This is a genomic window from Microbacterium sp. GCM10027623, assembly GCF_042666935.1.
GTDB lineage: Bacteria > Actinomycetota > Actinomycetes > Actinomycetales > Microbacteriaceae > Microbacterium.
This window is the reverse complement of sequence record NZ_JBHTHE010000001.1, coordinates 171,991-283,556: the sequence shown is the minus strand read 5'-3', so window position 1 is coordinate 283,556 and position 111,566 is coordinate 171,991. Positions and strand designations below refer to the sequence as shown.

Sequence of the window (111,566 nt, the reverse complement as noted above, 5' to 3'; positions counted from 1 at the left end):
TGCTCGGTGCCTCGGGCGCCGGCAAGTCGACGCTGCTGCACGGGCTGGCCGGCGTGCTCGGCGGCGACGAGGAGGGCGAGGCCGAGGGCGTGCTGCTCGTCGATGGCATGCCCGCCAGGGCCGCACGGGGGCAGGTCGGGCTGGTGCTGCAGGACCCTGATTCACAGGTGATCCTCGCGCGCGTCGGCGACGACGTCGCGTTCGGCTGCGAGAACCTCGGCGTCCCGCACGAGGAGATCTGGCGGCGGGTCGATGCGGCCCTGGACGCCGTCGGGTTGGATGTTCCCTTGGATCGGCCCACCAAGGCGCTCTCCGGCGGGCAGAAGCAGCGGCTCGCCCTGGCGGGTTCGCTGGCCATGCATCCCGGCCTGCTGCTGCTCGACGAGCCGACCGCGAACCTCGACCCGCATGGTGTCCTCGAGGTGCGCGATTCGGTGGAGCGGATGCTGCAGGTGCAGCGCTCCACGCTGATCGTCGTCGAGCATCGGCTGGACGTGTGGCTCCCGCTGATCGATCGGGTCATCGTCATCGGCGAAGGCGGCGTCATCGCGGACGGACCCGCGGATCGGGTCCTCGAGGCCGAGGGGGCACGGCTCGCGCAGGCCGGCGTGTGGGTGCCGGGTCATCCTCCGCGGCATCCCGCCCCACCGGCATCCGCTCCGGGGGAGACGCTGCTGAGCGCCCGCGGTCTGGCCGTGGCGCGGGTGCGCGGCACCACCGTCGCCGAGGGCATCGATGTCGACGTGCGGGCGGGGTCCGCTCTGGCCGTCACCGGACCCAACGGGGTCGGCAAGTCGACCCTCGGCCTGACGCTGGCCGGACTGCTCCCCTCCGCGGCAGGTCGGGTCGTGGCATCCGAAGGGCTCAGCGCGGGTGCCGGGCGGCATCCGATCCGGTGGAGCTCCCGTCAGCTGCTCACCCGCATCGGGACGGTCTTCCAGGAGCCGGAGCATCAGCTGCTGGCCAGAACCGTGCAGGAGGAGCTCGAGATCGGGCCGCACTCCCTGGGTCTGCCGGATGCCGAGATCGCGGCCCGCTCCGACGAACTGCTGCAACGGCTGCGCCTGGACAGACTGGCCAGGGCGAATCCGTACACCCTCTCCGGAGGGGAGAAGCGACGGCTGACGGTCGCCGCCGCGCTCGCGACCCGGCCGCGGGTGCTGGTGCTCGACGAGCCGACGTTCGGGCAGGACGCCCGCACGTGGCAGGAGCTCGTGGCGATGCTCGCCGCTCTGCGCGACGAGGAGGGCGGCGCACTGGTGGTCGTCACGCACGACCTCGACGTGGTGACGGCGCTGCATGCCGCACGGTTCACGATGGGATCGGGCTCGTGACCCTCCTGGAGAGCCGGGCGCGCACCGGAGCCATGGCACGCATCAATCCGGTCGCCAAGCTCGGCGCGAGCGGACTCATCGCCCTGCCGCTGATCCTCACGCTGGACGTGGTGTCCGCGGCCGTCGCCCTGGCACTGGAGTGCGTGCTCTTCCTGTTCGCGGGGATCGGCTGGCGCGAGTTCTGGACGCGCACGTGGCCGGTGTGGCTGGCAGCGCCCCTCACGGGGGTCACGATCGCGCTGTACGGGCAGTCCGGCGGCACGGTGTACGCGGAATGGCTGCTGGTGCGCGTCAGTGAGGGATCGCTGCTGCTGGCCGGCGCGACGATGCTCCGGGTGCTCGCGATCGCGCTGCCCTCGGTGGTGCTGTTCATCACGGTGGACCCGACCGACCTCGCCGACGGGCTCGCCCAGACGTGGCGCCTGCCGGCGCGGTTCGTGCTCGGTGCACTCGCCGGCCTGCGCATGGTCGGGCTGTTCATCGACGACTGGCGGGCGCTGCAGATGGCGCGGCGGGCGCGGGGTGTCGCGGACCGCGGGCGGGTGCGCCGGTTCCTCGGCATGGCGTTCGCGCTGCTGGTCCTGTCGATCCGCCGGGGTGCCAAGCTGTCGACGGCGATGGAGGCGCGTGGCCTCGGGTCGCCGGTGCGCCGCACCTGGGCCCGTCCCGCACGGTTCGGTACGGCCGAGTGGATGCTGTTGCTGATCGGTGCGGCGATCTCCGCCGCGGCGATCGCCGCGGCGGTCATGACCGGCACCTGGAACTTCATCCTCGGACCGTCCTGATCGCGCACGGCCGCGTCGGCCAGGGCCCGCCGGATGCTGCACCGGCCGGCCATGGCCGACGGGTCAGGCGGCGGCCGGCACCGCGACGACCTTGCCGTGCAGCCGACCGGCGGCCGCTTCGGCGTGGATCGCGGGCAGCTCGCTCAGCGGCACGCGCCGGGCGATGTCGACCGTGAGCTCCCCGGCGTCGACGAGGGCGACCAGCCCGGCCAGCTGTTCGGCGCGGGCCTGGACGTAGACGTCGGCCGCGCGCACGCCACGGGTATCGTCCCCCGGAGTCGTCATCCACACGGTGGTGGAGACCACGATGCCGGCGTCGCGCACACGGCCGACCAGCGCGGTGAACTCGTCCGGACTGATCGGCGCGAGATTGAACAGCACGTCGACGGGCTCGGCGACCGACTCCAGGACCGGGGCGCCGGTGTGGTCGATCACCTCGTCCGCACCGGCCGCCCTCACGGCATCCCGGCTGCGCGGGCTGGCGGTGGCGATGACGTGGGCGCCGGCGCGCTTGGCGAGCTGGATCGCGTATCCGCCGACGGCGCCGCCGGCGCCGACGATGAGCAGCCGCTGGCCCGCCGTGAGCCCGGCGAGGTCGAACAGGGCCTGCCAGGCGGTGAGAGCGACGGACGGCATCCCCGCCGCGTCGGCGAGGTCGATGCTCGACGGAGCCGTGACGAGAGCGTCCACCGGGGCGACGACGTACTCGGCCGCGGATCCGGGGGCGGTCATCGGCAGGAATCCGATCACCTCATCCCCCACCTGGAACGCTGCGACGCCGTCGCCCACGGCGACGACCGTGCCGGACATGTCGTAGCCCGGAGTATGGGGCAGTGACACGGGGAAGGGGAGGGTGCCGCCGCGGATGCCGGCGTCGGCCGGGCTGAATGCCGACCCGGCGACCCGGATGAGCACCTGCCCTTCGCCGGCGACGGGCTGGGCGGCGTCTTCGTAGCGGAGAACCTCGGGTCCTCCGAACTCGTGGAAGCGAACTGTCTTCATGATCTGGTCCTTTCGACACAGTGCTTCGGATTCGTAGCAACTGCTTAGAGTTCGTAACACCGGTTCCGTCGACGGTATGCCCGATACCTCGATAATTGTTTCGGAGGCGAAGCATCACTGGGTAGGCTCATCCCATGACGTCACTTCCTCCGTCGGTGGCCCCCGCGCGGTTGGGCGCCTACTTCGCACTGATGGAGACGAGCAGTCTGATGAAGCACGCCGTCGAGCAGCAGCTGCGTGACGCCGGCGATCTCAGCTATGTGCAGTTCCAGGTGCTCGCGACCCTCGGTGACTCACCGGCGGGCAGTCGACGGATGACCGACCTGGCCGACGGCGTCGTCTACAGTCGCTCCGGGCTGACCTACCAGGCCGCGACGCTGGAGAAGCGGGGTCTGGTCACTCGCAGCCCTTCCGTCGACGACCAGCGCAGCGTGACCGTGACCATCACCGATGCAGGCCGTGCCGTGCTCGCCGACGTGTTCCCGGGGCATGTCGCACTGCTCGACGATCTGCTCTTCGGCGCCCTCTCGCGCACGGACATCGAGGCTCTCGCCGACGTCCTCGGTCGCGTACGGGATCACATGCGCCGGAACCCTCCGCGATCGGCGGCACCTCGGCGCAGGAAGCCCGCGGCGAGCGAGTGACCGGGAGGGGGGACCGGAGGTCAGGTCGCGTTCCAGAGGTCGCGGTCGCGCAGTCGCCGAACCATCCGCGTGAGTCGCTCATGACCGCCCGGAGCCGTCGATCGCCTCGATAGAGTGCTGTGCATGGCTGCGACGAAGGTGCTGTTCATCGGCGGAACGGGGATCATCTCCTCGGCGGCGAGCGAGCTCGCCGCCCGGCGCGGCATGGAGGTGACCCTGCTCAATCGCGGGCGGTCCCGCCGCTCTCCCGCTGACGGCGTCGAGGTGCTGACGGCCGACATGTCGGACGAGGCGGCCGTCGACGCGGCGCTCGCCGGTCGGGAGTTCGACGTCGTCGCCGACATGATCGCCTTCACGCCCGACCAGGTGCAGCGAGACATCGATCGGTTCGAGGGGCGCACCGGCCAGTACGTGTTCATCAGTTCGGCATCCGCCTATCAGAAGCCCGTCGCCCGCCTGCCGATCACCGAGTCGACGCCGCTGCGCAACCCGTTCTGGCAGTACTCGCGCGACAAGATCGCCTGCGAAGAGCTCCTCGCCACCGCATACCGTGAGCGCGAGTTCCCCGTGACGGTCCTGCGTCCATCGCACACGTACGACAAGTGGACGATCCCCGCATTCGGCGGGTGGACCGCGATCGACCGGATGCGGCGAGGCGAGGAGATCGTCGTGCATGGCGACGGCACCTCGCTGTGGACTCTCACGCACACCACCGACTTCGCGGTCGGATTCGTGGGACTCCTCGGCAACCCGCTCGCCTACGGCGACACCTTCCAGATCACCAGTGACTTCGTCTACACCTGGAACGAGATCTACTCCATCCTTGGGCGCGCCGCCGGTGCCGAGCCGAAGCTGCGCTACGCCACCAGTGGCGCGATCGAGGACGCGCTGCCGCAGCGCGCCGGTCAGCTCGCCGGCGACATGGCGCACTCCGTCGTGTTCGACAACACCAAGATCCGGCGGGTGGTGCCGGACTTCAATCCGGTCGTCGCCTTCCACCTCGCCGCCAGGGAGATCATCGAGTGGCACGATGCGCACCCGGGGCTGCAGCGCGTCGATCGCGACCTGAGCGCGGTCTGGGACGCTCTTCTCCGATAGGCGGACGAGCGCTGGTCTGCCTCCTCAGCGCGCCAGCATGCTGCGCGGTCAGGTCGCGTTCCAGAGATCGCGGTAGAACGACAGCCTCTCGCGATCCGGTTCGACTCCGTAGGCGTCGATGAGCAGGTCCTCCCAGCCGGGACCGTAGTTCCATGCCGTGCTCATGGACGCCACGGCGATGTCGGCCCAGCGGTCGCCGGCACCCAGCAGACCCAGATCGACGTGAGCGATCCAGCGGCCGTCGTCGCCGAGCAGGGTGTTCGGACAGCACGCGTCGGCATGGCAGACGACCAGGCGGTCGATCCGCGGCGCGTCACGGAGGCGGTCCGGCAGCCGGATGCCGCGGCGCTCGGCGTTCGCGATACGGCGCGACACGGTCCACTCCCACGGGCATTCGGCGACAGGAAGCGCGTCGTGCAGCGCGCGCAGGCCCTCGCCGACGGCGCGCACGGCCGTCGCGGGGCGATCGAGCCAGCGCGGGTGCGCGGCACTCTCGCCGTCGATGGCGCTCGTGACGAGCCACTCATGCGTGGCATCCTCGCCCTGGTCGATCACCCCGGGCACCCGGATCCAGCGACCCGCCCACCGCATCCGCTCGGCCTCGTCCCGCATCGTGGACTCCTCCTGCCGAGGTCCCCACTTGATGTAGAACGGGCGTCCCGTGGCGGGCGTCGCGCGAAACGTCAGTCCGCCCACCTCGTTGGCCCAGACGCACACCAGGGTGGCGCCGGCGGCCAGCCCACGCACCCGGTCGGGAACGGCGACGGTCGTCTGCGGGATCGACATGGTGCGGTCAGCTCAGCAGGGGCTTCAGCACGTCCTGGAGCACCACGGCGTGGTTGTGCTCGGTGTTGCGCAGGGCGTACACCAGCGTCACCACGGGTCGTCCCCTCAGCTCGTCGACCAGCGCCCCCAGGGCGTCGGCGCTTTCGGTCGCCAGCTGTGTGCGATAGCGATCGGCGTTCGCCTCGAAGTCGGCGTCGGGTGCGGCATGCCAGTCGTGACGCAGTTCGATGCTCGGGGCGATGTCCTTCGCCCACAGATCGATCGCGGCCTTCTCCTTCGAGACGCCCCGTGGCCACAGCCGGTCGATGAGCACACGGAAGCCGTCTTCGGCTGAGGCGTTGTCGTAGGCTCGTTTTCGACGCAGTTCCATGTCTTCAGCATCCACCCGCCGGGCGCGAGTCCACCAGGGCGAGAAACTCGGAATCATCTATGCTGAGACTCAGTCGCACACCCTGCCACGTGCAGGAGCAGTCCGTTCGAAGGAGAACACATGCACATCACGGGACAGGGCGCGCTCATCACCGGCGGCGCCAGCGGGCTCGGACTCGCGACCGCCCGCAGGCTGGCAGCGGCCGGGGCGCAGGTCACCATCATCGACCTGCCCGACTCGCCCGGCGCCGAGATCGCCGCCGAACTGGGCGGCGCCTTCGCGCCGGCCGACGTCACCAGCGCCGAGCAGGTGACGGCCGCCGTGGCATCCGCTCAGGCGATCGCCCCGCTGCGCGTCGTGGTGAACTGCGCGGGCATCGCCCCGCCGGCGAAGGTGCTCGACCGCGACGGCAACCCGGCCGACCTCGACGCGTTCGAACGCATCATCCGCATCAACCTCGTGGGCACGTTCAACGTCATATCCCAGGCAGCCGCGGTGATGGCGCAGAACGACGAGACCGACAGCGGCGCCCGCGGGGTGATCGTCAGCACCGCGAGCGTCGCGGCCTTCGACGGGCAGATCGGCCAGCCCGCCTATTCCGCGTCCAAGGGTGGCGTGCACGCGATGACGCTGCCGATCGCGCGGGAACTGGCGCGCCACGGCATCCGCGTGTGCACCATCGCCCCGGGCATCATGGAGACGCCGATGCTCGCCGGCCTGCCCCAGGCCGCGCAGGACTCGCTCGGGCAGCAGGTGCCGTACCCCTCGCGGCTCGGCCGCCCCGACGAGTACGCCGCCCTGGTCGAGCACATCGTCGCCAACGACTACCTCAACGGCGAGACCATCCGCCTCGACGGCGCCATCCGCATGGCCCCGAAGTGATCCGACCGACGAAGGAGATCCCATGACCCTCGCAGGCAAGACCATCCTGATGTCGGGCGGCAGCCGCGGCATCGGCCTCGCCATCGCGCTGCGCGCTGCCGCCGACGGCGCGAACATCGCGATGCTCGCCAAGACCGACACCCCGCATCCGAAGCTCGAGGGCACCGTGCATTCCGCCGCCGAGGCGATCCGTGCGGCCGGGGGACAGGCGCTGCCGATCGTCGGCGACGTGCGCGACGACGACGACATCACCGGGGCCGTCCTGAAGACGCAGGGCGAGTTCGGCGGCGTCGACATCGTGATCAACAACGCCAGCGTCGTCGATCTCTCGCGCTCCGTCGACCTCGCGGCGAAGAAGTACGACCTCATGCAGGACGTGAACGTGCGAGGGACGTTCATGCTGTCCCGCGCGGCCGTGCCGCTGCTCCTGGAGGCGGAGAACCCGCACATCCTCTCGCTCTCGCCGCCGCTGAACATCACGCCCAAGTGGCTCGGCGCGCACACCGGGTACACGCTCGCGAAGTACGGCATGACGATGGTGACGCTGGGCCTGGCGGCGGAGTTCGTGGATGCCGGCATCGCCGCCAACACGCTCTGGCCGCGCACCACGATCGCGACCGCCGCCGTGCAGAACCTTCTCGGCGGCGACCGCGTGATGGCCGCCAGCCGCACCGCGGAGATCTATGCGGATGCGGCTTACGAGGTGCTCACCAGGTCGGCCGCCTCGTACACCGGTCAGTCGCTGATCGTGGAGGACGTGCTGGCGGATGCCGGGGTCACGGACTTCTCGAAGTACGCCGCCGTGCCCGGCACGCCGGACGACCGGCTGTTCCCGGACATCTTCCTGGACTGAGTCAGGCATACCGGCGTCGCCGGGACGAGCGGGCTGCTCGACCCGGAGCTGTTCAGAACAGCAGGTACACGGCACCGATCACCGTCAGCACGATCACGAGACGGTCGAAGAGCTGCTGCGGCATCCGCTCGGCCAGGCGGATGCCGATCAGCGCACCGACCACGACCAGCGGGGCGAGCACCAGATCCATCAGCAGGACGGATGGGGTGAACAGGCCGAGCCCGGCGAGGAACGGCACCTTCACGAGGTTCACGATCGCGAAGAACCAGGCCGAAGTGCCGAGGAACACCTTGATCGGAGTACGCGTCGCAAGGAAGTACATCGACATCACCGGCCCTCCGGAGTTGGCGACCATGGTCGTGAACCCGGCGAGCGTGCCGTAGGTCGCGGCGACGATCCGTCCGGATGCCGCGCCGGGTGATCGCCACCGCCGCCACAGCGTGATCGCGATCATCGCCAGCAGGATGATCGCGATGGTGCGGCGCACGATCGCGTCATCGCTCCAGGCGAGGAACAGGAAGCCGAACACCAGTCCCGCCACCACAGCAGGAGCCAGCCGCAGCAGGGTGGGCCAATGCGCGTGCCGGCGGTAGACGATGAGGGCAAACACGTCGCCGACGATGAAGAGCAGCAGTGTCGCGGCTGTCGACGGGCGGGCGGGCAGCACGGCGGCCATCATCACCACCGACAGGGTGGCGCTTCCGGGGATCGCGGTCTTGCCCAGCCCCGCGACCAGCGCGGCCAGGGCGAGCAGTGCCCAGGCCCACGGTGCGAGGTCGATCACTCGATCCATCATGCCCGCTGCCGGACGGGTGCCGGTCATCCGATGGCGGGAAGACCGGCCGTCGGGCCGATGGTCAGGCGACGGTGAGAAGGACGGCGGCATCCGGGTAGCCGTCGGCGCGTGCGGTGACGACGATGTCTCCCGGCTCGGTCGGGCGGATCACTGCGATCGCCCGGCCATCGAAGAGATGGTGACGATCGTCGGCATACGACCCGGTGGTCACGGGCGAGCCGCTGCCGAAGCCCTGCAGGCGCCCGGCCCCGGTCACCTCGATCCGCACCTCGTCCTGCACATCGGTCGCGCGGACGCCGTCGGAGTCGACCACCTCCAAGGAGACGTAGGCGAGGTCGTCCGGACCGGCATGCAGGGTGCTGCGGTCGGCTGCGAGCAACAGCCGCCGGTCTCCGGATGCCGTCCGCAGCGTCACCCGCTCACGGAGCTCATCCGAGCGGATGGCCACGGCCTCGATCTCGCCAGGCATGTAATCGGCCGTGAACACCGTGCGATACCTGTTCGCCGGGCCTGTCGCGCGTCGACCGTATGACCGGTCGCCCACGAACAGCTCGACCTCATCGGCATCCGAGTACACCTCCACCTCGAGCGATTCTCCTTCCAGGCCGGGCCATGTCCAGGACGGGATCGCCTCCGACCATGACCACGGCGCGTGCTGGGGCGTCTTCCCTCTCGTCTCGGGTCGGCGCACGGCGATGAAGGGCGCCGCGCGCAGGCCGTAGACGATCTCCCGGTAGAACGACGCGGGCCGGCGCTCGCCGGTGATGTCGATGTCGCCCGCCCAGGAGAGGATCCAGGGGTACTCGGCGAGCGGAGGTGCGGGCGGATCCTCGGCGTACCGGGGTCGCCCGATCCCCGGCTCCCCGAGATAGTCCCAACCGGTCCAGGTGAAGTCACCGATGACATGGTCGTGCTCGGTGACGAGTGCCCAGAGCCGGTCGATGTTGGTCGGAAAGGTCTCCGATCCCACGATCACGCGGTGTGGGAACAGGTCGCGGTCCGCGGCGTATCGCGCGTCGAGGTAGTTCATGCCGGCGATGTCCACCGTCGCCCAGGGCTCGGCGGTCAGTCTCGTCACGGCATCCGAGACCGCCAGCGCATTCATCTTGTCCGCGAGGCCCATCATGAAGCCGTTGATCTCCTTCGCCTCGTCCAGGCTCGCCTCGTCCACCACGCCGGGACGGGACTGCGCGCTGCCGTCCATGATGATCAGCGCACCGTTCACGCCGCTGGTCACGAAGCGGGTCGGGTCGAGCTCGCGGGCACGTGTGGCCAGCCGACGCGACCAGACCGCTCCCTGGCGCGTGCCGATCTCGGGGATCTCGTTGCCGATCGAGTAGGCGAAGACACTGGGGTGGGTGCGGGCCCTGTGCACCATCGCATCCAGATCCCGTTCCCACCATTCGGTGAAGTCGTTCGCCGCGTCGTGATCGGACTTCGTCCTCGTCCACATGTCGGACAGCTCGTCCATCACGAGCATGCCCAGGCGGTCGCAGGCGTCGAGCATCGCCCGGCTCATCGGCTGGTGGGCGCTGCGCACCGCGTTGAAGCCAGCAGCCTTCAGGATCTCGACTCGCCGCTCCTCGGCCCGGGCGATGCTCACCGCACCGATCACGCCGTTGTCGTGATGCACGCAGGCGCCCCGCAGCTTGACCGGTCGGCCGTTCACGCGCAGGCCCCTCACGGCGTCCAGTCGGAGGGATCGGATACCGAGGGGGACCCGCACCTCGTCCACGGCGTCGGCGGAGACGAGTTCCACCGCGATGACGTACAGGTACGGGCTTTCGGGGCTCCACAGTCGCGGCGCCGGGATGAGGACCCGCTGGCGCACCAGCGCCTCGTCGCCGGGCGCGACGGTCACGGGGACGGTGTCGCTGGTGACGAGCTCGCCGTCGGCGTCGCGGATGCTGATCCGGACCTCCCGAGCCTGAGTGTGCCGATCCTCGCTGCGGACCGTCGTGTCGATCTGGACGAGCGCGAACTCCTCGTCGATCTCGGGCGTCGTGGCGAACACACCGTCCAGGGGGATGTGCACGGGATCCGTGACGCGCAGATGGACCGGCCTGAGCAGGCCGCCGCCGGAGTACCACCGCGAGTCGCGATGGGCGTGCATCCGAACCGAGATCGTGTTGTCCGCGCCATGGCGGAGGAAGGGATCCAGCGAGACCGAGAACGACGAGTAGCCGCTCTTCCAGCCGCCGGCGAGTTCACCGTTGACGAACACCGAGGCCGATCGGTATACCGCCTCGAACTCCAGGGCGATGCGGCGCCGACGCCAGCTCTCGGGCGCGCGCAGCACCGCGGTGTACTCCCAGGCGCCGCCGGGGAAGTAGCCGGTGGCCGTCAAGTCCGGGTCGGATCTGCGCGGCGATTGCAGCACCGCGTCGTGCGGAATGGTGACCTCTGTCTCCTCGGTGTCAGAGGGTTCGACGCCCTCCGTGTGCAGTACCCGGAAGCGCCAGCGCGTGAGTGGCGTTCTCGTCATCGATTGCTCCTGGTCCGATCCAAGCGACCAAACATCTGATCTATCCCAGGCTATTTCGAGATAACGACGCTCGTCTACCGTCAAATCCAGTTATTGATCTAATGTATGTGGTGCCCAACTGAGACGAGGTACTCCATGGCGGTCATCACCAGTGTCGGCGTTCATGACGTCCGATTCCCCACTTCTCTGGACAGCGATGGCTCGGACGCGATGAACAAGGACGGAGACTATTCGGCGGCGTATGTGATCCTTCATACCGATCGCGACCTCGAGGGGCACGGCTTCACGTTCACGATCGGACGTGGCAATGACCTGTGCGCCGAAGCAGCGCGGCAGCGCGCCCAACCGTTGATCGGTCGCGACGTCGACGAGCTGCTCGACGACCTGGGCGCGGTGTACCGCGATCTGGCCGCCGACAGTCAGCTGCGCTGGCTCGGGCCGGAGAAGGGGGTCGTGCACCTCGCGATGGCGGCGGTCATGAACGCGCTCTGGGACATGGCCGCCCGCAGGGCGGATGTACCGCTGTGGCGGCTGCTGACCGAGATGACACCCGAGCAGCTCGTGGATGCCGCTGATCTGCGCTATCTCTCCGATGTGCTGACCCGCGACGAGGCGCTGACCATGCTGCGCGAGAAGAGCGCCACGAAGCAGCAGCGCATCGACGACCTCCGCGCACGCGGCGGATACCCGTGCTACACCACCAGCGCCGGATGGCTGGGGTACTCCGACGAGAAGCTGCGACTGCTTCTGGAGGAGGCCGTGGAGCAGGGCTACCGGCACGTGAAGCTCAAGGTGGGCTCGGACGTCGACGACGATGTGCGCCGGCTCCGCATCGCGCGCGAGGTCATCGGCTGGGACGCGCAGCTCATGATCGATGCCAATCAGGTCTGGGACGTACCAGAGGCGATCGCCTGGATGGAGCGTCTCGCCGAGTTCCGGCCGCTGTGGATCGAGGAGCCGACCAGCCCCGACGACATCCTCGGGCACGCGGCGATCCGACGCGCCGTGGCGCCGATCGGGGTTGCCACTGGCGAGCACGGCATGAACCGGGTGCTGTTCAAACAGATGTTCCAGGCGGAGGCGATCGACTTCTGCCAGCTCGACGCCGCGCGGCTCGCCAGCGTCAATGAGATCATCGCGGTCTACCTTCTGGCGCACAGGTTCGGCGTGCCGGTCTGCCCCCACGCCGGCGGTGTGGGACTGTGCGAGCTCGTCCAGCACCTGGCCGTCTTCGACTACGTGGCGGTGTCCGGGTCGCTCGACGGCCGCGTCACCGAGTACGTCGACCACCTGCACGAGCACTTCGTCGATCCGTGCATCGTCGCTGGAGGTCACTATCGGCTGCCCACACGGCCCGGTTACAGCGCCCAGCTCAGGCCCGAGAGCATCGAGCGATACAGCTACCCGAACGGCGGTTACTGGGCCGAGCGCGCCTTCCTCGGGGTGGTCGTCGCGGCGGGGTGAACCTTCGCGTCGGGCGGCGCCTCGCCGAGACCTGTCGCCGCCTCGGGGTGCGTGCCCGCGAACTCCTCCACACCGAGCAGGTGCGAACCCATCCGGATCCGTGCGCGCTGGGGGTCTCGGGTGCGCAGCGCCGCGAGGATGTCGCGGTGCTCGGCATGCGCCTCGCTGACCGAATCGCGCTCCGTGATCGCGCGCCAGAGTCGTCCGCGCAGCGTGCGGGTGACGAGACTGCCGATCAGTGCCGCCAGCGCGGGGTTGCCGCCGGCCGCGGCGATGAGGCGGTGGAACTCGGCATCCGCATCGATGAAGGCCTCGGGATCCAGTTCGCCGGATGCCAGCACCTCGTCGATGCCGGAGAGGATGTCCTCCAACCGCTGCAGATCGGCCTCGCTCATGCGCATCGCCGCGAGGCCGGCGGACTCCGTCTCGAGCACCCGACGGATCGCCAGCAGATCTGCGGACTGCTCGCTCCCCTGAAGCTCGGCATAGAAGCTCAGCGGGCTCAGGAGCGTGCCCGGATCGAGACGAGTGACGTAGGTGCCGTCTCCCTGTCGTGTCTCCAGTACGCCGAGAGCGGCCAGCGCCCTCACCCCCTCGCGCAACGAGCCGCGGGAGACTCCCCATCGCTCGGCGAGCACCTTCTCGACGGGCAGTCTGTCGCCCGCTCCGAGTTCGCCGGACGCGATCATCCGCTTGACGTTGGCGATCACCTGGGCGGCTCGTGAACCCTGCTCGGCGGTGGGATCTTCGGCGACTTCCTCTGACACGTCGCCAGCCTAGAGGAATCGGCAGAAGCGCGTATAGATCCAATGATTAGCGACGGCGGGGCGAAAACCTCTGCCATGTGTACCGATAAATTCACCCTTGACACAAAATAGATCTGATGATTATCGTCGAACACGCTTCCGTACCCCGGGCGATTGGATGTGCTTCGACGATGATGACCGCACTCGCGGATGCCCCTGCGACGCAGGCTCCTGCCGAGGCGCCCTCGATCCGGCAGAGGTCCACGGTCAAGGGCTGGAAGGCGGCCAGACGCAGCCTCCGCAGGCACTGGCAGCTTTACCTGCTGATCCTGGTGCCGGTGCTGTACTTCGTGATCTTCAAGTACGTCCCGATGAGCAACGCGATCATCGCGTTCAAGGACTACAACGTGATCGACGGCGTCTGGGGCAGCCCCTGGGCCGGCGTCAAGCACTTCGAGAGGTTCTTCTCGAACCCCATCTTCTGGACGCTGCTGGGCAACACATTCCTGTTGTCGGCCTACGTGGTGCTCGCGAGCTTCCCGTTTCCGATTCTCCTCGCGCTCGCCCTCAATGAGGTGCGTCAGCGGTTCTTCAAGCGCACGGTGCAGATGGTGACATACGCGCCCTACTTCATCTCCACCGTCGTGGTCATCTCCATGACCATCCTCTTCCTCTCGCCGCGACTCGGGCTCGCCGCGGACGTGACCTCCTTCTTCGGCCTCGGGACCATCGACTTCCTCGGCGATCCCGACTACTTCCGGCACATCTACGTCGCCACCGACATCTGGCAGACCATGGGGTACTCCGCGGTCATCTACATGGCGGCGCTGTCCTCGATCGACCCGGCCCTCTACGAGGCGGCCAAGGTCGACGGGGCCAATCGGCTGCAGAAGATCTGGCACGTCGACCTGCCCGGCATCATGCCGACGGCCGTCACGATCCTCATCCTCGGAGTCGGCAACGTGATGGCGATCGGCTTCGAGAAGGCGTTCCTGCTGCAGAACTCCCTCAACCTCTCCCGATCGGAGATCATCCCGACCTACGTGTACAAGGTCGGACTGCTCAACGCCGACTTCAGCCAGGCGGCGGCGATCGGTCTGTTCAACGGCGCGATCAACCTCGTGCTCCTGCTCGGGGTGAACGCCCTGGCCAAGCGACTGACGGGAACGGGACTGTGGTGACACTGCTGGACACACGCGACACGGCAGTCGACGAGAATCCGTCCCCGAGCGCAAAGCGGCTGCGGCGCACGACGCGCATCAAGGATCCGCTGGTCGACCGGCTCTTCATGATCGCGGTCTACGTGCTCCTGGTGACCTTCCTGCTGGTCGTGCTCCTGCCCCTGATGTACATCGTCGCGAGCTCTTTCAGCTCGCCCCTGGCCGTCTCCTCGGGCCGAGTCACCTTCTGGCCGATCGAGTTCACCCTCGAGGGATACGAGCGCGCCCTCGGCGACAGGGCCATCATCTCCGGCTTCCTGAACTCGCTCTTCTACACCGGTGTCGGGACGGCGGTCAGCCTGGCGCTGACGGTCGCCATCGCCTATCCGCTGTCCAGGAAGGACTTCTGGGGGCGGGGCGGGATCAGCCTCGGAGTCATCTTCACGATGCTCTTCGCCGGCGGCATCATCCCCACGTACCTCGTGGTCCAGCAGCTGGGCCTGCTCGACACCCGCTGGGCGCTGATCCTGCCGCAGGCGGTCGGTGTCTGGCAGGTGATCATCGCCGTGGTGTTCTTCCGCTCGTCCATCCCCGACGAGCTCTACGAGGCCGCCCAGCTCGACGGCGCGAGCGACCTCCGGTTCCTCTGGTCGGTGGTGCTGCCGTTGTCGAAGCCGCTGCTGGCGGTGATCGCGCTGATGTACGCGATCTTCCAGTGGAACTCCTACTTCGACGCGCTTCTCTATCTGCGCGACCCGGACCTGTACCCGCTGCAGCTCGTGCTGCGCAATGTGCTGATCCTGAATCAGGCCACTCCGGGAATGGACGCAACCGCACAGATCGAGCGGCAGCAGCTCGCCGACCTGCTCAAGTACTCGCTCATCGTGATCTCGACGGTCCCGGTGATGCTCATCTACCCGTTCGTCGCCCGCTACTTCAACAAGGGCATCATGCTCGGCGCGGTCAAGGGCTGACGCTGCCGCCGCTGCTGGTTGCCGAATCCACCAGATCCCGCACGACCAACAATCCGAAAGAAGGAAGTCTGTGACCATCCGACCTCAGTCCGGCAGAGTCGCCGGCAGAAAGAACCGCATCATGATCGGCGCGGCGCTCCTCACCGCCGTCATCGGAGTGAGCGGATGCTCGGGTCCGAGCGCCGAGGACGACCAGAAGGTGCTCACCATCTTCGGCGAGCAAGGTGGCCAGATCGAGCTCAACTCGAACTCGTTCACGAAGCTGCTCGAGGAGAAGTTCGACGTCGACATCAAGTTCGAGACGACGTCGTACGGTGCATCCGAGGCGACCGAGGCGCGGCAGATCTCCCTGGCCGGCGGCGACCTGCCCGAGGCGTACATGCTCGTGCCGTGGGCGTCGCAGTTCAGCAGGGCCGAGCTGCAGCGCTACGGCGACCAGGGACTGATCGTGCCGCTGACCGACCTGATCAAGAAATACGCACCGAACATCTCGGCGGCGCTGGAGGCCGAGCCAGGCTTCCGCGAGCTCGCGGAGACACCGGACGGCGAGATCCTGGGTCTGCCGCAGTGGAACGACTGCTATCACTGCTCGTACCCCTACAAGTTCTGGATCAACACCCAGTGGCTGGAGAACCTCGGACTGGACATGCCGACCACGCCGGAGGAGTTCTTCGACGTCATGACGGCGTTCAAGAACGACGACCCGAACGGCAACGGCGAGGCGGATGAGATCCCACTGACGGGCAGCACTCAGCAGTCGCTCGTGCCGTTCATCATGAACGCCTTCATCTACAACGCGTTCAACACCGGTTCCGGCGCGAACGGCCAGCCCGTCTCCCTGGGGCTGAACGGAGACGCCGTGCAGATGCAGACCATGCAGGACGGCTGGCGCGACGGCCTGAAGTTCCTGAACCGCATGTGGGACGCCGGGCTGATCGATCCGGCCACCTTCTCCCAGGGCGGCGACGCCATGACCGCCACCGGCAACGCAGCCCAGGGCGTGATGCTGGGTGGTTTCACCGCGATCCACCCTGGATTCGCGGTCACGATCGGCCAGGAGGACGGACGCGACAACCAGTACGACCCGCTTCCGCCGCTGACCGGTCCGACCGGACAGGCCGCCACCTATCTGCTGCCGAGTGTGCCTGGTGCCACCTTCGTCATCACCCAGGCCGCCGATGAGGCCGAACAGCAGAAGATCATGGAGATCATGGACTACATGTTCTCGGCGGAGGGCCATGTCCGAGCGCAGTTCGGCGAGGAGGGCGTCGGCTGGCGCGCACCCGAGGACGGCGATATCGCCCTGGACGAGAACCTCGAACCCAGCCTGTTCGACATGCCGCTCGACGAGGAGAACGAGGCGGATTACAACGGCAACTGGGGCCCGATGGCCCAGGTGTTCGACACCGCCGACTTCCGCAACGCCCAGATCCAGCCTCAGGACATCTACACGCAGGAAGGCTTCGAGCGCCGACTGTTCCAGGCGACCGAGGTCTACGAGGGCAAGGAGACCGACGCGATGTTCCCCTACTGGAACGTCTGGGTCCCCGCCGACGAGGCCAGCGAGCTGTCGACGCTCACCGCGAACATCGAGAGCAATGTCGCCACCGCGACAGCCGAGTTCATCACCGGCGTCCGTGATCCGGAGAACGACGGCGACTGGCAGGGATACCTCGAAGGGCTGAACGGCCTCGGCGTGGACCGGTACCTGGAGATCTGGCAGAGCGGGTACGACCATTGACCGACCGGATCATCTGGCGGCCGGGCGGTGTCGAGCTCGACGTGAGCATCGACGCCCGGCCGCCGGCGGTCACCCGCTTCGCCCGCCCCGGAGAGCCTTCGAGTGACGGCGTCGCCCTGCCGCTGGCCGAAGTCAGGGTCGCCGGCGAGGGCAATGACATCGCCTCCTCCGAGCGGCTGATGGGCGGCGGGCTGAGCCGTCGGATGCGGTACCTCGGCCATCACGAGAGCGAGCAGCCGGACGGCACCAAGACGCTCGCGGTCACGATGCGCGACCCCGAGACCTCGTTGACGGTCACCACCACGCTGACCGCCTGGCCCGACCTGCCCGTCGTGCGCTGGCAGACCCGGGCGCACAACGACGGCGATCACCCGGCCCACCTGCAGCTGCTGTCCTCGATCGCACTCGGCGGCATCAGCGGGCCGGCGTCGGACTGGTGGGACGAGCAGACCGTCGGCTTCGCCAGGAACAGCTGGTTCCGCGAGGCCGCCTGGCAGCATGCCCTCCCCGCCGACCTGGGCCTGGACGACATCGGTCTGGCTCAGTGGGGCTACCCCGTCTCACGTGCCTCTTTCGCGCTGACCGGGCGCGGCAGCTGGTCCACGGGCGGCAATCTGCCGATGGGCATGCTCAGCGCCAGGGACGGCTCGCGCACGCTGTTGTGGCAGATCGAGAACAACGGTGGATGGCGCTGGGAGATCGGTGACGGGGCGGGCGCGCTCTACCTGGTCGCCACCGGCCCGACGGAGCAGGCGCACCAGTGGACCCGTCGCCTGGCACCGGGCGAGAGCTTCTCGTCGGTGCCGGCCGCGATCGCGCTCGCGGCGGGAGACGATGCGGCGTTCGCCGCGATGACCGACTATCGTCGCCGGATCCGTCGTCCCCACCCCGACAACGAGACCCTGCCGGTCGTGTTCAACGATTTCATGAACGCGCTGATGGGCGATCCCACCACCGAGAAGCTGCTGCCGCTGATCGACGCGGCGGCCGACGTGGGAGCCGAGTACTTCTGCATCGACGCCGGTTGGCACGCCGAGACCCGGTACTGGTGGGACGACCTGGGTGACTGGCGGGAGTCCGCCCGGCGCTTCCCCGGCGGTCTGCGGGAAGTGGCCGAGCACATCAGAGCGCGCGGGATGCTGCCCGGACTCTGGCTCGAGCCGGAATCCGTCGGCGTGCACAGTGCGGTCGCGCGGGAGCTGCCCGACGAGGCGTTCTTCCAGCGCGACGGAGCCCGCGTGATCGAGTCGGGCCGCTACCAGCTCGACTTCCGGCATCCGGCCGTCGTCGAGCGGCTCACCGGCATCGTCGACCGGCTGGTGGCCGACTACGGCGTCGGCTATCTGAAGTTCGATGACAACGTCGACGTCACCCAGGGCACCGATGTCGCCTCGGACAGCCCCGGCGACGGGCAGCTCGTGCACGGTCGCGCGTACCTCGCCTGGCTGGCGTCCGTGCTGGACCGGCATCCGGGCCTGGTCATCGAGAACTGCAGCGCTGGCGGGCAGCGGATGGACTACGCGCTGCTCTCGCTGCATTCCATCCAGTCGACCAGCGACAACCAGGACCCGATCCAGTACGCAGCAATCTCCGCCTCGATGCCGACGGCCGTCACCCCCGAGCAGGGTGCCGTCTGGGCCTATCCCGATCATCGCTGGAGTCCGGAGCGCAACGCGTTCACCATGGTCAACAGCCTGCTCGGCCGCATCCACCTCGGAGGGCGGCTGGATCTGCTCGATGCCGCCCAGACCGACGATGTGCGCGACGCGATCGATGTCTACAAGGGCATCAGAGGAGAGCTGCGCGGCGCGGTGCCCTTCTGGCCGGCCGGCCTGCCCGGCTGGCGCGACGAGGTCGTCTCCCTCGGCATGCGCGCCGGCCGACGCACCTACATCTCCCTCTGGCGGCGCGGAGGGGCGGGCACCGTCGAGGTGCGTCTGCCGGCGCTCTCCGGCGAGAGGGTGCGCGTGTCCTGCCTGTATCCGGCCGGGCTGCCCACCGAGTCGCGCTGGGACAGCGACGAGGGAGTCCTCACCGTGGGACTGCCGGAGGAGCCCTCCGCACGTCTGTTCGTGATCGAAGCGGAGGCGGCCGCTGCCATGTGAGCCAGTGGGACCGTGCGGCGTCAGTGCACGGGGAAGTAGACCGCGTACGGCTCGTCGACGACCTCGTGCAGAGGAATGAAGCGGATGCCGGACTGCTGGCCCACCGTGCGGTAGCGCGAGCGCCACTGCGACCAGTGCCGCTCATCGTCCGCAGTGAGCAGGTCGGCCGCAGCATCCACCCGGCCGCGCAGCGCGGTCTCCCGGTCGACGAGCCCGGCGAGGACCACGGGACCCTCCAAGAACGCGACCGTGCCCGGCTCGTCGGGGATCGGTTCGACGCGCACGTCCCACGGCAGGGCGATGTCGGCGCTCGCCGCGCCACCGGAGTGCGCCAGCAGCAGGGCGCCGTCGACGATCTCCCCCGCGATGCCACCGGAGACCAGCGGCGTGCCGGCGACCCATTCCGGCACGCGCACGCGCACGCGCAGCGCATCCGGGGAATCGATGACGATCCGCACCCGCAGGGCGTGCGGGCGATGCAGATCCCCGGCCTCCCCGGCGTTGGAATCGGGACCGACCTCGTCGGCGTCTCCGGGCAGTTCGACGCTCACCCGGGTGGGGCCGCTCTCGGTGGCCACCTCGGCGTGCGCGGCGATGAACTGCGCGATCGTCAGCGTGCCGTCCTCGCCGGAGTAGAAGACGTGCTGCGCGTGCCGGGTGTGCGCCTGCACGAGCGTGCCGTGGCAGCACCAGAAGTCCTCGGTCGCACTGCCCCAGGCCTTGGTCGCCCCGCCTGCCAAGGGCAGGAAGTAGGCCACCATCCCGGTGCGCGGGTTCTGCTGGGCGAGGATGCCATTGAGCAGATTGCGCTCGATGTAGTCGGCGTAGCCGAGATCACCGGTCCACCGCAGCAGCACGTCGGCCAGGCGGATCATGTTGTAGACCGCGCAGTGCTCCTGCGTCTTGTCGCCGCGACGCGCGGCGAACGAGAACGGCGGCGTCCAGATCTCGCCGGAGGTCTGCCCGCCGGTGCAGAACGTGCCGCGACGGGTGACAGCCCAGTCCCAGTACGCCTCGACCAGGCGGCGCCAGGTGTCATCGCCGGTCACCTCGTAGGCGCGGGCGGCACCGAGGATCTCGGGGATGGTGGTGTTGGCGTGCATGTTCGTGAGGACGTCGCGTCCCTCCAGCAGCGGATCGAACAGCGAGCGGTGCCGGTAGCGGTCGAGCAGCTCCCGGTAGATGTCCTGGCCGGTGATCTCCAGCAGGTCCGCCCAGACCTCCAGCATCCCGCCCGTCTCCACGTCGAGGATCTGCTGGAACGCCTCATCGTCGATGCCGCGCATCCAGCGCAGCAGGGCCTGCGCGGCCCGGGTCGCGATGGTGAGCGCGCGCTCGTCGCCGAGCTCCCGGTGCACGTCGACGAGACCCATCAGCGTCTTGTGCATGTCGTACTGCGGGGCCCAGACATCCAGTCCTCTTTCGAGGCGCCTCAGGAACGAGGGCGGGATCGCCCACAGCCATTCGCCGTCGCTCTCGTCCTGGCAGCGCGCCAGTCCGTCGAGCACCTCGTCGATCGCGCGGCGCAGCACCGGGTCGCCGGTCACGGCCACCTCTCGGGCGGCGGCCGACAGCCAGTGCCCGGTGAAGTGGCCGCGCAGCAGCGCGCCGGGCGTCTCCCAGCCCCAGTGCCGGTCCAGGCCGCGGGCCGCCGGGGAATCCTGCGAGGGCTGCATGTGCCAGAGCTGGTTGCCGATCCCGGCCTGGATGAAGTGGTTCTGCAGCAGCGCGGCCGGCCGCAGCGCGTGCAGGTAGGCGCGGTTCAGGCGGCGGCGATCGTCGTAGATGCCGCGGTCGAGCTGCACGGATGCCAGGGGCAGGTGCGACAGGGTCAAGAGAACTCCTCGGAATCGGCGAGCGCGTCGCGTTCGTCATCGGTCGCTGTGTGCAGTGCGGTCTGCCTCGCCTGGGCGAAGATGTCGGCGAGGAGCACGCGCCGGCCCTGCTCCGCGGAAGCGACCGCGGCCTCGACCATGGCGAGGCTCCAGATGTTGCGGTGGATCTCCCCGGACGGTGCGGACCCCCCGTCCAGTGCGGTGACGAACTCCGCCAGCGCGGCATCCAGACCCTCGTCCGCGTCGGGCAGCGGGCGCCGCTCGGCGTCTCCGTTGCGGCCCTGCAGTCGCACATCGGTCTCGCCGTCCCAGCTCGCCGTGCCGTCCGCGGCACTGCCGCGCCAATCACCGTTCCACGACGTCTGCAAGCCGTCCGCGCACCAGCTGCCGGAGTAGGAGAAGCGCGCACCGTCGGCGAACGCGAAGACCGCTTCGGCTGCCGCGTCGCCGTCGTACCAGCTCCACGACGGGTTGAACTCCTCGCAGTACACCGAGACCGGCTCGGAGCCCAACACGAATCTCGCCTGGTCGAAGGTGTGGATCGCCATGTCGATGAGCAGCGGATGCGGCATCCGGTCACGGAATCCGCCGAATCTCGGATTCTGGAAGAATCGCGCGTCCAGCTGCTGCGCCCCGCCGGCCGTGCGCAGTGCGTCGCGGAAGGCGGTGATCCCTCGCGTGTGCCGGCGCGACTGGCTCGTGGCCACGAGCACACCGCGCGCGCGGCTGAGGGCGGCGAGTCGCAGGGCTTCGGCGACCGTGGGTGTGACCGGCTTCTCGGTGAGCACGGGAACACCCATCCGGACGGTGGCGGAGCTGACCGCCAGATGCGCCTCGGGGATCGTCACGTTGACGACCAGGTCGGCCGGCGCCGTGGTGAGAGCCTGCTGCACGTCGGTGAACACCGCGGCGTCCAGCCCGCGCGCGACGACGGATGCCTGCGCCGCCGGCTCGACCACGTCGACGACGGCGCTGACATGCAGATCCGGGCGCCGTGCGATCGTGTCCAGCCAGGCCTGGCCCATTCCGCCCGCACCGATCACGATCACGTCGCGGGTGTCGGCGGTGCTCACAGCGGGGTGCCGTCCCACTCGCGCGCGGTGTCGAAATCACCGGTGCGGTACATGCCGATGCGCGGCGCCACACGCGCGCGCGCCTGATGCGCCCAGCGGACCGCATTGGCGATCACCCGCTGGATGTTCGCATCGTGATAGACCGGATAGTCCTGATCGCCGGGGGAGAAGTAGAAGATGCGGCCGTGTCCTCGGGAGAATGTCATCCCCGAGCGGAACACCTCGCCGCCGCTGAAACCCGACACGAACACGAGGTCGTCGGGGTTCGGGACGTCGAAGAACTCCCCGTACATCTCCTGCGCGGGAAGGACGATGGGCTGCGCGACGCCTTCGGCGATCGGGTGCGTGGGCGCGATGGTCCACACCAGTTCACGGTCGGTGCCCTGCCGCCAGCGCAGGGTGCACGTGGTGCCCATCAGTCGGATGAAGATCTTGGAGAAGTGCGCCGAGTGCAGCGCCAGGAGCCCCATCCCCGAGAGCACGTGGCGGTGCACGCGTTCCACGACCGCATCGGCGACGTCGTCGTGACGCATGTGACCCCACCAGATCAGCACGTCGGTGTCAGTCAGGCGCTCCTCGGTCAGCCCGTGCTCGTCGTCGTCGAATGTGGCGGTCTCGACGACGACGTCATCTCCGAGCAGCCGACGCACGCCCGCGGCGATCGTGCCGTGCATCGTGTCGGGATAGATCCGCTGAGGGATCGGATCGTGCTTCTCGTGGTGGTTCTCGCCCCAGACCAGGACGCGGATCGGTGCTGTCATGCGGTGTCCTCCTCGATGTTTCCGGCCTCAGGCCAGCTGCAGCTCCACCGTCGCGAAGGCGTGCGGCGGCAGGGTGAGCGCGAGCGCACCGTCCCGCACGCTCGCCTCCAGCGGGACCGGCGCCACCCGATCGGTGTTCTCGGCGTCGTTGAACGATGTCGTGCTCTCGCCGGTCAGCACGCGGGCGCGCAGAACCCTGGCATCCCGTCCGCGCAGATCGACGTTCACCGCGCAGTCCGCGTCGGCCGACAGGTGGGTCAGCGACAGCAGCGCACGATCGTCCTTCACGGATGCCGACAGCGACACCAGTGGCAGGTCCGTCCCGCCCACCACCCGCGACGGCGCCTCGAGCACGTGGGCCGCCAGCTGCTCGGCATCCTGATGTCCCTTGTTCATCTCGAACACGTGGTACGTCGGGGTGAGCACCAGTGCGTCGCCGTCGGTGAGGACCATGGCCTGCAGGACGTTCACCGTCTGCGCGATGTTCGCCATCGTCAGCCGGCGGGCGTACCGGTGGAAGATGTCGAAGTGCAGCCCCGCCACGAGCGCGTCGCGCACCGTGTTCTGCTGGAACAGGAAGCCGGGGTTCGTGCCCTCCTCGGCGTTCCACCAGGTTCCCCACTCATCGCACACCAGGCTCACGCGGTTCTGCGGGTCGTAGGAGTCCATCACGGCCACGTGCCCGCGGATGACGCGTTCCATGTCGGCGGCGTAGGCCATCGTGTCGTAGAACTGCTTCTCGTCGAACGCGGTGGCGTCCTCGGTGTTGATGCCCGATCCGGAGTGCGTGTAGTAGTGGAAAGACACCGCCTGGTAGGGCAGGTTCCCGTAGAGCGTGCAGCCGTGGCATTCCATCAGTGTCTTCATCAGCACGCGGGTCCACTCGAGGTCGTCCTCGTTGGCGCCGGCCGCGATGCGGGTGAGCCTGTTGTCGCCGTGATTGTGGCAGAACGTCGCATAACGGCGGGCCTCCTCGGCGTAGTGCGCGGCGGACATGTTGCCGCCGCATCCCCACGCCTCGTTGCCCAGCCCCCAGAACGGCACCTTCCACGGCTCGTCGCGCCCGTTCTGCCTGCGCAGTCGTGCCATCGGGCTGTCGTCGCCGCGGGTGAGGTACTCCACCCAGTCCGCCATCTCCTGCACGGTGCCGCTGCCGACGTTGCCGTTCACATAGGCGTCGGTGCCCAGAAGGTCGCAGAGGTCCATGAACTCGTGGGTGCCGAAGTGATTGTTCTCCACCACATCGCCCCAGTTCGTGTTCGCGATGCGGGGGCGCTGCTCGCGGGGGCCGATGCCGTCGCGCCAGTGGTAGGTGTCGGCGAAGCAGCCGCCCGGCCAGCGCAGGTTGGGGATGTCGAGTGCGCGCAGCGCCTCGACGATGTCGAGACGGATGCCGCGCTCGTTCGGGATCGGCGAGTCCTCGCCCACCCAGAAGCCGTCGTAGATGCACCGGCCGAGGTGTTCGGCGAAGTGGCCGTAGATATGCCGGCTGATGCGATGTCCGGTGACGTCGAGGTCGACCACCGCGCGGGCGGATGCGGTCACAGCATCCGCCATTCCCGCTCGGCGGTCAGCGGCACCAGCGGCGGACGCTCGGCCGTGGTGGTGAGCTCGATGCGCTCGCCGGTGCGTGCGGACTCCAGCAGCGAGGTCATGATCTCCAGCACGTGCAGGGCGATCGAGGCGTCCGAGCGCGAACCGCCGGCGACGAAGTCGAGCAGGCCGATGCCGCGCCCGCCGTTCTCGTATCCCGCGCTGGTCGGCAGGGTGCTCCACGCGTCCTGACCGGGTCGGCGCAGGCGCACCTCGCCGGTGAACATGTTCGGGTCGGGGAGTGAGAGCGTGCCGGTCTCGCCGTGCACCTCGATGGGAGCCGCCTGTGTGGCCGCCGCGTCGAAGCTGAACGTCACGGTGGAGATCGCCCCGTCGGTGTGCTCCAGCACACCGGTGACGTGCGTGTCGACCTCGACGGGGATCTCCTCGCCGGCGCGCGGTCCGGATGCGATCCGACGCACGGACTTCGGCCTGGACGACGCCCCCGCCACGCGCTTCACCGGGCCCAGCAGGTGGAACAGCGAGGTCAGGTAGTACGGACCCATGTCCAGCAGGGGGCCGCCGCCCTCGCGGTAGTAGAAATCGGGGTTCGGATGCCAGGCCTCATGGCCGGATGACACCCAGGTGGCCACCGCGGAGACCGGTCGACCGATCTCGCCGGCGTCCACAGCCCCCCGCGCCGTCTGGATGCCGGTGCCGAGCACGGTGTCGGGCGCGCAGCCCACCCAGGCGGTCTCGGTCGCCGCCGCGACGATCGTGCTCGCGTCGGTCATCCCGGGGGCCAGCGGCTTCTCACCGAAGACGTTCTTGCCGTGGCTCAGGGCCGCCAGAGCGACCTCGGCATGTGCGGCGGGGATCGTGAGGTTCAGCACCGTCTGCACGTCCGGGTCGGCGACGAGCTCCTCGACCGACAGCGCGCGACAACCCTCGAACCGCTCGGCCACGGCTGCGGCCCTGGCCGCGTCCAGGTCCGCGGCCGCGGCGATCCGCACGCCGGGGTGGGTGCCGAGGGTCTCCAGGTACTGCGCGGAGATGACTCCGAGTCCGACTATTCCGATACCGTGCGGCTGGCCCACAGCATTCCTCTCTCGATGATCGTTCGTACGTTGATGTCGCGCAGCACGACGGGGCTGTGCCCCGGCGTCGCCACGAAGACGCGTCCTGCGCCCCATTCGCGCGTCCACACGGCGGGCGAGGTGATCGGGCGGTGCCACGGGTGGTACGGCTGCACGGGGTGCGTGGTCGTGGCGAGGACGTCGTTGAGATCATCCGTGAGAACCCAGTACTGCTCGGTGCGCAGGGTGAAGTCCTCGAGGCCGTCCATGATCTCGTGGCCGCGGCCGAGGTCGGTCAGATCGACGGTGTAGCAGAGGAAGTTGTCGGATTCGTCGCCCGCGCACGAGTCCGGGTGCTTCGACGGATGCGTGGCGAACTGGCCGCCGATGAGCTGCAGGTAGTCCGAGCTGTTCCGGTACGAGTCGGCGATCCCGCCATGCCACCCCGCCAGTCCGGTGCCGCGTTCGACGGCACGGCGCAGACCCTTCAGTGCGTCGCCCGAGATGTCGGACATCGTCACGGACTGCACGATGAGGTCGGTGGCCTCCATCACGGCCTCGTCCGCGTAGACCTCGTTGGAGTCCTCGACCCGCACGTCGAAGCCGTTCTCCTGCAGGAAGGGGATGAACATGTCGGTCGCCTCGACCGGACGGTGTCCCTCCCACCCCCCTCTCACGACGAGCGCCTTTCGTGTCGCGGTCATGCTCGTGCTCCTTCCACTGCGGTGTATCGGCTGTCGGATGCTGCACTCGCCTCGACCGCGGCGAGCACGCGCTGCACGCGCGCCGCCTCGGCGAAGCCGGGGCGTGCGGGGACGCCGTCGGTGATCGCGTGCACGAAGTCGACGGCCTGATGGGTGAAGAGGTGCTCGTATCCCAGGCCGTGGCCTGCCGGCCACCAGGCACCGGCATAGGGGTGTTCGGGTTCGGTGACATCGATCCGCCGGAAGCCCTGCTCGTCGGACGGCAGCTGCCCATCGTGGAACTGCAGCTCGTTCAGGAACGAGAAGTCGAACGCGACCGAGCCCAGCTCGCCGTTGACCTCGATGCGGTTCGCGTTGCGGTGGCCGGCCGCCATGCGCGTCGCCTCGAAGACGCCGAGGGCGCCGTCGGCGAAGGATGCCGTGAACGCCACGGCGTCGTCGACGGTGACCTGCTCCCGCGGGGCGTCCGCGTCGGCGCGGCCGCCCAGGCCGACATGCTCGGTGAGGCGGGGGCGGGACTCGACGAAGGTGCGCAGCGTGGCGGACACGCCGGTGATCGCCGAGCCGGTCAGCCACTGTGCGGTGTCGATGCTGTGCGCACCGATGTCGCCGAGAGTGCCCGAGCCGGCGCGCGTGCGATCGAGACGCCAGGTGAACGGCGCGTCGGGGCTGGTGAGCCAGTCCTGCAGGTACTGGGCGCGCACGTGGCGGATCCGCCCGAGTCGGCCGTCGTCGATGAGCTTCTTGGCCAGGGCCAGCGCGGGTGTCCGGCGGTAGCTGAATCCGCACATGCTGACCACGCCCTGCTCGGCTGCCGCTGCCGCGGCAGCCGCCATCCGATCGGCCTCGGCGACGTCGTTGGCGAGCGGCTTCTCGCACAGCACGTGCTTGCCGGCCGCGAGGGCGGCGAGGGCGATCTCGGCGTGCGTGTGACCGGGAGTGCAGATGTCGACGATGTCGATGTCGTCGCGGGCGATCGCGCTGCGCCAGTCGGAGGAGGACTCGGGGATGCTGAACTCCTCGGCCGCGGCGGCGGTGCGCCCCGTGTCGCTGCCCACGAGGAGGGCTGCTTCCGGAGCAGGTGACAGGTCGAAGAACCGCGGCGCGGTGCGCCAGGCGTGGGCGTGCATGCGCCCCATGAAGCCGGTGCCGATGATGGCCACGCGCAGTCGTGTCGTCATTGATCTTCTCTCTCGTCCTCGAAAGTCCTGTGCGGATCGCGGGAAACGATGCCACGTGCTGTGGCGGATGTCTCAGAAATTGCGCAAAATAGTTCCGTGCCCTTCCCTCCCCGCGTCACGCTCGCGCGCGTCGCCGAGGAGGCGGGGGTCAGCATCTCGACGGCATCCCGTGCGCTGCGTGGCCGCGGCGACATGTCCGCCGACACCCGCACACGTGTGCTGCGGGCCTCCGCGGCACTGGGCTACACGTTCGCCGGGGAGTCGCGCGGTCGTCCGCGCGGCGGGACATCGCGCGTGCTGGACCTCGTGCTTGGCCACTTCCACGACCCGTACACGGATGAGGTCACGGCCGGTGCGCGCACCACGGCCGCCGGTCTGCGCTACGACCTGGTGCTCACCACGGACCGCCCCGATCCGAGTGATGACTGGACAGATCGCATCCGTTCGCGAGGGACAGCCGGCGTGATCCTGGGACTCATGGTTCCGACTTCCGCGCAGATCGCGCTCATGCAGCGGGCCGCGATCCCGCTCGTGCTGCTCGAGCCGCCTGGGGAGCCCGCAGTCAGACTGCCGAGCATCCGCACCACTGACCACGCCGGTGGCGTGGCCGCGGCAGAGCACCTGATCGACCGCGGCGTGCGGCGCTTCGTCGTCATCGGCGGGTCCCCGCCGTATCGCTACGGGCGCGCCCGCGTGGAGGGGTTCCTCGCCGCCCTGCGACGCCTGGTGCCCGGAGCGCCCGTGGTGCGCCGCGATGCGGACTGGAGTGCGGTCGATGCCTGGAGGGCAACGGCCCGCGCGCTCGCGGAGCTGGGTGGGGAGGGCCCGATCGGCCTCTTCGCCTGCTCCGACGAGATGGCCGCCGGGGCGTACCGCGCCATCGCCGAGGCGGGGCTCGGGGTTCCTCGCGACGTGCTGGTGATCGGATTCGACGACGTGCGCGGTGCACGCTGGCTTCATCCTTCTCTGACGACGATCCGGCAGCCCATCCGCGAGATGGCGGCCGCCGCCGTGCGAACGCTGGTGCAGGCGGTCGAAGGGATCGACATCGGCGCGCAGCGTGTCGAACTGCCCACCGAGCTCGTCGCCCGCGGCTCGACGAGGGCGACCTTCCCTGTGCCGGGTTGAGTGCTCGACACATGTAGAAGATTCAGAGATCGATCTCTGAATCTTCCCTTCCGGTGACCTCTTGAGCATGATGGAACCATGCCTGCACCTCGGATCGTTCATCTCACCGCCGCGGACGTGTCGGTCGTCGTCCTCCAGGACGACGATCGCCTGCCGGTGATCCTGCACTGGGGTGCGCTCATCGACGCCGTCGACGCGGAGCTGGCGTCGTTCGCCGACGCGGAGAAACGACCCGGCTTGAGCGGAATCTCGGACCTTCCGTACCGGCCGTCGGTCCTGCCCGAGCACTCCGCGGGCTGGTTCGGGCGCCAGGGCGTCGAGCTGCATCGGGCCGGAGCGGTCTGGGCTCCGCGATTCGCCGTGCGATCGATCACGCTCGACGGTACCGAGATCGGCGCGGGGGTGACGCAGGCCTCGGCAGGTCTGCTGGTGGTCAGCGCCGAGGACGAGTGGGGGCAGATAGGCGTGATCGTGGAGATCGATCTCACCTCGGATGGGCTGTTGCGGACGCGCGTCGAGGTGCGCAATGCGGCCGCTCCGGGAGGCGAGCTGCTGGACCTGCAGGCCGTCACGCCAGCTCTGACCATCCCGACCAGGGCCGACGAGGTGCTCGACTTCTCGGGCCGCTGGGCGCACGAGCGCATCCCGCAGCGGCATGAGATCGTCCAGGGCGTCCACTCCCGGCAGTCGCGTCGGGGCCGCACGGGGTTGGACGCCACGACGGTCATGGCCGCGGGGGTGAGGGGCTTCTCAGCCGGGCACGGCGAGGTCTGGCTCTGCCACGTGGGATTCAGCGGAGGTCATGAGCACGCGCTCGAACGCAGCGACGGACACCTGGCGTTCCGGGGCGGGGAGGTCCTGCTGCCGGGCGAAGTGCGCCTGGCTGCGGGTGAGACGTACACGTCGCCATGGATCTTCGGCAGCTACGGAATCGGACTCGACAGTGCCTCGGCGCGCGTCCACAACCACGTACGGGCGGCCTCTCGCGCCTCGCGCCGAGCGCGCCCAGCGACACTGAACGTGTGGGAGGCGGTTTACTTCGAGCAGGATCACGACACGATCGCCACGCTCGCCGAACAGGCCGCAGACCTGGGGATCGAGCGCTTCGTCCTGGACGACGGCTGGTTCCTCGGCAGGAAGAGCGACCGGGCGGGCCTCGGCGACTGGTCACCCGATCCCGGCGCGTGGCCCGACGGTCTTCGTCCGCTGGCCGACCGCGTGCGCGAGTTGGGGATGGAGTTCGGGCTCTGGGTGGAGCCGGAGATGATCAACGAGGACTCCGATCTCGCCCGCGCCCATCCCGATTGGATCCTGCGGGCGCGCCCCGAGCTGCCGCCGCTGTTCCGGTTCCAGCAGGTGCTCGACCTGACCAACCCCGATGCCTACGCGCACATCCTCGGCGTGCTGGACGGACTGGTCAGCGACATCGGTGTCGCGTATCTGAAATGGGATCACAACCGCGATCTCATCGAGGCGGGCCACCCCGGCACCGGGACGGCAGCCGTGCACGAGCAGACGCTGGCGCTGTACCGCCTGATCGACGAACTGCGCGAACGGCATCCCGATCTCGAGATCGAGAGCTGCGCCTCGGGCGGTGGCCGGGTGGACCTCGGCATCCTCGAGCGCACCGATCGTGTGCACCCGTCCGACAGCCACGACCCCGTGGACAGATTCCACATGCTGCGCTGGACGGGACTGCTGGTCCCGCCGGAGATGTTGGGATCGCACGTGGCGTCCGCCGTCTCAAGCACCACCGGCCGCACCCACGACCTGCATCTGCGCTGCGCGGTCGCGTTCCTCGGGCACTTCGGCATCGAATGGGACATCCGCGGGATCACGCAGGCAGAGCGCGACACGCTGCGCGAATGGATCGCCGTGTACCGACGGCTGCGCGACGTCATCCAGACCGGTAGGCAGGTGGCGGGCGGCGAGTTCGATCCCGCCGCGCCCACGATGCGCGGCGTCGTCGCGCCCGACGCGACCGAGGGGCTGTACACGATCATCACGCCGCCGACCACGGCCGACACCCGCTCGCGCGTGCGATTTCCTGGACTGGACGACAGGCGGCGCTACCGGCTCACCGTCAGCCAGCCGGAGAGCCTCGGCCCGCCCTGGCAGGTCGGCGAGTGGCTGCGCGACGCGCCGACCATCGCATCCGAGATCGATGAGCCGAACGCCGGGACCGTGTACTCCGGGTCGATGCTGAGCGCGGTCGGGCTCGAGTTCCCCACCTTCCACCCCGACCGTGCTGCGGTGGTCCACCTGCGCGCCGTGGACTGAGGACGAAGGCCACGATGAAGCGGTGCCGCCCTGGTCTTGATCTGGGCGGCACCGCTTCCTGGGTTCGGGGGTCGTCAGCCCTTGAACGCCCCGTCCATGATGCCGGCGACCATACGACGCCCGACGAAGAAGAACACCACCAGCAACGGCAGCGTCGCCAGGAACGAGCCGCCCATGCTCAGCGCGAGGTCGATCGAGCGGTTCGCCTGCAACTGCTTCAGGGCGATCTGCACGGTGAACAGCTCGGGGGACTTCAGCACGATGAAGGGCCACATGAAGTCGTTCCACACCGCAGTGAACGTGATCAGCCCGAGCACGAAGGCCGCAGGGCGCACGACCGGGAACCCGATCCGCCAGAACACCTGCCAGCTGTTGCAGCCATCGATGCGCGCGGCCTGCATGAGCTCATCGCTCAGCGTGGTCGCCATGTGCTGGCGCATCCAGAAGATGCCGAACGCGCTCGCCAAACCCGGGACGATGATCGCCTGCAGTGTGTCGACCCAATCCAGCCACGAGATGATCAGGTACTGCGGGATGACGCTGAGCTGTGCAGGCACCGTCATCGTCAGCAGCACGATCAGAAACAGCACATTGCGGCCGGGGAACTGCAGCTTGGCGAACGCGAACCCCGCCAATGCGCACAGGATCGCGGCGACCACGGCGATCGTCAGGGAGACGATCACGCTGTTGATCAGGGACTGGAAGAACGGGACGGTGTCGAACACCTTCGCCGCGAGGTCGAAGAACGCCGTGCCGGGGTACAGCCGCGGCGGACTCGACGTGACCGCGGAGGCCCCGGCCGAGGCGATGACGAACATGTAGTACAGCGGGAACACGCTGATCAGCACTGCGACGACGAGCATCACGTACACCGGCCACGGCACATGGCCGACGCGACCGCCGCGTCGGCGGCGAGCGGCCTTCGCCGGCATCGCCTTCACGGGCAGCGGGGGGAGCGGGGTCGCCTGGTCTACGACGTCGGACATCAGTCGGCCTTCCGAGTGCGTGTGGTGAAGTAGAAGTTGATCAGGGAGACGATCACGACGATCACGAACAGCGCGACGCCGATCGCCGAGCCGTAGCCGAACTCGAACTGACCGAAGCCCTGCTCGTAGAGGAACAGCGCCAGCGTCTGGCACTGCCGTCCGCCGCCGCAGGTCAGACCCGACTCCGGCGCCACCAGCAGCGGCTCGGTGAAGATCTGCAGACCGCCGATGGTCGACATCACCACGGTGAAGATGATCATCGGGCGCAGCGAAGGGATGGTCAGGTGGATGAACTGCTTCCAGCTCGAGGCGCCGTCCACCGAGGCCGCCTCGTACATCTCGCGCGGCATCGCCTGCAGTCCGGCGAGGTAGAGCAGGGTGTTGTACCCGAACCAGCGCCACATCACCATCGAGGAGATGACGATCCACGAGCCCACCTGTGACGAGAGGAAGTTGACGGCGTCCTGTCCGAGCAGGCCCAGCACCCAGTTGATGAGGCCGAAGTTCTTGTCGAAGATCTGCGCGAAGACCAGCGCGGTGGCGGCCACAGAAGTGATGTAGGGGACCAGCAGCGCCATGCGGAAGAAGTTGGCCATCTTCAGCGCGGCGTGGTTGAGCAGGTGCGCGAGGCCGATCGCCAGCAGCAGCTGGGGGATCGTCGAGATCAGGAAGATGCCGAAGGTGTTGACGAACGCGTTCCAGAACCGGGGGTCCTGGAAGAGCCGCTCGAAGTTCGCCAGCCCGACGAAGGTCTGGGCGCCGATCGGATTCCAGTCGAACAGCGCGACGTAGAAGGTGAACAGCAGCGGGAAGAGACCGAAGATCGCGAAGATCACGAAGAACGGGGCGATGTACAGGTAGGGGGCGAGCCGCTCGGGGAGGGTCTGTCGGATCCGTGTCGACGGCGGACGCTCGCGTCGGCGCGTCTTGACGATGGGGATGGCGGTTGCAGTCGCAGTCATCTTCTTACCTCGATCGGGGTGGTGGCTCCGCGGCGAGCGGAGCCCCCCCCCCCCCCCCCCCCCCCCCCCCACCACCGGTGAGAATCGGATCAGCCGAGAGCTGCCTTGACGTTGGCGACGCCGGTCTTCCACGCCTTGTCGGGAGCGATGTTGCCTGCCTGCATCTCGACGAGGGAGTTCAGCAGACCCGCACCGATCGCACTGGTGTCGGGACCGTTGTGGAAGGAGTTGAACTTCAGCACCGAGTCGCTGATAACCTTGCCGATGGGAGAGTCTCCGTAGAACGAGTCGGTGTAGCTGAGTACGTCGTCGCTCTTCAGCGCGTCCTTTGCGGCCGGGAAGGTTCCGGTCTGCGCGAAGTGCTCGGTCTGGCCTTCGGGAGAGAGCATCGTCTCGATGTACTGCCAGGCCGCCTCGGGGTGCTTGGCTCGGGCGGGGATCGCGATCACGCTGCCGCCCCAGTTGCCGCCCACGCCGGGGATCGACGCGATGCGCCATTTGCCCGAGGTGTCGGGGGCGTCGTTCTTGATGCCGGACAGCATCCAGGACGGCGCGGTGGTGACCGCGAACGATCCGTTCGCCTTGCCCGGCGCCCAGCCGGAGGACCAGGCGGCGATGTTGGCGCTGATGCCCGCTTCGTAGGCGCGCACGGCCACGTCGTAGGCGTCCTTCACCTGCGGATTGGTGTCATAGACGAGATCGCCGTCGGGTGTGTAGTACTTCTCGGTCACCTGGTTCACGGTCGAGAAGAACACGCTGGTTTCGACATTGTCGACGAACGGCTCGCCGGTGGCCTCGGTGTACTTCTTGCCCATGTCGATGAAGTCGTCCCAGCTCGACCACATCTCGGCGACCTTGTCGGGTTCGGTCGGCAGACCGGCCTTCTCGAAGAGGTCGGCGCGGTAGGCGAAGCTCAGTCCGCCGACATCGGTGGGGATGCCGATGATGGAGCCGTCTTCGGCGGTCGCCTCGCCGATGGCCCAGTCGAGGTAGTCGTCGCCGATGTCCTCGCCGCCGAGCGTGCGCAGGTCGAGGAAGTTCTTCGGGTTGGCGAGGAACTTCGGCAGGTCGTCGGTCTGGATCATGACCAGGTCGGGCACGCGGCCTCCGGCCAGTGCTGCGGTGAGCGCGGTCGCGGTCTCGGTCGTGCTGCCGACCTCGGAGAGCTTGACCTTCGCCTCGGGGTTCTTCTTCAGGTACTCCGCGACGGAGTCCTTCTGACCGATTCCAGTGAACGACCAGAACTCGAACTCGGCGTTCGCGTCTCCCGACCCCGCTTTCGAACCACCCCCCGCGGAGCATCCGGAGATCGCGAGTGCGGCGGCTCCTATCAACGCGATGGGCAGGAAGATCTTGCGACGATTCACGGTGGTTCCTCTTCTTCGGGGACAGTTTGATCGCGAGGAGGCGCACGCAGAGGGCCTCTCGATGAGAGATCGATCTCTCATCGCCACACGATAACCACGTGGTTCCGGGTTTGGCAACCCTTGTTTCCTGATCTCTCGCTGGGTCAGCCCGTCTCGCGAGCTCAGGTGGATACGCGGCGGGATGATGTGCGAGGATGCAGTGACAAGAGGCTGAGAGATCGATCCCTCAGCCTCTGAACACCACTCCGGAGAGGGAGCCCATGGTCCGACCCACCATCGTCGATGTCGCCCAGGCCGCCGGCGTGTCCCGCGCCACCGCAGCTCGGGTGCTGGCTGGTGCGATCAACGTCGACCCCGTGATGACCGCCGCCGTCGAGCGCGCCGCATCCGATCTCGGCTACGAGACGAACTTCGCCGCACGCAAGCTGCGCGGCGGCAGGGCCGGGGCGATCGGACTGGTCGTCGCCTTCAACGAGATCGGCAGCCTGAACGGCTCGTTCTTCGCCACGGCGATGAAGGGCGCCGCCAAGGGCCTCGCGGCCGGAGACGTGCAGCCCGTCCTGCTGCCGGCTGACGACGAAGACCATGACAAGATCCCGAAGTTCCTGCGCTCCGGCGCGGTCGACGGGGCCATCGTGATCCTGCAGCACGAGATCACCCATCTCGTCCGGTCGCTGGCAGACTCTCCCGTGCCGATCGCCTGGGTGGGGCGTCCGCACGGCGAGATCGATCCGGACTCGATCATCGTCGACACCGACAACCATGCGGGCGGAGTGCTCGCCGCGCGTGCGCTGACCGAAGCCGGCCGACGCAGGATCGGAATCATCACCGGGCCCCCTGACATGGAACAGGCCAACGACCGGTCCCGTGGATGGGCCGAGGAGCTCACCCGATCCGGCATCGTTCCCGGGCCCGTCGTGCACGGCGATTTCACCGTCGACAGCGGCATGGCGGCGATGACGCGACTGCTGCAGCGCGCGCCCGACCTCGACGGGGTGTTCGCGTCGTCCGACCTGATGGCGACCGGGGCGCTGCGTGTGCTGCAGGCTGCCGGACGCCGTGTGCCGCTGGACGTGTCGCTGGTCGGCTTCGACGACGTGCTGATCGCCACGACCTCCGAGCCTCCGCTCACCACCGTGCGCCAGCCGCTCGAGGAGATGGGCCGCCTGGCAGCCGAGGTGCTCATCGCGCAGATCCACGGCCGACCGATGGAGAAGGTCCACATCCTGCCGACCACCCTCGTGCGTCGGGAATCGCTCTGAGCCGTGCCTGACCAGAAGATCGGTGACCTGCGTTTCACCACGCGCACGCCGGCCGTCACTTGGGAGGACGGTCTCATCGTCGGCAGCGGCCGGGTGGGAGCCGTGGTGTATGGCAGCCCTGATCGGCTGGTGATCTCGCTCGCCCACGAGCGGTTCTTCCTGCCCGCCAACCCGAGGCCCAGCGCGCCCGACCTCCGTGCCGTCCTTCCCGAGATGCGCGCGCGTCTGGAGACGGGGGACGGCGCGGCGGCTTCGGATGTGCTGGATCGCGCCGCGCACGAGGCGGGGTACGACGGGCTGGTGTGGACCGATCCGCTCGGCATGTGCGCGACGCTGTCGCTGGTCACGCCCGGGGGAGTCGCGTCCTTCTCCCGCTCGACGGACCTCGCCCGCGGTGTCGTGACCGTCGCGTGGCAGGACGACGCAGGACACGGACACCGTGTGCACGTGACGGCTCCGCACGGCACCGACTCGATCCGGGTCGCCGTGGAGTCGGACGCCGCGACGCGCGCCGAGGTGCGGATGGGGCTGGATGATGTTCCGGATGACCAGGCGGCATCCTTCGCCCCGGACTACTCCGGTGCCGTCGAGGCCGCCGTGCGCGGCGGAGACCCCGGGCTTCTCGAGGTGCGGGACCACGACGGACACGTTCTCGCCGCGGTGCACGCGCGATCGGACGCGCCCTGGTCCCCTTCGGCCCGCGCCGAGGCGTTGACGACGGCGCTCGAGATCCCGGCGGAGGGGCAGCGGATGCTGCGTTTCGACCTCTCCGTGACCGGGCATCCGATGATCCCCGCGCCGGAGGCGGACTGGGCGACCACCCTCCGCGAGCAGACCGCCGCGCACCACGACCTCGTCATCCGATCGCTGCTCGATCTGGGCGGCGCAGCCGTCGAGATCGACGACGTCGATGACCTCTGGTCCTCCGCGCACGCCGGTGATCCCGACGCCCGACGCCGTGCCATGGAGATCGCCTACGTTTCCGGTCGGGCGCACATCATCGCCTCGACCGGTGAGCTGCCGCCCACCCTGCAGGGCGTGTGGCAGGGCACCTGGAAGCCCGCCTGGTCGGCCGACTACACGCTCAACGGCAACGTGCAGAACGGGGCGATGGCGGGGATGATCCCCACGGGGACCCCCGAGCTGGCCCGCTCGCTGCTCGAGCTCGTCCTGCCGTATCTGGACGACTACCGCGACAACGCCCGCCTGATCTACGACGCGGAGGGCATGCTGCTGCCGTCGCGGATGTCGACCCACGGCCGAGCCTCGCACTTCAACGCCGATTTCCCGCACCTGTTCTGGGTCGGCTGCGGCGGCTGGGTGCTGCGCGTCGCCGCTGACATCGTGTCCGCGACCGGGGACGCCTCGCTGGTCGATGACCGGCTGTGGGAACTGGTCGACGGCGTGCTGCGCTTCGGCGAGACGGCGACCGTCATCCGGGACGGCGTCCGACACCTGATCCCCAGCTACTCGCCGGAGAACGCCCCCGCGGGAGCCTCCTCGCCGCTGGCCACAGACAGCACGATCGATCTCGCGATCCTCCGCGACGCGGCGCGGGCAGGACGTCTGCTCGGCCGCGCGCGCGGCGACGACTCCCTCGACGCGCGCTGGCGGGCGCTGGCCGCCGCGCTGCCCGACTACGGGATAGCCGCCGACGGCACGCTCGCCGAATGGGGAGACGGCTGGGCGCAGAACGGCGCGCACCGGCACCTGTCGCAGCTGTACCCGCTCTGGTACGAGCCGGATGCGGCGTTCTCGGGTGATGACGCCCGCGCGCAGGCGCTGCGCGCCGCCGCGCAGGAGACCATCCGCACCAGGATCGCCTGGCGCGCCGAGGATCCGACGCCGCCGCCGGGCCGCATGGAGATGGCCTTCGGCCTGGTGCAGCTGGGTTTGGCGGCCGCTGCGCTGGGGGATGCGGACTCCGCGCTCACCTGCGCGGAGTGGCTGGCCATCGATCACTGGAGTCCGGCGCTGACCAGCCGGCACGACGCGGGGCGCATCTTCAACCTGGATGCCAGCGGCGGCCTGCCCGCGGTCGTGGCCGCCATGCTGTTCTCCTCCAGCGCCGACAGCCTCACCCTGCTCCCGGCACTGCCGGACGCCTGGTCGTCGGGGGTGATCACCGGTCTGCGCGGCCGGGCCGGAATCGTCGTCGACCGGCTGGCCTGGGACGAGGCGGGGTGCACCATCGAGGTGCGGCGGCTCGCCGAGGCGGCCTGGCTGAACCCCGAGGGGCGGATGCTCGTGCGCTGTCCGCGGGCGTTCACCGTTGACGACGGACCCGAGCGGGTTCTCCGTGCGGGCGAGTCCACGCTGCTGCGACTGCGGTGGGCGACCGCCGCCCCAGCCTCCTCCCACCCGTGAACCCGTACCCTGGAGGGATGACCGAGACTTCTCCTGCGCGCCCCGCGAACACCGGCGTCCGCCAGACGCGTCCGCGCACCGAGGGGTGGACGCAGAAGAAGGATGCCGAAGGGCGTCCGCTGCTGCAGTTCGCGAGCCCGAAGCGCGGCAAGCCGCCCGTGCACCTGGCCGATCTGACGCCGGCGGAGCGCGTCGAGAAGGTCACCGAGCTGGGCCTGCCCGGCTTCCGTGCCAAGCAGCTGTCGACGCACTACTTCACGCACTACACCTCCGACCCCGCGCACATGACCGATCTGCCGGCCGCCCAGCGCGAGGAGCTGGTCGGCGGGATGCTGCCGCCGCTGCTGACCGAGGTGCGCCGCCTGGAGACCGATCGCGGCGACACCATCAAATTCCTCTGGCGCCTGCATGACGGCGCACTGGTCGAGTCCGTCCTCATGCGCTACCCCGGCCGCATCACCCTGTGCGTGTCGTCGCAGGCCGGCTGCGGCATGAACTGCCCGTTCTGCGCCACCGGCCAAGCAGGACTCACCCGCAACATGTCCACCGCGGAGATCATCGAGCAGATCGTGCGCGCCAACCGGCTCATCGCCGAAGGCGGCCTGGGTGGCAAGAAGGCCGACGACCACTCCATGGAGCGGGTCTCGAACATCGTCTTCATGGGTATGGGAGAGCCGCTGGCCAACTACAAGCGGGTCATGGACGCGGTGCGCATCATGGTCGCGCCGCAGCCCGACGGACTGGGCATGAGCGCGCGCGGCATCACCGTCTCGACGGTCGGCCTCGTCCCCGCCATCCGCAAGCTGGCCGACGAGAACATCCCCGTCACCTTCGCTCTCTCGCTGCATGCGCCCGACGACCACCTGCGCGACGAACTGATCCCGGTCAACTCGCGCTGGAAGGTCGACGAGGCTCTGGATGCCGCGCGCGAGTACTACGAGAAGACCGGACGCCGGGTCTCGATCGAGTACGCGCTCATCAAGGACATGAACGACCACGGCTGGCGCGCCGATCTGCTGGCCGAGAAGCTCAACGCCCGCGGTCGCGGATGGGTGCACGTGAACCCCATCCCTCTGAACCCCACGCCCGAGTCGGTGTGGACCGCATCCACCCGCGAGGTCACGACCGAGTTCGTGCGGCGCCTCAACGACGCCGGCATCCCGACCACCCTGCGCGACACCCGCGGCAAGGAGATCGACGGGGCCTGCGGCCAGCTGGTCGCCACCACCGAGGACGAAGCCGCCGCCGCGGCGATGGCCTGAGAGTCTTCCTCCCCGCTCAGTGCGGTGCGCGAAGCTGGTCGACCGGCCGCAGAGCGGTGTCGGCGCGGCATCCCAGTTCGCCGGGCTGAAGCAGCACGCGCGGCACATGCAGCACCTCGACCTCGCCGCTCGCACGGCGCGCGACGAGCAGGCAGTCATCGACGTCGCCCATCGCGAATCCGATCTGGTTGTCGCGGATGAGAACCGAAGGGTCGAACGCGACCTCACGATCGCCGGTCGGCTGCGGCATCCGCGCCTTCACCGCCGCGACGATTCCCTCAGGCGTGGCTCCCGGACCGGCGCCGCGGAGCGCCTCGACCACAACGGCTTCCGTCCCGTCCGGCACGACGGGAACCGGACGGGTGTCGACGGGCGCTTCCACAGGCTGCGCGTCCGCAGGGCAGTCGATCGGGTGCGCCACCGCGTCGTCGTCATCCCACTGCCCGAACTCCCCGGTGGCCACACCCCAGAAGTCGAATTCCGACTCGAAGCAGGCCGTGTCGGGGTCCCCGGACCCAGACAGCATCGTCACACGCACTTGCAGTGCACCGAAAGGTTCTCCGTGCACAGCGCCCGGATAGCCCTCAAAACCGATCAGCTCGAGCGACGGGTACGTCGCCAGCTCCTCGTCCGCCCACCGGGCGTAGTCATCGATCGTGTCAGCCGGTCCCCGGTAGAGGACGCGTGCGAAGTCGGCCGCATCCTCGTGCGCCCGTGCAGCCTGCTGTTCTCGATACGCATCGACCGGAGCGGCGGGAGCGGCGGCGGCGCACCCGCCGAGTGGACCGACCGTGACGATGGCGGCGGCCAGGACGGCCATGCTTCGCCACCGCGGGCGTCGTGTCGTGACGGATCCGTTCACGGGCCGATCATATGCCCGGGACGATGCCGCTTCAGGCATCCCGCGGAGTCCGCAGGCGCAGCAGCCTGCCCGATCCCTCGATCAGCTCCGCCCAGGAGCCGATGTCGACCGCGCATTCCGCGACCGCGCACGTCGGGAACTCGACGAACGACCCGGTCAGCTCCGCCGTGGCATCCGTCATGCCCGGATTGTGGCCGACGAGCATCGCGACGTCGACCTCATCCGGCAATGCCGCAGCGACCTCCAGGATGGTTCGCGCGGATGCCGCGTACAGCGCCGCCTCCTCGACCACCCCGAGCCGGAACGACGCTGCGTACTCGTCTGCGGTGCTGCGCGCCCGCGTCGCCGTGCTCGACACGATCCGCTGAAGCGCGACGCCCTCCTCCACCAGGTTCCGGGCCATCGCCGGCGCGTCGCGGCGTCCCCGCCCGTTGAGTGGCCGGTCGTGATCCGAGATACCGTGGATGCCCCATTCGGATTTGGCATGACGGGCGAGCAGCAGCGTCTTCATGTCCCCAGCTTTTCACTGCAGGGGCCCACGGCGCACCCTTTTCCTGTGAGCCGCTCGCAGGGTTCGTCCGGGAGTCCCACAGCCGGTGTTTCCTAGTCTCGAAGGATGTCCTATTCCGCGCATCGTCCTGGACGAATGGATTCCCAGGGACGGATCTCGTTCGAATCCGACGCCCCCGAGGGAGCAGTGACCGACGATGATCTCGACTTCCTGCGCACGTTCGAGCCCGACGGAGGCGCCTCCGGCCCGGACCCTCAGCGCGCCGAGGGGCCCGCGGAGGATGCCGCCACGCACGCGACGAAGGTGATCGATCCCGCCCAGGATGAGGAGCGCACGGCCGAGCGCGCGTCGGTCCGCACGCCGCGCCGTCTGCGCGCGCGCACTCCACGCACCCCCGGCTCCCGCCTGCGCACGCTCGCGATCCTCGGCGGCGCCGACGGTCCGATCCTCGACCGCGTCCCCGGCGAGACGCCCCGCTTCGTGCAGATGTTCTTCGTGCTGCTCGGCACGGCGCTGGTCTCCGCCATCTCGATGCTGTTCGCCCTCACCACCGGCGTGCAGGTCGCGATCTGGGTGGCCGTGCCCCTGGCTCTGGTCTGGGCCGCGATCATCTTCAACCTCGACCGGTTCCTCACCTCGACCATGACGGCCACCCGCAGCGTCGGCAAGCTCATCGCCCTCGCCCTGCCCCGCATCGCGATGGCCGCGCTGATCGGATTCCTCGTCGCCGAGCCGCTCGTGCTGCAGGTTTTCCACAACGACATCGCGCGCGAGGTGGCGTCCACCAACATCACCCAGTCGCAGTCCGATCAGACCGCACTCGAGAAGGGTCCGGAGAAGAAGGCGCTGGACGCCGCATCCGCCCGGGTCTCCGCGCTGGAGAATCAGGCCGCCACCGGCATCGTCGCCGGTACCGAGTCGGGGTCTGCTTCGACCAGCGCGGCGAAGGCCTCGGTCGACGACATCACCGCCAAGATGGCCGACCAGCAGAAGGTCATCGACTCGGCCCGCGCGCTGTACCAGTGCGAGCTGACCGGTGAGGGCGCGGGCACGGTGCCTGGCTGCACCGGCGTGAACGGTCAGGGCTCCAGCTCGGATGCCGCCAAGGCGCAGCTCGCCCAGGCGCAGCAGACCTACGACGCGCTCGCCGCCCAGCTGCGCTCGGCGAACGACGACCTCTCCGCCGCAGAGACCGCCGAGAAGGCCAACACCTCGGCATCCGAATCCTCCAACCGCCAGCAGGCGAAGGACCAGCTCCCCGCCGCCAAGCAGACGTACGAGAACGCGCTCGCCGCCTACAACTCCCGGGCCGACTCCGTCGCGGCGGGCAACGCCGGCGCCGTCGGCCTGCTCAGCCAGATCACCGGGCTGAACCGTCTGGCGGACAAGGAGCCGACGATCTTCTGGGCGCACTGGCTGATCGCCGCACTGTTCTTCATGATCGAGCTGCTGCCGGTCCTCGTGAAGGTGCTCACCAGCTGGGGAGATCCCTCGCTGTACGAGAAGGCCGCCGCGATCCGCAAGCAGGTCGATCTCGATCGGGTCACCGCGGACGGGTTCCGGGATCGCGCGGCGATCGTGACGTCGGATGCCGGGCAGCCGGCGCCGCCTTCCGCCCGCGACGTGACCTCGGACTCAGCCATGACGCGGGCCGATATCCGCGAGTCCGCACCGGTCTGACGGGTACTAGCGTTGGACCATGGTCAACTATCGCTATCTCGGCAACAGCGGTCTCAAGGTCTCGGAGATCACCTACGGCAACTGGGTCACGCACGCATCGCAGGTCGGTGACGACGCCGCGGTCAAGACCGTGCACGCCGCTCTGGATGCCGGCATCACCACGTTCGACACCGCGGACACGTACGCCAACACGGCTGCGGAGGTCGTACTGGGCAAGGCGCTGGAGGGTCAGCGCCGCGCGGGGCTGGAGATCTTCACGAAGGTCTACTTCCCGACCGGCCCGAAGGGCCCCAACGACACCGGTCTGAGCCGCAAGCACATCATGCAGTCCATCGACGGCTCGCTGGAGCGGCTCGGCACCGACTACGTCGACCTGTACCAGGCGCACCGCTACGACTACGAGACCCCGCTCGAGGAAACGATGCAGGCCTTCGCCGACGTCGTGCGCGCGGGCAAGGCGCTCTACATCGGCGTCTCGGAGTGGACGGCCGAGCAGCTGCGCGAAGGCCACGCGCTGTCGAAGCAGCTCGGGTTCCAGCTCATCTCGAACCAGCCGCAGTACTCCATGCTGCACCGCGTGATCGAGGGCAAGGTCGTCCCGGCGTCCGAGGAGCTGGGCATCTCGCAGATCGTCTGGTCGCCGATGGCGCAGGGCGTGCTCAGCGGCAAGTATCTTCCCGGTCAGCCCGTGCCCGACGGCTCGCGCGCCACGGATCCGCACTCCGGGGCGCACTTCATCGGGCGGCTGCTGCGCGACGACATCCTCACCGCCGTGCAGAACCTGAAGCCGATCGCCGAGCAGGCGGGGCTGAGCATGCCGCAGCTCGCGATCGCGTGGGTGCTGCAGAACCCGAACGTGGCCGCGGCGCTGGTGGGAGCATCCCGTCCCGAGCAGCTCGCCGACACCGTCAAGGCGTCGGGCGTGAAGCTGGAGGCGGATGTCATGGCCGCGATCGACACCGCCCTCGCCGGCGTCGTCAACGACGACCCCGAGGACACCTACTCGGTGTCCCCGAAGACCCGTCTGGTCTGACGGGCACGGCCGGGTTCCGGCCGTGCCCTCGGCGCGGGGCCAGGCCGCGACCCCGGGTCGGGCGGCCTCGCCGCGCCTCCAGGTCGGTCGGCCTGGACGTGCGCCCAGGTCGCAATGGATGCTGCCAGCCGACGTCCAGACGCGCCCAGGTCGCAATGGATGCTGCCAGCCGACGTCCAGACGCGCCCAGGTCGCAATGGATGCCGCCACACGGCCGTTCAGGCGGCAACTATTGCGACCCGGGCGGTGGGAGCGCCGGCGGGCCGAGGTGGGCGTTGCTCGGAGCTACTCCTTGACGGCGCCGGCCGTCAGGCCCTGGACGATCCAGCGGCTCGCCAGGGCGAACATCAGCATCGTCGGCAGGATCGTCAGCACCGCGGCCGCCGACATCGAACCCCAGTCGATGTTGAAGGTCGAGATGAAGCCGTTCAGCGCCGACGGCACTGTGCGGTTGGCGTCCGTGTTCATCAGCACCACCGACAGGAACAGCTCGTTCCAGCAGTTCACGAAGTTGAAGATGAACGCGGCGATGATGCCGGGAGTCATCACCGGCACGAGAACCCGGAACAGGGCGCCCAGGCGCGAGCATCCGTCGATCATCGCCGCCTCCTCGAGCGCGTCGGGCACGTTCTCGAAGAAGCCGCGCAGCATCACCGTCGAGAACGGGATGCAGATCGCGATGTACACCATGATGAGGCCGGGTTTCGTGTCCACCAGGCCCAGGTCGCTCATCATCGAGTACAGGGGGCCGAGCGCGATGAACGCGGGGATCATCTGCGTCAACAGGAACGCGATCAGCACCGTGCCCTTGCCGCGGAACTCGAACCGGGCGATCACGTAGGCGCTGAGCAGCGCGATCAGCGTCGCCACCGCGCCCGCGGTGAGCGCCACCAGCGCCGAGTTGCCGAGGAAGACGCCGAAGGAGCTCTTCTCGAACAGGCTGACGTAGTTCTCCAGCGACGGCTGGCTGGGCCAGTACTCGATGGGGTACTGGTTGACCGTGCCCGGCGCCTTGAACGAGGTCAGCGCGATCCAGTACAGCGGGAACAGGGTGATGATCAGCCAGAGCGCGAGTCCGACCACCCGCACCACCCCGCCGACGGTCACCCTGCGCGGGGCGCGGGGAGCGGATGCCGGGTTCGGCACGGTCAGACGGCGGGTCTCTCCCACGGAGGAGCTCGTCACGGCGGTCACTTCTGCACCTTCCTCATCACCATCAGGTAGAACGCGCAGAACACGAACAGGAACGCGACGACGATCAGGCCGATCGCGCTGGCGATGCCGTAGTTGCCCTGCTGGGTGTAGTCGATCATCCAGGTCGTGATGATGTGGGTCTGGCTGGCAGGGCCCCCGCGGGTCATCGCCCAGATGACGTCGGGGAAGTTGAAGATCCAGATCACGCGCAGCAGGACCGTCAGGAACAGGGTCATCGAGATGTACGGGATGATGATCGAGAACAGCTGCCGCGCCTTGCCTGCGCCGTCCAGGCTGGCGGCCTCGAGCATGTCATCCGGCACCGACTGGAGTGCTGCGAGGATCATGATCGCGAAGAAGGTCACGCCGTACCAGATGTTGGCGACGATCACCGCGAACATCGCCAGTGTCGGGTCGGCCAGCCACGGCAACGGCTGCGAGATCAGCCCCGCCTTCATCAGCAGGTCGTTGATCACGCCGAACTCGGCGTTGAACATCCAGCGGAACAGCATGCCGATCAGGAACCCGGACACCGCCCACGGGAAGAACACCAGCGCCTGGTAGAGACCCCGGAAGCGGAACTTCTTGCGCAGCGCGAGCGCGATGAGGAAGCCGATGACCAGCTGCGGCACGAGGGATCCGACCACCCAGAGGACGGAGTTCCACGCGATCGTGGGGAACGCCGGATTCTGGAACACGGCGACGAAGTTGTCGAGGCCGACCCAGGGTGTGGAGGTGAGATCCCACAGGTTCCAGTCGTGGAAGGCCATGCGCGCGCCCTGCAGCATGGGGAAGTACGTGAACCAGCACACGAACACGACCGCGGGCAGCATGAACGCCAGCAGCGTCCACGCGTGCCGTGCGCGGAAGGGGCGCCGGGAGGCTCCGGCGGCGATGCCGGCGGAGCCTCCCGAGGTGGTGGGACGAGCCACGGTCAGCCCTTCTCCGCGGCGTACTTCTCCGTCCAGAAGGCGTCCCAGGACTTCAGCAGCTCGGCGGTGGTCATGTTGCCCAGCAGCACCTTCTGCACGTCCTGGTCGGACTTCTGGATCCACTCGGTCCACCAGCTGACCCCGCGCGGCTGGCGCACGTTGACGTACGTGTCGGGGTTCTCGGTCATGGTGACGTAGCTGGTCCAGGGTCCGGTCTTGTAGAACTCGTCATCCGAGGCGGAGGCGATGATCGGCACCAGGCTGTTGGCCTGCGCGAACTTCGTTGCCGGCTCCTTCGACGAGAGGTATTCGACGAGCTTCACGGCCGCCTCCTTGTTCTCGCTCTTCTCGGCGACGCCCCAGCCCGCGACGGCCAGGGGTTGCGCGGCCTTGCCGCTGGGGCCGACGAGCAGCGGAGCGGTGTCCCACTGGTCCTCCTTGAGCGAGGAGTCCTGCACGGTCGCGATGACCTCGGGATCCTGCAGCAGGAACGCGGTGGAGCCGCCGGTGAAGCCGGCGACCATCTCGGGGTAGCCCCACGAGACAGCAGACGGCGGGGAGGCCTTCTCGAACAGGTCGAAGTAGTCGTCGACGGCCTCCTGCGCCTCGGGGGCGGCGAACATCGTCGTGCCGTCTTCGAGCAGGAACGCATCGTCGACGTTCAGGTCGTCGATCGTGTACGCCTCGATCGCCGCGACGACGTTGCTGTTGGCGTTCTGGCCGCCGCGGAAGGCGTAGCCGTAGATGTTCTTCGACGGGTCCTGGATGGCAGACGCCTGCTCGAGCAGGTCCTTCCAGCTGTGCGGAGGGCCGTCGAAGCCGGCCTGCTTGACGAGGTCGGTGCGATAGAACAGCGACAGCCCGTAGAAGCCGTAGGGCACGAAGTAGGTCTTGCCGTCCTCGGCGACGGAGGCCGACTGCGCGTTCTCGGTCAGATCGCTCCAGCCGTCCCATTCATCGAGGTCGCTCTTCAGGTCGTACAGCCAGCCGTTGTTCGCGAACGGACCGACGGTGATATCGCGCACCTCGAGCACATCCACGCCCTTGCCGGACTGCAGCATCTGCTGGATCTTCTGGTCGGCCTGTTCGGTGGGCGGCGAGACGAGGTTGACCTTGATCTTCGGGTTCTCCTTCTCGAAGTCGGCGATCATCCCCTTGAGCAGATCGGTCCGAGCGGGGTTGGTCAGGCTCTCGACCATCTGGAGGGTGACGTCTCCGTCGCCGGAACCCTCCGTGCTGCCGGAGCCGGAGCAGGCGGTCAGTGCCAGCAGGGCGGCGGTACCCAGGGCGACAGGCGCCAGGCGGTTGCGCTTCATGACTTGTCTCTCTTCTGTGTGTGTGCGGGTGGTTGGTGCGGATGGTGCCTTGTTCCGGTGGTGATTCGGGTCAGGCGGTGGGCAGAACGGGAGCGACGCCGGCGGCGCGGAGGATCTCGGGCACGCAGCGTTCCACGAAGGCGTCGAAGTCGGATGCGTCGGTGTACAGGTGCACCGAGAGGCGGTAGTAGCCGCGTCCCTCGAAGCTGGTGAAGGCGGTCTCCACGCCGACGCGGTCGAACAGGGTCATCCGCAGGGCATCCGCCTCCTCCCGTGTGCGGCCGAGGCCGTCGGGCAGGCGCACCAGACGCATCGCCGGCACCTCGCCCGGCAGGCGCACCCGCGCGTCTTCGGACACGTACGGCTGCAGTGCCGCGGCGATGACGTCCGCACCATGATCGGCGAGGGCCGACATGGTCTCGCGCGTGCGCGCCCAGCCGTACTCCCGCTCGACGAACTGGACCGCGGCCGGGGTGCTCAGGTAGGTGGTGGCGTCGATGGTGCCCTGCGTGTCGAACCGCGCCGGGAAGGGCTCCGGCGCGCCCCACGAGTCGATCAGCGGCCACAGCTCCTGGCGGTCGACGTCCCGGGTGACCAGCAGGGCGGAGCCGCGCGGGGCGCACGGCCACTTGTGCATGTTGCCGAACCACCAGTCGCCGCCGCCGACGACGGCCGCATCGGCGACCAGTCCGGGGGCGTGGGCGCCGTCGACGAGCACGCGCGCGCCGCGTTCGTGAGCGAGGTCCGTGATGCGGCGGGTGGGCAGCATGCGTGCCGTCGGAGATGTGATCTGGTCGACGACCACGAGGCGGGTGCGAGGGCCGATCGCGGCGCGGAAGAGCTCGACCACTTCGTCGTCCTCCGCCAGCAGCGGGATATGGACGGTGCGCACCTGCGCGCCGAAGCGGCGTGCCAGACGGGCCGCCCCCATCGTGACGGCGCCGTAGCCGTGGTCGGTGACGAGGATCTCGTCGGCCGCCTCCAGCCGCAGGCTGTTGTACACGACGGTCGCGGCGGCGGACGCGTTCGGGACGAACACGGTGTCCTCGGCGCGCGCGCCCACGAAGGGAGCCACGGCAGTGCGGGCCTCGTGCACGCGCTCGGCGATACGCGGGAACCAGCCGACAGGGCTGCGGTCGGCCTCCGCTCGCAGGGCGTCCTGGTGACGCACCACCTCGGTCGGCACCGCGCCGAACGAGCCATGGTTGAGGTGGATGACCTCCGGCGCCAGCGGCCAGGCGTCACGGGCGCGCAGCCCTGAGGCCAGGCGCACGGGGTGCGGGACGGTGTGAGTAGCGGCCATTGATCCTCTTCGTCGATTCAAGTTGTTGCACAACTTTGGCACATTCCGCGAGAATTGACACCTCTAAGGTGATGTCGTTCACAAACCTGTAATACAACTTGGCGCGGTATGTGTTGGCCCGGCAGACTCGCCTCACACGGCTCCGCCGACGGCCGCCGAGATCGGAAGGATGCGCATGAGCGCACTGGACACCGCGCTGCACGGACTGCGAGCACTGATCGCGGACGGCACGCTGAAGCCGGGCGACCGGCTGCCCAGCGAGGGAGAGCTGTGCGAGCGGCTGGGCGTGTCGCGCGGGTCGCTGCGCGAGGGCATCCGGATGCTGTCGGCCCTCGGCGTGCTCGAGACCAGGCACGGCTCCGGCAGCTACGTGAGCGACCTGAACGCGGGCGACCTCATCGGCAGCCTGTCGCTGACGGTCGGCCTGCTGCCGCTGTCGTCGATCCTCGAACTGTACGAACTGCGCCGGGCACTGGAAGCGCACGCGGCCTCGCTCGCCACGGCGCGCATCGACGCGGAGGCCCTGACGGAACTCGACGCGCTGCTCGTCGAGCTGGAGGGGACGACGGATGACGAGGAGCAGTCCCGCCTCGACCACCTCTTCCACATGCGCATCGCCGAGATCGCCGGGAACTCCGCCCTCGCCAGCCTGCTCGCCGTGTTCCGCGCGCGCTCACGGGCCTACCGGATCTTCCGCACCGAGAGCGCATCCGAGATCAAGACGCTCTCCGATGCCGGGCATCGGGCGATCCTGCGTGGCCTGGAAGGGCGCGATCCCGTTGCCGCATCCGCCGCCGCCGCGGGTCATGTGGCCCAGACCGAGTACTGGCTGCGCCGCCTGCAGCCCGACGCGATCGGCCTGACCGACTGACCACGCCGCGTGCACCCGGGGTGCTCCGGCCGGCTGGCCGCTCCGGCCGTTGGGGCTTCGTCCCTCACGTCCAGGTCGCAACGGTTGCCGCTTCGACACGGTTCTGGCGGCAACCATTGCGACCTGGACGGTGAGTGGCGGCGTCCATCGCGACCTGGACGGTGGTGAATGGGCGCCAAGCGGTCAGAGCGGGCCGAAGATGGCGCCCGGGTTGAAGATGTTCTGCGGATCGAGGGCGCGCTTGATGCGCAGGTTCAGCTCAAGCACGTCGTCACCGAGATAGTCCGCGAGCCACGGCTGCTTCAGCCGGCCGACCCCGTGCTCGCCGGTGATCGTGCCGCCGAGCTCGATCGCCAGCGACATCACTTCGCCGAAAGCGAGATCGGCGCGCTCGCGCTGCGCGGCATCGGATGCGTCGAGCACGATCAGCGGGTGGGTGTTCCCATCTCCGGCGTGCGCGACGACGGCGATCTCCACACCGTGGCGATCCGCGATCGCCCGCATCCCGTCGATGAGGTCGCCCAGCCGCGGCAGCGGCACGCCGACGTCCTCCAGCAGCAGGGCGCCCCGGCGTTCGACGGCGGGGATCGCCTGCCGCCTGGCCTCGATGAGCGCCTCGCTCTCGTCGGGGTCGCTGGTCGCGTAGACCTCGGACGCCCCGTGCAGGGCGCAGGTCTGCTCGATGGCCTCGATCTGCATCGCGGCGAGCTCGGCGGGCTCATCGGACTGCACGATCAGCATCGCCGCCGCCGTGCGATCCAGGTCCATGCGCAGCAGGTCCTCGACGGCGTTGATGGTCACCTGATCCATGAACTCGAGCATGGACGGCCGCATCTGAGCCTTGATGTCGACGACGGCGCGGATCGCACCCTCGACGGTGGGGAAGACCGCCACCAGCGTGGTGGGCGTGCGCTGCGCGGGCACGAGGCGCAGGACCGCCTCGGTCACGATGCCGAGGGTGCCCTCGCTGCCGACGAAGAGCTTGGTCAGGGAGAGCCCGGCGACGTCCTTCAACCGGGGTCCGCCGAGCGTGACGGCGCGCCCGTCGGCCAGCACCACGGTGAGTCCGAGGACATAGTCCGTGGTCACGCCGTACTTCACGCAGCACAACCCGCCGGCGTTCGTCGCGATGTTTCCCCCGATCGAGCAGAACTCCTGCGACGAGGGGTCAGGCGGGTACCAGAGACCGTGCTCGGATGCCGCGGCCTTCACCTCGGCGTTGAACGCGCCGGGCTGCACGACCGCCATCTGCAGGGCCGCGTCGACCGCGATGGTCCGCATCCGTTCCAGCGAGACGACGATCGCCCCGTCGACCGCGGACGACCCGCCCGACAGGCCGGAACCCGCCCCGCGCGGCACGATGCCCACCCCTTCGCGTGCGGCGATGCGCACCGCGGCCTGCACGTCCTCAGTGCTGGTGGCGCGCACCACCGCCAGCGGCGTTCCGGCTCCCGGGTCCTCCGCGCGGTCCCGCCGGTACGCCTGCAGCGAGTCCGGGTCGGTCACGACCAGAGCGGAGCCGAGCTCGGCGAGCAGGGCGGACAGGACGCGCTCGTGCGCAGGAGATGTCGTCACGGGACTCCCGTCAGAGGATGCTGATGTCGACCTGGAGGTCGTTCGTGAGGCGTTCGATGTCGTCGCGCAGAGCATCGAGATCGACGGATGCCGGGACGGTCGCCGTCACCGCGGATTCGAACAGCCGCCCACCGGCCATCGCGGCGTCGCGCGTCTCGGTCGTCATGCTCTGGATGCTGAGAGCATGACTGCTGAGCACGCCGGAGATCTCGCGGACGATGCCATGCCGGTCGTCACCGAGCACCGCGACGGAGATGTGGCGCTCTGCCTCGGCATCGGCGCGCACGGACCCTGTGTGGACGGTGACCGCGAGCATCCCGTCCAGGGTGTGCAGGGCGCTCTGCAGCTCGCCGACCCGCTCATCGGCGACGGTGATCTGAATCACCCCGGCGAAGGTGCCCGCCAGCTCGGCGAGCCGACTGTTCTCCCAGTTGCCGCCGTGCGCGTCGACGAGGTCGGCGACGGCGGCGACGAGTCCGGGTCGATCCGCTCCCGCGACCGTGAGGATGAGCGTGGTCATGACATCAGCGTACCGGTGCGGTTGCGCGCGCGTTCATAACTCCGGAGAACTCTGGCGGCCGAGCACCGACCGGCGTGCGCAGCCCGGAACTCGGACCGAATCTCCGGAGTTATGGACGGCTGCTCGTGTCAGACCCAGCGCCCGGAGTCGAGGAAGCGCAGCATTCGGTCCCGGTGTGCGGCGAGGTCCCAGCCCTGAGCGGCGACCCACTCGTCGGAATAGTACGTCTGGGCGTAGCGGACGCCGCTGTCGCAGATGAGGGTGACCACACTGCCGGTCTCACCGGCATCCCGCATCCGCGCGATCAGCTGGAAGGCGCCGTAGAGGTTCGTGCCGGTGGAACCGCCCGCCCAGTGCAGGGTGCGCTCGCGCAGCAGCCGGATGGCGGCGACCGACGCCGCATCGGGCACCTGGATCATCTCGTCGATCACGCTGGGCAGAAAGGACGCCTCCATGCCGGGGCGCCCGATCCCCTCGATGCGGGACGGAGAGCCGACGGCATCCGCGTCGCCCTTCCAGGCCGCGTAGAAGGCCGAGCCCTCCGGGTCGACGACGGCGATCTCGGTCGCGTGGCGTCGGTATCGCACGTAGCGGCCGAACGTGGCGCTGGTGCCGCCGGTCCCGGCGCCGACGACGATCCAGCGGGGGATCGGATGCCGCTCCTGGGCCAGCTGACCGAACACGCTCTCGGCGATGTTGTTGTTGCCGCGCCAGTCGGTGGCCCGCTCGGCGAACGTGAACTGGTCCAGGTAGTGACCGCCGCACTCCGCCGCCAGGCGGCGCGCCTCGGTCGAGATCTCCGAGGCCAGCTCGACGAAGTGGCAGCTGCCGCCGTAGAACTCGATGAGCTCGATCTTCTCCTGGCTCGTCGACCGGGGCACGACCGTCACGAACGGCAGGCCGAGCATCCGCGCGAAGTAGGCCTCGGACACGGCGGTCGAGCCGCTGGAGGACTCCACGAGTGTGGTGCCCTCGCGGATCAGACCGTTCACGAGGCCGTAGAGGATCAGCGAACGCGCAAGGCGGTGCTTGAGGGAGCCGGTCGGATGCACCGACTCGTCCTTCAGGTACAGGTCGATTCCCCAGTCCGCCGGCAGCGGGAACAGATGCAGGTGCGTGTCGGCCGAGCGGTTGGCGTCCGCCTCGAGCACGCGGATGGCGGAATTGACCCATTCGCTCATGGTCCGAGCGTAGCCGGACGGCACCTGCCGCGAGCGAGGTCAGGGGATGCGGACCAGAGCGCCCTGCGCGCTGTTCGGCCCCAGCTGGAACTCGAAGCGGGAGCGATCGCCGCGGTGGTAGGCGACGAAGAACTCGATCGGACGCCCGGCCGCGTCGCGGCTCACGCTGCGCAGGCGCAGCAGAGCCGAGCCCGCGCTCACGCCGAGCAGGCCGGCCTGCTCGTGGGTGGCGACGGTGGCCTCGGCGGAGCGCACGCCGTGGGTGGCCGTGATGCCGTGACCGGCGAGCAGGGCGTAGAGCGAGGCGTCGCGAAGGTCCACGCCGAGTGTCACGACGCCGACCTCCTCCGGCATCCACGTCGTCGACAGCGACCAGGCGTCATCGTCGACGTGGCGCAGGCGGGTGAGGATGACGACCGGTGCGCCCTCCGGGATCTCGAGTGCGGCCGCGACCTCGGCATCCGCCCCGATCAGCTCATGCCGGAGGATGTCGCTGCGCACGTGACCGCCGCGTCGCTCGACCTCGTCGAAAAGCCCGATCAGGGTGTGCACGAGCGATTCCGGCGTGCGCGGCCGAGCGACGAAGGTGCCCTTGCCCTTCACCCGCTCGACGAGCCCCTCGTGCTCCAGCTGCGCGAGAGCCTGGCGCACCACCGTGCGCGAGACCCCGTACTGCTCGCACAGGCGGTGCTCGCCGGGCAGCGGGTCACCGGGCTGCAGTCCGTCGTTCTCGATGTGCTCGACGATCAGCCGGCGCAGCTGGTCGTACATGGGTGCGGCGGAACGCCGATCTATTCCGGTGGTCGCGCTCATCAGTATGCGACTCCCGCATGCAGGATCACGTTGGCGTACGGCGTGAACTCCCCTGAGCGCACGAAGGCGCGGGCCCCGTGGGTCTGCTTCTTGAACTCCACGTGCGGCACGAGCTCGATCTCGATGCCCGGCAGCCGCTCGCGCAGCGCCTCGAGCACGTGCGGGCTCGCTTCGGCGACCTCTGCGGACACCGTCGCGCCCTCCACGACCAGCTCGGCCAGTACCGTGTCGAGCACGTCGAGGAACGCCGGGGCGCCGGGACGATAGGCCAGGTCGATCCGCTCAGCACCCACGGGGATCGGCAGGCCCGCATCCGTCACGACGATGAGGTCGGTATGCCCGGTCTCGCTGATCACACGGGACAGCGCAGGATTGATGGTGGTGGACGTCTTGCGCATTCTGCTCCTCCAGCTCGGTCCTCGTGGTCGGTCGGTGTCAGCGGGGGTTCCGTGCCAGCAGGGCGTCGACCTCATCGCGGCGCGGCAGGCTGGGCGAGGCGCCCTGCCTGGTCACGGCGATCGCCCCGGCCGCACTGGCCAGGCGGGTCGCCTCCGCCAGAGTCGACCCCTCGGCGAGTGCGGCACCCAGATAGCCGGCGTAGGCATCACCGGCGGCGGTCGTGTCGACCGGGGTGACGGGGATGGGGTCGATGAACGCGGTGCCATCGGCGGTCACGACGCAGGAGCCCTTCTCGGCCATGGTGATCACGGCCGACCCGACCCCCTGCGCGAGGAACCACCGTCCCGCGCGCTCAGCGGATGCCGCATCCGTCACCTCGATGCCGCTGAGCAGCGATGCCTCGGTCTCGTTGGGAGTGACGATGTCGATGTTGCGCCAGACCTCGGCGTCCAGGGGCGCTGCCGGAGCCGGATCGAGCACGACCGTCATGCCGTGCTCGCGGGCGCGGGAGGTGATGTGCAGGGTAAGGGATGCGGGGGTCTCGAGCTGCGTGAGCAGGACGGAGGTCGTCGGAGCCAGTGCCTCGAGTGCGGCGTCGATCTGCTCGGGGCTGAGCTCCGCGTTCGCGAGGGGGACCATGACGATGTCGTTCTGGGCCGACGCGTCGACGCGGATGTGCGCGATGCCGGTGGGCCCGGGGACCGTGCGCAGGTGGGTGAGGTCGACGCCCGCGGCCGAGAGCCCGTCGACGATCAGGTCGTGGAAGAGGTCGTCGCCCACGCAGCCGACGAAGCTGGTGCGGGCCCCGGCGAGGCCGGCCGATACGGCCTGGTTGGCGCCCTTGCCGCCCAGCAGCAAGGTGAACTGGTCACCGAGGATGGTCTCCCCGCGGGCAGGCAGACGCTGCGAGAAGGTGGTCACGTCGGCAGTCACACTGCCGACGATGACGACGCCGGTGCGGCTGGTCTGGTCGCTGGTCATACTCTCCCGATCGGCTTCTGGGCGTCGTCGTCTTTGACTTCGGCGGACCCTGTCATTACATTAGCCGCATCGCCGCTTGTAACGACAGGTCGGGACCGGTGTGCCCGTGAAGGGGTGCTGAGCCCGCGCAGAGGAGACCGGATGACCGCGCCGCGGCTGTATGTGGACAGTGCTGACCTCGACCGGGTCGGCAGGCTGCTCGCCGCCGGCGTCGTGCACGGCGTGACGACCAACCCCACCATCCTCGAGCGCGGCGGGCGCACCGCATCCGAGATCCCCGCACTGTACGAGCGCTGGACCGCGGAAGGGGCCGACGAGGTCTTCTTCCAGACCTGGGGCGGAGACCGCGACGCGTACCTGCGCAACGCCTCCGGCATCCTCTCGCTCGGCGACCGGGTCGCCGTGAAGGTCCCCGCGACCGCGGAGGGCTTCGCCGCCGCGTCCGCTCTGGTCCGGGACGGCGCGACGGTCCTCGTCACCGCGGTCTACACGGTCGCGCAGGCGCTCGCGTGCGCGAGCATCGGCGTGCGGTACATCGCGCCGTACCTGGGACGGATGCGAGATGCCGGACTCGACGGCTTCGGCGTCATCGGGCGCATGCAGGCCGTGTGCGCGGACAGCGACACGGACGTGCTGGCGGCGAGTCTGCGGTCCCCGGACGACATCGTCGAACTGCGCTCAGCGGGAGTGCCCTACTTCACGGCGGCCCCCGATGTTCTCGACGCGCTGCTCTTCGACTCCGTGAGCGACTCGTCGTCCGCGGAGTTCGACGCCGCCATGGTGCGGCTCGGGGCGTAGTCCGCTCTGGTCGCCGTGCGGTGCGCGCGGACCTCGCGCCCCGCTCGCGCCCGCGTCGCGCCCGGCTCGCGCCCGCCTCGCGCCCGGCTCGCGCCCGCGTCAGGCGGAGGTCGCCTGGCGGAGCCACCGCTCGATGCCCGCGACATGCGCCGTGGCGAGTGCCGTGGCCAGTGCGGGGTCATGCTGGGCGACAGCCTCGGCGATGCCCCGGTGCTCGGAGAGCGTGCGCTCGACGGCGCCCTGTTCGGTCAGTCCGCGCCACACGCGTGCGCGGATCGTCTGGCTGCCGAGTCCGTCGATCAGGCTCGACAGATACTCGTTGCCGGCCAGGCGCACCACCTCGCGGTGGAAGCGGATGTCGTGCGCGACCAGGTCGTCGATGCTCACGGTGTCCTGATCGACCGAGCCGATCTCCTCGAGCAGCACCTGCGCCTGGTCCGCAGTCGCGTTGCCGGCGGCGAGGCCGGTGGCCTGCGCCTCCAGCATCCGTCGGACGGCGAACAGTTCCAGGAGGGAGTCGTCGTCATGCATGTCGACGACGAAGCTGATGGCCTCCAGCAGCAGGTGCGGCTCGAGGCTGGTGACATAGGTGCCGTCGCCGCGGCGCACGTCGAGGACGCGGATGACCTCGAGCGCCTTGACGGCCTCGCGCATCGAGTTGCGCGACAGGCCGAGTCGCTCGCTCAGCTCCTTCTCGGGGGGCAGTCGGTCGCCGGGGCCGAGCTCGCCGGTGACGATCATCGCCTTGATCTTCTCGATTGCCTCGTCCGTGACAGCCATGGCGACATCCTCCCATATTGATCCGATGTCTGTTCGGCCGTATGTGACGATGGGGGCATGCGTGTTCTCGACTCTCATCTGCACCTGTGGGATCCGGACGTCCTCACCTACGACTGGCTGGAGGGCCCGCTCGCCTGGAGATTCGCGGAGGAGGAGATCGCCGAGGAGCAGCTCGACGGTGTCGAGGAGGAGGCTGCGATCTTCGTGCAGGCGGGCTCGGCCGACGCGGAGCAGGTCGACGAGGTGCGCTGGGTCGACTCCATCGCGCTGGCTGCGGGGGTGGTGGCGATCGTCGCCGGAGCCCGTCTGGACCGCGGCGCCGAGACGGACGCGCACCTCGCGGCGCTCGCCGAGCACGAGCGCGTCGTCGGAGTGCGGCACCTGCTGCAGAGCGAACCGGACGGGTTCGCCCGCACGGAGGCGTTCCAGCGCGGGGCGCGGATGGTGGCGCGGCGCGGCTGGACGTTCGACGCCTGCGTGCGGGCGCACCAGATTCCCGATGTGACCGCGCTCGCCGCATCCGTCCCCGAGCTGCCCATCGTGCTGGACCACCTCGGCAAGCCGACGCTCGGCACCGCGGATGCGCCGGCCGAGCCGAGCCCGGAGTGGCTCGGCGACCTGCGCGAGCTGGCGTCGAGCCCTCAGGTGTACTGCAAGCTGTCGGGGTTGCCGGCCGAGACCGGCGGGGTGTGGACGGATGCCCAGGTTGCGCCGTTCCTGGACGGCGCGCTGGACGCCTTCGGACCCGAACGCGTGATGTGGGGAAGCGACTGGCCGGTGTCGTCGGTCGACGCCGGTCGCCTGGGCGACGGCGCCTATGCGATCGGCGCTCGTCAGCGCTGGTTCCGCACGGTCGCCGACTGGGCTGCCGCGCGGGGTCTGGACACCGAGGCGCTGTTCTGGTCGAACGCGCTCGCGTTCTACGGCATCCGGTGACTCCGCCCAGGGCGTTCGGGTGCTCGCGCCGCGTCCGCAATCCGCCCGCCCGCGGCCTGTCATCCGCACCAGTCGGCCAGGTCGCAACGGATGCCGTTGGAACGGCGCCGCTGCGGCATCCGTTGCGACCTGGGCGGGGCGGGGGATGCTGAAGCGGCATCCGTTGGGACGTGGATGCCCGGACTCATCCGCGAAGTGCGGCGCGCACGCGCGCGATGAGCACCTCCGGATGGGCGAACAGCTCGCTGGTGACCTCGATGACCGTCCAGCCCGCGGCGCGCAGTGCGGCGATGCGCTCGACGTCGCGCGCATACCGGTCGCTGTGCAGGACCCCGTGGTACTCGATCGCGATCCTGTGTTCGGGGTAGGCGATGTCGACGCACCCGAGAAAGACGCCATGACGGTCATAGGCATCGTGGTTGAGAGTGGGCTCGGGCAGGCCGGCGAGAACGAGGTGACAGCGCACCTGCGACTCGCGCGGTGACCAGGAGTCCTCGCGGACGAGCTCGACTGCCTCGCGGAGCCGACGGATGCCGTTCCATCGATTGACACTCAGGGCTGCGCGGAGCTCGTCGATCGTCGCCAGAGGTCTCTTTCCCGCCTGCGGGCGGCCGTACCCCTCCCGCCACACGCGGCAGAAGTAGTCGCCCAGGGCGACCAGATCGAGCAGGCTCATGCGGCCGAGCTGCGCCCAGGCCATCGCGGGACTTGCGACGGAGTACCCCCGCACTGTTCGCCGACGCACGCTCTCGGGATCGGCTCGGTGACCGCGCACGCCTTTCGCGCGCACCAGTGGACCCGCGCCGACGGTGCTGACGTGCACGTCCAGGAGGTAGCCGTTCATCGGCTCGCGCGCTCGCGATGCGGCATCCGAGCCCTCGCGCCGAATCGGGACCGGTTCCGGGAACACGAGCGGGAGTGGACCTCCCCAGATGGCGACAGCCGATTCGTGGCTCAGGAACTGGTCCGGCCGCAGGCGGGGCGCGTAGTTCCAGGCCTGGATGCGACGTTCGGTGACCTGGCGGGTGTACGGATCCAGTCCGTCGAGATCGAATCCCGTGGGACGAACGCGTACGCCGTGGAACGGCGCCTCCAGGTCGGCCCGCCGCAGACGGCCTCTGCCGACTCCGACGTCCACCGCCTCAGGCACGCTGAAGGCGCGGCTGAGGCTACGGGGAAGCGGGCGCGGAGCGGGCACCGCATCACGATGGCACGATCGGTGCCACTCCTGCGGGCGTTATCCACAGGTGGACAGCAGTGCCCAGATCGCAATGGATGCCGTTGGAACCCCGACTGCGCGGCATCCGTTGCGACGTGAACGCGAGGATACGGGGATGAGCGGCATCCGTCGCGACCTGGACGACGCGCGGGTCGGCGAGCCTACTCGGCGCGCAGGCGCAGCGCGGCCATGCCGCCGTCGACCTCGATGAACGTGCCGGTGGTCGAGCCCGACGCAGGCGACACCAGGTATAACACGGCGCCGGCGACCTCGTCCGGCGAGACCAGGCGGCCGTGCGGCTGACGCGCCTGCAGTGCAGCCCGCTCCGCGGCCGGATTGGCCGCCGCGTCGAGCAGGCGCCCCACCCACGGCGTGTCGGCGGTACCGGGGTTCACGGCGTTGACGCGGATGCCTTCGCGCAGGTGATCCGCGGCCATCGCCCGGGTCAGCGCCGAGACGGCGCCCTTGGACGCCGAGTACAGCGCGCGCTGCGGCAGGCCGGTGGTGGAGGCGATCGATGACGTGTTGCAGACGGCCGCCGACGGCGACCTGCGCAGCCATGGCAGGGCCGCGGCGGTCACGCGCGCGATGCCGGTGACGTTGATGGAGAGCACACGTGCCCACTCGTCGTCGTCATTCGCGGCGACGTCGCCCTGCGCGCCGATACCGGCGTTGTTGATGACGATGTCGATGCGGCCGAACCGCTCGGCGACCGCCGCGACAGCGGCATCCACCGACACCCGGTCGGAGACGTCGGCCGTGAACGCCGCGAAATCGGCATCCGCTCCCGAGATGTCCCGGTCGAGCACCGCGACCTGCGCACCCTCGTCGTGCAACCGGCGTGCGATCGCGGCGCCGATCCCGGATGCTCCGCCGGTGACGATCGCGACGAGGCCCTCGACGGTGCGCCCCCGAGCCTGCCCGCTCACTCGGCGGCCTCCCAGGCCACGAACTCCTGGCGCTGACGTCCGAGTCCGTCGATCTCCACCTCGACCACATCGCCGGGCTTCAGATACGGGAACCTGCCCGACAGCGCCACGCCCTGCGGGGTGCCGGTGAGGATCAGGTCGCCCGGCTCGAGGGTGACGTACTGGGAGAGGTGGTGCACGATCGTGCGCACGTCGAAGATGAGGTCGCCGGTGTTCGAGTCCTGGCGGGGCTCGCCGTTGACGAAGCTGCGCAGGTTCAGGTTCGTGGAATCGACCTCGGATGCCGGCACCAGCCACGGGCCGGTGGGGTTGAAGCCCGCGGCGATCTTGCCCTTGGACCACTGACCGCCCGAGATCTCGAGCTGGAAGGTGCGCTCCGAGACGTCATTGGCGAGCACGTAGCCGGCGATGTGCGCATCCGCCTGCTCCGGCGAATCCAGGTACGCGGTGCGCGTGCCGATGACGACACCGAGTTCGACCTCCCAGTCGGTCTTCTCGCTGCCGCGCGGGATGGTGACCGTGTCGTTCGGGCCGACCACGGTGTTCGGGGTCTTGAGGAACAGGATCGGGATGGTCGGCGGCTCGGAGCCGGATTCCGCGGCGTGCGCGGCGTAGTTCATGCCGATGCAGATCACGGCGCTCGGGCGGGCGATGGGGGCTCCGATGCGCAGCTGGTCGGCGCCGACGAGCTCGGACAGCTCGCCCGCATCCAGCGCGGCCCGCGTGCGTCCGACGGGATCGCCGGCGAGGAACGCGCCGTCCACATCGGATGTCAGCGGACGCAGATCGAATGTGCGGTCTTCGTCGATGGCCACCGGAATCTCTGCTCCGATCTCACCCAGGCGCGCGAACTTCATGGTTCTCCTTGTCGACTTCGGGGCGGACACAGGGAAGAAGCCCGCCGTTGACAGTATAGACATCCGATGTTTACACTTCCAACTGTCTGTGGCGGATTTGCCGCCGCACCCGAAGGAGCACCGTGAGCCGCATCGTCGCGCTGGACACCAGCGACATCCGCTTTCCCACATCCCTGAGCCTGGACGGCTCGGATGCGATGAACCCCGACCCCGACTACTCGGCCGCGTACGTGATCGTGCGCACCGATGCGGGGGATGGCGTCGACGGACACTCCTTCGTCTTCACGATCGGACGCGGCAACGACGTCCAGGTCGCCGCGATCGACGCGCTGGCCGGTCACCTCGTGGGCCGGGAGATCGAGCCGCTGCTGGATGACATGGGCGGCACCTTCCGCGGCATCATCGGCGACTCCCAGCTGCGCTGGCTCGGCCCGGAGAAGGGCGTCATGCACATGGCCATCGGCGCGGTGATCAACGCGCTGTGGGACATCAAGGCCAAACGCGCCGGCCTGCCCCTATGGCAGCTGCTGGGCCGCATGACGCCGGAGGAGATCGTCGACCTCGTCGACTTCCGCTACCTCACCAACGCCCTCACCCGCGCGGAGGCGCTCGAGATCCTCCGCGCAGCCGTCCCCGGCAGGGAGGAGCGCGAGCAGCAGCTGCTCGCCACCGGCTACGCGGGCTACACCACCAGCCCCGGCTGGCTGGGCTACTCCGATGAGAAGCTCGAGCGTCTGGCGCGCGAGGCGCTGGCCGACGGCTTCACCCAGATCAAGCTGAAGGTCGGCGCCGACCTGCAGGACGACATCCGCCGCTTCCGCAAGGCGCGAGAGGTCTGCGGACCGGACTTCCCCATCGCGATCGATGCCAATCAGCGCTGGGAGGTGTCCGAGGCCATCGAATGGGTGAACGCCCTCGCCGAGTTCCACCCCGCGTGGGTCGAGGAGCCCACCAGCCCCGACGACGTGCTCGGCCACGCCGAGATCGCCCGTGGCATCGCGCCGATCCGCGTGGCCACCGGCGAGCACGCGCAGAACCGGATGATCTTCAAGCAGCTGCTGCAGGCGCAGGCCATCGAGGTCATGCAGATCGACGCCGTGCGCGTCGCCGGCGTCAACGAGAACATCGCCAACCTGCTCCTGGCCGCGAAGTTCGGCGTGCCGGTGTGCCCGCACGCGGGCGGCGTCGGACTGTGCGAGGCGGTGCAGCATCTGTCCATGTTCGACTTCGTCGCCGTCAGCGCCACTCGCGAGGGCCGCCTCATCGAGTACGTCGACCACCTGCACGAGCACTTCGTCGTCCCCACCCATATCCGAGGCGGGTCGTACATGCCCCCGACCGCACCCGGCACCAGCATGGAGATGAAGGCCGAGAGCATCGCGAAGTACACCTGGACAGGACAGCATGTCACCGGCTGACCGCACGCCGCTCGCGCTTCCGACTCTCGGCTACGGCGCGGCCAATGTCGGCAACCTGTTCCGCGAGCTGAGCGACGACGAGGCCTGGGCCGTGCTCGAGGCGGCGTGGGACTCCGGCATCCGCTACTTCGACACCGCCCCGCATTACGGTCTCGGGCTGTCGGAGCGGCGCCTCGGGGCTTTCCTGCAGACCAAGCCGCGGGACGAGTTCGTCCTCTCGACCAAGGCCGGACGCCTGCTGCGCCAGAACCCCGACCACCGGAGCGGCGGACTCGACACCGACAACGACTTCTTCGTTCCGGACGATCTGCGCCGTGAGTGGGATTTCACCGAGGCCGGGATCCGTGCGAGCATCGCCGACTCGCAGGAGCGTCTCGGACTCGAGCGGATCGACCTGCTCTACCTGCACGACCCGGAGCGCCACGACCTCGACCTCGCCATCGCCGAGGCCCTCCCGGCGATGGCGTCCGTGCGCGACGCGGGCGCGGTCGGAGCGATCGGCGTCGGCTCGATGGTGTCGGAGGCGCTGACCCGGTCGGTGCGCGAGGCGGACCTTGACCTCATCATGGTCGCCGGCCGCTACACGCTGCTTGAGCAGCCCGCGGCGGCCGATGTGCTGCCGGCGTGCGCGGAGCGCGGCACCGGTGTCGTGGCGGCATCCGTCTTCAACTCCGGGCTGCTCGCGCAGACAACGCCGACACGCGACGGCCGCTACGAGTACGGCCGGCTGCCGGAGTCCCTCTGGGATCGCCTGGTGCGCATCGCCGCGGTCTGCGAGGACCACGGCGTGCCGCTGCCTGCGGCGGCCATCCAGTTCCCGCTGCAGTCGCCCGTGGTCCGTTCCGTGGTCGTCGGCGGCAGCCGCCCCGCACAGCTGCGGCAGAACGCGGAGTACGCCGCGCTGCAGATCCCCGCCGACCTGTGGCGGAACCTGGCCGAGGAAGGACTGACGGATGCTTGAGGGGATCAACCCACTGCTCACCGGCGAGCTGCTGCTGCACCTGGATCGGATGGGTCACTCCGACTCGGCCGTGGTCGCCGACGCGCACTTCCCCGCCTGGGCGCTGGGCAGGAACGTGATCGATCTGCCCGGCACGACCACGCCCGAGGTCGTCGCCGCGATCCGCTCGGTGCTGCCCCTGGACGATTCGCCGGGCCTGGATCTGATGGAGTCGGCGGATGCCACCGTGCTGGACGTGCAGCGCGAGCTGATGGCCGCGGCCGGAACCGGCGTAGAGACCACCCGCTTCCTCGAGCGGTTCGCCTACTACGAGATCGCGAAGGGCTCCTACCTCATGGTGCGCACCGGCGAGACCCGCAAATACGGCAACGCCCTGCTGCGCAAGGGCGTCGTCGGGCATCCCTCCGCATGACACCCCGCCTGGGGTGGAGCGCTGCCGAGGGGCGGGGGGATCTAATGCAGATCGATCGTCCGCACGGCGTGCAGTCCGTCGCGGATGAAGCGATTGGCGTGCGCGGCCAGATCGTCGGAGTCCTGCCACAGGTTGCGCCAGATGCCGAGCGTGTTGCTGAGCTCGGCGCTGACCACGGCCGAGGAGAAGGACTCGAACACCACGGGGCCGTCGTAGGAGACATCGTGCAGGGCGCGGAAGAACGAGCCGAAGTCCACGCTGCCCGTACCGAGGTATCCGCGGTGGCTCTCGCCGATGTGCACGTAGCCGAGCTTGCCGGCGCCTGCCACATCGTGCACGGGCTGGAAGAGGTCCGATTCCTCGATGTTCATGTGGTAGGTGTCCAGGTGCACCGACACGTCATCGCGACCCACACCGGCCAGGAATCCCAGCGCGCCGCGTCCGGTGTTGAACACGTTGGACTCGTAGCGATTGACCACCTCGAGCGAGAGGCGGATGCCGCGCTGTGCGGCCTTCTCCGCGAGACGGGCGATCGCCGCCTGGCTGTTCGCGGTGCCGCGCTCGGTGGCGGGCGCCATGTACTTGCGCATCGCGGAGTAGATCACGCCGCACAGCACATCGCCGCCCATCGCGGCGACGTGGTCGAGGCAGGTCTCCAGCATCCCCTCGCCCGCCGCGACGACCGCGGGATCGTCGCTGCTGAGGTCGGTGTCGGGCGTCAGGCCGAGGGAGGCCGTGACGGCCAGGTCATTGTCCCGCAGGATCCGCGCGGCGAGAGCCGAGTCGAATCCGTCGACGTCCATCAGGGGGATCTCGATCAGGTCGAACCCGGCCTTCTTCGTCCCCTCGATGGACCGGCGGAGTCCCGCACCGTCGAATCTGCCGCTGAAGACCAGAGCATGTGCGCCGATGAGCATGGCTCTCCTTTCGGCGCACGGCCGTCGCGCACCTGTTGTGATCAAGATGTTATTACAGGTCTGGCAATCGGGACCGACGGTAGATACATTTAGATACAACTTGCGCTACCTCGCGGTGTTCGCGCACAATTGATCCGACGTTTGAAATGGATTCCACGGAATCCGACCTCCGAGGGAGTAGGTGGGTATGAGCGATCCGATCCTCAAGGTCGAGGGAATCTGCAAGGGGTTTCCCGGCGTGCAGGCGCTGCAGGATGTGAACCTCGAGGTTCGAGCGGGCGAGGTCCTCGTCCTCGTCGGTGAGAACGGCGCCGGCAAGTCCACGCTGATGAAGATCCTCTCCGGCATCTACACCCGCGACGAGGGACAGATCCTCTTCGATGGCGAGCCGATCGAGCTGACCGGCCCGCTGCAGGCCCAGCAACTGGGGATCACGATCATCCACCAGGAGCTGAACATGATGCCCGACCTCACGGTCGCGCAGAACATGTACATCGGCAGGGAGCCGATGCGCGGCCCGTTCGTCTCGGAGCGCGCGCTGAATCGGCAGGCCGGCGAGCTGCTGGCGCGCCTCGACATCCAGCTGGACCCGCGGCAGAAGGTCGGTGAGCTGACCGTCGCCGAGCAGCAGATGGTCGAGATCGCCAAAGCGCTCTCGTTCGACGCGAAGGTGCTCATCATGGACGAGCCCACCTCCGCGCTCACCGACACGGAGGTCGAGACGCTCTTCGGGCTCATCGATCAGCTGAAGGCCGCTGGAACCGGCATCGTCTACATCTCTCATCGCATGGACGAGCTCAGGCGTCTCGCCGACCGTGTCACGGTACTCCGAGACGGGCAGTACATCGGATCTCTGGAGAAGGACGAGATCAGCATCCCGACCGTCATCGAGATGATGGTGGGACGCGCGATCGATGAAGGGGCGCGCCCCGAGCCTCGCGAGTTCAGCGATCAGCCGGTCGTGCTCGACGTGCAGGGGCTGTCGACGAAGGCACTGCTCAAGGACATCTCGTTCCAGTTGCACAAGGGAGAGATTCTCGGTTTCGCGGGTCTGATGGGCGCCGGACGCACCGAGACCGCGCGCGCCGTGATCGGCGCCGACCCGAGCGATGCCGGCGCCGTCCTCGTCAACGGACGACAGCAGCGCATCCGGCAGCCGGAGGATGCCGTGAAGCACGGCATCGGCTACCTGTCCGAGGACCGCAAGCTGCTGGGGCTGATGCTCGAGCAGGACGTCACCTTCAACACCGTGCTCGCCTCCCTCGGCTCGTACGCCAGCTCGATCGGTTGGATGGGCGACCGCACCGCGAAGGACAAGACCAAGGACTATGTGCGGCAGCTGCGCATCAAGACGCCTTCGGTCAACCAGGTGGTCAAGCTGCTGTCCGGCGGCAATCAGCAGAAGGTCGTCATCGCTCGCTGGCTGATGCGCGACTGCGACATCCTCATCTTCGACGAGCCGACCCGCGGTATCGACGTCGGCGCCAAAGAGGAGATCTACCGCCTCATGCAGCAGCTGGCCGAATCGGGCAAATCCATCATCGTCATCTCGTCCGAGCTGCCCGAACTGCTCCGCATCGCGAACCGGATCGCCGTGTTCGCGAACGGGGAGATCACCGGCGAGCTCACCAACGACCAAGCCACACAGGAGAAGATCATGCACCTCGCAGCACACGGAGAGGACAACTGATGAGCGGTTCGACGACGACCGTCGTGCAGGCGGCGGTGAACGAAGACACCCAGAAGGGGCGTCTCGGTGCCGCCCTGCGCAACTCGGTCCAGCAGTCTCTCGCACTGGGCACGCTCGTCGTGCTGTTCGTGTTCTTCGCGATCTTCGGCTCGAACTTCACATCGGCGTCCAACATCGAGAACATCCTGATGTCCACGGTGCTGGTGGGCGTGCTGGCGCTGGGCACGACATTCGTGATCGTGACCGCCGGCATCGATCTCTCCCTCGGCTTCGGCATGACCCTGTGCTCCGTGATGATGGGCACCGCCGTCACGGGATGGGGTCTGCCCGTCTGGGTCGGCGTACTGGCGGCGCTGGCGACCGGCGCACTGATCGGACTGATCAACGGCCTGAACATCACCTTCCTGCGCCTGCCGCCGTTCATCGCGACGCTGGCGATGATGATGATCGCGCAGGGTCTGGCCCTCGTGATCTCGCAGGTCAAGCCGATCACGTTCGATCCGGAGATCCGCAAGCAGGTCGTCGGCATCGTGCAGTTCGACCCGGTGCTCGCGGCATCCGACGGGTACTTCGGAAGCCTGCCCTCCGGCGTGCTGATCTTCATCGTCCTCGCCGTGTTCTCGTACCTGGTGCTGAACAAGACGATCCTCGGCCGCTACACCTTCGCGATCGGGTCGAACGAGGAGGCCACGCGCCTCTCCGGCGTCAACACCCGGCGCTGGACCATCTGCGTCTACGTGTTCGCCGGTGTCTTCATCGGCATCGCCGGGGTGCTGCTCACCGCGCGTCTCGGCTCCGCACAGCCCACCGCCGGCGCCGGCTACGAGCTGCAGGCCATCGCGGCCGTGATCATCGGTGGCACGTCCCTGATGGGCGGCCGCGGCTCGATCGTCGGCACGGTGATCGGCGCGTTCATCATGAGCGTGCTGATCAACGGCCTGCGAAGCATGTCGATCCAGACCGAGTGGCAGTACATCCTCACCGGTGTCGTCATCCTGATCGCGGTGTTCTTCGACGCGCTGCGCAACCGCGGCAAGAGCTAGCGCCGATGCTCGGCATCCGCTCGAAGATCCCGGATCTCCAACTGAACACAGCAGACCCGAATCCCTACCACGAACGATGGAGTTTCACATGAAGTACGGAAAGAAGATCGCCGTCGCAGCACTGGCTGCCCTGACAGTTCTCGCGCTGGCAGGCTGTGCCACGGGCAAGGGCGACACCCCCGCTGCCGGTGGCGACAAGGCCGCAGACAAGCAGCTCTCCATCGACCTGGTGTCGAAGGGCTTCCAGCACCAGTTCTGGCAGGCCGTCAAGACGGGCGCCGAGGAGAAGGGCAAGGAGCTCGGAGTGAAGATCAACTTCGAGGGCCCCGGCTCCGAGACCGAGATCGAGAAGCAGCTTCAGATGCTGCAGTCCTCCATCGACCGCAAGCCCGACGCCATCGCCTACGCGGCCCTGGACCCCGAGGCCTGCATCCCGGGCATGGATGCTGCGGAGGCCGCCGGCATCCCCGTCGCCTACTTCGATGCACCGTGCAACAGCGAGGTCGGCAAGACCCTCGCCGCGACCGACAGCAAGGTCGCCGGTGCGCTGGCGGCCGAGCACATGGCTGAGCTGATCGGTGGCAAGGGCGACGTCGCCATCGTCGGCCACTCGCAGATCAACTCGACCGGTGTCGAGCGTCGCGACGGCTTCGTCGAGAAGATCGAGGCGGACTTCCCCGACATCAACATCGTCGACATCCAGTACGGTGACGGCGACCACCTGAAGTCGGCCGACATCACCAAGTCGATGCTGAACGCACACCCCGACCTCAAGGGCATCTACGCCACCAACGAGGGGTCCGCGATCGGCGTGGCGAACGCGCTGAGCGAGCTCGGCAAGTCCAGCGAGGACATCACCGCGATCGGCTTCGACTCGGGTGCCGCCCAGATCGACGCGATCAAGAGCGGCGTCCTCGCCGGCGCGATCACCCAGGACCCGATCGGCATCGGAAAGACCGTCGTGCAGGCCGCCTACGACCTGGCCAACGGCAAGTCCGTCGACGAGTTCTACGACACGGGTTCGTACTGGTACGACACCACGAACCTCGAAGACCCGAAGATCGCCGCTGTCCTGTACCAGTGATGGACTGATCGTCTGATCTGACGAGATGAAGAGGTCCCCTCGCCTTCGGGCGGGGGGACCTCTTCGCATGTGCGGGCAGATGCGTGACGCGTCCGGGCGGGGCGAGGTGGGACTCGGTACGACGGCAGTCCCGGTGGCCGATCGGTGTTCGACCTGAGCGGGCGCGCCGCGTCCGCTCAGGGGCGCAGCGTCAGCAGTCGGGCGGGATTCTCGATCAGCATCCGGTCGACCGCCTCGTCGCCGATCAGCGCGCGCAACCGCGGCACATACCGCTCGCCGAGATAGGCGAGACCGGGCATGCCGCCGTAGGCGAGGTAGCGGGTCCGGCGCGCGACGTCGCCGCCGAGCAGGATGCGATCTGCTCCGCCTCCTTCGACGACGGATGCCGTGAGCGCGAGCAGCTCGGCATCCGAACGCGTGCGCGGGCGGGCGAAGCCGTCGTAGCCGAGGTGGGCGCCGCGTTCGGTCAGGGAGAGATGCAAGCCCGCGTCCGGATCCCGGTCGGCATGGGCGAGCACGACGCGGTCGGATGCCACGCCTTCGGCCGACAGCAGATCCAGCACCTCATGCGCGGCGGTGCAGAACTCCAGATGCACCATGATCGGCGCTCCCGTCGCGCGGTGCGCCTCGGCGAGGGCGAACAGGGTCGCGTGCTCGAACGGACTGATGCGCCAGTAGTCGGTGCCGCCCTTCAGCATCCCGGCTCGGATCGGCTCACCGTCGGGACCTGCCGCGCGGGGACCGTCGGGGGTGTCGTCGGAGGCCGGCATCCCGTCCGTCACATCGGAGATGAACAGCGCCGCCAAGCGCGCAGCATCCCAGGAGCGGGTCGGATGGTCGGTCGCGTAGTGCGCCTCGCGGTGCCGTCCGGTCGTCGCCACCACGGCGAGCCCGGCGAGCTCCGAGATGCGCGCCAGTGCCTGCGGACGCCGCCCGAGGCCGGATGGAGTCGCATCCACCATCGCCTCGAAGCCGCTGGCCTTCAGCAGTGCCGCCTCCTCACCCGAGGCGGATTCGTCATCGAGCTCGTCCCCGGGCAGAAGGCGCGAGACCTGGAACAGGTGCTCGTGATAGTCCACCCGGCCCAGCGACGCCGGGGAGACATCGCCGAGCACGGTGCGGACGACGCCGGCGACGGGCATCAGCGCACCGACTCCGCGGCGGCCGCGAGCTCTTCGACGATCGACGGCGTCAGCGTCACCTCGAACACGTCGGCGACGACCTGCGACCAGCCGTGGATGAAGTACCGCCACCCGTCGACGACGTGCAGCGAGCGATCCTGCTGCTGGGCGAGCGCCTGGTGCAGGAACTCCAGCGAGCCGCGGTAGTTGAACTCCCACGCCCAGGCGCGCTCGGGGAACACCACGGCGTCGGTGAGGGGCGAGCCGGGACGGTCCTTGCCCAGCCCGGTCGCGTTGGCGATCACCGAACCGGCGGGGGCGGCGGCGACGATCGCGTCTGCCTCCGCAGGGTCGGGGGTGACGACGTAGCGGATCAGGCCCTCGGCGGTGCCGTGCTGGCGGTGCACCTCACGCAGGTGATCGAGCTTGTCCTGCGAACGGGCGGTGACGGTGATCCGGGCCGGGGCGTCCGCGCGCTCGGCGAGTGCCCAGCTGAGTGCCGTCCCCGAACCGCCTGCGCCCAGGATGACGACCTCCGCGCCCGTGCGCGCGAAGTGGTCGGCGGGGAGGAAGTCGTTCAGGGCGAGGTCGACCGTGATGGGGTCCTTGGCCTGGCCGATCAGGCGGGAGCCGCGCTTGGAGATGCTGGAGATCTCGGAGCACGACACCGCGAACGGGTCGAGTTCGTCGAACAGATCGGAAGCCGCCGCGAACACGTTCATCTTGTGCGTGGTGACCAGAGCGCCGCGGTGGTGCTCGTCATCGCGGATCTGCTCGACCATCGCCCGGTAGACCGAAGGGTCGGCGTCCAGCGGCAGGTCGTGGCCCACCAGGGTGCGGGTGGGCAGGCCGAGGATGTCGGCCCAGAGCGGGAACACCTTCATGATCGAAGAGGAGCCGGTGGTGACGCCGACGAAGCCCATGTGGTTCTCGCGCGATGCATCGCCGGCGGTCAAGTCGGCGGTCGTGGCGATATCGGTCACGGTGTTCTCCTAGCGGGTGACGAGGTGGGCGGGAGCGTCGCCGCGCAGCACGGCGATCACGTCGTCGAGCGACATGCGCCCCATGTTGTCGACGGCCTGCGTGGTCTGTGCCGCGAGGTGCGGGGTGACGATCACGCGGTCGGCGAGCTCGTCCGACAGCAGCGGGCTCGCGCTCGCCGCGGTGTCGCCGTCCAGCGTGTCGGCGGCGTATGCCGCCAGGGTGCCGTCGCCGAGTGCCAGCGCGAGTGCGGATTCGTCGACGAGGTCGGGGCGTGCGGTGTTCACGAGGACGGTGCCGCGACGGATGCCACTCAGGCGCGTCGCATCCACCAGCCGCTGCCCGCCGGGCGCGTGCAGGGTGATGACATCCGCCGTGCGGAACAGGTCGTCCAGCGAGATCGGCTCGGCGCCGGCGGTCCGCACCGCGTCCTCGGGCACGTACGGGTCGGATGCCAGGATGCGGGGTCCGAAGCCGCTCAGGCGCTTCGCGACGCCCTGGCCGATGCGGCCGAACCCGACGATGCCCACGGTCGCCGCTCCGAGCTCGCGTCCGCGACGCACCGACCAGTCGCCGTCGCGCACGCGGCGGTCCCCGTCGGGGATGGTGCGCAGGGCGGCGAGCATCAGGCCCACGGCGTGGTCCGCGACGGCATCCGCGTTGGCGCCCGGCGTGTTGGTCACCGGGATGCCGCGGGCGGCCGCCGCGGCCAGGTCGACCGCCTCGTAGCCGACGCCGTAGCGTGCGATGACCTTCAGCTTCGGGCCTGCGGCGAGATGCGCTTCGGTGATGGGGCCGGTCCCGGCGATCCAGGCGTCCGCGCCGTGCAGCAGTGCCCGCAGCTCGGTCAGATCGTGGTGGGCGGGGCCGCGCATGATGCGGTGGCCCGCGAGTGCGGCGCGATCGACGAGGTCGAGGGCGCCGTCCGAGAACGAACGGCTGGTGACGAGGATGACGGCCATCTCAGTCGTTCCCTCCGGTTCCCGCGAACCAGGGCTTCAGCGCCGTGTAGGCGTCGGTGAAGCGGGCGTGCCGCCGGGCGTAGACGGCGTGGCGATCGGCATCCGGAGTGAACTCGGCCGTCACCTCGCTCAACGCGCGGGCCGCCGAGAAGTCGGCCAGGCCGAGCCCGACGGCCGCGGTGACCGCGGCGCCGAGGCTGTTGGCCTCCTCGACGACCGTGCGACGGCGCACCGGGATGCCCCAGACGTCGGCGAGCACCGACAGGTATGCATCGCCCTGCGCGCCTCCGCCGACCGCGTCGATGCGGTCGATGACGGCTCCGGACTCCCGGAACGCCTGGATGCAGGTCAGCAGGTTGAACGCCGTGCCCTCGAGCACCGCCCGAACGAGGTGCGCCCGGGTATGGTGACGGCCGAGACCGACGAAGGCACCGCGTGCGTCGGGGTCCCAGACGGGGGAGCGCTCGCCGAGCAGATAGGGCAGGAAGTAGAGGTCCTCGGTGTCGATCCCGTGTGCGGCCTCGGCCGTCAGCCGGCCGGTCTCGGGTCGCGCGGGGTCAGGGGAGAGCGCCTCAGAGATCCACTGCACGGAGGCTCCGCCGGCCTGCATCGTCGCGGTCGGGACGAAAGAGCCGGGCACGACGTTGTCGAAGGTGAAGGTGCGCATGGCCGGGTCGCGGAGCGGAGCATCCGCAGCGAACGAGATCCAGGAGCTGGTGCCGAGGCAGACGTAGGCACCGTCCTCCGGGGAGACGACGCCCGAGCCGACGGCGGCCATCGGACCGTCGCCGCCGCCCATCACGACCTTCACCGCCGTCGTGAGACCGAGGGTCTCCGCTGCGGAGGGGGTGAGCGCCCCGGGGATCGCGGTCGATTCGAGGATCTCGGGGAACAGCGTCGGATCCAGGCGGGCGGCAGCCAGCACCTCGTCGGACCACGTGCCGTTCAGCTGATCGTACGCATTGGTCCCGGACGCGTCGGAGCGGTCGGTGGCCAGGCGCCCGGTGAGGCGCAGCACGATGAAGTCCTTCGCGACGCAGGTGCGGCGCACGCGCGCCCAGACATCCGGCTCGTTGTCGCGGACCCACATGATCTTCGACACCGAATACGTGGGGTTCAGGCGGTGGCCGAGCAGCTCGTAGGCGTGCTCGGCGCCCAGGGCGGCCTCGAGCTCGCGCTGCTGGGCGACCGAGCGGGTGTCCGCCCAGATGATGGCGGGACGCACCGGTTCGCCGTCGGCATCCAGCAGCACGGCACCCATCATCTGCCCGCTCACGACGAGTCCCGCGACGTCGGACGGCGCGATGGCCGTGCGCTGCAGCAGCTCGCGGGTGGCGGTGACGACCGCATCCCACCAGTCGTGGGGATCCTGCTCGGCGATGCCGCCGGCGGCGAAGTGCGCCGGGTACGGGACGGTGACGGATGCCACCAGGCGGCCGTCGTCGTGGTGCAGCGATGCCTTGTCGCCCGTGGTGCCGAGATCGTGCGCGATGATCACTTTTCGTACCTGTCGTCGGGTCTCGAGTTTCGGATTCGAGGTCTCTGGAGTATACCTGTAATTACAAGCTAATGTAATGACAAGTGATCAGGAGTCCCCTCATGAGCGCCACGCCCACTCGTGACACCCCCGTCGCGCTGACCATCTCTCCCGATGGAGGCATCGAGGGGCGATCCCGCCGCTATGAGAAGTTCCTCGGCGATATGGCCGGCGTCTACCGCGACGAGGATGCGTGGCGGGCATCCGTCGCCGAGCACGGGGCGGACCGGCTGATCTACTGGGTCGACGACCATCGCTATCAGGAGGGTCCGGGCGCGCTCATCGTCGGCACGAGCACGTTGCTGCCCGGTCGTGTCGGGGACGAGTTCGCGGTGACTCGCGGGCACCTGCATGCCGTCCCCGACCGCGCCGAGCTGTACCACTGCCTCAGCGGGCGCGGCGTGATGCTGCTGGAGACCGTCGACGGGCAGTCCACGGCGATCGAGCTGACAGCGGGCAGGGCCGTGAATGTGCCGGGGCACTGGATCCACCGCAGCGTGAACGTCGGCGACGAGCCGTTCGTGACGCTGTTCTGCTACGCCGCCGATGCCGGCCAGGACTACGGGCTGATCGCGGATGCCGGCGGCATGAAGAACCTCGTCGTCGCCGACGGCGACGGGTGGGCCCTCGCCCCCAACCCCGATCACAGCGGCTACCGGCAGGACTGACCGGCGACCTCTTGTCCTCCGCGTGTGCGAGGCGCAGAATGGCCGGATCGGCCGACGCGAGGACAGGATCATGGCACACGGAGACATCACGCACGTCGACATCCCGGTGAGCGATATGGCGCGGGCGAGCACTTTCTACGGCACCGTGTTCGGGTGGGCGATCGCCGAGGCCCCCGGCTTCGAGGGCTACCCGATGTGGCGGGCGCCGAACGGCATCTCCGGTGGTGGTCTCGCGCCTCGCGGTGAGGACTTCACCCAGCCGCGGTCGTACGTCGAGGTCGACTCGATCGATGAGGCGATCGCCGTCGCGAAGCAGGTGGGCGGGACCGTTGCGATGGAGAAGCAGCCGATCACCGACAGCAGTTCCTGGGCGGTGATCGTCGACCCCGACGGCAACCACATCGGGCTGTTCGAGGGCGCGGTCGGCTGAACCGAGCCGCTCGGCGGGTCTTCAGGTCGCGATGAATGCCGCCGGGGTGCTCACGCGCGAGCGCGCCGTGCGCGGTACGCGGCGACGGCGTTGCGGTTCGCGCAGGTCGTGGAGCAGTAGCGTCTCGACCGGTTGCGCGACAGGTCGAGGGCGATCGCCTGGCAGTCCGCATCTGCACAGATGTCCAGGCGGCTGCCCTCGTCGGCGCGGATGACGTCGATCAGCGCCATCGCGGTCTCCACGAGGATGCGCTCCGCCAGCGGATGATCGTCGGCGACAGCGTGCAGGTGCCAGTCGGCGCCGTCGTGGCGGGTGAGCCGCGGGGTGAGGATGACATCGGCCAGCGCCTCGTTGACGCCCCGGACCATCTCGTCGCGCGGCGCGAGGAGCATGGCGCGCAGGCGGGGGCGCAGGTCGCGCAGTGCGTGCAGCTCGGCGTCGTCGCGGTCGATTCGGCCGGTGTACGGGTACTCGGCGAGGAAGGCTGCGAAATCCTCCGCGGTCGCCAGGGTGTCGGGTTCCTCCGCCGAGTTGACCAGCGAGACGGCCGCGCGCAGCGCCTCTTCCGTGTCACTGGTGAAGATCATGTTGACACCTTACATCGACCCGGAATAGTGTCATCATCCATGAGCCACATGACAAATGACACCCACGGGGTGTCGGGCGTGGGCGTCGGCCTTCTCGTCGCGCTGGGCGCGGCCGCCTCATTCGGCATGTCCGGCGCCTGGGCGCGCGGGCTCATCGACGCCGGCTGGACTCCGGGCGCGGCCGTCACCGCGCGCGTCTGGGTGGCCGCGCTCATCCTGCTCCTGCCCACGATCCTGACGATGCGCGGGCGCTGGGCCCTGCTGCGCCGCAACGCCGGGATGATCATCGCCTACGGGCTGCTCGCGGTCACGGCCACCCAGCTGTTCTACTTCCAGGCGGTCGCGGTGATGGATGTCGGCATCGCGCTGCTCATCGAGTACACCGCGCCCGTGGCCGTGGTGCTGTGGCTGTGGCTGCGCCGCGGCGAGAAGCCCACCGGGCGCAGCATCCTCGGTGCGGTCATCGCCTTCGTGGGGCTGGTGCTCATGCTCGACATCCTCACCGGAGCGCGGGTGGACGGCGGCGGCATCCTCTGGGCGCTGGGCGCCATGGTGGGAGCTGCGACCTACTTCGTACTGTCCGCGCGAGAGGACACCGGGCTGCCTCCGATCGCGCTCGCCGGAGCCGGTCTCCTGCTGGGCGCGGTCGGCCTGACGATCGCCGGACTGCTCGGCATCCTGCCGATGGCGTGGTCCTTCGACGACGTCGCCTACCGCTTCGGCACGGTGCCGTGGTTCGTCCCCGTCCTCGCGATCGGGCTCCTCGCGACCGCGCTCGCCTACGTGCTCGGCATCGCCTCGACCCGGATGCTCGGATCGCGTCTGGCATCCTTCGTCGCACTCGCCGAGGTGGTCGCGGCGATGCTGTTCGGATGGATGCTGCTGGGACAGCTTCCGGCGCCGATCCAGCTCATCGGAGGCGTGCTGGTGATGGCCGGCGTGGTGGTCGTGAAGCTCGGCGAGCCCGCGGTGGAGGAGCCGCTCGCCGTTCCGGTGTGAGCCGTCGCGTGGCGATGTTCGACGGGGGATGTTCATCGGTGGGGACGCGCCCGGTGACGGCGTCCGTACCAGCGATCCTTGGCCGAGCTGGACGCAGACCGGGGTGACGTCAGGGCAGAACGAGGACGGAGTGCTCGTTCGTCTCCGTGTCGCAGAACGAGAGCCTACCGACGTATCGGGACCCGATCACCCTATGCGGCGGCGGTACACGCGCATCGCGAACAGAAAGGCGACGATGAGGATGCCCGCGCACCACGCCAGCGCGATCCAGATCGACGATCCCACGGACTGCCCGAAGAACAGCGACTGGATCGAGGTCACGATCGAGGTGACCGGCTGGTTCTCGGCGAACCAGCGAACCGGTCCCGGCATCGTCTCGGTGGGCACGAACGCGGAGCTGATGAACGGGAGGAAGATCAGCGGGTACGAGAACGCCGTCGCGCCGTCCACGCTCTTGCCGGCGAGGCCGGCGATGACCGCGAGCCATGTGAGAGCCAACGTGAACAGGCCCAGGATGCCGAGCACCGCCAGCCAGGTCAGTACGCCCGCCCCGGTGCGGAAGCCCATCGCGAATCCGACGCCGAAGATGATCGCCACGGTCACGCCGTTGGCGACGAGCGATGTCAGGACGTGCGCCCACAGCACGCTCGATCGGGTGATGGGCATGGAGTGGAAGCGCTCGAAGATACCGCCCTGCAGGTCGGTGAACAGGCGCAGCGCCGTGTACGCGGTGCCCGACGCGATGGCGATCAGCAGGATGCCGGGCAGCAGGTAGTTCACGTAGTTCTCGGCGCCGGTGCTCTCGCGCAGCGCCCCGCCGAAGACGAACGCGAAGAGCAGCATCAGTGCGATCGGCGTGATCGCGGTGGTGATGATCGTGTCGGCGCTGCGGAAGATGTGCCGCAGCGAGCGCCCGGTCAGTGTGACGGTGTCGGTGACAGCGTGCGTGCTCATGCCGCGTTCCTCTCTCCGGATTCGGATTCGGATGCCGAGGTCCCGACCAGCGCGAGGAAGATCTCCTCGAGCGTCGGCTGCTTCTCGACGTATTCGACGGTCGCCGCGGGAAGCAGCCGCTTCAGCTCGGCCAGCGTGCCGTTCGCGATGAGGCGGCCCTGGTGCAGGATCGCGATCCGATCGGCGAGATGCTCGGCCTCGTCGAGGTACTGCGTGGTCAGCAGCACGGTGGTGCCGCTCGCCACGAGGTCCTTCACGACGTCCCACACTTCGATGCGGGCCTCCGGATCGAGGCCCGTGGTGGGCTCGTCGAGATAGATCACCTGCGGGTCGCCGACCAGGCTCATCGCGATGTCGAGCCTGCGCCGCATGCCGCCGGAGTACGTGCCGGTCCTGCGTGCTCCGGCGTCGGTGAGGCGGAAGCGGGCCAGCAGGCCGTCGGCCACCTGCTCCGGGTGGGGGAGATGGCGCAGCCTCGCCACGAGCGTGAGGTTCTCGCGCCCGGTGAGGAGCTCATCCACGGCCGCGAACTGGCCGGTCAGACTGATCGACTCCCGCACCCGCCGCGGCTGGGATGCGACGTCGAACCCGCGGACGGATGCCGTGCCGGCATCCGGCTTGAGCAGTGTCGACAGGATGCGGATCAGCGTCGTCTTGCCTGCTCCGTTCGAGCCGAGCAGGGCGAACACGCTGCCCGGCTCGACCTCGAAGTCGACACCGCGCAGAACCGGCAGTCCGCCGTACGACTTCTCGATGCCGTGCACGGAAACGGCAGGCGCGGTCATGGCCGGCCCGCCTTCGTGATCCTGCCGATGGTCTCGGCCAGGCGCTTGCGCTCCTTGTCGACCCAGTTCCTGCCGTTGTAGGCGAGGACGTAGTCCTCGGCGAATGCCACCGGGTCGTCGCCGAGGATCGCGCTCACGGGGGTTCCGTCGACCGACGCCTGCTCGAACATGTCGACGATGCCGATGAACATCTGCACCAGCACGTCGCCGTCGGTGACTCCGCTGGTGTGCAGGAGGTACCGGTTCACGGCCTCGGCGGCCTCGTCGTATGGCGCCGGCAGCGCCTCCTGGCGGGCCTTGGCGTTCTTGTACCGCTTCTTCTGCTCGAGCGATCCGGTGAGCGCTTCGATCCACTTCGCGGCCATGTCAATTCTCTCCTTCGGGGGTGGCTCCGGTGGTCGGGGTGGAGCGGAGCTGATCGATCCGCTCGGTGATGAAGGTCCAGGTGTCCCAGAACTCGGAGAGCTCCTGCTCGCCCTGAGCGTTCAGGGTGAACACCTTGCGCGGGGGCCCCTTCTCGCTGGGGACCTTCTCGACGTCGACGAGACCCTTCTGCTCGATGCGTACGAGGAGCGCATAGATGGTGCCCTCGGCGATCTCGACGAAGCCCCGCTCGCGCAGCTGCGCGGTGATCTCGTATCCGTAGGCGGAACTGCCCGCGAGCAGTGCGAGCACGATGCCCTCGAGTGTGCCCTTCAGCAGCTCGGTCATCTGCCTGCCCATCACGGCCTCCTCTCTGTTGTCCCTGCAAGTACTCAGTCTCACTGAGTACCGCTACATAGTAACACTGAGTACCTGGTGCGCAAGAGGGAATTCAGATCGGAGTTGTGTATACGTAAAGTGACGAATATCCCCCAACGGTGGCGTTCAATCGCATTTGTGTATACGCTGAGGTCTGTGACCATCACCGCGGAGCCCACCACGCGCGCCAGCGATCGTGCCTACGCGATCCTGCTCGATGAGATCCAGTCCGGTGCGCTCCCGGCCGGTGCCGTGCTCGCCGAGGTCGAGCAGGCCGCGAGGCTCGGCGTCAGCCGCACCCCGCTGCGCGAGGCGCTGAGACGTCTCGCCGCCGACGGACTGGCGGTGCAGCAGTCGCCACGGGTAACCGTCGTCGCAGCCCTGGATGCCGACGACATCCGCTCGCTCTTCGAGATCCGTCGGGCGCTCGAGGAGACCGCAGCCCGCCTCACGGCACTGCGCGGCGACTCGGCCGCGTTCACGGCGCTGGCCGCTGAGTTCTCGCACGTCGACCTGACCGGCGACGAGGGACGAGACGCCTACTATGCGCTGATCGCCCGTCTGGACGCGCAGGTCGACGCGTCCCACGGCAACGACTACCTCACCTCAGCGCTGCGCACCGTGCGCACTCACCTCGTGCGGGTGCGGCGGATGGCCAGGGACAAGCCCGAGCGCCTCGCGGCATCCGCCGCCGAGCACCTCCTCATCGCCCGTGCGCTGGCATCCGGTGACGCCGATCTCGCCGCGCACGCGACCCACGTCCACCTGCACAACGCTCTCGACAGCATCCTCACGTCCTTGGAACAGCAGGACGCCCTCTCGGAAGGAACCCCATGACCGTCTCTCACCACGTCCGCGTCTACCGCAGCGAAGAGGAACTGCCCCGCGAGGGGCAGCTGGCCTGGAAGATCGCCCAGGTCGCCGTCGACCCGGTCGAGGTCGAGCCCGAGGTCGTCGAGATGATCATCAACCGCATCATCGACAATGCGTCGGTGGCCGCGGCATCCCTCACGCGCGGTCCGATCGTCGCCGCCCGTGCTCAGGCCTTCAGTCACCCCGTCTCCACGGGCGGGCAGGGCGCGACGGTCTTCGGCGCCGCGCTCGACGAGCGCACCAGCCCGGAATGGGCGGCCTGGGCCAACGGCGTCGCCGTGCGTGAACTCGACTATCACGACACCTTCCTCGCCGCCGAGTACTCGCACCCCGGCGACAACATCCCGCCGATCCTCGCGGTCGCCCAGCACGTCGGGTGCGACGGGCGCGCGCTGGTGCGCGGCATCGCCACCGGGTACGAGATCCAGGTCGACCTGGTGCGGGCGATCTCGCTGCACAAGCACAAGATCGACCACGTCGCCCACCTCGGACCGTCGGCTGCCGCCGGTATAGGAACGATGCTCGGCCTCGACGCCGAGACCATCTACCAGGCCGTCGGCCAGGCGCTGCACACCACCACCGCCACTCGCCAGAGCCGCAAGGGCGAGATCTCCACCTGGAAGGCCCACGCCCCCGCGTTCGCCGGGAAGATGGCCGTCGAGGCCGTCGACCGCGCCATGCGCGGCCAGACCTCGCCGTCGCCGATCTACGAGGGGGAGGACGGGGTCATCGCCTGGCTGCTGGACGGCCCCGACGCCTCGTACGACGTGCCGCTGCCCGCCGCCGGTGAGCCCAAACGCGGCATCCTGGACACGTACACCAAGGAGCACTCCGCGGAGTACCAGGCGCAGGCGATCATCGACCTCGCGCGTCGCCTCGGCACGGCCCGCCCCGAGCTGCGCGACCCGGCGAACATCGCCTCGATCGTGCTGCACACCAGCCACCACACCCACAACGTGATCGGCTCGGGGGCCAACGACCCGCAGAAGTACGACCCGACGGCGTCCCGCGAGACACTGGACCACTCTGTTCCGTACATCTTCGCAGTGGCACTGCAGGACGGCACCTGGGACCACGTCGATTCGTACGCTCCCGAACGCGCGGGACGCGCGGACACCGTCGAGCTGTGGCACAAGATCACCACGGCCGAGGATCCCGAGTGGACCCGCCGCTACCACTCGACCGACCCCGCCGAGAAGGCGTTCGGCGGACGGGTGGAGATCACCCTGACGGATGGCTCGACGGTCGTCGACGAGATCGCCGTCGCCGACGCGCATCCGCTGGGGGCGCGCCCGTTCGGTCGTGAGCAGTACATCCGCAAGTTCCGCGTCCTGGCCCAGCCCGTGCTGAAGGCCGACGAGATCGAGCGCTTCCTCGAGCTCGTCCAGCGACTTCCCGAGCTCACCGCTGCCGAGGTCGGCGAGCTGTCCATCATCGCGAAGGCCGGGGTGCTGGCCTCCGCTCCCGAGGCGCCGAAGGGGCTGTTCTGATGCCGCGTCTGCCGCGCCCCACGTTCACAACTCCGGAGATTGTTCGTCGTCCCGGCGTGATCTCGGGCTGGGGTGCTCCTGCTGACAGGATCTCCGGAGTTATGAACTCCGGGCGACCGGAAGGGAGCCGCTGATGCTGTACTCCACCACGCCGGCTCACGAGAAGCGCCGCGCGTTCCGCGAGCGGCTCGCGACCGGCGAGCTGCTGCGCTTCCCCGGGGCGTTCAACCCGCTGTCCGCGCGGCTCATCGAGCAGAAGGGCTTCGAGGGCGTCTACATCTCCGGTGCCGTCCTCTCGGCCGACCTGGGTCTGCCCGACATCGGACTGACGACGCTCACCGAGGTCGCCGGACGCGGCGCGCAGATCGCGCGGATGACCGACCTGCCGACCATCATCGACGCCGACACCGGGTTCGGCGAGCCGATGAACGTCGCCCGCACCATCCAGACGCTGGAGGACGCGGGAATCGCCGGCGCCCACATCGAGGACCAGGTCAACCCCAAGCGCTGCGGCCACCTCGACGGCAAGGCAGTGGTGGACGCGGATACGGCGATCAAGCGCATCCGCGCCGCCGTCGACGCGCGACGCGATGGGAACTTCCTGATCATGGCGCGCACCGACATCGCCGCCGTCGACGGTCTGGAAGCGGCGAAGGATCGCGCCAAGGCGCTTGCGGATGCCGGCGCCGACGCGATCTTCCCCGAGGCGATGAGGTCACTGGAGGAGTTCGCGGCCATCCGTGAAGCCGTCGACGTCCCGATCCTCGCCAACATGACGGAGTTCGGGAAGTCCGACCTGTTCTCCGTGGACCAGCTGCGAGACGTCGGAGTGAACATCGTCATCTGGCCGGTGTCACTGCTGCGCATCGCGATGGGAGCCGCCGGCCGCGCGCTCGATACGCTGAAGGACGAGGGGCACCTGACCTCGAAGCTCGACGAGATGCAGCACCGGGCCGACCTGTACGACCTGATCGACTACGAGTCGTACAACCACTTCGACTCCGGGGTCTTCAACTTCACCATCACCAGATGATCGCGGGTCGTCCCCTCCTGGTCATGGGGCGACAGGGCGAGCCGAACGCATTGCAAAGGAGCACAACATGACGGATTCCGAAATCAAGAAGGGTCTTGCCGGCGTCGTCGCCGACGTCACTGCGATCAGCAAGGTGAACCCGGAGACGAACAGCCTGCTCTACCGCGGCTACCCGGTTCAGGAGCTCGCGGCGACCCAGTCGTTCGAGGCGGTCGCCTACCTGCTCTGGCACGGCGAGCTTCCGGATGCGACGCAGCTGGCCGATCTGCAGAAGCAGGAGCGCGCACTGCGCGCACTGGATGAGCGCACCATCGCGCTGCTGGACCTGATCCCGCTCGACGCTCATCCGATGGACGTCGTCCGCACGGCAGTGAGCCAGCTCGGCACCTTCGACCCCACTCTGCATCAGCCGGGCGGCTGGACGGACGCCGACCTCGACCGCGGTCGCGCCGTGTACCTGTTCGCACAGCTTCCGACGATCGTCGCAGCCGTGCAGCGCCGCCGTCGGGGTCTGGAGCCCCTCGCGCCCCGTGACGACCTGGACTATTCCGAGAACTTCCTCTGGATGACGTTCGGGGAGCTGCCCTCGGCCTCCGCCGTCGACGTGTTCCGCATCTCCATGGTCCTGTACGCGGAGCACTCCTTCAACGCGTCGACGTTCACGGCACGGGTCATCGCGTCCACGACGTCCGACCTGTACTCGGCGGTGGTCGGCGCCATCGGCGCACTGAAGGGACCGCTGCACGGCGGGGCGAACGAGGCCGTCATGCACATCTTCGACGAGATCGGCTCGGCAGAGCGGGTGGTTCCCTGGCTGGATGACGCCCTCGCCTCCAAGCGGAAGATCATGGGATTCGGGCATCGTGTCTACAAGCGCGGCGACTCGCGGGTCCCGACGATGAAGGCCGCGTTGGACCGACTGATCGCCGAATCGGGTCGCAACGATCTGGCTGAGCTGTACGACACGCTCGAGCGCGAGTTCGTCGAGCGCAAGGGCATCTACCCGAACCTCGACTACCCGTCCGGACCGGCCTACAGCCTGCTGGGCTTCGAAACCGAGATGTTCACACCACTGTTCATCGCGGCGCGCGTGACCGGCTGGACCGCGCACATCCTCGAGCAGCAGGCGTCGAATGCGCTGATCCGGCCGCTCTCGGCGTACAACGGCCCGGACGAGCGGCACATCGAGGAGTACGAGCCCGACACCGCCGCGATCGAGGTGCAGGAGCGGCCGGAGGAGGCCGCCGGCTGATGGGCGCTCAGGAGAAGGTCGCGATCGTCGCGGGGGCTCGGACGCCGGTGGGGCGGTTCGGCGGGGCGTTCAAGGACACGCCTGCGCACGAGCTCGGCGCGGCAGCGGTCGTGGAGGCGCTGAAGCGGTCGGGGATCGACGGGTCGCGCGTCGGCGAGGTCGTCGTCGGCACCATCGGGCAGGTCGCCGGCGACGCGTACATCTCCCGCCGTGTGGCGCTCGGCGCTGGGCTCGACGTGAACACGCCTGCCTTCACGGTCAACCGTCTGTGCGGCTCCGGTCTGCAGGCCATCTGGTCGGCCGCGCAGGAGCTGCTGTGGGGCGGGATCGACGTCGCCATCGCCGGCGGAGCCGAGAACATGACGCGGATGCCGTTCTACGACTTCCATGCGCGCTTCAACGACCGGCTCGGTGATCGCACGCTCGTCGACGGCACGATCGCGATGCTCACCGACCCGTTCTCGAACAAGCACATGGGTGTGACCGCCGAGAACGTGGCGGTCAGGTTTGGCATCTCCCGCGAGGAACAGGACGATTTCGCGGTCGAGTCCCAGCGCCGGGCAGGTTCAGAGGAGGCGCGGGCCGCATTCGCCGAGGAGATCGTCCCGGTGACGACCTCAGGACGCAAGTCGGTCGAGGTGTCGCGCGACGAGCATCCCCGCCCCGACACGACGCTGGAGACCCTCGCCGGTCTGCCCGCCGCGTTCGCGAAGGACGGCACGGTGACGGCGGGCAACGCCTCGGGCATCAACGACGGTGGTGCGGCGACCGTGCTCATGCGCGAGTCGGATGCCCGTGCCGAGGGTGCGCCGGTTCTCGCGACCATCGAGGCGGTGACCACCGCGGCGCTGGATCCCGCGATCATGGGCTATGCACCGACGCTCGCGTTGAAGAAGCTGTTCGCCCAGACCGGGCTGACGCCCGCAGACGTCTCCACGGTCGAACTGAACGAGGCGTTCGCCTCGCAGGCGCTCGCCGTCATCCGCGACGCGGAGCTCGACCCGGACAAGACGAATCCGTATGGCGGGGCCATCGCTCTCGGGCATCCCGTCGGTGCGACCGGCGCCATCCTGACCGTTCGCGCCGCGCTCACGCTGCAGCGCACGGGAGGCGAGTTCGCGGTCGTGACCATGTGCATCGGCGGTGGGCAGGCACTGGCGGCGCTGATCAAGCGGGGGTGAGGAGCTTGCCGCGTCGGCGGGCGCAGCAGATGCGGATACTCGCCGAGGGGCTGAGCTTTCCCGAGGGGCCGGTATCGATGCCGGACGGCAGCATCGTTCTGGTCGAAGTCGCTCGTGGAGTGCTCACTCGTATCGATGCGCAGGGCCGCAGTCACGTGGTGAGCGACGTCGGGGGCGGCCCGAACGGCGCCGCACTCGCGCCGGACGGAAGGATCGTCGTCTGCAACAACGGCGGCGGCGAGTTCGCCTCGCGAGGCGGTCCGGCTGCGGAAGCCGCCCGTATCGAGATCGTCGACCTCGAGCGCGGAGAGTCGGAGCGGCTCTACGAGCACTGCGATGGTCACGCTCTGAGCGCGCCGAACGACCTCGTGTTCGACGGCCACGGCGGATTCTGGTTCACGGACTTCGGCAAGCGCCGTGGCCGCACCCAGGATGTCGGCAGCGTGTACTGGGCGCGCGCGGACGGCACGCAGATCCGCGAGGTCATCCGCGGGCTGCACTGCCCGAACGGCATCGGCCTGTCGCCCGACGGCTCCGTGCTCTACGTTGCGGAGACCCTCACCGCTCGCCTCTGGTCCTGGTCGCTGACCGGGCCGGGTGCTGTGGAGCACGTGCGCGGCACCGAACATGGCGGGCTGCTGGTGATCGGGACGAGCACGTACCGCCGCTTCGACAGCCTCGCCGTGTCCGTCTCGGGCAAGGTGCTGATCGGCACGCTGGAGACGGGTGGTATCACGGAGGTGGATCCGGTGCGCAGGCGTAGCCGATTCCATCCCCTGCCCGATCGTCGTGTCACGAACGTGTGCTTCGATGCGAGTGGTGCAGACCGCGTCTACGTGACCCTCGCGCAATCCGGCCGACTCGTCGAGTTGCCGTGGACCGAATCCGGCCACCCGCTTGCGGGCGACGGCACCGTGTGAACGCGGCGGTCCGCGTTCACACGGCCACGGCATCCGCGACGGCCGCCTCGAAGGCGGCTCCGATCCGAAGGACTGTCGCGTCCTCGAAACGGCGGCCGATGACCTGCAGTCCCAGGGGCAGGCCCTCCGGAGCGACACCCATCGGCACCGACAGTGCGGGATGCCCGGTGAGGTTGAACGGCTGCGTGCGGATACCCGCAGGCTTCGCCGAATCAGCACCATAATCGCTGAATCGCGGGGCGGCACGGACGGCGGTGGGCAGCACGAGGGCATCGTACCCGCTGAGCAGTTCGTCAACCCGCGCGGTCAGTTCGCCCCGTGCCCTGGTCGCACGCAGGTAGTCCGCAGCGGAGAGAGTGGCACCTGAGGCGATGCGCTGATACGCGTATCGCCCGTAGTCGGAAGGTCTGCGCGAGATGTCGTCCTCATGGATCGAGAACGCCTCGGCGGCGAGGATGATCCGGTTGCAGGCATCGAAGAGTCGGAAGTCCGGCAGCGTCACGTCCTCCACCGTCGCTCCGAGACCTTCGAGCACCCGTACGGCCTGCTCGAAGACGGTGGTCACCGCCGGGTCGACATCGTCTCCCGCCGCGAGGAATGCCCGAGGCACTCCCAGTCGGAGCCCGTCGACACCGGCCCCCAGGTCTGCGGTGAATCGGGGAGCACTCACGTCGACGCTTCTCGGATCGGCCGCGTCGAAGCCGCAGATCACCTGCAGGGTCAAGGCCGCGTCGTCAACGGTGGCGGCCAGCGGGCCGACATGGTCCAGCGACGGGCTCAGCGGCAGCACGCCGCGCGTGGAGACCAGTCCGGTGGTCGGCTTGAAGCCGACGACCCCGCAGCAGTGCGCGGGCCATCGGATGCTGCCGGCCGAGTCGGTGCCCAATGCCATCCGAACCATGCCCGCGGCCACCGCGGCGCCGGAGCCCGACGACGAGCCGCCGGGGATATGGTCGGTGTCCCGGGGGTTGCGGGCAGGAGGCAGGGGGAGATCGAAGCTGGGGCCGCCCATCGCGAACTCGTAGGTCGCCAGTTTGCCCAGCAGTACGGCGCCGCCCCGCGCCAGCCGTGCGACGGCGGGGGCATCGGCGGACGGCACATGGTCCTGATGGATTCGCGAGTGGGAGCTGGTGACGATCCCCGCAGTCTCGATCACATCCTTCATCGCGTAGGGGATGCCCTGCAGCGGCCCCCTGTCGACTCCTGCTCGGAAGTCGTCGTCGGCGTTCGCCGCGTCCCGCAGCGCCCGTTCTTCGGTGACCCGTACGAAGGCGTGGATCTCCGCATCCGCAGCGGCGATACGCTCCAGGAAAGCTCGGGTGAGGGTCACCGACGTCAGCGAGCCCGCACGCAGCCGGGCGCCCGCCTCGCGAATGCTCAGCGCGCGCAGCGCCTCGCCCGACTCCGTCGTCACGTCGTGCTCCGCTCGACGAGGGCGTCCGCGTCATCCCGCTCACGCAACAGCGACGCCATTCTCCGCAGCTCCACGAACCAGTCATAGGTGCCCTGCCGGAGCTCGTGGGGGACGTCCAGTCCCGCGCGCCGCACGAGGACGCTGAACTCGTCGTCGAGGTGGGAGGTCGTCACGGCTGGCCCCCGTCGACGGTGACGAGCGATCCCGTGGTGTAGCTCGACGCGTCGCTGGCGAGGTAGAGGATCGTGCCGACGATCTCGTCGGGCTCGCCGGCGCGCTGGAGGGCGAATCCTTCGGCGCGGCGGCGGAACACCTCCGGGTCCCAGGATTTGCTCACGTCACTGAGGAACGTACCGGCGATGACGGCATTGACCCGCACAGTGGGGCCGTACGCGAATGCCATTCCCTGGGTGATGGCGTTCAAGCCGGCCTTGGCGGCCGCGTAGGGAAGGATGTGAGGTCGCGGATGCACGGATCCGGCGCTGGATATGTTGATGATGGAGCCTCCGCCGTTGTCCCGCATCCGCTCCGCCATCAGAGCGGAGAGACGGAAGGGTCCCTTGAGGTTGACGGCGACGACCTTGTCGAAGAGCTCCTCCGTGATGGAGGTCGGAGAGTCGTACAGCGGGGACATGCCCGCGTTGTTGATGAGGATGTCGATCTTCCCCACCTCGGAGTCCACACGGTCGACGAGCGCTCCGATCGACTCCCAGCGCCCGAGATGCGCTCCGATCCCGATCGCGCGGCGTGACGTCGTTTGCTCGATCTCTGAGGCATACTCGATGCAAGCCTGCTCGTTTCGGCTGACGATGACCACATTCGCGCCAGCTGATGCGAGAGCATGGACCATTGCGCGGCCGAGGCCTCGACTGCCACCAGTCACCAGCGCGGTGCGTCCGGTCAGGTCGAAGAGGTTGTGCATCCTTGCACCTCCGTTTAATTATTGGTTATCATGATTACGAATTACTATACGCGGTCCAGGACATCAAGGGAGAGTCGGACGGCCGCTCCGCGCGGATGCCGCCGCGGGACCGTGAGTGGAGAGTAACCCCGACATGACCATCGTCAACCGCCGGCCGCAGAAGGTCGCCATGCTCGTCGCTCAGCAGATCATGAGCGACGTGTCCCGGGACAAGCTGGAGCCGGGCGACCGCCTGCCTCCGGAACGCGTCATGCTCGAGGAGTACGAGATCGGTCGAGGCACGCTCCGCGAGGCCCTCAGGCTGCTGGAGTTCCAGGGTGCCATCGCGTTGCGCTCCGGTCCCGGCGGTGGTCCTGTGCTGCTGGACCCCACGGCGGCGCACCTGGGCAGCAGCCTGCTCCTGCTCATGCAGATGAAGGGTGCGCCGTACCGCTCCGTCGTGGAGGTCCGTCAGGGCATCGAGCCGTTCACGAGCCGCCTGGCCGCGACGAACATCTCCGACAGTGCACTGGAGACGCTCGCCGGGACCATCAGCCGCATGCGCGAGGCCAGCAGCGACAGCGACGACTTCTTCGAAGCCAACAAGGAGTTCCACGATCTGATCGGCTGGTCGTCCGGCAATGCGCTTCTCGGATACTTCAATGAGTCGCTGATGGGCATCATGGACGGGACCGCGATCGGTATCGAATATCAGGCCCACAGCCGCCAGGCCATCATCGCCGCACATGAGCAGATCTACGAGGCGCTGCAGGCTCACGACCCCGACGCCGCGGAAGCTCATATGCGCGCGCATATCGACGCGTATGCCGTGCTCGCGCAGAAGAGGTTCCCCGAGGTCCTCGATCGCAAGATCCTCTGGGAGCACGCGAACTGACCCTGCCGTCACAGGGGGCCCGGGGATTCCGAACGGAATCCCCGGGCCCCCTGTCCGTTACCGCGTGGGTCAGACCCCGGCCCAGACCGCGGCGCGCTTCTCGCGGAATGCGGTGGCGCCCTCCCGTGCATCCTGGGAAGAGCGGACCGGCTCCGTGATCTTGGCCTGCTCGCTGAAAGCCGATTCGAACGGCCAGTCGCGTGATCGGACCATCACCTGCTTCGTCGCGCGCACCGCGAGGGGAGCGTTCTGCCCGATTTCATCGGCGAGGGCCAATGCGGCGTCGAGGGCGCCGCCGGGCTCGGCCAGCCTGTTCACGAGCTTGAGATCGAGAGCCTCCTGAGCGGTGACCGCACGGCCCGTGAGGGCCCATTCCATCGCATGATGATACGGAACCCGGTCCTGTATGCGAAGCAGCCCGCCGCCGCCCGCGACGAGGCCGCGCTTGACCTCCGGGAGCCCGAACGTCGCATGCGAGGCCGCGACGATCAGATCGCAGGCGAGGACGATCTCGAATCCGCCCGCGACCGCGTGGCCGTCCACGGCGGCGATCAACGGCTTGTGAGGAGGACGCTCCACGAGACCGGCGAACCCGCGTCCGGGGACGCTCGGTCGCTCGCCTTCGAGGAATGCCTTGAGGTCCATGCCGGCGCAGAACGATGGCCCGTTGGCGGCGAGGACGCCGACGGTCAGGTCATCTCGGCAGTCCAGCTCATCCATGGCCTCGGCGATGGCGGATGCCATCGCGAGGTTGACGGCATTGCGCTTGTCCGGCCGGTTGAGCGTGACGATCAGGACCGGACCGCGCTGCTCGACGAGGATGGGTGCGGGGGTCATCGCGGAGCCATCCGGATCGCGCCGTCGAGCCGGATCGTCTCGCCGTTGATCATCGGGTTGCGGATGATGGACAGCGCCAGGTCCGCGAACTCGGTCGGACTGCCCAGACGTGACGGATGCGGGATGCCCGTGGCCAGGCGGTCGCGCACCTCCTCGCTGAGGCGGGAGAGGATGGGGGTGTCGAAGATGCCGGGCGCGATGGTGGCCACGCGGATCTGCTTCGAGGCGAGGTCACGTGCTGCCACGAGGGTGAGACCGACGATGCCGGCCTTGGAGGCCGCATAGCCGGCCTGCCCGATCTGACCCTCCCATGCGGCCACCGATGCGGTGAGCACGCAAACGCCGCGGTCGCCGTCGACCGGGTCGTTCCGGCTCATCGCCGATGCGGCGCTGGAGAGCACGTTGAACGTGCCGATGAGGTTGATCTTCACGATCTGCTCGAACATGTCCCGGTCGCCGGCGCTGCCGTCGCGCTCCACGACCCTGCTCAACCCTCCCCGGCCTGCGCAGTGCACGAGAGCACGCAACGGTGCGAGCTCGACGGCAGCCGCGGTCGCGGCATCGACGGCCGCGGCGTCGGTCACGTCACCTGCGACGAAGTCCGCTCCGATCTCGTCTGCCACAGCGGCACCCGCGGAGGAGGGGAGGTCGAGGATGACGACACGGGCACCCGCGGCGAGCAGATGCTTGGCCGAGGCGAGGCCGAGGCCGGAAGCACCTCCGGTGATGAGGGCGGAACCCCCCGAGATATCCATAGTGATGCGCTCCCGTCGTGTCAGTTCAGTCGTTCGATGATCGTTCCGTTGGCCATGCCGCCCGCTTCGCACATGGTCTGGAGCCCGAAGCGACCACCCGTGTGCTCGAGATGAGAGAGCAGGCTCGTCAGGAGTCGAGCCCCCGAAGCCCCGAGCGGGTGGCCGAGCGCGATCGCTCCGCCTCGCGGATTGACGCGGTCAAGCGGCACGTCCAGCTCCTTCGCCCACGCCAGAGGCACCGACGCGAACGCCTCGTTCACCTCGAAGGCATCGATGTCCCGCAGCGACATTCCGTGCCGGTGCAGCACCTTGCGAGTGGCGGGGATGGGGGCGGCGAGCATCATCACCGGGTCGTCGGCGACGACGGAGGAGACGAGGATCCGGGCTCGTGCTCGCAGGCCCAGTTCCGCGGCCTTCGCGTCGCTCATGATCAGCAGGGACGCCGCGCCATCGGTGAGCTGGGAGGAGTTGCCGGCAGTGACCTTCCAGTCCATCTCCGGATATGTGGCGAGCCAGGGCTCGCGAGCGAAGGCGGGAGCCAGTTCGGCCAGGCGTTCGGGCGTCGTGCCCGCGCGGATCGTCTCGTCGCGATCGACCAGCCGATCGCCGACCCGCACCGGCACGATCTCGGAGTCGAACAGTCCGCTTGTGCGCGCATCCTCGGCCAGGGTGTGCGATCGAGCCGCGTACTCGTCGAGCGCCGTGCGGCTGAGGTTCCAGTGCTGAGCGACGAGTTCCGCGGAGACGCCCTGCGGCGGCTGGATGGGGAAGCGCCGCGCGACCTGCGGCCCGCGGGGGTCCCTTCCCATGAGGGCTGATCCCATCGGGACGCGGCTCATCATCTCGATTCCGCCCGCGATCGCGACCTCGTACGCGCCGGAGAGGATGCCCTGCGTGGCGAAGTCGACAGCCTGCTGGCTCGAGCCGCACTTGCGCTCGATGGTGGTGGACGGCACGTGCACCGGAAGGCCGGCCGCCAGCCAGGCCTGCCGTCCCGGCGTGGAGCCCTGCTCGCCGGCCTGGCTCACGCATCCGATCAGAACGTCGTCGACGAGTCCGGGATCGATTCCCGTGCGGTCGATCAGTGCGGTGAACGTGGTCGCGAGCAGGTCAACCGGGTGCATCTCATGCAGCGCGCCGGTGTCCTTCGCTCGGGCCATGGGTGTACGCACAGCGTCGACGATGACGGCTTCCACCATGGTCTCATCCCTCTCGCAGATCTGTGGATCTATTCATAGATACGATTACCATCAATGCTTCGAGGAGAATAGCACCGTTTCGTCATCTATGATAATCATTGACAGGGCGATCGGCCGGTCGCCCGTGAGCATGATGAGGTGCCCGATGGTGAACAGCAGCGCGTCAGATGATCTGGCGGCGGTCATGTCGATGGAGCTCAGTGCTGAGCACGAGCGCATTCGCGAGGAGGCCGGCGGCGTCGCCGCAGGACTGGAGGCGATCGCCGCGGAAGCGGACGAGTCCGACCGCTTCGCGCCGGAGGTCCGCGCTGCGCTCAAGCGAAGCGGCCTCGTCCGGCATACCGTTCCGCGTGAGTACGGCGGTCTCCGTGACCGCGTGGACTCCCTGGCTGTTACCGTCATCCGTGAATCCCTCGCGGAGGTGAGTTCGCATGCCGACTCGATGTTCGCGATGCAGGGCATCGGCTCGTTCGCGCTGGCGAAAGGCGGCAGTGAGCGCATCAAGGCGCAGTGGCTGCCTCGGGTCGCTGTCCTCGACGCCGTCGCGGCGCTTGCGCTGACCGAGCCGCACGTCGGATCGGATCTGCGCGCGCTGTCGACGACCATCCGTGCGGATGGCGAGGACCTCGTCGTCACCGGGCACAAGTCCTTCATCACCAACGCGCCCGACGCGGACTTCTTCTGCGTGCTCGGCCGGGATGAGGACGGCTACTCGATGGCCCTCGTCCCCGCGGACGCGCCTGGTGTCACCGTGACGCAGCCTCATCAGGTGATCTCGCCTCATGTGCTCGGGGACGTGGTGTTCGACGATGTGCGCGTCCCCGCGGATCATCGCATCGGTGAGCAGGGCAAGGCGTTCGCGCTCGTCCTGCAGACTCTCGGCACTTTCCGCGTCTCGGTGGCGGGAGCCGCCATCGGCATCGCGAAGGGGGCACTGCGCGAGGCGTTGGGTTACGCGCAGCAGCGGGAACTGTTCGGCACGACCCTCGCCAAGCTCGGCGGCGTGCCGGCAGGGCTGGCCCGCAGCTGGGTCGAGATCGAGGCGGCCCGTTCCCTCACCTATCGGGCCGGTGCGGCATCCACCATCGACCCGCTGAAGAACCTCAGCCTCGCCTCGATGGCGAAGATCGTCGGCACGGAGACCGCCGGGATCGTCGCGGATCGGTGCGTGCAGATCATGGGACGTGCGGGAATCGTACGCGGCAGCCGGATCGAGAGGCTCTACCGCGCCTCGCGCCCGGGACGCATCTATGAGGGATCGACGGAGGTCATTCTCGACTCACTCGCGAAGCAGCTGCTGAAGAACGGGTTGTCATGATCATCGATGTGCACTGCCATGTCTGGCCCGACCACATCGCGCCGCTGGTGCTCAGTGGCCGGCCTGCCGGCCTGGATCCCGTCGGCGACGGCACCATCGACGGGCTGCTGCGGACCATGGACGCCGCGGGTATCGACTATGGCTGCACGCTGGCGATCGCGAACGAGCCGCGCCATGTGGCCCGCACCAATGAGTTCGCGGGCGGTGTGGATCGCGCGCGCTTCATCCCGTTCGGCACGGTGCACACCGGTCTGAGCATCGAGGAGAACCTCCGTCATCTGGACGACAACGGAATCAGAGCCGTCAAGTTCCATCCGAACTTCCAAGGCATGTCGCTCGGGGCGACGGAGACCCTGGAGCTGTTCGAGGCGCTGGCGGAGAGAGGCATCGTGGTGCTCGCGCACGTGGGCGTCGGCAGCGATGCGGCCGCATCGGAGCGAGGCGCGACGGCGCACCTCGAGGCCATCTTCGCGCAGGCGCCTTCGCTGCGCTTCATCGCATGCCACTTCGGCGGGTATCACGATCTCGCAGCGGTGCAGGGCACCGCCGTCGGCTCTTCGGCATATCTGGAGACCTCGTGGCCACCGAGTGTGAGCAGCCTCGGGGCGGAGGCGGCGCGCGATCTCATCAGGGCGCACGGCGCGGACCGCGTGGTGTTCGGATCGGACTGGCCGATGGCCGAGCCGGCAGCCGAGATCGCATTCCTCCGCTCGATCGGCCTGACAGCCGAGGAGGAATCCGCCGTCCTGGGCGGCAACCTCGCCGGGCTGCTCGGCATGTGATCAGGCGTTCGGCCGGATCACGGGCTTGATCGACTGGCCGGACTGCGCCAGGCGGAGGGCATCGGTGGCCTGGGCGAGCGTGTGCTCGTCGCCGGTGTACATCGCGCTCCAATCGAAGACCCCGCGGCTTCGCGACATGAACTGCAGTGCCCGGTGATAGGTGCCGATGTCGCCGCCGAGCACTCCCGAGATCGTGAGGCCCTTGCCTGCGATGCGACCTGCGAGCACCTCGCTGGGGGCGACGCCGAGCGTGCCGACGACGGCGTACTGGGCTCCGCGTCCGGCGATCTCCAGTCCTTCGGCGAAAGCCGTCCGCGCGCCGGACATCTCCAGCACCGTATCCGGCCCGCCGTCAGTGAGGTCCTGGACCACCTGGAGTCGTTCGGCGGCGTCGGGAACGTCGAAGACCGAGAGGGTGTCCGTCGCCCCCCAGGCCGCCGCGAGGTCCAGCCTCTCCGCCGGGCCGCCGACCACGATCAGCTTCCTGGGTCGATGCCAGGCGGCGAGGGCGGTGGCGAAGAGACCGAGCGGGCCGCTGCCCTGGACGACGACCGTGGAATCGGAGCCGATGGGGCGCAGGCGCTCGAAAGCAGCCACTGCGGTTCGCAGCGCGCAGCTCGCCCCGGCGGCGACATCGCTGCGGACCCCCTCGGGCACGACCAGCCGTCCGGCTCTCGGCCAGACGTACGCATGCCGTGCGAAGGTGCCGACCGCGTACGGGTAGGTCGTCGCCGTCGTGAACATTCCGATCTGCCGGTGCGGGCAGAGCGTCGGCTCACGGAGCACCGTGCAGAAACGGCAGCGCCCGCAGGCGGCATGCTCCCAGATCACCCGGTCGCCGATGCGGATGGGCGTGCCCACGGAGTCGACCTCGCCGCCGTCGCCGATGCCGATCACGGTGCCGACGGCTTCGTGGCCGGGCACGAGGGGTGTGGCGGGGCCTCCGGGCGCGGCATAGGCGCCCTGCCAGAGATGCACGTCACTGCCGCACACAGTCGTGGTGTCGATCTCGACGAGCAGACTGCCGGGGTCGGGATCCGGGAGTGGAATGTCGGTGACCTGAAGGTCGCCACCATAGGTCGTCAGCAGCGCAGCCTCGGTCGTCTTGGTCGCCATTGCACTCTCCGAGTCAAGTTGTTCGACGGTGAATCTATACGTACTATAACCATGAATATGTGACGAAAGGAATGCAGTGCTGCATCCGATTCTCCAGTCGATCTCCGATCAGGCCGCCCTCAGCGACGCGCCACCCCTGCGGGACATGGGACCGTCGGCGGCGCGCGAACGGGTCGCGGCGCTCAAGCGCTCCGCACCTGCGCCGCCCGAAGGGGTTCACGTGGCGGACGGAGTCATCGCGGGTGTTCGTGTGCGGACATACACCCCTGCGGAGACTGTCTCCGCGGCGACCGTCGTGCATCTGCACTCCGGGGGCTGGGTCCTCGGTGACCTGGACGCCCCTGGCCCCATGCTGTCCATGCTCGCCCGTGCGAGTGGCCTGCGCATCATCGACGTCGACTACCGGCTGGCTCCGGAGCACCCGTACCCGGCGGCGCTCGAGGATGTCGGGGCGATCGTCGATCACTTGATCGCCGAAGGCACGCACTTCCTGCTGCATGGCGACAGTTCCGGCGGTAACCTGGCCGCCGTTGCGGCGGCGCGCTATCGGGGCAACCCGCTGCTGCTCATGCAGGTGCTGGTGTATCCGGTGACGGACGCCGACTTCACCCGTCCGTCCTACCGGGGCGACCTGCCTGCGGGCTTCCTCGAACCCGAGGACATGAAGTGGTTCTGGGGGCTCTACGCCGGCGAGGCCGATGTCCGCGATGAGAGCCTGTCGCCACTTCGCGGCGACCTTACGGGCCTGCCGTGCACCGTCGTCGTGACGGCGGGGTTCGATCCGCTCAAGGATGAGGGCGCCGCATACGCGCAGAAGGCGGCCGCCGCCGGCGTGGACGTGACCTTCTGGCATGTGCCCGATTGCACGCACGGCTTCCTCCAGATGGTCGGTGTGCTGGATCGAGCCGATCAGATCGTGCAGCGGCTCGCAGCCGAGATGCGTCGAATCGGACATTCCGTTGAGGACGGGGCAAATAAATGATTATGATTAGTACCTACCGCACGGTTGTGGGAGATCCCGTGACCACCCGTGCTCATGAGTACCACGTCAAAGGAGACGCAGCATGAGACCCATCCGGCTTTTCACTCTGGGCGCACTGGCGCTCACCTCGGCACTCGTCCTGGCCGGGTGCTCCGCACCCGCGGACACCGCGGGCACCGCAGAGCTCCCGCCCATGCCGGAGGCGACAGGAGAATGGGCCGAGGTCGTCGCGGCCGCAGAGGCCGAGGGCGTCGTCAGCGTCTACTCCGTTCTCGTTCCCGCGGTCAACACCAAGATCGAGGAGGAGTTCGAGAAGGCCTACCCGAAGATCGACATCCAGATCGTCCGCGTGCTCGGCAACGAGATCGACGCGCGCATGAAGGCGGAGCGCGAGACGGGTGCTGCCACGGCAGACCTCGTGCTCAACGTCGACTACGACTCGATGCTCCAGTACGCCGCCGACGGCGATCTGTTCGACGCGGTCGGCCCCAACGCCACCGATGCGCGCTGGATCGAGTCCGGCGGACTGATCGACGACAAGATCCAGCTCACCGCCACCACGGGCATCGTGATGGCGTGGAACACCGACATCGTCAGCGATCCGCCGAAGGACATCGAAGACATTCTCGACGACCGCTTCAAGGGGCTGGTCGGCGTTCCCGCGAACGACAACCTGTCGCTGGCGAGCTTCTGGGCGTTCCTCACGGAGCTCAAGCCGACCTACTGGGAGGAGCTCGCCGACCAGGAACCGAAGTTCTACAGCAGCGCCGTCCCCACGCAGGAGGCACTCGTCTCCGGAGAGATCGGCGTCACCTTCTACGCGGTGCCCGCGATCCTCGAGCCCGTGATCGCGCAGGGTGCCCCGCTCGACTGGGCAGCAGCCAACCCGATGTGGGGTCCGCAGACGCTGTCGTACATGCCGAACTGGAACCCGTCCAGCCCGAACGCCGCTCAGGTCGTGTTCGACTGGCTCGGGTCGGAGCAGGGGCAGGCCGTCGTCGGCACCGACAACGTGAGCGTGCTCGACACCCCCGGCACGCTGCAGACGTTCGAGAACACGCACATGGTGGACTTCGACACGCAGCTGGACCAGGAGTGGGTCGCTGCTCAGCAGGCCGAGTGGCGCAAGGTCTTCGGCCGCTGAGTCGCCCGTAGGACAGGACGAGACGAGGAGCGATGACCGTGGCGCCGAGCATGACCAGTGATCCGAGCCGAGCGGCTGAGTCGGCGCGCCAGCGCCCGGATCGGCAGCACGAGGCGGATCGCGGTGCCGAGGCGTCCGTCCGGCGCGGCAACCGGATGGACACGATCAACCGGGTCTCCGCGGCGATCTGGCCGGTCATCCTCCTCGTCGTTCTCGCGTACGTGGTGCTGATGCCGCTCATCCAGCTCCAGGTCACCGCATTCAGCGACGGAGCGGCCGGCTATCAGCGGGCGCTCCAGACGCCGGATCTCGTGGAGACGATCTGGATGACCGTCGCCCTCGCGCTCGGGTCCCTCGTGATTGCGATGGTGTGCGGGGTGACGATGGCGTGGCTGTCGACGCGCCTGCCGCGTCGTCTCGAGTGGCTCTCCATGATGCCCGTGCTGATGATCGTCCTTCCGCCCGTGTCCACGGTCGTGGGCTGGGCGATGCTGCTCTCGCCCAACTCCGGTGTCATCAACCGGCTGCTCCGGCTCCTGCCGTGGTGGCAGGGAGCGGAGGGACAGATCCCCTCCGGCCCGGTGGATGTCTTCAGTGCTCCGTGGATCATCATCATCACCGGGCTCTCGATCACGTCCTTCGTCTACGTGTTCCTGCGCTCGGGGCTCTCCAGCATCAACTACGAGGTCATCGAGGCGTCCCGTGTGGCAGGAGCCGGCGGGCTGCGCACGTTCGTCAGCGTCGTGCTGCCACTGGTGCGGCCGTCGCTGGTGTACGGCAGTGCGGTCGCGCTGCTGCTCGGCCTCGGCCAGTTCACCGCGCCCCTGCTGCTCGGAACACAGCAGAACGTGCGGGTGCTCACGACCGAGGTGTACCGCTACGCAGGCATGCCGCCGACCGACTATGCCGCGGCCGCCGCGCTCGCCACGCCGTTGCTCGTCTTCGGCCTGATCACCGTGCTGGGGCAGCGCATGTCACTGCGCAACAGCCAGCGCTTCGTCTCGGATGCCGGCGGCAAGGGCACCAGGTCGGCCTCCGGCAGCTCCTACACCGCTGCCGCGGTCATCGCGGTGTTCTCCCTGCTCGCCGTCGCGCTGCCGCTGCTCGCACTCGTCGCTGCATCCCTGTCTCCGTTCTGGACCGGTGTCATCAACCCGTCGGTGTGGACGTTCAACAACTTCATCCAGGTCTTCAACGACGCTCAGCTCGTGGGCGGCATGCGGACAAGTCTCACGACCTCGATCGCGGCGGTGGTGATCGCCATCCCGGTCGGCTACCTCATCGCCGAGCTGGTGCACAGGCGGCGCGGCGGCCCGTTCGTCCGCGGCGCGGTGGACCTGATCGTCAGCCTCCCGCTCGGCGTCCCTGCGGTCGTCTTCGGTGCGGGATTCCTGTTCACCTACACAAAACCGCCGCTCGTCCTCTACGGCACCGACTGGGTCCTCATCGTGGTGTACGTGACGCTGATGCTCCCGTACACGGTCCGCCTTCAGCTCGCGGCGCGGATGTCGCTCGGCGACTCGTACGAGGCGGCAGCGCGGGTCAGCGGCGCCGGGGTCATCCGCACGCACACCAGTATCCTTCTTCCGATGCTGCGCGGCCCGATCGCCGGCGCAGCCGCCCTGATGTTCGTGCTGCTCACGCACGAGTTCGCGGCGTCGCTGCTCGTGCGCTCCACCAAGACCCAGGTGCTGGGAACCGTGCTCTACGACTACTGGACCAACACCTCCTACCCCCTCGTCGCCGCCATCGCGCTGGTCATGTTCGGCATCACCGTCATCGGTGTCGCGCTCGCGCTTCTCGTCGGCGGACGCTCCAACACCCTCGAAAGGCTCTGAGATGGCTAGGTACAAGGTTGAAGGCCTGCGGAAGACGTTCGGTCACGGTGAGGGCGCCTTCACTGCGATCAACGGCGTCGACATCGACATCGAACCCGGCGAGATGCTCGTGCTGCTCGGACCGAGCGGGTGCGGGAAGACGACCACCCTGCGCTGCCTGGCAGGGCTCGAGACCGCCGATGAGGGCAGGCTCTCGTTCGGCGACCATGTCGTCTTCGACTCGAAGACGCGCGTGAACGTCCCACCGGAGCGCCGCAACGTCGGCATGGTCTTCCAGTCCTACGCACTCTGGCCGCACAAGACCGTGCGCCAGAACATCGCCTACCCGCTCCAGGTGCGCGGCATGAAGAAGGCCCTCAAGGAGGAGGACTGGGTGGGCAAGGCCGCCGAGCTGGTGGACTGCTCGGCGCTTCTCGGACGCTACCCGGGTCAGCTCTCGGGAGGTCAGCAGCAGCGCGTGGCGCTTGCCCGTGGCATCGTCTCGCGCCCCGATCTCGTGCTCTTCGACGAGCCGCTCTCCAACCTGGACGCTCTTCTGCGCACCCGCGTTCGCAGCGACCTGCATGAGCTGCACCAGTCGCTTCAGTTCACGAGCGTCTACGTCACTCACGATCAGGCCGAAGCCTTCGCCCTCGGCGATCGCCTGGCGGTCATGCGCGCCGGCAACATCGATCAGATCGGCACGGCGGCAGAGGTGTACGAGCGGCCGGCCACCGACTACACCGCGAACTTCGTCGGCATGACCAACTATGTCGACTTCTCGCGAAGTGCGGACGGCTGGCGAGTGGACGCGGATCCGGAGATCACGCACTCCGATCTGTCGCTGGCGCGCGACGCGGACGTCGCGAGGCTCCGATTCCGGTCTGCGGATGTCCGCGTGGTCTCCGACGGGGATCCGGTGGCCGGTGTTCGCGTCCGCGCACTCGTCCGGGACCGTGTCTACACCGGTCACGGTTTCGAGATCACCGTGTCGGTCGGCGACAACAGGCTCGCCGTCATCGTGCCATCGGAGACGGCACTGAGCATCTCGAAGGGCGACCGGGTCACGCTCGAGGTGCCGGCCGCGCGGAGCCGTTGGTACGAGCCCGACGGCGGTTCGATCGGCGCCGAGCCGCGCGAGCGCGTGTCGGTCGGCGGTCTGCCGGTCTAGTGCTCGGGTCTCGAGGAGGCATGCGGCCATGAAGGGGAGCACACCATGACGCGCTTCGCCACCTCGGCCCGTGACCTCGCCGGTCGCAACGCGTTCGTCACCGGCGCCGCATCGGGGATCGGCGCGGCACTGGCGCGGGCGCTCGCCGCAGTCGGCGTCCGGGTGGTGCTTGCAGATGTGGACCGTCCGGCGGTCGAAAAGCTCGCCGCCGAGATCTCGGCGACCGGGGGAGAGGCGGCGCCCATCGCCTTCGACGTCCGCGACGCGGACGGCTGGCGAGCAGCCGTGTGTTTCGCGAACGAGACGTTCGGTCGCATCGACGTGCTGTGCAACAACGCGGGAGTGGGGACGTCGCGACGCCGTGTGCACGAGGTGAGCGCGCAGGAGTTCGATTTCACCTTCGGGGTGAACGTCGGAGGCGTGCTCAACGGCATCCGCGCGGTCGTTCCGGCCATGCTGGCCGACGGGCTGCCCGGCGTGGTTATGAACACGGCATCGATCCTGTCGCATTTCCCCTTGGCGGGGGCGGCCGACTACGTGGCCAGCAAGTACGCCGTGATGGGGATCAGCGAGACCCTGCGCGCAGAACTGGTCGACACCGACGTCGGCGTCGTCGTCCTGTATCCCGGCCTCGTCGATACCGGCATCCACGCCAACTCGCGTGCTCTTCGCGAGAATCACGGGGTGCCGCTGCACCCTGCGCATCCAGGGGCGACTTCCGTCCAGCCCGCACCGGGACTGGACCCGCGTCTGGTGGCCGATGCCGCCGTGGAAGCGATCGTGGACGGCCGCTTCCACGTCTTCACCCACCCGGAGTACGAGGAGACGATCGCCGTACGCTCACGCGAGATCGCGGCGGCGATCGAGAGCAGCCGCCCCCTCGGCGATCCCGAACCGGTCGGCTTTCTCGGACGCAGCGTCCTCGCGAGCGGTCAGTGACGGCACGCGGCCGGGATCCGCTCTTCCTGGCGCTCGTGTATGCGGCTCTTGCGACCGCCGTGGTCAGTTCGCTCGGCATGCTTCTTGTGCCGGTCGTGGCGGAGACCATGTCCGTGCCGACGAGCGCGGCGCAGTGGATCATCACCGGGAACCTCCTCGTGGGCGCCCTGACGGCGCCGACAGCGGGCCGTCTCGCCGACGGGCCGCATAAGAAGCGCCTGCTTCTGGTCGTGCTGTCGGCGGCGCTGGCAGGGTCGGTGATCGCGGCCCTGAGCTCGGATTTCGTCGTGCTCCTGATCGGCCGGACGATCCAGGGCGTCGCGTACGGCATCGTCCCGATCGCGATCGCCATCGCACGGGAGCGCAGCCCTCGGGAACGCCGGGCGATCGCCATCGCGACACTGTCGATCACGGTGTCCATGGGCTTGGGGATCGGTTACCCGCTCGCCGGTCTCGCCGTCGGACTGATGGGACTGCAGGCGGCGTTCTGGATGGCTGCGGTCTTCATGGTCTCGGCGCTCGTCGTCGTCGCGCTCGTCGTGCCTCCCCCGGAATCGCATCGGATGACGAGCCCGCCGTTCGACTATCTCGGGGCCGTGCTGCTGTCGTTGACCCTCGGCGGTGTCGTCGTCGGTGTGAGCGAGGGCCCCGTGTTCGGGTGGACCTCTCCGGTGACGATCGTGATCCTGGCGGGGAGTCTGGCCTCCGGACTGCTGTGGCTGGCGACTTCCGGGCGGGCGGCGGTGCCGTTCGTCTCGGTGACCAGCATCCGGGCACCGAGAGTGATGATCACCCACGCGGGCGGTTTCGGGCTGGCCGCCACCATCTATCTGGCGATGTCGACGTCGAGCCTGGTGGCTCAGGCGCCGGTGACCACCGGCTATGGCATCGCCCTGCCGGCGCTCTGGGCGGGCTTCGTGATCATGCCGCTGTCCCTCGGCAGCTTCGTCGCCAGTCGGCTGCTGCGTATGTCGATGGCTCGACTGCGCCTGATCGACCTGCTCATCTGCGGGGCGGTGCTCATCGCGGCGGGGCAGGTGCTCCTGCTGCTGCTGCACGCGGCGATCTGGCAGCTCCTCGTCGGCATGCTCGTGGTCGGCACCGGGATGGGCGTGGTCTTCGGAGTCGCGCCGGTGATCGTCGCGCGCGACGTGGCTCTCAGCGAGGTGGGCAGCGCGGTCAGCTTCAACCAGGTGCTGCGGACGATCGGCGGCACGATCGGCAGTGCGGTGGCCGGGTCTCTCTTCGCGGCGACGCTCTCGAGAGGCGGCTACCCGTCCGACGAGGGGATTCAGCTGGCCTTCCTCACCGGCACGACGGTGGCGGTCCTCGTCGCGGCGATGCTCACGATCTTCCGGCGTGCGTCGAAGATCGAGCGGGGTTGAAGATTCGCCTTATTCCTGCGTATGATAAGCATGCAAGGAGGCGAAATGAGTGCGGACGCAGTGGCCCGCCAGCGGCGAGGCAGGCGCATCGCGATGAGCCGGGACGAGCTCGATCGGTTCCTGGCCGAACAGCGCACCTGTCGTGTCGCGACAGTCAGCCAGGACGGCCCGCATGTCGCGCCGCTCTGGTTCCACTGGGACGGCTCAGCCATCTGGCTCAACTCCGTCGTGAACAGTCAGCGCTGGGCCGACCTGATGAAGGATCCGCGAGTCGCGATCGTCGTCGATGCCGGCGACGACTACTCCGAGCTGCGGGGAGTGGAGATCAAGGGCGACGCCCGCGTCGTCGGCGAGGCGCCACGCACCGGCGAACCGGACCCGGAGCTCCTCGAACCCGAGCTCGCCTTCCATCGCAAGTACCGGGATCCGACGACGCCGATCCCCCACGACGGTCGACATGCCTGGCTCCGTGTCGAACCGCGCAAGATCACGAGCTGGGACTTCCGCAAGATGCCCGTACAGAAAGGCCCACGTCATGAGTGACTCCCTCTGGGAAGAGGGCGAGGACATCCTCGCCCTGCGCAAGCTGATCCGCGATTGGGGGACGAAGGAGATCCGCCCGAACTTCCGCACCCTCGAGGATGCCGGCGAGTTCCCTCGGGAGATCTATCGCCAGATGGGTGAACTCGGTCTGTTCGCGGCGGCGTTCCCCGAGGAGTTCGGCGGACTGGGTGGCGGCTACCGTGCACTCGTCGCCGTCGCCGAGGAGCTGGCCTGGGTCTACCCGCCGCTCTCGGCAGCGATGAACCTTCAGGCCGCGACAGTGCCCCTCACCATCGCCAACTGGGGTGACAAGGCCCTCGCGGATGAGTATGTTCCCGGTCTCATCGCCGGTGAGACCCTCGGATGCAATGCCATGACCGAGCCGGATGGCGGGTCGGACCTGCTCGGCGCCATGCGCACGCGTGCCGTGCGCGACGGTGACGACTACGTGATCAACGGGGCGAAGATGTGGATCACGAATGCGAACGTCGCCGACGTGGCGATCGTGTACGCGAAGACCGATCCGGATGCCAAACACAAGGGGGTGTCCGCGTTCATCGTCCCCACCGACACGCCCGGCTTCGAGGTGACGCGCGTCCCCTGCCGGGTGCTGGGCAAGCTCATGCCGACCAACGGCATCACCTTCTCGGATGTGCGCATCAACAAGCGCTACATGCTCGGCGAGGAGGGCCAGGGCTTCACGGTGGCCATGAATGCCATGGACTTCGGCAGGCTCAGCGTCGCCGCGCGACAGGTCGGCCTCACCCGCGCGTGCCTGGATGCCTCCGTCGAGTATGCGAACCAGCGCGAGGCGTTCGGTGAGAAGATCGGCAACTTCCAGATGATCAAGAAGCTGATCGCCGAGACCGCCGCTGAACTCGAAGCCTCCAAGACGCTGCTCTGGGCGGCAGCGGTACGCAACGACATGGGGATGCCCTCCACGCGCGAGAGCTCGATCGCCAAGTACTTCACGGCGGAGGTCGCCAACCGTGCGGCCCAGGCGGCGGCGGAGATCTTCGGCGGGTTCGCCTTCAGCGACGAACTGCCGATCAGCATCTATCTCAACTACGCGAAGCTGTGGCAGACCGGTGAGGGCTCTGCGAACATCCAGCGGATCCTCATCGCCGATGATGCGCTCGGGTGGAAGAAGATGGACCGTCACGCAGCCGCGACGCAGCGGGCACGACGGGCCGTCAGCGCAGAATGATCGTCGACGCCCACCACCACGCCTGGGACGGCTCGGCCCCCCTGACGTGGATGGTGGGGGCGTACGCGGCTCTTCGTCGCCCGGCCCGGCTGCAGGACCACGCGATCGAGGCCTCCGCCGTGGGCGTGCAGGCGTCGGTCCTCGTCGAGGGCGGAGCCCCGGCATGCGCTGAGCAGGGGGCGCGGGCGCTGCTCGGGCTCGCTGATGCCAGCAGCATGGTGACGGCGACGGTCATCGGACTGCCGACGGCCGGGCTGGCCGATGCGTCACTCGGAGCGCTTCTGGACGAACTCGGCGACGCCCCGGGAGGCGACACCCTCGCCGGCGTCCGGTGGGGGCCCGTCGATGCGGAGGCGAGCTGGGCAGGCAGCGAGAAGCTCGCCCACGGCGCTGAGGTGCTGGCATCCCGTGACCTCGCGTTGGACCTGTTGGTGCGATCCGACGAGCTCTCAGGGGTGACGACGCTCGCGCGGCGCCATCCGAACCTGCGCATCGTGCTGGATCACCTGGCGAAGCCACCGGTGGCCGCAGGAGACGGTCGGGAGGAATGGGATGCGTGGTCGGAAGGCATGGCCGCGGCGTCCCGCTGCTCGAACGTGTTCGTGAAGGTCTCAGGGCTCGTGCAGCGCTCTCCCGTCGCGCACCGCATGACGGATGCGATCGAGGCAGTGGCGGAGAACTTCGGAACGCACCGCCTGATGCTGGGATCCGACTGGCCGGTGTGCACTCTCGCCGCCTCGTTTCACGACACCTGGGACCTCTACACATCTCTGTTCTCGGGATTCTCACCCGCGGAGCGACAGCGGGTCCTCGGCGGAACGGCGCGCGAGGTCTATCGAATGGAGACGTCATGACCGTCCGCACGGAGCGCGTCGGATCCGTGCTGATCATCCAGCTCGACCGTCCGCAGAAGCGCAACGCGATCGATCTCGACATGGCCGTGGCCCTGGACGCGGCGATCGAAGAGCTCGAGGCCGGCGATGACCTGAGGGTCGGTCTGCTCACGGCATCCGGATCCGTCTTCTGCGCGGGCACCGACATGAGCGACCGACGGGACAAGCGCACTGCGCGCGGGGGCGAGTACGGGTTGCTCAGGCGGGAGCGCACCAAACCGCTGATCGCCGTCGTCGACGGTGCCGCGCTGGGAGGCGGTTTCGAGATCGTGCTGGCATGTGACATGGTCGTCGCCAGCGACCGCGCGCAGTTCGGTCTGCCTGAGACCCGCCGTGGCCTGGTCGCGACCGGCGGCGGGCTGTTCCGCGCTGGTCGAGCGCTGCCGCAGCACATCGCCGCTGAGATGCTGCTCACGGGGCTGCGTCTGGATGCGCATCGTGCCTTCGCGCTGGGGCTGGTCAATCGAGTGCTCCCCTCGGCGGGACTGACCGCCGGAGCGCTTGAACTGGCGAAGGCGGTGGTGCACGGAGGCCCGCACGCCACCGCGGAGACTCTCACGGCCCTGCGCGGGTTCACCGGTCAGGATGACCACCTCGGGTGGTGGGTCACCGGCCGGGCCAAGCGGATGGTCGCCGATCACCCGGAGGCCGACGAGGGCAGGACGGCATTCTTTGAAGGACGGCTACCCGCCTGGGTGGCTGAGGACCCCGACGAAACGGAGCGATGATGCGCGGGAAATACTACGAGGAGTTCGAGGTCGGCGAAGTCATCCGGCATGCCGCGACGAGGACCGTCACCGAGATGGACAACGTGCTGTTCACCTCGATGACCATGAACATCCAGCCGCTTCACATCGACGAGGAGTTCGCCAGGACCACCGAGCACGGCACGCGCGTCGTCAACGGTGTCTTCACCCTCGGTCTCGTGGTGGGCGTCACCGTTCCCGAGACCGTGCTCGGCACGACGCTGGGGGTTCTCGGCTTCGACAACGTGACCTTCCATCGCATCGTCAGACACGGTGACACGATCCGCGTGGAGACGGAGATCCTGAGCATGCGCGAGTCGAAGTCGCGCCCGAACTGCGGCCTGGTCGGATTCGAGCACCGCGGATACAACCAGGACGGGGAGCTGGTCCTGACCGTCCGTCGGGTCGGGCTGATGCTCAAGAAGCCGGCCGATGCCGACGCGTTGCCCAGCGCCTAATTCATACGTATAATAAGCATGGAATCACGGAGGTCCCGTTCAATGAAGACAGTGAAACTCGGTGCAGGAATGGCGTTCTGGGGCGACAGCATCCGCCCCGCGATCGACATGGTCGAGCGCGCCGACATCCAATATCTGTGCTGCGACCACCTCGCAGAACTGACGATGGCGATCCTGAGCAAGCGGATGGAGCGAGACCCCGAGCAGGGATACACCCCCGACATCCTGGAGCTCGTGCGCGCGGTCCTTCCCACGGCTCGTCGCCGCGGGATCCGGATCGTCAGCAATGCCGGAGGAGCCAACCCCCGCGCGGCGGCTGCGGCCATCGCGAAGGTGTGCGCGGAGCTGGGGCTCGCCGACACGAAGATCGCCGTGGTGCTCGGAGACGACATCCGTGATGACATCGACGTGCTCATGGCGGACGGCGTCAGCTTCGAGAACATCGACACCGGCGAGCCGCTGAGCACCGTCCGCGATGCCCTCACGCAGGCCAACGTCTACACCGGGTCCGAGGGCATCGTCGAGGCCCTCGGTGCGGGCGCCGACATCGTCATCTGCGGGCGGGTCACCGACATCGCGCTGTACCTCGGGCCTCTCATCCACGAGTTCGGCTGGGCGTGGGATGACTGGGACGCGCTGGCAGGAGCCACTGCCGCCGCGCACATCGTCGAGTGCGGCGCCCAGTCCACGGGCGGTCTGTTCAGCAAGGGCTGGCAGGACATCCCCGGCATGGTCGACATGGGCTATCCCACGGCAGAGGTGTACGAGGACGGCACGGCGATCATCTCGAAGACCCCGGGCTCGGGAGGTGACGTCACCGTCGCCTCGGTCAGCGAGCAGATGGTCTACGAGGTCCTCGACACGGCCAACTACCTCACGGCCGACGTGACGGCGGATTTCACCGGCATCACGCTCGAACAGCTCGGCCCCGACCGGGTGCGCGTGGCCGGCGTGACCGGCAAGCCCGCACCCCGGACGCTCAAGGTCAATATGGGCTACCGGAACGGCTTCATCGGCAGCGCGCAGTTCACCTACACCTGGCCGGATGCGGTCGCCAAGGCGGAGCGTGCGGTAGAACTGCTCGAGGAGCGGCTCGACCGCGTGGACTTCCGCAGCTTCGACAAGCGCGTCGAGTACATCGGTGCCAACTCGATCTGGGCGCCGCTGATCCCCCCGCCCAGCGACCCCGAGGCGCTGGAGGTCACGGTGCGCTATGCCGCGCGCGTGCCCGACCGCACTGAGGCGCGAAAGATCTTCGCCGAGCTCGTCCCGGTGTGCAACAACGGGCCCGCGGGTATGGGCGGACTGGGGACCCGGCTCCCCATCACCGAGCTGTTCGCCATCTGGCCGGCTCTGATCGACCGCGACAAGGTGAAGCAGCGGGTGGAGATGCTTCCCGCCGCAGAGAAGGTGGTGCTCTGATGACCATGCGAGTGTGGGATCTTGCCCATGGCCGTTCGGGTGACAAAGGCGACGTCTGCAATGTCGGGCTGGTCGCACGCAGCGCTGAGGCGTTCGAGACCCTGCGCGAGGTGCTCACGCCCGAGGTCGTCAAGGCGCGCTTCGGTGCGCTGGTGACCGGCGAGGTCAAGCGCTACGAGATGGCGAACATCTGGTGCCTCAACTTCGTCCTCGAAGGCGGGCTCGACGGCGGCGGCACCATGTCGCTGCGCACCGACGCCCTCGGCAAGGTCATGTACGCGTGGCTGCTTCGCATGGAGCTCGACCTCAGCGGCGACCGGCCCCTGGCCATCATCGAGGATGCGGCTTCGGCCGCCTGAACCGGAAAGGGCAGCAGCCATGACGGACTCCGGTTACCAGAACATCCTGGTGGACGTGACGGACGGGCTGGGCACGATCACCCTGAACCAGCCCGAGGCCCGCAACCCGCTCGACCGGGTGACCACGGCCGAGATGCTGGACGCGTTCCAGGACCTGTTCGCGGACCCCAAGGTTCGGAGTCTGGCCGTCACGGGAGCAGGCAGCAACTTCTGCGCGGGCGGCGACCTGCGCCAGATGGGCCGGTTCTCGACCATGCCCACTGCCGAGGCGTTCGACTGGCCGGGGCGCATCGTGGAGCTCAATCGGCTGATGCTCTCGGCGCCGAAGCCGGTGATCGCGGCGGTCAACGGTCCGGCGTTCGCCGGCGGGATGGGCCTGGCGGGTATGTGCGACGTCATCCTCGCCGTCCCCGAGGCGTCGTTCGCGATGCCCGAGGTCAAGATCGGGATCTTCCCGATGATCATCGTCGCGCAGCTCAGTCGGGCCCTGCCGCGCAAGATACTCCTGGAGATGATGTTCTCCGGCGATCCGATCGATGCGGAGGAGGGCTACCGTCTCGGCTTCGTGAACAAGCTCTACCCGACGCACGACGAGATGATGGAGGGCGTCGCGCGGTACGCGGCCAAGTTCCGCAAGGCCAGCCCGGACGCGATCCGTCTCGGGCGCCGAGCCTTCGGCATCCTCTCCGAGATGTCCGCCGATCAAGCGCTGGACGCCGCACAGTTCTTCGTCATGCCCTTCCACCTCGGTGAGGACCTCACCGAGGGCGCGGACGCGTTCCTCAGCAAGCGCAGGCCGCGCTGGGCCGAAGAGGAGAGCTGACATGGCCGACGCCTACATCGTCGAAGCCGTTCGCACGCCCGTCGGACGGCGCGGCGGCGGCCTGTCACAGGTGCACCCGGTCGATCTCGGGGCGCACATCGTGCGCGAGCTGGTCGCCCGTACGGGAGTCGACCCCACCGCGATCGATGATGTGATCTTCGGTGTGGTCGATCAGATCGGGGCGCAGTCGACCAACGTCGCCCGCACGATCGCGCTCGGCGCCGGGCTCCCCGAGTCGGTCCCGGCCGTGACGGTGGACCGCCAGTGCGGCAGTTCCCAGCAGGCTGTGCACTTCGCGGCCCAGGCGGTGCGCTCAGGCGATATGGACCTGGTCGTCGCCGGTGGCGTCGAGGTCATGAGCCTGATCCCGATCGCGGCGAGCGCCTTCGTCGGTGCCGAGGCCGGAATGGGGCTGCCGCGTGAATCGCAGTCCTGGGTCGACCGATACGGCGAGCAGGAGATCAGTCAGTTCCGCGGTGCCGGACTGATCGCCGAGGAGTGGTCGATCACCCGGGAGGCGATGGAGCACTGGGCCCTGCAGAGTCACCAGCGGGCGGCTGCCGCCATCGATCAGGGACTGTTCGAGCAGGAGATCGCGCCGTACGGAGGCGTCTCCACCGACGAGGGAGTGCGGCGCGACACGACTCGGGCGAAGATGGCCGCACTGGCGCCGCTCGTCGAGGGCAGCCGCCTGACGGCCGCCGTGTCCAGCCAGGTGTCCGATGGAGCCGCTGCGCTGCTGATCGCCTCGGAGCGCGCGGTGCGAGAGCACGGACTACGACCGATCGCACGGGTGCACACCACAGCCGTCGTGGGATCCGATCCTGTCCGGATGCTCACCGGCCCCATCCCCGCGACCGCGAAGGTCCTGCAACGCGCCGGATTGACCGTCGACGACATCGACGCCTTCGAGGTCAATGAGGCATTCGCTCCCGTCGTCCTCGCCTGGCTGGCCGAGACCGGGGCCGATCCCGCGAAGACGAACCCCTTGGGCGGTGCCATCGCGCTCGGGCACCCTTTGGGCGCGACCGGTGCGCGACTGATGACCACCATGATCCATCACCTGCGCCGTACCGGCGGACGGTACGGGCTGCAGACCATGTGCGAAGGGGGCGGCGTCGCCAACGCCACCGTCATCGAAGCACTCCAGGAGACGCCATGAAGTACGGAATCCTTCTCACCGCCATCCACGACGCGTCGGTGCCGGCGGCGCAGCAGCGCCGCGAGCATGAGGAGCTGGTGACGGCGGCCGAGGAGCTCGGATTCGAGCTCATGGTCGCCGGGCAGCACTTCCTCGGCAGCGAACTGCGCTACTTCCAGCCCATCCCGTGGCTGACCCACATGGCGCAGGTCGCACCGTCGATGCGGGTCGCGACCGGCATCATCCTGCTGTCGATGGTCAACCCCGTCGATATCGCCGAGCAGATGGCGACGCTGGACTCGTTGACCGACGGCCGCGCGATCTTCGGCGCGGGGCTCGGGTACAGCGCTCACGAGTTCGACGCGTTCCGGGTCCGCAAGGGCGAGCGCGTGCGTCGGTTCGAGGAGGCCCTGGAGCTGGTGAAGGCGCTGTGGTCGGGGGATAAGGTGGACTTCGACGGCGAGTACACCACCGTCCGCGGAGCGCGCCCCTCCGTGCTCCCTGTGCAGGAGGGCGGGATCCCGGTCTGGATCGGCGGTCAGGTCGAGGGCGCGGTGCGGCGGGCGGCTCTCAAGGGCGACGCCTGGTACACGCCGCCCTTCCCGACGCACGCCCAGCTCTCCTCGCTGCGCGAGCTCTTCCTGCGCACCAGGGAGGAAGCGGGTCTGTCCACCGACGGCGACTTCCCCGTGCGCCGCGAACTGCTGATCGCCTCCGACCGCGAGCAGGGGATGCAGGCCGCACTCGACCGCTACCGCGCCCGGTACGAGACCTACCGCAAGTGGGGTCTGTCCGGCGAGAACACCCCGATCGACTCAGGCGCCGAACTGCGCAACGAGATCGAAGAGCATTTCATCCTCGGTACGCCCGAGGAATGCGCGGACGGGCTCATCGATCTGGAGCAGCGCCTGGGCATGACTCACTTCCTCTACAAGCCGCACTGGGTGGGTCAGTCGCACGCGGAGGCGATGCGACAGCTCGAGCAGTTCGGAACCGAAGTCATGCCGCGGGTCGCGGCGGAGAGCTCGGCGCGGGTATGACCGCGCGCAGCGAGACAGGAGATGTCATGGAGCACGGCACACAAGCGGTCGTCGAGGATCTGCACTTCAGCCGCCTCCTCATCGCCGGCGAGTGGCGCACGGCGGAATCCGCCGAACGGATCGAGATCACCTCTCCGTTCTCGGAGGAGGTCATCGGCTCACTGCCCGTCGTGACGGAGCATGAGGTGGACCTCGCGTTCGCCGGCGCCCGTGAAGCCCTCGACGGCGGCGAATGGAGTCGCCTCACGCCGCAGGAGCGCGGTGCCGCGATCGATCGGCTCGCTGACGAGCTCGACAAGCGGGCCGAGCGGATCCGCCTGGCATTCACACTCGAGACAGGCGTGGGGATCACCTCCACAGGAGGACTCGGAAGGGTCACCGACATCGTCTTCCGGCAGTACGCCGACCTCGCGCGATCCTTCCCGTTCCGCGAGGATCGTGAGTGGCTCGGCACGACCATGACCGTCGAGCGCCTGCCCGTCGGCGTCGCGCTCGGGATCTCGCCGTGGAACGCTCCGGTCCCGAGCATGGCGTTCATGATCGCACCGGCGCTCGCCGCCGGCGCCCCCATCGTCATGAAGCCCGCGATCGAGGCGCCCCTGTCGACGTTCCTCCTCGCTGAGGCGGTCGACGCAGCGAAGCTCCCCGCCGGTGCCGTCTCCATCCTGCCCGGTGGTCGCGAGATCGGCGAGTACATGATCCGGCATCCCGAGGTCGACAAGATCGCCTTCACCGGCAGCACCGTCGTCGGCAAGCACATCATGAAGACGGCCGCAGATCGCATGGTCCGCACCACTCTGGAGCTCGGAGGCAAGGGGCCGGCCATCCTGTGCGACGACATCGACATCCGAGAGATCGCACCTCGCGTCGTGCGGGCGGGCCTGGCGAACTCCGGACAGGTGTGCGCCGCGCAGACCCGGATCATCGTTCCCGCGCACAAGCACGACGAGTATCTCGCCGCGCTCACCGAGGCCGCGGCCGCCATGAAGGTCGGCGACCCGTTCGACCCGGCCACGGAGATCGGTCCGCTCGTGATGGAACGGCAGCGCGAGCGCGTCGAGGAGTACATCCGTATCGGCCGCGAGGAGGGTGCGCAGGTCTCGACAGGCGGCGGACGACCGGAGGGTCTGGAGAAGGGTTGGTTCGTCGAACCGACGATCTTCGGCGGTGTCGACAACTCGATGCGGATCGCCCGGGAGGAGATCTTCGGGCCGGTGCTCGTGGTCATCCCGGCTCACGATGACGAAGAGGCCATTCGCATCGCGAACGATTCGGACTACGGACTGGTCGGCTCCGTCTTCACCTCCGACCCGGCGCGCGGCGAGCGCATCGCGTCGCGGCTGCGCCTGGGGCAGGTGCATCTCAACGGCTTCGGCGTCAGCACGGGGCAGCCCTTCGGGGGCTTCAGACAGTCGGGAATCGGACGCAAGGGAAACGTCGAGGGACTCGAAGCCTATCTGGAGACCCGGCTGCTGGAATCCCACTCCTGACCGCTCGATCCACGCAGAACATCTCGACACGTGTAAGGAAGCACTGTGAACACCACTCCCACCTCGCGCCTCGCTGCGGAACTCGACGTCGTCATCGTAGGTGCCGGCTTCGCCGGCATCTACGCGCTGCATGCCGCCCGTCAGCGTGGACTGACCGCACGCGTCCTGGAGGCGGGCGGCGGCGTCGGCGGCACCTGGTACTGGAACCGCTATCCCGGTGCACGCTGCGATGTGCAGTCGCTGTTCTACTCCTTCGGTTTCGATCCCGAGCTGGAGCAGGAGTGGGAGTGGAGTGAGCGCTACGCCACCCAGCCCGAGATCGAGCGCTACGCGAACTTCGTCGTGGACCGGCTCGGGCTGCGGGACGGGATCTCCTTCGATTCCCGCGTGGCTTCGGCGGTCTTCGACGAGAAGAACTCCCGTTGGACCGTGACGACGGAGCATGGTCAGGTGCTGACCGCCCAGTTCCTGATCATGGCCACAGGCACCTATTCCGTGCCGCTGGACCCGCGCATCCCCGGGGCGGACACCTTCGAGGGGGAGAGCCTGCTGACGGGGCGCTGGCCGCACGATCCCGTCGATTACGCGGGCAAGCGGGTGGGGCTGATCGGCACGGGGGCGACCGGCCTGCAGGTGGTGACAGCCTTGGCGGACGAGCCCTTCGAGCATCTGCACGTCTTCCAGCGCACGGCCTCGTTGACCATCCCCTCCGGCCCCATGGGGTTCGAGCCGGAGTATGTCCAGGATTTCAAGACCGGATACCAGGAGTACCGTGAACGGGCGAAGCGCTCCGGCATCGGGGCGATCTGGGAGAACCCGAGTGTCGCGATCGACGATCTCTCCGATGAGGAGTTCGAGCGCGAGATGCGCGCGCAGATGGCGAAGGGCAGCGGGCACGTGTTCACCCGGTTCACCGACCTGGCCACGAGTCTCAGCGCGAACGAGCGCTTCATCAACTATCTGAACGATCGCGTGCGCGAACGGGTCGAGGATCCCGCCGTCGCCGAGCTCCTCGTCTCGCGTGACAAGGTGTACGGCGTGCGCCGTGTACTGCATGA

General features: G+C 68.6%; 106 protein-coding genes (2 of these 106 only partly in view). 57 read left to right on the top strand and 49 right to left on the bottom strand.

Annotated elements, in window-relative coordinates; translation table 11 throughout:
- Both ACFQY2_RS01265 and ACFQY2_RS01260 read left to right on the top strand, forming a co-directional pair.
- Positions 1–1,334, top strand: partial view of an ABC transporter ATP-binding protein gene (locus ACFQY2_RS01265; protein WP_378743790.1) — the 3' portion only. It extends 124 nt beyond the left edge of the window; the window shows 1,334 of its 1,458 coding nt (coding positions 125–1,458); its start codon lies off the left edge, out of view; its stop codon occupies positions 1,332–1,334.
- Positions 1,331–2,119: an energy-coupling factor transporter transmembrane component T family protein gene (locus ACFQY2_RS01260; RefSeq protein ID WP_378743789.1), complete on the top strand. Its 789-nt coding sequence runs from the start codon at positions 1,331–1,333 to the stop codon at positions 2,117–2,119. Before ACFQY2_RS01265 ends, ACFQY2_RS01260 begins: the two co-directional genes overlap by 4 nt.
- Before the next feature lie 63 nt (positions 2,120–2,182).
- Here ACFQY2_RS01260 and ACFQY2_RS01255 read toward each other — a convergent pair whose 3' ends face one another.
- On the bottom strand, positions 2,183–3,121 hold the full coding sequence (locus tag ACFQY2_RS01255) for an NADP-dependent oxidoreductase (protein WP_378743788.1): 939 nt from the start codon (positions 3,119–3,121) through the stop codon (positions 2,183–2,185).
- 134 nt (positions 3,122–3,255) lie between these two features.
- Here ACFQY2_RS01255 and ACFQY2_RS01250 point away from each other — a divergent pair, with 134 nt between their 5' ends.
- Positions 3,256–3,765, top strand: coding sequence for a MarR family winged helix-turn-helix transcriptional regulator (locus ACFQY2_RS01250; RefSeq protein ID WP_378743787.1), 510 nt, complete (start codon positions 3,256–3,258; stop codon positions 3,763–3,765).
- Positions 3,766–3,888: 123 nt separating this feature from the next.
- Positions 3,889–4,863 (top strand): SDR family oxidoreductase, encoded by a 975-nt coding sequence (locus ACFQY2_RS01245; protein ID WP_378743786.1) that lies wholly within the window; start codon positions 3,889–3,891, stop codon positions 4,861–4,863.
- Positions 4,864–4,911: 48 nt separating this feature from the next.
- On the opposite strand, the gene ACFQY2_RS01240 is transcribed toward ACFQY2_RS01245, so the two are convergent.
- The gene (locus ACFQY2_RS01240) at positions 4,912–5,649 is read right to left on the bottom strand and encodes a phosphotransferase (protein WP_378743785.1); all 738 of its coding nucleotides are present in this window, start codon (positions 5,647–5,649) and stop codon (positions 4,912–4,914) included.
- A gap of 7 nt (positions 5,650–5,656) precedes the next feature.
- Positions 5,657–6,019, bottom strand: a complete 363-nt coding sequence (locus ACFQY2_RS01235; RefSeq protein ID WP_378743784.1) for a DUF488 domain-containing protein — start codon at positions 6,017–6,019, stop codon at positions 5,657–5,659.
- A gap of 120 nt (positions 6,020–6,139) precedes the next feature.
- Here ACFQY2_RS01235 and ACFQY2_RS01230 point away from each other — a divergent pair, with 120 nt between their 5' ends.
- Positions 6,140–6,901: an SDR family NAD(P)-dependent oxidoreductase gene (locus ACFQY2_RS01230; RefSeq protein ID WP_378743783.1), complete on the top strand. Its 762-nt coding sequence runs from the start codon at positions 6,140–6,142 to the stop codon at positions 6,899–6,901.
- A gap of 22 nt (positions 6,902–6,923) precedes the next feature.
- Complete coding sequence (locus ACFQY2_RS01225) at positions 6,924–7,754, top strand: SDR family oxidoreductase (protein ID WP_378743782.1); 831 nt, start codon at positions 6,924–6,926, stop codon at positions 7,752–7,754.
- Positions 7,755–7,806: 52 nt separating this feature from the next.
- On the opposite strand, the gene ACFQY2_RS01220 is transcribed toward ACFQY2_RS01225, so the two are convergent.
- Positions 7,807–8,577 (bottom strand): sulfite exporter TauE/SafE family protein, encoded by a 771-nt coding sequence (locus tag ACFQY2_RS01220; RefSeq protein WP_378743781.1) that lies wholly within the window; start codon positions 8,575–8,577, stop codon positions 7,807–7,809.
- Positions 8,578–8,611: 34 nt separating this feature from the next.
- On the bottom strand, positions 8,612–11,035 hold the full coding sequence (locus ACFQY2_RS01215; RefSeq protein WP_378743780.1) for a glycoside hydrolase family 2 TIM barrel-domain containing protein: 2,424 nt from the start codon (positions 11,033–11,035) through the stop codon (positions 8,612–8,614).
- 135 nt (positions 11,036–11,170) lie between these two features.
- Here ACFQY2_RS01215 and ACFQY2_RS01210 point away from each other — a divergent pair, with 135 nt between their 5' ends.
- On the top strand, positions 11,171–12,499 hold the full coding sequence (locus ACFQY2_RS01210) for an enolase C-terminal domain-like protein (RefSeq protein WP_378743779.1): 1,329 nt from the start codon (positions 11,171–11,173) through the stop codon (positions 12,497–12,499).
- On the opposite strand, the gene ACFQY2_RS01205 is transcribed toward ACFQY2_RS01210, so the two are convergent.
- On the bottom strand, positions 12,451–13,266 hold the full coding sequence (locus ACFQY2_RS01205; RefSeq protein ID WP_378743778.1) for a FadR/GntR family transcriptional regulator: 816 nt from the start codon (positions 13,264–13,266) through the stop codon (positions 12,451–12,453). The genes ACFQY2_RS01210 and ACFQY2_RS01205 overlap by 49 nt on opposite strands.
- A 170-nt stretch (positions 13,267–13,436) precedes the next feature.
- On the opposite strand from ACFQY2_RS01205, the gene ACFQY2_RS01200 reads away from it, so the two are divergent.
- From ACFQY2_RS01200 to ACFQY2_RS01185, 4 genes are all read left to right on the top strand, one after another.
- The gene (locus ACFQY2_RS01200; protein WP_378743777.1) at positions 13,437–14,426 is read left to right on the top strand and encodes an ABC transporter permease; all 990 of its coding nucleotides are present in this window, start codon (positions 13,437–13,439) and stop codon (positions 14,424–14,426) included.
- Positions 14,423–15,379 (top strand): carbohydrate ABC transporter permease, encoded by a 957-nt coding sequence (locus tag ACFQY2_RS01195; protein ID WP_378743776.1) that lies wholly within the window; start codon positions 14,423–14,425, stop codon positions 15,377–15,379. The genes ACFQY2_RS01200 and ACFQY2_RS01195 overlap by 4 nt, the downstream gene beginning before the upstream one ends.
- Positions 15,380–15,449: 70 nt before the next feature.
- Positions 15,450–17,120 (top strand): ABC transporter substrate-binding protein, encoded by a 1,671-nt coding sequence (locus ACFQY2_RS01190; RefSeq protein WP_378743775.1) that lies wholly within the window; start codon positions 15,450–15,452, stop codon positions 17,118–17,120.
- 41 nt (positions 17,121–17,161) lie between these two features.
- A complete protein-coding gene (locus ACFQY2_RS01185) occupies positions 17,162–19,225 on the top strand; it encodes a glycoside hydrolase family 36 protein (RefSeq protein ID WP_378743774.1) in 2,064 nt (687 codons plus the stop codon).
- Positions 19,226–19,245: 20 nt separating this feature from the next.
- Here ACFQY2_RS01185 and ACFQY2_RS01180 read toward each other — a convergent pair whose 3' ends face one another.
- From ACFQY2_RS01180 to ACFQY2_RS01150, 7 genes are read right to left on the bottom strand one after another with little or no spacing between them, the layout of a single operon-like run.
- Positions 19,246–21,060 carry a beta-L-arabinofuranosidase domain-containing protein gene (locus tag ACFQY2_RS01180; protein WP_378743773.1) on the bottom strand — a complete coding sequence of 605 codons (1,815 nt, stop codon included), beginning with the start codon at positions 21,058–21,060 and terminating at the stop codon, positions 19,246–19,248.
- Entirely contained in the window at positions 21,057–22,133 is a 1,077-nt protein-coding gene (locus ACFQY2_RS01175) for a Gfo/Idh/MocA family protein (RefSeq protein WP_378743772.1), read from the bottom strand. The genes ACFQY2_RS01180 and ACFQY2_RS01175 overlap by 4 nt, the downstream gene beginning before the upstream one ends.
- A complete protein-coding gene (locus ACFQY2_RS01170; RefSeq protein WP_378743771.1) occupies positions 22,130–22,894 on the bottom strand; it encodes a ThuA domain-containing protein in 765 nt (254 codons plus the stop codon). The genes ACFQY2_RS01175 and ACFQY2_RS01170 overlap by 4 nt, the downstream gene beginning before the upstream one ends.
- Positions 22,895–22,921: 27 nt before the next feature.
- Positions 22,922–24,451 (bottom strand): alpha-N-arabinofuranosidase, encoded by a 1,530-nt coding sequence (locus ACFQY2_RS01165; protein WP_378743770.1) that lies wholly within the window; start codon positions 24,449–24,451, stop codon positions 22,922–22,924.
- The gene (locus ACFQY2_RS01160; RefSeq protein ID WP_378743768.1) at positions 24,436–25,524 is read right to left on the bottom strand and encodes a Gfo/Idh/MocA family protein; all 1,089 of its coding nucleotides are present in this window, start codon (positions 25,522–25,524) and stop codon (positions 24,436–24,438) included. The genes ACFQY2_RS01165 and ACFQY2_RS01160 overlap by 16 nt, the downstream gene beginning before the upstream one ends.
- Positions 25,497–26,207 (bottom strand): ThuA domain-containing protein, encoded by a 711-nt coding sequence (locus ACFQY2_RS01155; protein WP_378743767.1) that lies wholly within the window; start codon positions 26,205–26,207, stop codon positions 25,497–25,499. Before ACFQY2_RS01155 ends, ACFQY2_RS01160 begins: the two co-directional genes overlap by 28 nt.
- Complete coding sequence (locus ACFQY2_RS01150) at positions 26,204–27,388, bottom strand: Gfo/Idh/MocA family protein (RefSeq protein WP_378743766.1); 1,185 nt, start codon at positions 27,386–27,388, stop codon at positions 26,204–26,206. Before ACFQY2_RS01150 ends, ACFQY2_RS01155 begins: the two co-directional genes overlap by 4 nt.
- A gap of 96 nt (positions 27,389–27,484) precedes the next feature.
- Here ACFQY2_RS01150 and ACFQY2_RS01145 point away from each other — a divergent pair, with 96 nt between their 5' ends.
- Together ACFQY2_RS01145 and ACFQY2_RS01140 are read left to right on the top strand one after the other, a co-directional pair.
- Positions 27,485–28,516, top strand: coding sequence for a LacI family DNA-binding transcriptional regulator (locus ACFQY2_RS01145; RefSeq protein ID WP_378743765.1), 1,032 nt, complete (start codon positions 27,485–27,487; stop codon positions 28,514–28,516).
- 78 nt (positions 28,517–28,594) lie between these two features.
- The gene (locus ACFQY2_RS01140; RefSeq protein ID WP_378743764.1) at positions 28,595–30,796 is read left to right on the top strand and encodes an alpha-galactosidase; all 2,202 of its coding nucleotides are present in this window, start codon (positions 28,595–28,597) and stop codon (positions 30,794–30,796) included.
- 74 nt (positions 30,797–30,870) lie between these two features.
- Here ACFQY2_RS01140 and ACFQY2_RS01135 read toward each other — a convergent pair whose 3' ends face one another.
- From ACFQY2_RS01135 to ACFQY2_RS01125, 3 genes are all read right to left on the bottom strand, one after another.
- Entirely contained in the window at positions 30,871–31,782 is a 912-nt protein-coding gene (locus ACFQY2_RS01135) for a carbohydrate ABC transporter permease (protein WP_378743763.1), read from the bottom strand.
- Complete coding sequence (locus tag ACFQY2_RS01130; protein ID WP_378743762.1) at positions 31,782–32,744, bottom strand: carbohydrate ABC transporter permease; 963 nt, start codon at positions 32,742–32,744, stop codon at positions 31,782–31,784. The genes ACFQY2_RS01135 and ACFQY2_RS01130 overlap by 1 nt, the downstream gene beginning before the upstream one ends.
- Before the next feature lie 89 nt (positions 32,745–32,833).
- On the bottom strand, positions 32,834–34,111 hold the full coding sequence (locus ACFQY2_RS01125) for an ABC transporter substrate-binding protein (RefSeq protein WP_378743761.1): 1,278 nt from the start codon (positions 34,109–34,111) through the stop codon (positions 32,834–32,836).
- Between the two features lie 260 nt (positions 34,112–34,371).
- On the opposite strand from ACFQY2_RS01125, the gene ACFQY2_RS01120 reads away from it, so the two are divergent.
- Genes ACFQY2_RS01120 through rlmN form a run of 3 tightly spaced genes read left to right on the top strand, consistent with a single transcriptional unit; the run spans position 34,372 to position 39,002 of the window.
- Positions 34,372–35,373 (top strand): LacI family DNA-binding transcriptional regulator, encoded by a 1,002-nt coding sequence (locus ACFQY2_RS01120; protein ID WP_378743760.1) that lies wholly within the window; start codon positions 34,372–34,374, stop codon positions 35,371–35,373.
- A gap of 3 nt (positions 35,374–35,376) precedes the next feature.
- Entirely contained in the window at positions 35,377–37,740 is a 2,364-nt protein-coding gene (locus tag ACFQY2_RS01115) for a glycoside hydrolase N-terminal domain-containing protein (protein ID WP_378743759.1), read from the top strand.
- Positions 37,741–37,757: 17 nt separating this feature from the next.
- Entirely contained in the window at positions 37,758–39,002 is a 1,245-nt protein-coding gene (gene rlmN, locus ACFQY2_RS01110) for a 23S rRNA (adenine(2503)-C(2))-methyltransferase RlmN (protein ID WP_378743758.1), read from the top strand.
- 16 nt (positions 39,003–39,018) lie between these two features.
- Here the strand turns inward: rlmN and ACFQY2_RS01105 are convergent, their stop codons facing one another.
- Positions 39,019–39,864 carry a hypothetical protein gene (locus tag ACFQY2_RS01105; RefSeq protein ID WP_378743757.1) on the bottom strand — a complete coding sequence of 282 codons (846 nt, stop codon included), beginning with the start codon at positions 39,862–39,864 and terminating at the stop codon, positions 39,019–39,021.
- A 31-nt stretch (positions 39,865–39,895) separates the two neighbouring features.
- Entirely contained in the window at positions 39,896–40,375 is a 480-nt protein-coding gene (locus ACFQY2_RS01100; protein ID WP_378743756.1) for a SixA phosphatase family protein, read from the bottom strand.
- 186 nt (positions 40,376–40,561) lie between these two features.
- On the opposite strand from ACFQY2_RS01100, the gene ACFQY2_RS01095 reads away from it, so the two are divergent.
- Together ACFQY2_RS01095 and ACFQY2_RS01090 are read left to right on the top strand one after the other, a co-directional pair.
- The gene (locus ACFQY2_RS01095; protein WP_378743755.1) at positions 40,562–42,055 is read left to right on the top strand and encodes a DUF4407 domain-containing protein; all 1,494 of its coding nucleotides are present in this window, start codon (positions 40,562–40,564) and stop codon (positions 42,053–42,055) included.
- 19 nt (positions 42,056–42,074) lie between these two features.
- Positions 42,075–43,088, top strand: coding sequence for an aldo/keto reductase family protein (locus ACFQY2_RS01090; protein ID WP_378743754.1), 1,014 nt, complete (start codon positions 42,075–42,077; stop codon positions 43,086–43,088).
- 285 nt (positions 43,089–43,373) lie between these two features.
- Here the strand turns inward: ACFQY2_RS01090 and ACFQY2_RS01085 are convergent, their stop codons facing one another.
- From ACFQY2_RS01085 to ACFQY2_RS01070, 4 genes are all read right to left on the bottom strand, one after another.
- On the bottom strand, positions 43,374–44,282 hold the full coding sequence (locus tag ACFQY2_RS01085; protein ID WP_378743753.1) for a carbohydrate ABC transporter permease: 909 nt from the start codon (positions 44,280–44,282) through the stop codon (positions 43,374–43,376).
- Entirely contained in the window at positions 44,279–45,214 is a 936-nt protein-coding gene (locus ACFQY2_RS01080; protein WP_378743752.1) for a carbohydrate ABC transporter permease, read from the bottom strand. The genes ACFQY2_RS01085 and ACFQY2_RS01080 overlap by 4 nt, the downstream gene beginning before the upstream one ends.
- Positions 45,215–45,216: 2 nt before the next feature.
- Positions 45,217–46,530, bottom strand: coding sequence for an ABC transporter substrate-binding protein (locus ACFQY2_RS01075; RefSeq protein ID WP_378743751.1), 1,314 nt, complete (start codon positions 46,528–46,530; stop codon positions 45,217–45,219).
- Between the two features lie 70 nt (positions 46,531–46,600).
- On the bottom strand, positions 46,601–47,833 hold the full coding sequence (locus ACFQY2_RS01070; RefSeq protein WP_378743750.1) for an aminotransferase class V-fold PLP-dependent enzyme: 1,233 nt from the start codon (positions 47,831–47,833) through the stop codon (positions 46,601–46,603).
- Positions 47,834–48,008: 175 nt separating this feature from the next.
- Between ACFQY2_RS01070 and ACFQY2_RS01065 the strand changes: the two genes are divergently transcribed.
- Positions 48,009–48,704 carry a FadR/GntR family transcriptional regulator gene (locus ACFQY2_RS01065; protein WP_378743749.1) on the top strand — a complete coding sequence of 232 codons (696 nt, stop codon included), beginning with the start codon at positions 48,009–48,011 and terminating at the stop codon, positions 48,702–48,704.
- A gap of 183 nt (positions 48,705–48,887) precedes the next feature.
- On the opposite strand, the gene ACFQY2_RS01060 is transcribed toward ACFQY2_RS01065, so the two are convergent.
- The 6 genes from ACFQY2_RS01060 to ACFQY2_RS01035 all read right to left on the bottom strand — a co-directional run bounded on the left by ACFQY2_RS01060 (position 48,888) and on the right by ACFQY2_RS01035 (position 54,173).
- Positions 48,888–50,279 (bottom strand): FAD-binding oxidoreductase, encoded by a 1,392-nt coding sequence (locus ACFQY2_RS01060; protein ID WP_378743748.1) that lies wholly within the window; start codon positions 50,277–50,279, stop codon positions 48,888–48,890.
- Between the two features lie 10 nt (positions 50,280–50,289).
- Entirely contained in the window at positions 50,290–50,799 is a 510-nt protein-coding gene (locus ACFQY2_RS01055) for a glycine cleavage system protein R (RefSeq protein WP_378743747.1), read from the bottom strand.
- 128 nt (positions 50,800–50,927) lie between these two features.
- Positions 50,928–51,980 carry a PLP-dependent cysteine synthase family protein gene (locus ACFQY2_RS01050; protein ID WP_378743746.1) on the bottom strand — a complete coding sequence of 351 codons (1,053 nt, stop codon included), beginning with the start codon at positions 51,978–51,980 and terminating at the stop codon, positions 50,928–50,930.
- Positions 51,981–52,019: 39 nt separating this feature from the next.
- A complete protein-coding gene (locus ACFQY2_RS01045; RefSeq protein WP_378743745.1) occupies positions 52,020–52,793 on the bottom strand; it encodes a GntR family transcriptional regulator in 774 nt (257 codons plus the stop codon).
- Positions 52,793–53,191, bottom strand: coding sequence for a D-ribose pyranase (gene rbsD, locus ACFQY2_RS01040; protein WP_378743744.1), 399 nt, complete (start codon positions 53,189–53,191; stop codon positions 52,793–52,795). Before rbsD ends, ACFQY2_RS01045 begins: the two co-directional genes overlap by 1 nt.
- Before the next feature lie 37 nt (positions 53,192–53,228).
- Positions 53,229–54,173, bottom strand: coding sequence for a ribokinase (locus tag ACFQY2_RS01035; RefSeq protein ID WP_378743742.1), 945 nt, complete (start codon positions 54,171–54,173; stop codon positions 53,229–53,231).
- A 141-nt stretch (positions 54,174–54,314) separates the two neighbouring features.
- Between ACFQY2_RS01035 and ACFQY2_RS01030 the strand changes: the two genes are divergently transcribed.
- Positions 54,315–54,971, top strand: a complete 657-nt coding sequence (locus ACFQY2_RS01030) for a transaldolase family protein (protein ID WP_378743741.1) — start codon at positions 54,315–54,317, stop codon at positions 54,969–54,971.
- A 99-nt stretch (positions 54,972–55,070) separates the two neighbouring features.
- On the opposite strand, the gene ACFQY2_RS01025 is transcribed toward ACFQY2_RS01030, so the two are convergent.
- On the bottom strand, positions 55,071–55,751 hold the full coding sequence (locus tag ACFQY2_RS01025; protein ID WP_378743740.1) for a FadR/GntR family transcriptional regulator: 681 nt from the start codon (positions 55,749–55,751) through the stop codon (positions 55,071–55,073).
- A 57-nt stretch (positions 55,752–55,808) separates the two neighbouring features.
- Between ACFQY2_RS01025 and ACFQY2_RS01020 the strand changes: the two genes are divergently transcribed.
- Positions 55,809–56,687 carry an amidohydrolase family protein gene (locus tag ACFQY2_RS01020; protein WP_378743739.1) on the top strand — a complete coding sequence of 293 codons (879 nt, stop codon included), beginning with the start codon at positions 55,809–55,811 and terminating at the stop codon, positions 56,685–56,687.
- A 184-nt stretch (positions 56,688–56,871) separates the two neighbouring features.
- Here the strand turns inward: ACFQY2_RS01020 and ACFQY2_RS01015 are convergent, their stop codons facing one another.
- From ACFQY2_RS01015 to ACFQY2_RS01005, 3 genes are all read right to left on the bottom strand, one after another.
- Positions 56,872–57,885 (bottom strand): DUF559 domain-containing protein, encoded by a 1,014-nt coding sequence (locus ACFQY2_RS01015; protein ID WP_378743738.1) that lies wholly within the window; start codon positions 57,883–57,885, stop codon positions 56,872–56,874.
- A 182-nt stretch (positions 57,886–58,067) separates the two neighbouring features.
- On the bottom strand, positions 58,068–58,835 hold the full coding sequence (locus tag ACFQY2_RS01010) for an SDR family NAD(P)-dependent oxidoreductase (protein ID WP_378743737.1): 768 nt from the start codon (positions 58,833–58,835) through the stop codon (positions 58,068–58,070).
- Entirely contained in the window at positions 58,832–59,692 is an 861-nt protein-coding gene (locus tag ACFQY2_RS01005; protein ID WP_378743736.1) for a fumarylacetoacetate hydrolase family protein, read from the bottom strand. The genes ACFQY2_RS01010 and ACFQY2_RS01005 overlap by 4 nt, the downstream gene beginning before the upstream one ends.
- Positions 59,693–59,814: 122 nt before the next feature.
- Between ACFQY2_RS01005 and ACFQY2_RS01000 the strand changes: the two genes are divergently transcribed.
- Genes ACFQY2_RS01000 through ACFQY2_RS00990 form a run of 3 tightly spaced genes read left to right on the top strand, consistent with a single transcriptional unit; the run spans position 59,815 to position 62,483 of the window.
- On the top strand, positions 59,815–61,110 hold the full coding sequence (locus ACFQY2_RS01000; RefSeq protein WP_378743735.1) for an L-fuconate dehydratase: 1,296 nt from the start codon (positions 59,815–59,817) through the stop codon (positions 61,108–61,110).
- Positions 61,097–62,071, top strand: a complete 975-nt coding sequence (locus ACFQY2_RS00995) for an aldo/keto reductase (RefSeq protein ID WP_378743734.1) — start codon at positions 61,097–61,099, stop codon at positions 62,069–62,071. The genes ACFQY2_RS01000 and ACFQY2_RS00995 overlap by 14 nt, the downstream gene beginning before the upstream one ends.
- Positions 62,064–62,483: an RbsD/FucU family protein gene (locus tag ACFQY2_RS00990; RefSeq protein ID WP_378743733.1), complete on the top strand. Its 420-nt coding sequence runs from the start codon at positions 62,064–62,066 to the stop codon at positions 62,481–62,483. The genes ACFQY2_RS00995 and ACFQY2_RS00990 overlap by 8 nt, the downstream gene beginning before the upstream one ends.
- Before the next feature lie 41 nt (positions 62,484–62,524).
- On the opposite strand, the gene ACFQY2_RS00985 is transcribed toward ACFQY2_RS00990, so the two are convergent.
- Positions 62,525–63,400, bottom strand: a complete 876-nt coding sequence (locus ACFQY2_RS00985; RefSeq protein WP_378743732.1) for a sugar phosphate isomerase/epimerase family protein — start codon at positions 63,398–63,400, stop codon at positions 62,525–62,527.
- Between the two features lie 187 nt (positions 63,401–63,587).
- Here ACFQY2_RS00985 and ACFQY2_RS00980 point away from each other — a divergent pair, with 187 nt between their 5' ends.
- The 3 genes from ACFQY2_RS00980 to ACFQY2_RS00970 all read left to right on the top strand — a co-directional run bounded on the left by ACFQY2_RS00980 (position 63,588) and on the right by ACFQY2_RS00970 (position 67,217).
- Positions 63,588–65,090, top strand: a complete 1,503-nt coding sequence (locus tag ACFQY2_RS00980) for a sugar ABC transporter ATP-binding protein (protein ID WP_378743731.1) — start codon at positions 63,588–63,590, stop codon at positions 65,088–65,090.
- Positions 65,090–66,133 carry an ABC transporter permease gene (locus ACFQY2_RS00975; protein WP_378743730.1) on the top strand — a complete coding sequence of 348 codons (1,044 nt, stop codon included), beginning with the start codon at positions 65,090–65,092 and terminating at the stop codon, positions 66,131–66,133. The genes ACFQY2_RS00980 and ACFQY2_RS00975 overlap by 1 nt, the downstream gene beginning before the upstream one ends.
- An 88-nt stretch (positions 66,134–66,221) precedes the next feature.
- Positions 66,222–67,217, top strand: coding sequence for an ABC transporter substrate-binding protein (locus tag ACFQY2_RS00970; protein WP_378743729.1), 996 nt, complete (start codon positions 66,222–66,224; stop codon positions 67,215–67,217).
- A 176-nt stretch (positions 67,218–67,393) separates the two neighbouring features.
- Here ACFQY2_RS00970 and ACFQY2_RS00965 read toward each other — a convergent pair whose 3' ends face one another.
- The 4 genes from ACFQY2_RS00965 to xylB are packed head-to-tail and all read right to left on the bottom strand — an operon-like array spanning position 67,394 to position 71,779.
- The gene (locus ACFQY2_RS00965; RefSeq protein ID WP_378743728.1) at positions 67,394–68,359 is read right to left on the bottom strand and encodes a phosphotriesterase; all 966 of its coding nucleotides are present in this window, start codon (positions 68,357–68,359) and stop codon (positions 67,394–67,396) included.
- Positions 68,359–69,321, bottom strand: coding sequence for a shikimate dehydrogenase (locus tag ACFQY2_RS00960; protein ID WP_378743726.1), 963 nt, complete (start codon positions 69,319–69,321; stop codon positions 68,359–68,361). The genes ACFQY2_RS00965 and ACFQY2_RS00960 overlap by 1 nt, the downstream gene beginning before the upstream one ends.
- A gap of 9 nt (positions 69,322–69,330) precedes the next feature.
- Complete coding sequence (locus tag ACFQY2_RS00955; RefSeq protein WP_378743725.1) at positions 69,331–70,281, bottom strand: NAD(P)-dependent oxidoreductase; 951 nt, start codon at positions 70,279–70,281, stop codon at positions 69,331–69,333.
- 1 nt (position 70,282) lies between these two features.
- Positions 70,283–71,779 (bottom strand): xylulokinase, encoded by a 1,497-nt coding sequence (gene xylB, locus ACFQY2_RS00950; RefSeq protein WP_378743724.1) that lies wholly within the window; start codon positions 71,777–71,779, stop codon positions 70,283–70,285.
- Between the two features lie 101 nt (positions 71,780–71,880).
- Between xylB and ACFQY2_RS00945 the strand changes: the two genes are divergently transcribed.
- Together ACFQY2_RS00945 and ACFQY2_RS00940 are read left to right on the top strand one after the other, a co-directional pair.
- A complete protein-coding gene (locus ACFQY2_RS00945) occupies positions 71,881–72,486 on the top strand; it encodes a glucose-6-phosphate isomerase family protein (protein WP_378743723.1) in 606 nt (201 codons plus the stop codon).
- A gap of 70 nt (positions 72,487–72,556) precedes the next feature.
- A complete protein-coding gene (locus ACFQY2_RS00940) occupies positions 72,557–72,916 on the top strand; it encodes a VOC family protein (RefSeq protein ID WP_378743722.1) in 360 nt (119 codons plus the stop codon).
- 50 nt (positions 72,917–72,966) lie between these two features.
- Here the strand turns inward: ACFQY2_RS00940 and ACFQY2_RS00935 are convergent, their stop codons facing one another.
- Positions 72,967–73,503: a CGNR zinc finger domain-containing protein gene (locus ACFQY2_RS00935; RefSeq protein ID WP_378743721.1), complete on the bottom strand. Its 537-nt coding sequence runs from the start codon at positions 73,501–73,503 to the stop codon at positions 72,967–72,969.
- Between the two features lie 48 nt (positions 73,504–73,551).
- Between ACFQY2_RS00935 and ACFQY2_RS00930 the strand changes: the two genes are divergently transcribed.
- On the top strand, positions 73,552–74,502 hold the full coding sequence (locus ACFQY2_RS00930) for a DMT family transporter (RefSeq protein WP_378743720.1): 951 nt from the start codon (positions 73,552–73,554) through the stop codon (positions 74,500–74,502).
- A gap of 186 nt (positions 74,503–74,688) precedes the next feature.
- Here ACFQY2_RS00930 and ACFQY2_RS00925 read toward each other — a convergent pair whose 3' ends face one another.
- The 4 genes from ACFQY2_RS00925 to ACFQY2_RS00910 are packed head-to-tail and all read right to left on the bottom strand — an operon-like array spanning position 74,689 to position 76,964.
- The gene (locus ACFQY2_RS00925; RefSeq protein ID WP_378743719.1) at positions 74,689–75,456 is read right to left on the bottom strand and encodes an ABC transporter permease; all 768 of its coding nucleotides are present in this window, start codon (positions 75,454–75,456) and stop codon (positions 74,689–74,691) included.
- Positions 75,453–76,241, bottom strand: a complete 789-nt coding sequence (locus tag ACFQY2_RS00920) for an ABC transporter ATP-binding protein (protein ID WP_378743718.1) — start codon at positions 76,239–76,241, stop codon at positions 75,453–75,455. Before ACFQY2_RS00920 ends, ACFQY2_RS00925 begins: the two co-directional genes overlap by 4 nt.
- Positions 76,238–76,606, bottom strand: coding sequence for a DUF1048 domain-containing protein (locus tag ACFQY2_RS00915; RefSeq protein ID WP_378743717.1), 369 nt, complete (start codon positions 76,604–76,606; stop codon positions 76,238–76,240). The genes ACFQY2_RS00920 and ACFQY2_RS00915 overlap by 4 nt, the downstream gene beginning before the upstream one ends.
- A gap of 1 nt (position 76,607) precedes the next feature.
- Positions 76,608–76,964, bottom strand: coding sequence for a PadR family transcriptional regulator (locus ACFQY2_RS00910; RefSeq protein WP_378743716.1), 357 nt, complete (start codon positions 76,962–76,964; stop codon positions 76,608–76,610).
- Positions 76,965–77,144: 180 nt separating this feature from the next.
- On the opposite strand from ACFQY2_RS00910, the gene ACFQY2_RS00905 reads away from it, so the two are divergent.
- The 6 genes from ACFQY2_RS00905 (at position 77,145) to ACFQY2_RS00880 (ending at position 83,731) form a co-directional block, all read left to right on the top strand.
- Positions 77,145–77,819: a GntR family transcriptional regulator gene (locus ACFQY2_RS00905; protein WP_378744996.1), complete on the top strand. Its 675-nt coding sequence runs from the start codon at positions 77,145–77,147 to the stop codon at positions 77,817–77,819.
- On the top strand, positions 77,816–79,345 hold the full coding sequence (locus tag ACFQY2_RS00900; RefSeq protein ID WP_378743715.1) for an MmgE/PrpD family protein: 1,530 nt from the start codon (positions 77,816–77,818) through the stop codon (positions 79,343–79,345). Before ACFQY2_RS00905 ends, ACFQY2_RS00900 begins: the two co-directional genes overlap by 4 nt.
- A gap of 133 nt (positions 79,346–79,478) precedes the next feature.
- Positions 79,479–80,378: a methylisocitrate lyase gene (gene prpB / locus ACFQY2_RS00895; RefSeq protein WP_378743714.1), complete on the top strand. Its 900-nt coding sequence runs from the start codon at positions 79,479–79,481 to the stop codon at positions 80,376–80,378.
- A gap of 67 nt (positions 80,379–80,445) precedes the next feature.
- A complete protein-coding gene (locus ACFQY2_RS00890; RefSeq protein ID WP_378743713.1) occupies positions 80,446–81,630 on the top strand; it encodes a bifunctional 2-methylcitrate synthase/citrate synthase in 1,185 nt (394 codons plus the stop codon).
- Positions 81,630–82,811, top strand: coding sequence for a thiolase family protein (locus ACFQY2_RS00885; RefSeq protein WP_378743711.1), 1,182 nt, complete (start codon positions 81,630–81,632; stop codon positions 82,809–82,811). Before ACFQY2_RS00890 ends, ACFQY2_RS00885 begins: the two co-directional genes overlap by 1 nt.
- Positions 82,812–82,840: 29 nt before the next feature.
- Positions 82,841–83,731 (top strand): SMP-30/gluconolactonase/LRE family protein, encoded by an 891-nt coding sequence (locus tag ACFQY2_RS00880; RefSeq protein ID WP_378743710.1) that lies wholly within the window; start codon positions 82,841–82,843, stop codon positions 83,729–83,731.
- 16 nt (positions 83,732–83,747) lie between these two features.
- Here the strand turns inward: ACFQY2_RS00880 and ACFQY2_RS00875 are convergent, their stop codons facing one another.
- Genes ACFQY2_RS00875 through ACFQY2_RS00865 form a run of 3 tightly spaced genes read right to left on the bottom strand, consistent with a single transcriptional unit; the run spans position 83,748 to position 86,067 of the window.
- Positions 83,748–85,145 carry an amidase gene (locus ACFQY2_RS00875; protein WP_378743709.1) on the bottom strand — a complete coding sequence of 466 codons (1,398 nt, stop codon included), beginning with the start codon at positions 85,143–85,145 and terminating at the stop codon, positions 83,748–83,750.
- Positions 85,142–85,318: a hypothetical protein gene (locus ACFQY2_RS00870; protein WP_378743708.1), complete on the bottom strand. Its 177-nt coding sequence runs from the start codon at positions 85,316–85,318 to the stop codon at positions 85,142–85,144. The genes ACFQY2_RS00875 and ACFQY2_RS00870 overlap by 4 nt, the downstream gene beginning before the upstream one ends.
- Positions 85,315–86,067: an SDR family NAD(P)-dependent oxidoreductase gene (locus ACFQY2_RS00865; RefSeq protein ID WP_378743707.1), complete on the bottom strand. Its 753-nt coding sequence runs from the start codon at positions 86,065–86,067 to the stop codon at positions 85,315–85,317. Before ACFQY2_RS00865 ends, ACFQY2_RS00870 begins: the two co-directional genes overlap by 4 nt.
- Positions 86,068–86,200: 133 nt before the next feature.
- Between ACFQY2_RS00865 and ACFQY2_RS00860 the strand changes: the two genes are divergently transcribed.
- The gene (locus ACFQY2_RS00860; protein WP_378743706.1) at positions 86,201–86,941 is read left to right on the top strand and encodes a FadR/GntR family transcriptional regulator; all 741 of its coding nucleotides are present in this window, start codon (positions 86,201–86,203) and stop codon (positions 86,939–86,941) included.
- Between the two features lie 69 nt (positions 86,942–87,010).
- Here the strand turns inward: ACFQY2_RS00860 and ACFQY2_RS00855 are convergent, their stop codons facing one another.
- The 3 genes from ACFQY2_RS00855 to ACFQY2_RS00845 are packed head-to-tail and all read right to left on the bottom strand — an operon-like array spanning position 87,011 to position 89,732.
- Positions 87,011–87,778 (bottom strand): crotonase/enoyl-CoA hydratase family protein, encoded by a 768-nt coding sequence (locus ACFQY2_RS00855; RefSeq protein WP_378743704.1) that lies wholly within the window; start codon positions 87,776–87,778, stop codon positions 87,011–87,013.
- Entirely contained in the window at positions 87,775–88,533 is a 759-nt protein-coding gene (locus tag ACFQY2_RS00850) for an SDR family NAD(P)-dependent oxidoreductase (protein WP_378743703.1), read from the bottom strand. Before ACFQY2_RS00850 ends, ACFQY2_RS00855 begins: the two co-directional genes overlap by 4 nt.
- Positions 88,534–88,553: 20 nt before the next feature.
- Entirely contained in the window at positions 88,554–89,732 is a 1,179-nt protein-coding gene (locus ACFQY2_RS00845) for a thiolase family protein (RefSeq protein ID WP_378743702.1), read from the bottom strand.
- Between the two features lie 145 nt (positions 89,733–89,877).
- On the opposite strand from ACFQY2_RS00845, the gene ACFQY2_RS00840 reads away from it, so the two are divergent.
- Both ACFQY2_RS00840 and ACFQY2_RS00835 read left to right on the top strand, forming a co-directional pair.
- Complete coding sequence (locus ACFQY2_RS00840) at positions 89,878–91,050, top strand: acyl-CoA dehydrogenase family protein (protein ID WP_378743701.1); 1,173 nt, start codon at positions 89,878–89,880, stop codon at positions 91,048–91,050.
- Positions 91,047–91,832, top strand: a complete 786-nt coding sequence (locus tag ACFQY2_RS00835; RefSeq protein WP_378743700.1) for an amidohydrolase family protein — start codon at positions 91,047–91,049, stop codon at positions 91,830–91,832. Before ACFQY2_RS00840 ends, ACFQY2_RS00835 begins: the two co-directional genes overlap by 4 nt.
- On the opposite strand, the gene ACFQY2_RS00830 is transcribed toward ACFQY2_RS00835, so the two are convergent.
- Positions 91,833–92,948 (bottom strand): zinc-binding dehydrogenase, encoded by a 1,116-nt coding sequence (locus ACFQY2_RS00830; protein WP_378743698.1) that lies wholly within the window; start codon positions 92,946–92,948, stop codon positions 91,833–91,835. It abuts the gene before it with no gap.
- A gap of 76 nt (positions 92,949–93,024) precedes the next feature.
- Here ACFQY2_RS00830 and ACFQY2_RS00825 point away from each other — a divergent pair, with 76 nt between their 5' ends.
- From ACFQY2_RS00825 to ACFQY2_RS00740, 18 genes are all read left to right on the top strand, one after another.
- Positions 93,025–93,930: an alpha/beta hydrolase gene (locus ACFQY2_RS00825; RefSeq protein ID WP_378743697.1), complete on the top strand. Its 906-nt coding sequence runs from the start codon at positions 93,025–93,027 to the stop codon at positions 93,928–93,930.
- A gap of 82 nt (positions 93,931–94,012) precedes the next feature.
- Positions 94,013–95,074 (top strand): ABC transporter substrate-binding protein, encoded by a 1,062-nt coding sequence (locus ACFQY2_RS00820; protein WP_378743696.1) that lies wholly within the window; start codon positions 94,013–94,015, stop codon positions 95,072–95,074.
- Positions 95,075–95,106: 32 nt separating this feature from the next.
- Positions 95,107–96,912, top strand: a complete 1,806-nt coding sequence (locus tag ACFQY2_RS00815) for an ABC transporter permease (RefSeq protein WP_378743695.1) — start codon at positions 95,107–95,109, stop codon at positions 96,910–96,912.
- Between the two features lies 1 nt (position 96,913).
- Positions 96,914–98,062, top strand: coding sequence for an ABC transporter ATP-binding protein (locus tag ACFQY2_RS00810; RefSeq protein WP_378743694.1), 1,149 nt, complete (start codon positions 96,914–96,916; stop codon positions 98,060–98,062).
- 45 nt (positions 98,063–98,107) lie between these two features.
- Entirely contained in the window at positions 98,108–99,001 is an 894-nt protein-coding gene (locus ACFQY2_RS00805) for an SDR family NAD(P)-dependent oxidoreductase (RefSeq protein ID WP_378743693.1), read from the top strand.
- Complete coding sequence (locus ACFQY2_RS00800; RefSeq protein WP_378743691.1) at positions 98,998–100,386, top strand: MFS transporter; 1,389 nt, start codon at positions 98,998–99,000, stop codon at positions 100,384–100,386. The genes ACFQY2_RS00805 and ACFQY2_RS00800 overlap by 4 nt, the downstream gene beginning before the upstream one ends.
- A 45-nt stretch (positions 100,387–100,431) precedes the next feature.
- Positions 100,432–100,929, top strand: coding sequence for a pyridoxamine 5'-phosphate oxidase family protein (locus ACFQY2_RS00795; RefSeq protein ID WP_378743690.1), 498 nt, complete (start codon positions 100,432–100,434; stop codon positions 100,927–100,929).
- Positions 100,922–102,136, top strand: a complete 1,215-nt coding sequence (locus ACFQY2_RS00790; protein WP_378743689.1) for an acyl-CoA dehydrogenase family protein — start codon at positions 100,922–100,924, stop codon at positions 102,134–102,136. The genes ACFQY2_RS00795 and ACFQY2_RS00790 overlap by 8 nt, the downstream gene beginning before the upstream one ends.
- Positions 102,133–102,990, top strand: a complete 858-nt coding sequence (locus ACFQY2_RS00785) for an amidohydrolase family protein (protein ID WP_378743688.1) — start codon at positions 102,133–102,135, stop codon at positions 102,988–102,990. Before ACFQY2_RS00790 ends, ACFQY2_RS00785 begins: the two co-directional genes overlap by 4 nt.
- Positions 102,987–103,757, top strand: a complete 771-nt coding sequence (locus tag ACFQY2_RS00780) for an enoyl-CoA hydratase-related protein (protein ID WP_378743687.1) — start codon at positions 102,987–102,989, stop codon at positions 103,755–103,757. The genes ACFQY2_RS00785 and ACFQY2_RS00780 overlap by 4 nt, the downstream gene beginning before the upstream one ends.
- Positions 103,754–104,233, top strand: coding sequence for a MaoC family dehydratase (locus ACFQY2_RS00775; RefSeq protein WP_378743686.1), 480 nt, complete (start codon positions 103,754–103,756; stop codon positions 104,231–104,233). Before ACFQY2_RS00780 ends, ACFQY2_RS00775 begins: the two co-directional genes overlap by 4 nt.
- A gap of 42 nt (positions 104,234–104,275) precedes the next feature.
- On the top strand, positions 104,276–105,655 hold the full coding sequence (locus ACFQY2_RS00770; RefSeq protein ID WP_378743685.1) for an acyclic terpene utilization AtuA family protein: 1,380 nt from the start codon (positions 104,276–104,278) through the stop codon (positions 105,653–105,655).
- A complete protein-coding gene (locus ACFQY2_RS00765) occupies positions 105,655–106,014 on the top strand; it encodes a hypothetical protein (RefSeq protein WP_378743684.1) in 360 nt (119 codons plus the stop codon). The genes ACFQY2_RS00770 and ACFQY2_RS00765 overlap by 1 nt, the downstream gene beginning before the upstream one ends.
- A 19-nt stretch (positions 106,015–106,033) precedes the next feature.
- Positions 106,034–106,837 (top strand): enoyl-CoA hydratase/isomerase family protein, encoded by an 804-nt coding sequence (locus ACFQY2_RS00760; RefSeq protein WP_378743683.1) that lies wholly within the window; start codon positions 106,034–106,036, stop codon positions 106,835–106,837.
- 1 nt (position 106,838) lies between these two features.
- Complete coding sequence (locus ACFQY2_RS00755; RefSeq protein WP_378743682.1) at positions 106,839–107,999, top strand: acetyl-CoA C-acetyltransferase; 1,161 nt, start codon at positions 106,839–106,841, stop codon at positions 107,997–107,999.
- Positions 107,996–109,018: an LLM class flavin-dependent oxidoreductase gene (locus tag ACFQY2_RS00750; RefSeq protein ID WP_378743681.1), complete on the top strand. Its 1,023-nt coding sequence runs from the start codon at positions 107,996–107,998 to the stop codon at positions 109,016–109,018. The genes ACFQY2_RS00755 and ACFQY2_RS00750 overlap by 4 nt, the downstream gene beginning before the upstream one ends.
- A gap of 26 nt (positions 109,019–109,044) precedes the next feature.
- Positions 109,045–110,508: an aldehyde dehydrogenase gene (locus tag ACFQY2_RS00745; protein WP_378743680.1), complete on the top strand. Its 1,464-nt coding sequence runs from the start codon at positions 109,045–109,047 to the stop codon at positions 110,506–110,508.
- Between the two features lie 45 nt (positions 110,509–110,553).
- Positions 110,554–111,566 carry the 5' portion of a flavin-containing monooxygenase gene (locus ACFQY2_RS00740; RefSeq protein WP_378743679.1) on the top strand. Its footprint extends 703 nt past the window's final position, so only the first 1,013 of its 1,716 coding nucleotides appear in the window; it begins with the start codon at positions 110,554–110,556; its stop codon lies off the right edge, out of view.

What these genes read in the sequence shown, in the direction of transcription:
- ACFQY2_RS01255 (WP_378743788.1), bottom strand. Translation starts at nt 3,121, where the DNA reads ATGAAGACAGTTCGCTTCCACGAGTTCGGAGGACCCGAGGTTCTCCGC.
- ACFQY2_RS01250 (WP_378743787.1), top strand. Translation starts at nt 3,256, where the DNA reads ATGACGTCACTTCCTCCGTCGGTGGCCCCCGCGCGGTTGGGCGCCTAC.
- ACFQY2_RS01245 (WP_378743786.1), top strand. Translation starts at nt 3,889, where the DNA reads ATGGCTGCGACGAAGGTGCTGTTCATCGGCGGAACGGGGATCATCTCC.
- ACFQY2_RS01240 (WP_378743785.1), bottom strand. Translation starts at nt 5,649, where the DNA reads ATGTCGATCCCGCAGACGACCGTCGCCGTTCCCGACCGGGTGCGTGGG.
- ACFQY2_RS01235 (WP_378743784.1), bottom strand. Translation starts at nt 6,019, where the DNA reads ATGGAACTGCGTCGAAAACGAGCCTACGACAACGCCTCAGCCGAAGAC.
- ACFQY2_RS01230 (WP_378743783.1), top strand. Translation starts at nt 6,140, where the DNA reads ATGCACATCACGGGACAGGGCGCGCTCATCACCGGCGGCGCCAGCGGG.
- ACFQY2_RS01225 (WP_378743782.1), top strand. Translation starts at nt 6,924, where the DNA reads ATGACCCTCGCAGGCAAGACCATCCTGATGTCGGGCGGCAGCCGCGGC.
- ACFQY2_RS01220 (WP_378743781.1), bottom strand. Translation starts at nt 8,577, where the DNA reads ATGACCGGCACCCGTCCGGCAGCGGGCATGATGGATCGAGTGATCGAC.
- ACFQY2_RS01215 (WP_378743780.1), bottom strand. Translation starts at nt 11,035, where the DNA reads ATGACGAGAACGCCACTCACGCGCTGGCGCTTCCGGGTACTGCACACG.
- ACFQY2_RS01210 (WP_378743779.1), top strand. Translation starts at nt 11,171, where the DNA reads ATGGCGGTCATCACCAGTGTCGGCGTTCATGACGTCCGATTCCCCACT.
- ACFQY2_RS01200 (WP_378743777.1), top strand. Translation starts at nt 13,437, where the DNA reads ATGATGACCGCACTCGCGGATGCCCCTGCGACGCAGGCTCCTGCCGAG.
- ACFQY2_RS01170 (WP_378743771.1), bottom strand. Translation starts at nt 22,894, where the DNA reads ATGACAGCACCGATCCGCGTCCTGGTCTGGGGCGAGAACCACCACGAG.
- ACFQY2_RS01165 (WP_378743770.1), bottom strand. Translation starts at nt 24,451, where the DNA reads ATGGCGGATGCTGTGACCGCATCCGCCCGCGCGGTGGTCGACCTCGAC.
- ACFQY2_RS01155 (WP_378743767.1), bottom strand. Translation starts at nt 26,207, where the DNA reads ATGACCGCGACACGAAAGGCGCTCGTCGTGAGAGGGGGGTGGGAGGGA.
- ACFQY2_RS01150 (WP_378743766.1), bottom strand. Translation starts at nt 27,388, where the DNA reads ATGACGACACGACTGCGCGTGGCCATCATCGGCACCGGCTTCATGGGG.
- ACFQY2_RS01140 (WP_378743764.1), top strand. Translation starts at nt 28,595, where the DNA reads ATGCCTGCACCTCGGATCGTTCATCTCACCGCCGCGGACGTGTCGGTC.
- ACFQY2_RS01135 (WP_378743763.1), bottom strand. Translation starts at nt 31,782, where the DNA reads ATGTCCGACGTCGTAGACCAGGCGACCCCGCTCCCCCCGCTGCCCGTG.
- ACFQY2_RS01130 (WP_378743762.1), bottom strand. Translation starts at nt 32,744, where the DNA reads ATGACTGCGACTGCAACCGCCATCCCCATCGTCAAGACGCGCCGACGC.
- ACFQY2_RS01120 (WP_378743760.1), top strand. Translation starts at nt 34,372, where the DNA reads ATGGTCCGACCCACCATCGTCGATGTCGCCCAGGCCGCCGGCGTGTCC.
- rlmN (WP_378743758.1), top strand. Translation starts at nt 37,758, where the DNA reads ATGACCGAGACTTCTCCTGCGCGCCCCGCGAACACCGGCGTCCGCCAG.
- ACFQY2_RS01100 (WP_378743756.1), bottom strand. Translation starts at nt 40,375, where the DNA reads ATGAAGACGCTGCTGCTCGCCCGTCATGCCAAATCCGAATGGGGCATC.
- ACFQY2_RS01090 (WP_378743754.1), top strand. Translation starts at nt 42,075, where the DNA reads ATGGTCAACTATCGCTATCTCGGCAACAGCGGTCTCAAGGTCTCGGAG.
- ACFQY2_RS01075 (WP_378743751.1), bottom strand. Translation starts at nt 46,530, where the DNA reads ATGAAGCGCAACCGCCTGGCGCCTGTCGCCCTGGGTACCGCCGCCCTG.
- ACFQY2_RS01070 (WP_378743750.1), bottom strand. Translation starts at nt 47,833, where the DNA reads ATGGCCGCTACTCACACCGTCCCGCACCCCGTGCGCCTGGCCTCAGGG.
- ACFQY2_RS01065 (WP_378743749.1), top strand. Translation starts at nt 48,009, where the DNA reads ATGAGCGCACTGGACACCGCGCTGCACGGACTGCGAGCACTGATCGCG.
- ACFQY2_RS01055 (WP_378743747.1), bottom strand. Translation starts at nt 50,799, where the DNA reads ATGACCACGCTCATCCTCACGGTCGCGGGAGCGGATCGACCCGGACTC.
- ACFQY2_RS01050 (WP_378743746.1), bottom strand. Translation starts at nt 51,980, where the DNA reads ATGAGCGAATGGGTCAATTCCGCCATCCGCGTGCTCGAGGCGGACGCC.
- ACFQY2_RS01045 (WP_378743745.1), bottom strand. Translation starts at nt 52,793, where the DNA reads ATGAGCGCGACCACCGGAATAGATCGGCGTTCCGCCGCACCCATGTAC.
- rbsD (WP_378743744.1), bottom strand. Translation starts at nt 53,191, where the DNA reads ATGCGCAAGACGTCCACCACCATCAATCCTGCGCTGTCCCGTGTGATC.
- ACFQY2_RS01035 (WP_378743742.1), bottom strand. Translation starts at nt 54,173, where the DNA reads ATGACCAGCGACCAGACCAGCCGCACCGGCGTCGTCATCGTCGGCAGT.
- ACFQY2_RS01030 (WP_378743741.1), top strand. Translation starts at nt 54,315, where the DNA reads ATGACCGCGCCGCGGCTGTATGTGGACAGTGCTGACCTCGACCGGGTC.
- ACFQY2_RS01025 (WP_378743740.1), bottom strand. Translation starts at nt 55,751, where the DNA reads ATGGCTGTCACGGACGAGGCAATCGAGAAGATCAAGGCGATGATCGTC.
- ACFQY2_RS01020 (WP_378743739.1), top strand. Translation starts at nt 55,809, where the DNA reads ATGCGTGTTCTCGACTCTCATCTGCACCTGTGGGATCCGGACGTCCTC.
- ACFQY2_RS01005 (WP_378743736.1), bottom strand. Translation starts at nt 59,692, where the DNA reads ATGAAGTTCGCGCGCCTGGGTGAGATCGGAGCAGAGATTCCGGTGGCC.
- ACFQY2_RS00995 (WP_378743734.1), top strand. Translation starts at nt 61,097, where the DNA reads ATGTCACCGGCTGACCGCACGCCGCTCGCGCTTCCGACTCTCGGCTAC.
- ACFQY2_RS00990 (WP_378743733.1), top strand. Translation starts at nt 62,064, where the DNA reads ATGCTTGAGGGGATCAACCCACTGCTCACCGGCGAGCTGCTGCTGCAC.
- ACFQY2_RS00985 (WP_378743732.1), bottom strand. Translation starts at nt 63,400, where the DNA reads ATGCTCATCGGCGCACATGCTCTGGTCTTCAGCGGCAGATTCGACGGT.
- ACFQY2_RS00980 (WP_378743731.1), top strand. Translation starts at nt 63,588, where the DNA reads ATGAGCGATCCGATCCTCAAGGTCGAGGGAATCTGCAAGGGGTTTCCC.
- ACFQY2_RS00975 (WP_378743730.1), top strand. Translation starts at nt 65,090, where the DNA reads ATGAGCGGTTCGACGACGACCGTCGTGCAGGCGGCGGTGAACGAAGAC.
- ACFQY2_RS00970 (WP_378743729.1), top strand. Translation starts at nt 66,222, where the DNA reads ATGAAGTACGGAAAGAAGATCGCCGTCGCAGCACTGGCTGCCCTGACA.
- ACFQY2_RS00965 (WP_378743728.1), bottom strand. Translation starts at nt 68,359, where the DNA reads ATGCCCGTCGCCGGCGTCGTCCGCACCGTGCTCGGCGATGTCTCCCCG.
- ACFQY2_RS00955 (WP_378743725.1), bottom strand. Translation starts at nt 70,281, where the DNA reads ATGGCCGTCATCCTCGTCACCAGCCGTTCGTTCTCGGACGGCGCCCTC.
- ACFQY2_RS00945 (WP_378743723.1), top strand. Translation starts at nt 71,881, where the DNA reads ATGAGCGCCACGCCCACTCGTGACACCCCCGTCGCGCTGACCATCTCT.
- ACFQY2_RS00940 (WP_378743722.1), top strand. Translation starts at nt 72,557, where the DNA reads ATGGCACACGGAGACATCACGCACGTCGACATCCCGGTGAGCGATATG.
- ACFQY2_RS00935 (WP_378743721.1), bottom strand. Translation starts at nt 73,503, where the DNA reads ATGATCTTCACCAGTGACACGGAAGAGGCGCTGCGCGCGGCCGTCTCG.
- ACFQY2_RS00930 (WP_378743720.1), top strand. Translation starts at nt 73,552, where the DNA reads ATGACAAATGACACCCACGGGGTGTCGGGCGTGGGCGTCGGCCTTCTC.
- ACFQY2_RS00925 (WP_378743719.1), bottom strand. Translation starts at nt 75,456, where the DNA reads ATGAGCACGCACGCTGTCACCGACACCGTCACACTGACCGGGCGCTCG.
- ACFQY2_RS00920 (WP_378743718.1), bottom strand. Translation starts at nt 76,241, where the DNA reads ATGACCGCGCCTGCCGTTTCCGTGCACGGCATCGAGAAGTCGTACGGC.
- ACFQY2_RS00915 (WP_378743717.1), bottom strand. Translation starts at nt 76,606, where the DNA reads ATGGCCGCGAAGTGGATCGAAGCGCTCACCGGATCGCTCGAGCAGAAG.
- ACFQY2_RS00910 (WP_378743716.1), bottom strand. Translation starts at nt 76,964, where the DNA reads ATGGGCAGGCAGATGACCGAGCTGCTGAAGGGCACACTCGAGGGCATC.
- ACFQY2_RS00900 (WP_378743715.1), top strand. Translation starts at nt 77,816, where the DNA reads ATGACCGTCTCTCACCACGTCCGCGTCTACCGCAGCGAAGAGGAACTG.
- prpB (WP_378743714.1), top strand. Translation starts at nt 79,479, where the DNA reads ATGCTGTACTCCACCACGCCGGCTCACGAGAAGCGCCGCGCGTTCCGC.
- ACFQY2_RS00890 (WP_378743713.1), top strand. Translation starts at nt 80,446, where the DNA reads ATGACGGATTCCGAAATCAAGAAGGGTCTTGCCGGCGTCGTCGCCGAC.
- ACFQY2_RS00885 (WP_378743711.1), top strand. Translation starts at nt 81,630, where the DNA reads ATGGGCGCTCAGGAGAAGGTCGCGATCGTCGCGGGGGCTCGGACGCCG.
- ACFQY2_RS00880 (WP_378743710.1), top strand. Translation starts at nt 82,841, where the DNA reads ATGCGGATACTCGCCGAGGGGCTGAGCTTTCCCGAGGGGCCGGTATCG.
- ACFQY2_RS00865 (WP_378743707.1), bottom strand. Translation starts at nt 86,067, where the DNA reads ATGCACAACCTCTTCGACCTGACCGGACGCACCGCGCTGGTGACTGGT.
- ACFQY2_RS00860 (WP_378743706.1), top strand. Translation starts at nt 86,201, where the DNA reads ATGACCATCGTCAACCGCCGGCCGCAGAAGGTCGCCATGCTCGTCGCT.
- ACFQY2_RS00855 (WP_378743704.1), bottom strand. Translation starts at nt 87,778, where the DNA reads ATGACCCCCGCACCCATCCTCGTCGAGCAGCGCGGTCCGGTCCTGATC.
- ACFQY2_RS00850 (WP_378743703.1), bottom strand. Translation starts at nt 88,533, where the DNA reads ATGGATATCTCGGGGGGTTCCGCCCTCATCACCGGAGGTGCTTCCGGC.
- ACFQY2_RS00845 (WP_378743702.1), bottom strand. Translation starts at nt 89,732, where the DNA reads ATGGTGGAAGCCGTCATCGTCGACGCTGTGCGTACACCCATGGCCCGA.
- ACFQY2_RS00840 (WP_378743701.1), top strand. Translation starts at nt 89,878, where the DNA reads ATGGTGAACAGCAGCGCGTCAGATGATCTGGCGGCGGTCATGTCGATG.
- ACFQY2_RS00835 (WP_378743700.1), top strand. Translation starts at nt 91,047, where the DNA reads ATGATCATCGATGTGCACTGCCATGTCTGGCCCGACCACATCGCGCCG.
- ACFQY2_RS00830 (WP_378743698.1), bottom strand. Translation starts at nt 92,948, where the DNA reads ATGGCGACCAAGACGACCGAGGCTGCGCTGCTGACGACCTATGGTGGC.
- ACFQY2_RS00820 (WP_378743696.1), top strand. Translation starts at nt 94,013, where the DNA reads ATGAGACCCATCCGGCTTTTCACTCTGGGCGCACTGGCGCTCACCTCG.
- ACFQY2_RS00815 (WP_378743695.1), top strand. Translation starts at nt 95,107, where the DNA reads ATGACCGTGGCGCCGAGCATGACCAGTGATCCGAGCCGAGCGGCTGAG.
- ACFQY2_RS00810 (WP_378743694.1), top strand. Translation starts at nt 96,914, where the DNA reads ATGGCTAGGTACAAGGTTGAAGGCCTGCGGAAGACGTTCGGTCACGGT.
- ACFQY2_RS00805 (WP_378743693.1), top strand. Translation starts at nt 98,108, where the DNA reads ATGACGCGCTTCGCCACCTCGGCCCGTGACCTCGCCGGTCGCAACGCG.
- ACFQY2_RS00795 (WP_378743690.1), top strand. Translation starts at nt 100,432, where the DNA reads ATGAGTGCGGACGCAGTGGCCCGCCAGCGGCGAGGCAGGCGCATCGCG.
- ACFQY2_RS00790 (WP_378743689.1), top strand. Translation starts at nt 100,922, where the DNA reads ATGAGTGACTCCCTCTGGGAAGAGGGCGAGGACATCCTCGCCCTGCGC.
- ACFQY2_RS00785 (WP_378743688.1), top strand. Translation starts at nt 102,133, where the DNA reads ATGATCGTCGACGCCCACCACCACGCCTGGGACGGCTCGGCCCCCCTG.
- ACFQY2_RS00780 (WP_378743687.1), top strand. Translation starts at nt 102,987, where the DNA reads ATGACCGTCCGCACGGAGCGCGTCGGATCCGTGCTGATCATCCAGCTC.
- ACFQY2_RS00775 (WP_378743686.1), top strand. Translation starts at nt 103,754, where the DNA reads ATGATGCGCGGGAAATACTACGAGGAGTTCGAGGTCGGCGAAGTCATC.
- ACFQY2_RS00770 (WP_378743685.1), top strand. Translation starts at nt 104,276, where the DNA reads ATGAAGACAGTGAAACTCGGTGCAGGAATGGCGTTCTGGGGCGACAGC.
- ACFQY2_RS00765 (WP_378743684.1), top strand. Translation starts at nt 105,655, where the DNA reads ATGACCATGCGAGTGTGGGATCTTGCCCATGGCCGTTCGGGTGACAAA.
- ACFQY2_RS00760 (WP_378743683.1), top strand. Translation starts at nt 106,034, where the DNA reads ATGACGGACTCCGGTTACCAGAACATCCTGGTGGACGTGACGGACGGG.
- ACFQY2_RS00755 (WP_378743682.1), top strand. Translation starts at nt 106,839, where the DNA reads ATGGCCGACGCCTACATCGTCGAAGCCGTTCGCACGCCCGTCGGACGG.
- ACFQY2_RS00750 (WP_378743681.1), top strand. Translation starts at nt 107,996, where the DNA reads ATGAAGTACGGAATCCTTCTCACCGCCATCCACGACGCGTCGGTGCCG.
- ACFQY2_RS00745 (WP_378743680.1), top strand. Translation starts at nt 109,045, where the DNA reads ATGGAGCACGGCACACAAGCGGTCGTCGAGGATCTGCACTTCAGCCGC.